Origin of the sequence: Roseovarius mucosus, from assembly GCF_002080415.1 — a bacterium.
GTDB lineage: Bacteria > Pseudomonadota > Alphaproteobacteria > Rhodobacterales > Rhodobacteraceae > Roseovarius > Roseovarius mucosus_A.
The window spans coordinates 3,591,239-3,698,491 of sequence record NZ_CP020474.1 but is presented as its reverse complement, the minus strand read 5'-3'; the positions used below and the strand labels follow the sequence as shown (position 1 = coordinate 3,698,491).

Below are 107,253 nucleotides of genomic sequence, written 5' to 3'. Positions count from 1 at the left end.
CTGCGGATAGACATAGGCATGATCGCCCTTTTCCCAACGGTAAGCGGCGGCATCGGCCAGACGGTGCATCACGAAATCCCGTGCCCCCATCCAATTGCCCTGCCCTTTCAGCGCCCGGTCCATATAGCTCTGTTGCCGCTCTTGCAGGATGTCCGACCAGAAAATCTCGCGCCAGCCAACCAGCGTATCAAACCGCGCCGCCCCCATCCGCTTGCGCAAGGCCGTGTAAAGATCCCGCGAAAAGCTGACGGCATTCGCGGCCTGTGGCCGGTCGCCTTGGCTGCCCATGCCGTGAATGACCGCCACGGCAACCCGGTGTTCTTCTGGCATTGCACTGCCCCCTCAAAATATCTGTGCTGAAATCAACAGGTCTTATTCCGACAAGAGACCACAAACGCGCCCCTCTCGCAATCTTGACGCGAGCGGGGCGTTGCCACCACACGGCCCCTTCGCGATGACAATCTCGTGAGGTGACGCAGGTTTCTGCCCGTCCTGCCCTTCGCTTCGCCCGTCCCTTTCCCTAAATAGGGCGCAGCAGCCACGACAAAGAGGATGAATTCCCGTGAAACCCGGCCTTTTGACCCGCCGCCATGCCATGGCCACCGGCCTCGCCGCCCTTGCAACCCCCGGTATCCTGCGCGCAGAACCTGCGGCAGACGTGACCAACCGGCGCAATGCGTCCGCCTTTATCACCCGCGACTGGCGCGATCATTTCGACAGCTTGGGCAAGGGCGCTATTCTGGCCGATATCGACAGCCGCGCGCTGCATTACTGGGGCCCGGACGGCGAGACCTATGCGCTCTACCCCTCCTCCGTGCCGATGACCGAGGATCTCACCCGCCGCGGCTATACCCAGATCGTGCGCAAGCGCGTCGGCCCCGACTGGACCCCCACCCAATCCATGCGCGAGCGCGATCCCACCCTGCCCGCCTATATGCCCCCCGGCCCCGGCAACCCGCTGGGCACCCATGCGCTCTACCTCAGCTGGCCCGCCTATCTCGTGCACGGCACCCACGACACCCGCAAGATCGGGCGGCAATCCTCCTCAGGCTGCATCGGCCTCTATAACGAGCATATCGAGGAACTCTTCGCCAAGGTCGAGGTCGGCACACAGGTCCTGCTGCTCTGAGCACCCACCGGGGCCCCAACCGTCACGCAAACCCATCCCAACAGGCCGCCGGAGAAAATCCGGCGGCCATTTCTGTGCGTTGTAGGGGGGGCAATGAGGGGGGCGGCGTGGACAGTCGAGTGTTGCAAGAGCATTAATGCGAGTGGCTTGCGCATAGTCATCATTGCCGCCCGATCATCCGCACCTCAACTGCGCGTGGTTTGCGGTGGTCCATAAACACAAAGGGTTCCATCTGATGCAGAAGGGCCGTGGCTTCAGGGGCCGAAGCAGGGCGGAAGTTCTCAACCGTCACCGCGCCCCCGATCGCTGGATGTAGTCTGGGGGCAAAGATTTGGCCGGGCGCAAGCGGGCCATGCACTTTGACAAGACGGTCGAACAAGCCTTTTCCATCGCCTGCGTATTTGTCGTAGTACTGACCAGCAGTCAGGTGAATGGACATAAAGTTCATAAGCGCCGCCTGTTCGGTGTCTTCTGGTCCATTGTCATAAAACGACGGGGCAGACAGGGTGTTGGGCAAAACACGAATGTTCACAATTCCAAACCTTCGATGCCAACACGTCAGATCGCCGAAGCCAAGGATCGCAAAGGCCGTGCAATCCCCAGCGGAAAAATCAGGATCGCCACGCAAGGTCTGCTGCAACAAACCATCATAGTTCTGTGGCTCTACCGTTTGCCACTTGCCTTTGCCCCAGGTGCCAAGGCCCAAGGTGTGAAGCATGTCGATCATGCTGCCCGGCACTCTGCCCTGTAGGGCCGCCAAACTGTCCGCCGGATACGGCGTCACCTTGTCCAGCTTACCCAATTTCGAAAGCGCATAGGTTCGGATTTCGGCGAGCTTGGTCATCGGGAAATTTCCTATTCGCAATGGCTTACACTTAATCAAACATTGTCCGGCAATAGTCAATTTGAGGGTTTTCCACGCATGCTCTGGATCTGAAGGGGAGACCTGAAGCAGGATGCTTGTAGGCCCACACCTTCGTTTACAGCGATGCCGGATAACCCGGGACGAGGCTGGAAGACCAAGAGGCCACAGGGACGCGCGAGTGCAAAGTTTGCTCTAGAGCGGCAAAACAGCGCCAATAGGGCGAAAACGAGCGCGTTGACCAGAGCAGAGGCGCAGACGTGGCGCACGCTACCAAACCCCAAAACCCAACGGTCCAAGCACCTCTTGGATAGGTGCAAAAAACGCTAGTGAAGGCCCTTTTCCGCCTCCGCCTCCGGAACCCTTTTCGAAATCGCGCGACAGCTTTCGCTGCCAGTGCGAAGCGGGTCCGACCTGCCCTCGACTGCCCGGCTTGTGCCCGTTTCACCCAAGGCTGCGCATTGCGCAACGACAGTCCCCATCGCCTTTGCTTTGGGCTTGGCGGATTTGTTATCGCGGGCCGTCCCGATACCCCCCCGCCAACAGAAAGCGCCGGATGCCGGGGTCGCTGCTCAGACCGGCGGCGCGGGATGCGGCGTCGCGGGCGGCTTCCTCCTGACCGTATAGCCACAGGATGCGGGCGCGCGCCGCCCACCACGGCTGATAGGTCTCTGCACCCGTGATCGCATCAAGCTGAGACAATGCCGCGTCAGGCACGCCATTCTCCGCAAGCGCCACCGCCCGCGCCACCAGCACGCCGGTGGTGGGCGCGAACCGCGCCAGCACGTCGTAAAGCTGCGTGAGCGGGCCGTGCAGGCGCTCGCCGGTCATGCGGCTTTGCGCATGAAGCGACTGGATCGCCGCCTCGGTCTGGAACCGCCCCGGCTGACCCAAACGGGCGGCGGTGCGCAGGGCGGCTTCGGCCTCGACCATCATGTCGCGCGACCACAGGGCCACATCCTGATCGCGCAGCGCGATGAAGGCACCATCAGGCCCACGCCGCGCCGCCCGCCGCGCCTCGCAGTGAAGCATCATGGCAAGCAGGCCAAGCGCCTCTGGCTGGTCGGGCACAAGCTGCACCGTCAGCCGCGCAAGCCAGATCGCCTCATCGGCAAGGCCCGCCAACCGCGGATCGGCACCGGCCACATCGTCCCAGGCCGTGCCATAGGCCGCATAAATCGCGGACAGCACCGCCGACAGCCGCGCAGGGATATCTTCCGCCTCGGGGATTGCAAAGGCGATACCGGCATCGCGGATGCGGCGCTTGGCCCGCACCAGCCGCTGACCCATCGAGGTCGGTGCCACCAGAAAGCTTGCGGCGATCCGCGCGGCATCAAGGCCCAAGACCGTCTGCAGCATCAGCGGCGCTTGCGCATCCACCGCAATCGCCGGATGGGTGCAGGCGAACATCAGCTTCAGCCGGTCATCGCCAAAACCGTCCGAAGCAGGATCATTGCGTTCATCCTCAAGCATTTGCACCATCGCCGCGCCACGGTCGGCGGTCTGACGCCGTGCTGCGGCATGGCCCGCGCTGCGCCGCGCAACGGTCAATAGCCAGCCAACCGGATTAGATGGCACGCCGTCCTTCGGCCACTGCGCAATCGCGGCGGCGAAGGCGTCGGCCAGCGCATCCTCGGCGGCGGCGACATCGCGGGTACGCGCGGCAAGGATCGCAAGCAGCTTGCCGTAGGAGTCGCGCGCCGCAAGCGTCGCCCGCGCAGCGGCATCGCGGCACGCGTCCTCCATCAGGCACCGGGCGGCGGCAGCACCGGGCGGATCTCGACCGACCCGCCCGTCACGCATGGCGCTTTTGCGGCCCATTCAAGGGCGGCGTCGAGATCAGGCACGTCAAGGATAACATAGCCCCCCAGCATCTCCTTGGTGTCGGCAAACGGGCCATCGACAACGTGCCGCGTGCCGTTCTCGACCCGCAGCGTCGTTGCAGCCTCGGGCGGGCGCAACACATTGCCGCTGACCATTGCCCCGGATTGTGCGAGCGCGCCAATATAGGCCTGCCAGCTCCCCCAATAGGCCCCGGCCTGCGCGGGATCGGTAGGTTTGCGCCGTTCTTCGGGGCTCTCGTAGAACTGCATCATATAGTGCATTGGAATTTCCTTTTTTCTCAGCATGCCCGCGGGGTCATGCCCTGTCTATGGGTTCGTGTCTTCATCACCGAAGCGCAGCAAGGCAAAGCCCGGAAAGGGAGCAAAGCTCCAGTCCACATCGTTCTACAAGCAATGCGCAACGGCTCCCTCTGGGTGCAGGGGCTTCTTGCAGCGCAGGCAGCCCGGCCTGCGCTGCGAGTCCATTAGCCGTTGGAGGGCGGCGGCAGCACCGGGCGGATCTCGACCGACCCCGCTGTCACGCATGGCGCTTTTGCAGCCCATTCAAGGGCGGCGTCTAGATCAGGCACGTCAAGGATAACATAGCCGCCCAGCGTCTCTTTGGTGTCGGCAAACGGGCCATCAAAGACGTGCCGCGTGCCGTTCTCGACCCGCAGCGTTGTCGCAGTGTCCGGCGGAAGCAGCCCGTTGCCGCCCACCATCGCCCCGGATTGGGCGAGCGCGCCGATAAAGCTGTTCCAGACACCAAAATAGGCCGCGTGCTGAGTCGGGTCTTTGTGTTTGCCCCATTCCTCGGCGGTCTCGCGGAACTGTAACATGAATTGCATCGAAAGTGCCTTTCTTCTCAGGATGGCCGTTGGTCCACGGCCTGTTGACATGTGAGCCTGTGCGTACCCGCTCATCGTCATGTGCGGCGGGACCGGCTCATTTCGACAGGTCCGAGATTGCGGCACGAATTGCGGCGAAGACCGTCTTGGCTCGTTCAACTTTGAGGAAGGCCGTGGTGTTGGCGATCACCCCGAAAGGAAGGCCGGGCCGCAGCACGGCGCGCCCACATCCAATCGCGACGCCGGCCTTGGCCCTCGTGAGCGCCACAAGAACAACCTCAGCAACCACAAACAGATCATCTCGCCGCGCCGAACGTGACAGCCACCGGGACCGGGTACGGCGGCTATTTCCGCGCGGTGCAGGGATTTCGGTATGTCGAGTGAGGGGGGTGTTTAGGGGGGCGTTGAAGGGGCGTTGAACCCGCCCCCCATGTTCCCACCCAATGATCGGTGTCAGCCCGAAGCGGTCGCGTGGATAAGCGGTGCCGCACGGACGATGCTGCTGGTGCGAAATTTCATGGTCACTTTCCCGGAAGCGGACCCTCGGCAGGCCAAGGTGCCTCAAAGGATGCTGCTGGTTGCACCGGAGGCGACCGAGCACAGATAGCGTACTTCGCAACGTTTGGTATTTGGATCTCATCAAATCCGCGCTTCGAACCCGCGCAGTTTCTTGATAGCGGTCCTTCGCCTTGCGCAACTGATTGGTGCACCAGTTCAAGGCGTTGGCTTTGCAGCCGCTAGTGGTATAGGGCGCAAGTCATGATGAGGGCCGCTTGTCCTTTTTCGATCTCAGGCCCTTCGCTGGAACCAAAACGGTAGCAGAACAGTATGGACAAGTTGCCTCGAAACCGCCTTCCCCGAAAAAAGGTTCCGGATTGCCGCCGTTGGTGCTGTCCTCCATCATCTTGAAAGGTCGGTTGCAGCCATCACATCGCCCGAAAAAATAGTGATTATCGAATATAGGAGCTTTCGCGGGCCACACCTTCAGATATGAGTGAATTCCGCACATTGGCTTTTTTCCTTGTTGTGACAACTGGGCGTGCCGCATGAACTCAGCCTGAGTATTTGCACTTGGAGGGTTGGTGCTCCTGTCTTTTCCAAAGCCTATGCTCTGCAACCATTGGTTTTCGAGCACTACTTCATTTTTGTATCCGACCATCTCACGTCCGAATCTGAACTCTTCAACGTTTGGAACTTGTTGTGCGCTAGTTCCGGAGATGAAATAATCCAAGTTCATCTCATCATTTATTGGTTGTGCAACGGGAAGGATTTTGACGGTTTGACCCTGTGCACAGCACTCTTGCAACGCACCTCCAACAGTTGGATTTTCAGATTCCCTTATCACATCCAAGAGTATTTCTGGTAGCTTGTGATTGCCTTTCCCAAGGTCTTGTATCTTGCGGTATACGTCCTCAGCCCCACTTCCCAACACAAACGGTTGACCGACCTGTAGTTCAATTTTTGTTGATTCGTAGCGCACCGGCTGACGATCAAAATCAAAGGAAATGAGAAATGCTTCTAACGCTGAAGTCACTGGGCAGTACCCAAATAAGACCACTTGATAGTTCCGTTTCATTGCATTTACGACATAGTCTTCAAGTAGTGCATTTGCAAACTGTGCTACCCCTTCAGCCAACCCTTTTAGATAAGGAGGTCTATCTCCTTCCTCCCAGTGTAGGTTAAGAAACATGTTCGATGACATGGTATATAGCGCCGTTGCAAAGAGAACGTCACCACAGAAAGCGAATCCCAACTCCCCTCTAAATGATCTTGTATCATTATCCGTCATACGCCCCACGGTGGCATGGTAGGGTAGCAACATAATCTTAGAGAATTTGTCAGTCGTTTTTTGCACCTGCCTTCCCGAACCCCGCGTTACGAGGGAGTCAGTGTAACAGCGTAAAGCGTTTGGCGTACGAAGCAGCGCGAGAACGGTCATTTAGATTTCGTAGCTCCCTTAGATAACAATCCAATTTCTCCCTCAAATTCTCTCAGTTTGCCTAGGATACGGGGTCATGAGCAACACCAGTTGTTCGAAACATCGAGGTTCGTTCAATGGTGATTTTGCGCTGAAGGTGCCTAAGTCCCAACATGTAAACGTGAATAGGGCAAGGCCGAACAGTACCGTCATTGTCCGCTTCAGGCCGGCGGCGTTGACCAGGTTATTAAACGCTTCAACCTTGCCTCCGCGACGATGGATTTTGGCTTCGATCCCAAACCTCCAAAAGAAGGAGGCTAGCGCCTCTGACGGTTAAGATTGTCGATCCTGTTGGCTACACCAACGTTGATCATGGATCGAGCGAAGCCACCGAAGAAGGGAACCGTACTGATTACAGCCAGCATCAAGAGGTTTTTTTCTGACAATAGGAAAGATAGACCAAGGTCGCCCGATCTTGCATCCACCAATTCCTCTTCAACATCTTTGTTCCTCATAACAACTTCGACACTCTCAGATGCATTGCCCGTTGAGATAATCTCAAAGGTCAGCTTGTCCCCAACATTGAGAAGAGATGCCGATGTTTTAAGCGTGTTTTCTTTGATTTCAGCCTTCACTCCATCGAAGCCAAGCTGGGGATCAGTTGTGAGGGAAAAATCCACGATTTCTGTATTTTTTGGAAATACAATCAAGATATTTTGATCTTCAATCGACACGTTCCCCACGTTTGAAACATCCACTGAAGTCAGAAATAGGCTTTCGACTTTCTTGCCTTGTATTTCGATGTTCAGTGTAGATTTCAGGTTTTCTGAGATTTCCAAAAGTGAAGTAACATCACGTATCACAGCTCTAACTCTACGACGTGTTCTTGAGCTTCGCCAAATAAAAACCGAAATCAACCCTGCAACCAAGGCACCTGCGACACCACCAAGGACACCTGCTACAGTTGGGTTTTCTAACCAAATCATAATCCGTCTCCTCAAATGCACTAACTTGATTTCGAGCAATAAACTTCAAAAGTGCCGAGTATGAAAGTCAACTTCTTCCCACTCATCGGACGATGGATGGTACCTCACTGCTGAAAACGCAGCGAACAGCGGCTTCTTCTGGCGCTCGTGCAGCGTGGGACCGCCGCCCAGCTGGCAGAAACCAAGACTTTGCAAAGCCCGCTTCCTGCGCATAGCGGTCATCAAGGCTTGACGCGGCACCCAGCCCCTGCCATGCCATCTTTGAAAATCCCGTTGCTGTAAACTTCACTGTAATTCACTGCAAACTTCGCTGTCACGCTACAACAGTCACTGTAGGGTTACACCTTAGTTTACAGTGATGCCGGACGACTCAGGACGAGGCCGGAAGAAGGCGGATCACCCAATGAAATAACGGGGTTCGAGCGCCAAGAGGCCCACCGGGACGCGCGAGTGCGCAGTTTACAGTAAATCGACAAAACAGCGCCAACAGGGCGAAACTTAGCGCGTTGGCACAAGCATGGGCGCAGACGTGGCGAACCCTACCAAACCCCATTCAAACACGGTTTAAGCGTCTCTTGGATGGGCGTTAAACAAGCCATTGAAGGGCCCTTTCTGCATCCGGAACTGGGACCCAGACCGCCCAGTTCAACTTTGCCCTCCCAGATCGCGGCTACGGCTTTTGAAATCAAAGGCTTGAAGACTCCAAGCATAAACGCATCAGAAAAAGAAGTGGGACCGTTTTTGAGATCGAGCGACAACTGTAGCTGCCGGTGCAAGGCGGGTCCGCCCGCCTTCGAATGACCGGTTTGAACCCTTCCTGCTCCTAGGTTATGCCGCAGCGAATGTCTGCCTCCCCAATTCGAGGGCAGCGAGTTCCTGGTTGTATTTGAGCGACGGGGTGCATACCGTTTGGCCTTGTATAAAATGAGGAATTCGGATGAGCACGCGACGGCGATGGAGGGATTTTCCAGGCAGGCTCAAGAAGGAGCTTGAAGGAACCTCGGCGATTGCTGGTGTTGGCGGTGTTGGATTGGGCGCTGCAGGTTGGGGAATACTTCCTCCGCCATTCACGTTTCTTTTTGTCGGTGTCGGCGGCGCAATTACATTATCTGTTCTGGCGTATGCGGGTTATCGCGCAATACCACCAAAACTTTTAGATCCAGGTGATCTTGTCGGAAATGAGATTGACCTCGATGAGCTAGAGAACAGAATTCAAAAAATCGGGAAGGTAGCAATCATCGGCAGGAGCCAAGCCGGAAAAACGACACTAAGAAACCGCCTAAAATTCGATGTCGCGAAAACAGTTCGCACGGAGGAATTGGAGGCCACTGTAATTGCCTTGCCAACAGCACCTGTCCAGTTTGTTGCTCTTCTTGACGGCGATGGAACAAAGTACCGACAGCAACTAGTCATGGCAGAGGTTTGTGATTTTCTGATTATAATTCTCGACCACAACTCATCGGACGAGGACCGGACTTTTGATGAAGATCGAGTTGCTAAACATAAAGAGTTTTTAGAGCAGGTAAGTAATTCGATATCAAAGTATCGGGCGGAAAAACTTCGAAAGATCATGTTCCTGTGGAACAAAAGGGACCTTTGGCAACGGGCCGAGGCTGAGGATTCGGCAAAGTTTGAGGAGTTTACTGCGTCTGTCTTCAAGAAGTGGAGTGAATCGAATTTCGCTGAGACCGTGGTACAACAACCTCATTTCAACGAAGACGCTTCAGATGTTTCGTTCGTAATGAATGCAATTATTGGCTTCGCGAAGGGAGGTGGCTATGAGTCGCGACCCTGAAAGTTTGGCATTCAATTCGCTCCACGATGAGTTTGTGTTGATTGGCCCGGTTGGAAAGCGCGATCAAGTTCTTGCTCGCAGTGAAGCTGCAGGGATGGACCTGATTGGGTATGCAATGGACAAAGACGATACTGAGGATGAAGTCGGGGGTTCGCTTTTATCCTTTATGCTCTTAGGCCCAAGGAGGCAACTTCACAGAGTATCAAGCTGGCCGGTTAGTAACTCAAAACCGGAGGAAGACGAACGAAAGGCTTCGTATCGTTTCGCGTGGGTTGGGTATTGCAGTCGTAGCGATTTGCGGTCGATCGAGAAGTCATTCAATGCGAACATTTATGATATATCAGAAGCTGTATCTGCCGAAGACAGATCGCAGATGGAACTAGCTTTGGCCCCAATTTTACTTCGGTGTTCTCGTGCAAACGATAGAGTACAGCGTAAGCGACGTTTGACGTACGTGTTCTTAGCAGCCTATGCAGCGATTGGTTTCGTCGGCTTGGCGGGTGTTGCCATTCAAGACTACCTACAAACGTTCTTTCCGTGATGCTCTTTTTTATCTTGAAGGATCGCGCCCAATTTTTTTGCCTGAAAGCCTACAGTAGTCAAAGGTCAGCATTACCCCGCCCAGCCGCCGGTCGGGCTGTCAGGCCACCAGTCTCGTAATGGATCATATGTTAAGGAAACATTTTTTGCTGCGATGAAATTCGACGACCATTTGCCGCCTAGTTTGCCAGACGCGCAACCCCGCCCATCCTTACTCTGTAAGCGTGGCCGCGAAATGGCCGGCAACTTAGATGAGTCCGCGCACCGATTAGGCAAAGTTTTCGACAACATTAAAGCTCAGAAAAATCAGACAATGCGCGGCTGAGTCCATAGTCGCGGAAACGCGGACGGCCCAAAACCTCCTTGAGTGTTGGGCCAAAATACCGCGTTCACAGACCGCATCCCAGCCGTTTGTTGCACGTTCACGTGAGATTTTAGGACGAGGCAACTCGCCTATTCATTATTGATCGGTAGCTTCGCACGAAGAGTTCGCAAGTGTTTAATTCGACGCATGTCCGCTTTCTTCTTATTGCGAATCTCGCCTATTTGAGACCTGGAGGGCGAGTAAAGCCTAGCATATGTTTCCACAATTTCATCCTCCAACTCCTGCCCGGCCGTCTTCGAAAACGCGCCGAGCCTATAGACGTCTGCCGCTTTACTTAGCATGACTTCCTGAAAATAAACATCGCCTTGAACCCGATCAATAAATCTCCCCGGTTCTTTCCACCAGCCCCTCAGTTTAAGGTCAATGTACAAGGAGCTTCGGAGAAACGCTGTAATATTGGGCTCGCCACTTTCTTGGATAGTGGGTTGAGTTAGCTGATACTCTAGTTTCTCGGTTGCAATTAAAAGGTGCACTAAGCGTGCGATTTCTTTTGGTAACCCGAGCGCAATCTTTCTAGCGACATCTTCATCGGAAAGTTCTCTCGGAAACGAAACGATGTATGTAAGGCCGTTCAAAGTCATACGACGATTTTTAACTAAGCTCGGGATTGAAAGAAATGAAGCGACAATTGATGAAGACCAGCTCTTAAGCACGCAGGACAAGTGATACCTCTTCTCGGTATCCTCGATCAATTCAGTATTCTTCACAAGCGAGGTGTACATAAACAGCGATAGGATATATTTTGAAGTGGTTTCTTTGGCAGACGGGCGAAAAACCTCTTGTCGTCCTTCAGCATCGCGAGGCAATTCCGCATCTAGCACTTCGTCGCGCTCTTCCGCGGAAAGCGGGGCTTCCTTCATTTGCTCGGCAAGGTCGTCTGCGAATCTTTTGCTGCTTTCAAGGGAGTTGGGAAGTTTCGAAAATTGCTCATCATCAAGAATTTTGTCAAAAACGTCACCGAACACCGAGAGATGGTGTCCTAAGTGGCGTTTAGACACCATCTGAAGAAGCGCAAGATCGTTTCTTTCAAGTCCCGAGTAGTATTCGATCTCGTTTAAATAACTCAGGTAACGATCTTCCTCGAAAATCCACTTCTTGAAATCTCCTTGTTCTCTCATTCTGGTAGCGACAAAAAACTCGAGGAATGCCCTAAAGCGAAAAGAAACACAGTTTTCGCCGCGTTTCTCGGAGAATATCTTGGAGTGAATTGTATTATCTATAATCTCACGGGCACCGAAATTCAGGCCCAGACTTTTCAAGTAGCTTGAGGTTATGCCAAATAGCTCATCATAGTCGAGCACGTACTTGTTTGTTCGACACATATGTTCAGCTACAAAACCCAAATAATGAACTTGGTTTCGAAAGTCGAACTTTTTGCGCTCCACCTCTCCCAAGGATCGTTTCTTCAGAAGCGTTTCAATAAACCTCTCGATAAGTGTTGGTCTGTTAATGGGGGAGAAGTTGCTGTCTCTCGAAAGGATGTCCATAAGTAGTGAACTGTTCAATGGTGTTGCCGGAACGTTCATGGCGCGAAGTTCCGCAATGACCCTGTCCAGCAGTTCTTCCTCCGAACCATTGGCTTCGTCAATTTTTCTTATCAGCTTGCGAAGGTCGGGTCGGCGAAATTGATGTAGCCTTATTCTCTCGAAATGCGCGCCAAGACTTGTATTAGGAACTAGACTCTCGTGACGGCGGACAGTCGTAGTAGTCATAAAAAACCTGTTGTTTTTGTACTTAGATATGAAGTCTCTAAGCTCCTTCATTCGTTTGGTGTCAGAGAAGTTAACATCATCAATACAAATTGTGAAACATCCCTCGTAGAGCAATAGTTCAACGTCGCATCCTTCGGGTATGCCCGGGAGTTTATCTCGCACGGCTTTCTCAACCCTTTTGGTACCTGGTGCGAAATCGCTGAACTGAAGCAACACTGGCACTATGCGCTTGCTGCTGCCGCGCGTTGCTGCTGAGTTCGCTATTTCCATACAAAGTTTATAAAGCATAGCCGTTTTGCCGTGCTCTGGGTATGCTTCGAACAAATAATTTAGATCATCAGCCAGTATATCTTCGATTGTGCAGGAATGCTCGACGACTTCTCCCGCTATGGGATCGCTGGAATCACTATCTTGCACAAGTTTTGACAGTGGTGGGGCAACGAATAGTTCGGGGGTCGGTCGATCCAATATTCCATCAGAAAATTCGTCTAGAATGAAAGGCTTTACCTTTTCCTCAACCCATTCATTGATTCTTATCGACTTCCGTCTGTCTATTATTGTCGCAAAGTAATTGCGGGCCTCTGCAGATGAGTAGTGAATGCCCAGGTTGTCATTCACATTAGTTGCAGTATCGAACGCACGTCTTTTGTCGAAATATGATCTCCAGCAAAGCTCTGTGTGCTTCAGCTCCGGTTCGACACGGATCATAGCATATCCGAGGTAACGGTCTTGCCGCCAAGTATATAGAGCGCCGGCTTGATTGTGCACTGCTCCGCGGCTTTCGCCCGCATAAACGACGGGGCGTGGGTCGTGTACGTGACCGTAAAGAAATAGGTTTCCTTTATTCTGGCTGAGATCTTTGAAGTCCTGACTTCCGTGTTCTGCGTGCCACTCAAACGGATGGTGGAAATTAAAGATAACATATCGATTCTGGGGAATTTTTCTGAGGATGTTAGAGATCGCCGCTTCAGGTATGGCTAACCTTTGCAGGTCACTTTGTTTATCAATGCCTGCCCGTCCCATCCAAGCAGTATTGAGGCTTACGATAGACAATCCTAATTCTTTGAGGTCATGGAGTGAAGCAATCGCGTCTGAATGAAGCTCACCTTCAGGCTCAAAAATGCCTGCGAAATCGAAAAACTCTTGTGACTTTAAGCGCGCAATTTCTGAGGCTCTCCCTGACAGGTAAAGGCCATTAAGCTTCTCTCTATCGTTCGAGTTTTGTTCGATTTCAGCTTGTTCAGCAGTGTGGTCCTGTAAGAACTTGCGGCTTAGGTCGTGGTTTCCCGGTGTCAAAAATATTCTTGTATGATCGCAGTTTGTTACTCTAAGTAGTTTGTCGATGAAGTGGTCGTATAGCTTCTCGTATATCCGTTCGTCGTCAGCCGAGTGTACGAGGTCTCCAGAAAAAACGATTAAGTCGGGGGAACCAACTGACTCCGACTGTAGTGAAACATCCCTCAGAAGGGCGTCAAGGACTACTCCTTGATCATACGAACGGTTGGTTTTGTAATGCAGGTCGGAAATGTGTAGGATGTTTACTGGCTTCATTTCAGGCAATCTTTAAATCTCTGCAATGGTTTCTTGGTTGCGATTTGATGCGCCGCCAGATGCTATGACTACAGCAGGCAGAACGCGGCTGTGTGAATAAACAGGGTAGATCCGAAAGGAGTGGTTGTCGGATTCCCTCTCTGTTCGGATCGCACCGGCAGCAAAGGTCAACTTCCCTCGCTTGGTGCCTGTCAGATTCAAGGCGTGGCGAATGACGGGATCCGCCCTTCTCGTCGAAGCTCCGGTATTTCTCGTGCAGAACACCCTCACCACGCATGCGATGACCACACGATCTCGCCAAGAATGCGGATGCGGTTCATATCTGGGCCTCGGCGCGTTTCGGTGGGGTAATCCGGGTTGTCAGAGCTGAGAATGATCATCTCATTATCTACCAGCTCGACACGCTTTACCCGCGAGGAGCCGTCGATGTCGACCAGCGCATAGACGTGTCGATTACGGATCGTGGTTTTGCGTTGGTCGATCATGACCACGTCGTCGTCGCGAAGCATTGGGCACATGCTGTCGCCAGAGACGCGCATCAGACAGGCTTGGGACGGCGAAATATTATGCTCATTCAACCACTTGCGGCAGAAAGCAAGTGCGCCCTCATATGAGACCTCGCCATTCTCTACGCCCGCCCCGGCAGCAAGGCGGGCATCCAGGCGTAGGATCACGTCGAAATCATCATGGCCGAGTTGGGTTGTATAGACCGTGCCCGCCTCACGCGGTGGCCCGAAATAGAATTCTAATTCAAGCACTTCGGCCAGTTTCTGAAGCGCCACAACGTTGTATCGCTTCTCGCCCTTCGCAGGCATCCGCATCTTCTTGATTAAGGCCGTATGTCCAACGGCCAATTGTGACGCGGCTGCGTCACTCAAACCCTTATCCTTCAGGGCCTTGTCTATGGTCATTAGAATCGGATCCATCCAATTAAGTTAGACCAAAGGGGCTAATCTCGCAATAGAAAGACCAAATGGGCTTGTCTATTCGAGACCAAAGGGGCTATAGTCGCCCCATGAACCAGCGAAACACACTCATAACCCTCGCAACCACGCTCGCGGCGCATCGCGGGGTCACGCATTACGCAATCTCCATGCGCGCCCTTGGTAAAGGCGACTTCTTCAAGAGAATGATTGAACGCGGATTTGACTGCCGCACTGCGACCGCCGAGCGCTTGCTCGCCTGGTTCGATGAGAATTGGGATCGGGACCTTGAATGGCCCCGCGACATCCCCCGCCCATCCGCCAAACGGGAGGACGCCGCATGAACCCGCGCCCCGAGCCCGAACGCTCCCTTCCCCCCGGAAGCGGCTTTGCCATAGCCTTCCTGTTCGCCCTCGTTTTTTGGGCCGTGGTCGCCACAGGCCTGTCCGTCGCAGTGCTGCGCCACGGTGCCGCCCCTGAAACACCCCCTTCAACACAGGATTTAATGTGATGCGGATTTCCGATCTCATTCCCGATGCGGGCCAGTTGCAGGACGAGATCGCGGCCATTCCGCAGGCGCAGCGCGTGGCGTTGGCCCTGCGCCCCGGCTGCGCCCAGTCTGCTTGCTCCGGCCGGGGCGTCTTTTCTGTCATCGGCGATGTGCTGGGAACGTTGGCACTGTTCGCCGTGCTCGTCGTTCTCGCGAGTTTTGGCGCATGAGGCCCCGGAATGATTGAGCATCTTTCGACCGTCACCGAACTTCCTGTCGATGCGATCATCATCGAGGACCGGCTGCGCGACGTGAACACCGCCACGCTAGACGGGCTCAAGCAGTCAATCGAGCAGAGCGGCCTGTTGCAGAACATAACCGTGCGGCGCAAGCGCGACGGCGACTACCTCCTCGACGGAATGCACCGCCTGACCGCGCTGCGAGAGATTGGTCGAAAGTCCATCCCGGTGCGGCTCGTTCGTTGCAACGACGCCGAGGCTCGGCTGATCGAGATCGACGCCAATCTTGCAGGCGCGCCACTGATCCCGGTTGATCTGGCAATGTTTCTGGCAGAGCGCAAGCGCGCCTATGAAACGCTGCACCCGGAAGCCAAGGCGGCGACCGGCGCGGACCTCGTATCAAAGCGGTGGGATACGGCGGAATTGAGTTCCGTCGTATCGTTTGTGGCGAGCGTCCAAGAGCAGCTCGACCTATCAGAAAGACATATCCGCAACTACGTCCGCGCCGGGACGCTGCTGGAACGTCCAGAAATTGAAAGCCTGCGTAAAGCCCCAAAACAGGTTGGCGTTTACGACCTGATAGATATCGGCAAAATCGGAGAGCGTGACGAACGAGAATTCGTAGTCAAGGCGCTCGTTTCCGGCGAGGCAAAGAAAGTGTCCGCCGCCCGCAAAGCCTATCGCGCCGCGCGCGGCGAGGCTCCTGCCCCGATCAGCGATAAAGACCAGAAGCTGTTGCGCCTCTTGGACGCTTGGGACCGCGCGGGCAAGCGCGAACGCCGGGCATTTCTCGAAGAGCGCGGCGCGGAGGTTGCGGCGCTGTTCAGCGAGCTTGACCATGGGGATGCGGAATGACAGGCCCGGCCCCTTCGCAGGAATGGTGGAGCGCTGCCGATCTGGCGGAGGCCGGATTGCCCGACCTGCCGGGCACCAAGCGCAAAATCAACCAGTTGGCAGAGCGCGAAGGCTGGGCGCGGCACGCAGGCAAGGTGCGGCGGCGTAAAGGAGCCGGAGGCGGCCTTGAATATCACTGGAGTCTCTTGCCTATCCGCGCCCGCATGCGGCTGAGCGCAGATTTGATCAACGCCCCTGCGGCCCGGCCCGGCAAGGATGAGGCTTGGGAGCGCTTTGCAGCAGCGGGTGACAAGGCCCGCGCTGAGGCCGAGGCGCGGCTGGAGGCCATTGCCGAGGTCGAGTTGTTGGAAGGGGCCGGATTGACCCGCTCTGCGGCCGTGCGCGAGGTCGCGCACAAATTGGGGCGGTCCGAGAAATCCCTCTGGAATTACCTCGGGCAGGTCGAGGGAGTGGCCCCCGCCGACCGGCTGGCTTACCTGATCGACGGGCGCGCAGTGCGGCGTGCTTCCGCCCAACGGGGTGACATCGACCCGGCCTTTCTGGCACTGGTGCGCAGCGACTGGCTACGCCTGTCGCAACCTTCCCTCACCAGTTGCTATGACCGCGCCGTGCGCGTCTGGACCTCCGAGCAGCGCAACAGCACCGTGCCGCCCCTTCATCAGGTGCGACGCTGGATCAAGGCCAACGTCTCGGCCCCGACTGAAACCTACCTGCGCAAGGGCGAGCAGGCTCTCCGCCGCCTCTATCCAGCGCAGGTGCGCAGCAAGGCCTTCATGGTCCCGCTCGAATGCGTCCAGGGCGATTATCACAAGTTCGACGTTTTCGTGCGCTGGCCCGGCATCGATACGCCCGTGCGGCCGCAGATGATGGTCTGGTCGGACGTCTATTCCGGCAAGCTCTTGGCATGGCGCCTGTCGGACACGGCCAACAGCCACACCGTGCAGCTTGTGACCGGTGACCTGATCCGGACCTATGGCATCCCGCAATCGGTTCTGATCGACAATGGCCGGGAATTTGCCGCCAAGGCGATGACAGGCGGCACGCCAACCCGGTTTCGGTTCAAGGTCACGGATGAGGATATTCCCGGGCTCTTGCCGCTCTTGGGCGTGCATGTCCACTGGGCCACGCCCTATTCGGGGCAATCCAAACCTATCGAGCGCGCCTTTCGCGACCTTTGCGACCGCGTGGCCAAGCACCCCGCCTTTGACGGGGCCTATACGGGCAACAAGCCGGACGCAAAACCGGAGGACTACGGCACCCGCGCCATCCCGCTCGACGAGTTCCGCCTCGTTCTCGAGGACGAGCTCGCGCATCACAACGCCCGCCCCGGGAGGCGCAGTGAAGTGGCCATGGGGCGGTCGTTTAATGAGGTGTTCAACGAGGGCTATGCGCGCGCCACAATCAAGCGCGCGACCGACGAGCAGCTGCGCCTCTGGCTGCTGCGGGCCGAGGGAGTGCGGGCCAAGACCAGCAATGGCGCGCTGAAACTCTACGACACGGAATACTGGTCCGAGTGGATGTACCGGATCGCAGGCGAAAAGGTGGTTGCACGGTTCGACGCGGATGATCTGACAGCAGGGCTGGAAGTCTACGATCTGGCAGGCCGGTATCTCGGTCATGCGGCGTGCCTTGAAGACGCCAAGTTCATCGACGTCGACGCGGCGCGGGATCATGCCCGCAAACGCGGGGCGTGGGCCAAGGCGCAGAAGGCCGAGGCCAAGGCGGCGCGCGAGTTGACGGCGGCCGAGGTGGCCGCCCGTGTGCGCGCAGCCTCGGGGCTGGCGGCAGACGAACCCCTGCCCGAGGCGCAGGTGCATCAGCTGGTGACGCCGCATAAGGCCGCCCCCAAGCGGCGGCGCGCGCAAAGCGTCGAGGAGATAGAGCGCGAAGCCGCACTTGAGGCCCGCGTGACGCGCCTCGCCGAGCATCGCGCCCGCCCCGTTGAGGTCGATGAAGACGATCCCAAGGCACTGTTTCTGCGTGCCCGCGCCCTCGAGACCGCGCAGGCGGAGGGCGAGATGCTGACGCAGGCACAGGCTGATTGGCTGGCCGACTACCAACAGAGTTCCGACTACCGCGCCCAGCTGCGCATGGAGCGCCGCTTCGGTGCCCAAGAGTAACAAGAAAAGGAGAGCAGCATGACCCCTTCCATTGCGCCCCTGCGAAACGTCGCAGCGCTGATCGGCCTCGTCGAGCGTGTCCAGTCCCGCGCCTTCGGCCTGCCGGGCATGGCGACGTTCTACGGCCCCTCCGGCTGGGGCAAGACCACCGCCGTGACGGTCGCGGCCAATGAATATCAGGCCCATGTTGTCCAGGTCAAAGACTGCTGGACGCCAACCTATCTGGCGCAGGCGATACTGCGCGAAATCGGCCTGCCGCCCCAACGCGGCGTGGCCGCCATGGTCGACGCCATCGGCGCGCAGCTTGCCCGCAGCGACCGCCCACTCATCATCGACGACGCGCAATACCTCCTGCGCAAGCGGATGATCGAGCTGGCGCGCGACATTTACGAGAGCTGTCAGGCCCCGGTCATTCTGGTGGGCGAGGAAAAGCTGCCGCAGGACCTGACCCGCTGGGAGAACATCCACAACCGCCAACTCGCATGGGAGCCCGCCCTCGCCTGCAACCTGCCAGACGCAGAAAAGCTCGCGCCGATCTACGCGGCTGGCATCGACGTGGGCGCTGACCTGCTCGGGGCCATCGTTGACGCCTCGGGCGGATCGATCCGCCGGGTGGCGATCAATCTGGCGCGCGCCAAGGAGCTGGCCATGGGCCGGGGGCGGCGTCTGGCCGACCTCGAGCTTTGGGGCAACCGGGCCTTCGAGACTGGGCAACCTCCAGCGGTGCGCCGGGTCGACGATTTCCGCCCCGTCACCCCGCGCGCGCCCGAAAAGATCGTGCCTCTTGCGACTGAGAAGAAGGCGGGCCGGGCATGAGTGACCTCTTTGATCGCCTTTGGACGCAGGTCCGCGAGCTTGAAGAGTTTGACTGGGAGGCCGTGTCCCACCTCGGCTGCAGCCGTGAGACTGCCGTGCGCTACCTGCGCCACTGGCGGGACGCGGGCAAGATCCGCGTGAGCCGCGTCACCCGCAATGGCAAACGCTGGTATGCCCCCACAGGCCGCCCCCTGCCCGGCCCGCAGCCGGTCTCTGGCGAGGCAACACCCGAGGGAAATATGTGGCGCGCTATGCGCACGCTGCGCCATAGTTTCAGCCCCGTCGACATCGCAGCCCATGCCAATGCAGGAGGCGTCGAAGTGACCGTCGAGAAGGCACGCGCCTATTGCCGCCAACTCTTGGCCTCCGAACATCTGCGCGTGGTCGAAATGGCCATCCCCGGTCGCCGCGAAGCGCTCTATCGCCTTGTCGAGGATACCGGCCCGCGCGCGCCCAAGCCGGTGCGTCTGGCGGGCATCCTTGACCCCAACACCGGCGGCTTCAGCCCGGCGAAAGGTGGTGCAGCATGAGTGCGCGTGACACCGCTCGCGAATTCTGGGGCGACGCCTTGCCGGATTGGGTGGCCGCCTTGGCGCGTGCCTGCGACGAGACCAGCCAGAACAAGGTTGCGGTCAAGATGGAACGCAGCGCAACGCTTGTGTCGAACATCCTGCGCAACCGCTACCCAGCCGACACCAGCATCGTCGAGGACCTCGTGCGCGGGCATTTCATGCGCGAAGTGGTCGACTGCCCCGCCTTGGGCGAGATCGGCAAACAGGTCTGCCGCCGTTGGCGCGGAAAAGCGGCGCAGTTCGAAAACGTGAACTCGCTCAGTGTATCCATGTACCGCGCCTGCAATCGGTGCCCCATCCACAAAGGGGCCGACGATGACGCGGCATGACGACAGCCTTGATACGCCTGTGACGGAGCTTGCGGTGCAGGCGGTGCCCGCCTCGGAGATCGCGCGCCGCCTCGGGGTCACGACGCAGCGCGTCCACTCCGTGCTGCACTACCTGCGCCGTCACGGGGCCGCTTTTCCACCGGTTCGACCGGGCAAACCCTGCGGGCCTCAGGGCGCACAGCTGACCCGGCTCAACGCCGAGACCCGCGCCGCGCTTGCACCGCATGCCATCGCGCGCGGGATAGAAACGAAGGCGCTCGCCGTCCGCATCCTCGACGTCGTGATCCGCGACAATCTGATCGACGCCATTCTCGACGACAAGGAGACCAACCCATGAACGCCCCCGAAATCGCCCGCTGGAACCCCGACGAAATGCTGCGCCTCGCAGCCTCGGGCGTGGCCAAGGTGGACCTGCTTGGCCCGCGCGGTAGCACGCTTTGCTCCATGGACGAAATCACCGCCATGGCCGCCGTCTGCGCGCTGCATGGCGTGGGTCCGCGCCTCCTTTCAACACCCCCTTCAACAGGAGAGTAAAATGTCTGAATTCACCCCCCTTTCCATCCCAGACGGACGCCGCGAGATTGACGGAAACATCTATATGGGCGACGGCCGGGGCGGCTGGCAGCCGCTCGAGACCATCAAGCCGCAGCACATGCTCGAGGATGAGACCGTCCGCAAGATTGTCAGCTACGGCCTGCCGCTGTCCGATCAAGTCAAGCGTTTCAAGGCACATACCTTCGACGATATCGGTGCATTCGAGGCGATACTTGCGCAGGAATATGATGCCAGGATCGGCGGCAAGAAGGGCAACAAGACGCTGATGAGCGTCGATCAGCTCTATAAGGTCGAGGTGCGTGTGTCGGACCGGATTGACTTCGGCCCCGAGTTGCAGACGGCAAAGCAGCTCTTTGACGAATGCCTGAATGAGTGGTCTGCCGAGGCGCGCGCCGAGCTGCGCGGCCTCGTGGCCGACGCCTTCAACACCGACAAGCAGGGGCAGATCAACCGAGCGCTGATTTTCATGCTCCTGCGCCGCGACAGCACCGATCCGCGCTGGAAACGCGGTCAGGACGCGATCCGCGACGCGATGCGCACGGTCGGCTCCAAGACCTATGTGCGGTGCTGGCACCGGGCAGCGCATGACGCACCTTGGGAGCCGATCACCATCGATCTGGCGAAGGTCTGAGTCGATGAACCGCGCCCTGCAACAGCTGATCTTCGCCGCCTGCCGCCAATTGGGCCTCGACGAGGACGCGCGCCGGGATTTGCAGGTCAGCGTCACCGGCAAGGCCTCCTTGCGCGACATGAACGACGGCGAGTTGAAGCTCGTCGTCAACCGTCTGAAGCAGGCGGGGTTCGAGGACAAACCCCGCAATCCGCGCCACAAGCCCGCACCCCGCGCCGACCTGCGCATGATCCATGTGCTTTGGCGCAAGCTCGGGCAATCGGGCGCGCTGCGCGATCCCTCCCGCGCCGGGCTCAACAAGTTCATCCGCGCGCGGTTCGGAGGCGTCTGGGGATCGGTCCCAGCCGATGTCGACATGCTGCGCGCGTGGGAACAGATCGACGCCGTCATTCAGGCCCTCAAAACGTGGGGCCATCGTCAAAACATCGACTTCGACTGGGAGGATCACCGCCGGTGAAGAAGCCCGATGGAGAATGATCCTCTCTGGGTCGACGAGATGCGCACCGATCTGGGCGACGCCCCGGTCGAGCGTTTCTTGCACCGTGCAAGCGGCATGCGCCTTTATGTGCCCGGCACGCCAAGGACCAAAAGCCAGCTGACGGCGCTCGGAGGGCCGGATATTGCCAGATGGATTTCCGACCGCTACGCTGGTGACTACGTGGACGTGCCCTCCATTCGGGCGCAGACCCGAGATGGCCTCAGACACGCGCTGCGCGAGGCCCCGGATACGCCGGTCAATGAACTGGCCAACCGCTTTGGCGTGACCGCCCGCCGCGTTTTGCAGGTCAAGGCAGCGCTGGCAGAGGAGGAAGAACCACCCCTCCTCAAGGTCATGCGAAGGGCTTCATCTGAATAAGCTGTGCGTCCCCCTTTATCCTGACGGGAAAGGGGGCACCCATGCAAACAGTCCGAACCATTGCCGAAGAGATTGTCGCCCGCGAAGGCGGCTTCGTGAATGACCCCGCCGACCCCGGCGGGGCCACCAACTTTGGCGTCACGATCCACACCATGCGCAGCTTGGGCCTTGATCTCGACCGGGATGGCGACGTGGACGTGGCCGATGTGCGCCTCATGACCCGCGCCCGCGCCGTCGACATCTTCATCGAGCATTACTTCGTGCGGCCGCGCATCGCGGAACTGCCCGAGGCGCTGCAGGCGAGCGTCTTCGACATGCAGGTCAACGCAGGCTCCAATGCCGTGAAAATCCTGCAGCGCCTCGTAACTGACATGGGGTTTCCCGCGACGGTCGACGGCGTGATCGGCCCGGCCACTTTGCGCGCGGTGCGCGCCGCCCATAACGCGGCCCCGGCCCATATCGCCGACGCCTATGCCATCGCCCGGCGCAATTACTACCTGCGCCTCGCCGATGCGCGGCCCGCAAGCCGCAAGTTCGCACGCTCTCGCGCGGGCGGCAAAGGCGGCTGGATCAGGCGCGCCGAGGAATTCATGTCGGCGCGCTACCGCATGACGGACGCAGATTTCAAAGAGAGGGTGGCATCATGGGGCTGATCAAGTTTCTGGGGGCGCTCTTTGGCGGCGGGCGCAATGTGATTGCCGAGACGGCCGAGATCTTTCGGCCCAATGCCGAAAAGGCGGATATGCGGGAGGCCGCGTTTCAGCAAGCGGCCCTTGCCCAAATGGCGGCGGAGTTCACCGGCGCGCCCGGTCTTTGGGGGCAGTTCGTGGACGGTCTCAACCGCCTGCCGCGCCCGGCCATGGCCTTTGGCTGCCTTTTCCTTTTCTGGTCGGCCATGTCAGACCCGATCTGGTTTGCCGAGCGGATGACAGGCCTCGCCCTCGTGCCTGAACCGCTCTGGGCGCTGATGGGGGCCATTGTCGCCTTCTACTTTGGCGCGCGCGAGCTGCACAAGTTCCGGGGAACCGCGATGCAAAAGGAAGCCGCGCGGATCATCGCGCAGGCCCCGCAAGTGGCGCGCAGCGTCTCCCAATTGCAGGCGCTACGCCATGACAGTCCGGGTGCGGCCGATACCGGACCAGATGCCGAGGTCGCCTTGGCCGCCGTGGACGTAACCGACAACCCGGCGCTCGACGACTGGAAGCGCGCGGCATGATGGATTGGGACCTCTTCTGGAAAGGGCTGGGTGTCGTCTTCCCGATGCTCGTGGCGCTTTACACATTCATCGCCACGCGCCGCAAAGACCTGGACGAAACCCTCGCGGAAGGCCACGAGCGGATGGACCGGCACGAAGCCCGGATTTCCCGGCTCGAACAGGCGGTGCAGAACATGCCGGGCAAGGATGACATGCACGCGCTTCAACTCGAGCTGGTCAGACAAACCGGGTCGATGGAGAAGATGGCCGCCGTCATGGAGGGCAACGCGATGATCACCGCCCGGCTCGAGGCCATCGTGTCACGCCACGAACAACACCTGCTCGATGGAGGCAAGAAGTGAGCGATTATCAAGCAACCCTGCGCAAACACCGCCGCCTCGCGATCCTGCGGCATCTCGAACAGGTCTCGGGCTATACTGCCAATGCGTCGATCCTGCGCGACGTGCTCAATGGCGTGGGCGTCGGCTCCACCTTTGACCAGGTGACCACCGAACTGGCATGGTTGCAGGAGGTGGGCATGGTCACCGTAGCCGACCATGGCGACTTCGTCATTGCCGAGGCCACCCGGCGTGGCATCGAGGTCGCGCGCGGCGAGGCCGTGCATCCGGAGATCCAGCGTCCAAGCGCGCGGAGGCTCTGACATGCCCCCACCCCGCAAGGTCGAGCTGTTGCCGCCCGAGCTGCGCCAGTGGCTGCATGACTGGTGGAAAGCCAAGGGTTTTCACGGCTACGAGGAACTGGCCGAAGAATTGAACTTCCGCCTCGCGGAAGACGGGCTCGAGCTGCGCATCGGCAAGAGCGCCCTGCATGCCTACGGTCAGGAATACGAGCAGTTCGTCAAGCTGCAGAACGAGGCCGGGGCATGGGCCAGCCAGTGGCTGGCCGACAATGACCTCTCGGAGGAGGCCGACCGGCACCGCGTTCTTTTCCAGATGATGACAAGCGTGGCCTTCAAGGTTCTTAAATCGCAGATGACCAAGGAGGGCGAGGATATCGATCCGCGCGAGCTACATTTCTTGGGCAAGATGATGAAGGACATCATGTCGAGCGCGGGCATTCGCGAGCAGCTCATGGTCAAGGAACGCGCCCGCATCGCCGCCGAAGAACGCGCCAATGCCGTCGAGGCGCTGGACAGCGCCCGCGATGAACTGGGGCTTTCCAGCGACGTCATCGGCAAGCTGCGGCGGGAGTTTCTGGGAGTGCGCGCGTGATCGCCCCCGTCCTCACCCGCGACCCCGACGCCCTGCCCGAGGAATTGCCGCGCGGCTCGGAGATCCCCGAGAGCCTCGATCCGCTCGCGGACGGCATCCTGATGGCGCATCAACGCTCTTGGCTCGCCGACGAGAGCGACCTCAAGGTCTGCGAAAAGGGCCGCCGCACCGGCATCACCTTTGCCGAGATGCTGGGCTGCGCGTTGATTGCCGCCGCCGCGCGCGGCGCGGGCGGGCAGAATTGCTTTTACATCGGCGACACCAAGGACAAGGGCCGCGAGGCCATCGGCTATGTGGCGCATTTCGCGCGGGTGATTGCCGGGGCGGCGCACCCTATCGAGGAGTTTCTCTTCGAGGATCAACAGCCCGACGGCACCACCAAGTTCATCTCGGCCTACCGGGTGCGCTTTGCCTCCGGGTTCCGGGTTGAGGCGCTCAGCTCCAACCCCGCCAATATCCGGGGCCTTCAGGGCACCGTGGTGATCGACGAGGCCGCGTTCCACAAAGACGTGCGCGAGGTGATCGACGCCGTGAACGCGATGCTGATCTGGGGTGGCAAGGTCCGGATCATCTCGACCCATAACGGCTATCTCAACGCCTTCAACGAACTCATCCGCGAGGCGCGCGCGGGCAAGAACGGCTTTGCGGTGCATCGCTACACCTTCGGCGACGCGGTCGCCAACGGGCTCTATAAACGCGTCTGCATGATGCAGGGCAAGACCTGGACGCCGGAAGCCGAGGCCGCGTGGGAGGCCACCGTGCGCCGCGCTTACGGCGCGCGCGAGGCCGCCATGCGCCAGGAGCTTGATGCGGAACCGGCCGAGATGGAAGGCGCGGCCCTCACCCGCGTGCAGATCGAGGCCTGCATGGCCAAGGGCATCCCGTTCCATCGCTGGACGCAGCCCGACAGCTTCAAGAACGCCGACGAACCCGTGCGCAAGGCCGCTGCTGAAGCCTGGTGTAAAACCCACCTTGAACCGGTGCTTAAAACCCTCGACCCAACCCGCCCGCATTTCATGGGCGAGGACTTTGCGCGCTCAGGCGACGCCACCGACATCATCATTCTCGAGCAGGGCGTCGATCTCACGCGGCGCACCAAGCTCATTGTCGAGCTGCGCAACATCCCCTTCGATCAGCAGCGTGATGTGCTCTTCTGGCTGCTCGACCGGCTGCCTAATTTCTACAAGGGCGCGATGGACCGCACCGGCAATGGGGCCTATCTCGCCGAGGTCGCGGCCCAACGCTACGGCGAGCGGATCGTCGAAGTCTCCTTCACGCGCCAATGGTACGAGCTCGAGATGCCCCCCTATATCGAGGCTTTCTCGGATCGCACCATCGTTCTGCCCGCCCATGAGGACGTGCTGCGCGACCACCAGGCGCTGCAATACACAAACGGCATCATCCGCGTGCCCGAGAATTTCCGCTTCAAGGGCTCAGACGGGCTCGACCGGCACGGCGACAGCGCCATTGCAGGCGCGCTCGCCTGGTATGCGAGCAATCAGGACGTGGTGCCGATGGAGTTTCAATCGACCGGGCCGCGCACCGCTTTGACGGCTCAAGACTTCACCAGCCCCTTGGGCGGGCGGCGCATGGGCTTTGCCCGGGGCCGGGGTGGCTTGGATTTCGGAGGATTCTGAGATGGCGAGAAAGACCAGCACCATGCGGCTGCGGTCGGTGCGGATGCGCAACCCGATGGAGCTCGCGGGCATTCAGGGCGGGCGTGACATCACCCGTCCGTGGATCGGCCCGCTGCTCGAGCCGACAGATCCGATCCTGCGCACACGGGGCGGCGGCAGTTTCGACATCTACAAGCCCATCCTGACAGACCCGCAGGTCAAATCGGTGATGACGCAACGCATCTCGGCCGTGACCAGCCGGGAATGGGAGGTGGTACCGGGCGAGGACACGGCGGCAGGCAAGCGCGCGGCCGACTGGCTGCGGGAGGAACTCGCGGGCCTGAAATTCGACCGCCTGACCGAGAAAATGCTCTGGGGCCTCTTCTATGGCTATTCCGTCGCCGAACAGATGTATCGGCGCGACGGGCGGCTCTGGGGCTGGGAAGAAATCCGCGTGCGCGACCGGGTGCGGTTTCGCTTTGACGAGGATTGCGGGTTGCGCCTTTTGACCCTCTCAAACATGCTGACCGGCGAGGAAATGCCGCCCGAGAAGTTCTGGGTCTTCTCGACAGGGGCTGATCACGACGACGAGCCTTACGGGCTGGGTCTCGCGCATTGGCTCTATTGGCCGGTCTGGTTCAAGCGCAACGGTCTGAAGCTCTGGCTCATCGCCCTCGACAAATTCGGCATGCCGACCGCGCGCGGCAAATATCCCGCGCAGGCGACGGAGGAAGAGCAAAAGACCCTGCTCGAGGCGGTTCTGGCCATCCGCTCGGAGGCCGGGATCATCATCCCCGAGGGCATGGATATCGAGCTTTTATCTGCACCCGCAGGTGCCAGCTCTCTTGATTACCAGAAGCTGCACGACACGATGGATGCCGCCATCTCGAAAATCGTGCTGTCGCAGACCATGACCACCGACAATGGCTCCAGCCGGTCTCAGGCCGAGGTGCATGACGACGTGGGCGACGCGGTCAAGAAATCCGATGCCGATCTCGTCTGCCAATCCTTCAACGAGGGGCCTGTCGCACGATTGTGTGAATTCAACTTTCCCGGTGTTGCGCCGCCGAGGGTCTGGCGCAAGATGGAAGACCCGGAGGATACAACCGCCGCCGTCGACCGCGATGAGAAGCTGCATCGCATCGGCTGGCAGATGACTGAGGATCGCGTAAAGGAAATCTATGGTGACGGCTATGAGCGCACAGCACCTCCCGACCCTACCCCACCTGGTGAGAACCCGCCCGAGGCCGGTTTCGCCGAGCATCGCCATGAGAGCGCGCTCGACAGGCTTGCGGCCGAGATCATCGCGGAGGGTCATGCCGAGACGGCCGTCGAGCCGCTATTCGCAGATATCGCGGCCCTTCTGGGCAGCATCGCACCGGGCACCACGCTTGAGGCGCTGCGCGCCCGTCTCGACGCCTTGGCGGCCGCACCGAGCGACGGACAAGCGATGACTGATCTGCTGACCGAGGCCAGTTTTGCCGCGCGTCTGGCGGGTGAACTGGGGGCCGTGGTGGACGACAGCGAGGCAACAGATGGGTCGGACACCCTGCCCGGCTCCGTGGCCCCATGATCGACCTGCAGCGCCTGCGCCCCGAGGATGCGCTGTCCTTCTTTCGCTCCAAAGGCCTCGCCCCGCCCGATGCGCGGTTCGATTTCCGCGACGTCTGGCGCAATGAGCACGCCAGCAATTTCGTTGTCGCCAAGGCGATGCGAACTGACGTGCTCGAGACGATCCGTGGGGCGCTCGACCGGGCGCTGGCCAATGGCGGCACGCTCAGCAGCTTCATGGATGACCTCGAGCCCGAGTTGAAACGGCTTGGCTGGTGGGGCAGCGCCACAGAGCGCGATCCCCTGACCGGCGAGTTGAAGAACGTCCAGCTTGGCTCGCCCCGCCGCCTGCGGGTGATCTTCGACGCCAATATGCGCGCAGCCCATGCTGCGGGCAAATGGGCACGCATTCAACGCACCAAGGCGGCCTTCCCCTTCCTGCGCTACGTCCAGATCCAGCGCGACACCAAGCGCGAGGACCACGCGCGCTATCACGACCTGATCCTGCCCGTCGATCACCCGGCATGGCTTCGTATCTTTCCCCCCAACGGCTGGCGGTGCGGCTGCACGGTCCAGCAACTCTCCCAAGGCATGATCGACCGGGGCGGCCTGAAGGTGACAGAGGATTTCGAGCTGGAGGAGCGCGGGGTCTTGAACCGTCGCACCGGCGAGATTGAACCCACGGCGCTTGGGGTCGATCCGGCATGGGATAGCAACGCGGGCCATGCTTGGCTTGACCTCGGCGCGCGCCATGCAGGGATATCGACCGGGCTTTCCGCCCCGGCGGCGGCAACCGAGCTTGGCTTTGCCATGCGCGCCCGGCTTATGGGCCTTGGCGACGGGCGCGAGCATCTTGGCGCGTTCAATCTGCGGACTGGCGAGGAAATCGACTGGAGCGTGGGGGGTGCTGACCGGGTGCGCCTCGGGCCGGAGGTCACGCAACGCCTGCGCGACGGGCAAGAGATTGGCCTTGTGCACAATCATCCCAGTTCTGCGCCTCTCAGCCCGCAAGACCTCGCCACGATGTTCGAGCGGCGCGTCACCTCCATTCTGGCGGTGGGCCATGACGGGTCGCTCTACAGGGCCGTGCGTCTGTCGTCCGCGCGGGTTAACGTCGTGGGGTTTCAGGACGTCGCGGGGGAAATGCTCGACGAGATCGCGCCGGATCTGGACCGGGCGGACCGAGATACTGCGATCCGCCTGATTGTTCTCGAGGTGTTGCGCGCGCAAGGGCTGATCCTATATTCGGACAGCCCCGGTGCGCGCGCCCTTGAAGTTCGCCAGAGAGTGGGAGGCCCGGTTGCAGAGGTTGTCCGCGCAATCACCGAGATGCTGGAGGAGTGAGACTTGGCTTATCTCTTGACCGAACCCCAAGGCTCCTCGCGCCAGGATTACGAAGACGCGCTGCGCGACGCCGAGGCTCTGCCCGACGACGATCCGGACAAAGCCGAGATTGTCGCCGCGCGCAAAAAACAGCTAGAAATCATGTTCGGCCCCTCCCCCCGGCGCACCCCCGAAGAGCGCCGCGCACTCCTCCGGTCCTTCATCGACAAACCGGCATCCTGAGGCAATTTGGGGCTGTTTGACCGCGCGGGCGCACCTGCAACCGACCCCGCCAGACGCAATGGCCTCTCAGCGCCTCATTAAATACCCATTTAATACCCCCCTCGGCGATTTTGCGACCCAACCCCCGCCAGAGCCGGAAGCGCACTCAGCGGGCCGTTCTGGGGCCGTTTGCATTCCGGGCTTGCCGCCTGCCCTCAGAGGGCGCTAGTCTCACCCAAGGCGGCACGCGCAGCGCCCCACCCTTTCCCCTGAAGCCCTTCATCTGATCTGGCCCGTCGCCCCGGCTTAATGTCGGGTCATGACAAAACCGCTTCACATCTTCCGCGCTGGCCGCCACACCGCCCAATCCGGGCAGAGCTTCGAGTTTTCCGAAGCCGAGGTCGAGGGCATCGCCGCCGCCTATGATCCCGCCCTCCATGAGGCCCCCATTGTCGTGGGCCATCCTCGCACCGATGCCCCGGCCTATGGCTGGGTCAAACGCTTGCGCGCCGACGGGGCCGAGCTTTTTGCAGAGCCTGACCAGGTGGAGCCTGCCTTCGCCGAGATGGTGCGCGCGGGCCGCTTCAAGCGGATCAGCGCCTCGTTCTATCCTCCTCAATCCGCCGCGAACCCGACCCCCGGCACCTATTACCTGAAGCATGTGGGGTTTCTGGGCGCACAGCCCCCCGCCGTGAAGGGCCTCAAGGCGGCCGAGTTCGCCGAGGACGCCGAGGTCGTGACCCTCGAGATCGCCTTCTCGGAAGAGGACGCGCCCGCCGCCAGTTTCGCGGACGCCCTGAAAGGCGCGATTGCCGCCGTCCTGTCCTGGGCACGCACCCCCGCAGGCCAAGAGGCGCTCCGCGACGCCGCAGGCGCGCCTGAGACCGCGCAAACCCCATTCGCCGAACCCCAAAAAGGAGAGACCGCCATGTCCGGCAAGGACACGCAAACCCCCGAAGACCGCCAAGCCGCGCTCGATGCGCGCGCGGCCGAACTCGACGCGAAGGAAGCCGCCTTCGCCGAGGCCCTGAACAAGACGCGCCGCGCCGAGGATGCCGCCCTGGTCGAGGCCCTGGTCAAGGACGGCCGCATCGCACCCGGCCTCAAGGACGAGCTTGCCGCGTTCATGGAAAGCCTCGACGCGCAAGACGAGGTGGCCTTTGCCGAAGGCAAGAGCGCCAGCCCGCGCGCGTGGTTCCGCGATCTGCTCTCAAAGCAGACCAAGCCGCTGATCGACTTCAGCGAGCGGGCGGGCGGTGCCACCCCGCCGCAGGTCAAAGGGTCAGACGACATCACCGCCGCCGCCAAGCGCCTGATCAAGGACGCAGAGGCCGAGGGCCGCACGCTGAGCTTTGCCGAGGCTGCGCGCCAGATCGAGGAAACCATGGAGGCCGACAATGCCTAACCCCGGAGCGTTCATCAAATCCTACACCGCCGAAGCGGCGGTGCCCGGTCGCCGGATCGTCAAGTTCGGTGCGGCGGGCGGCATCCTCGTGGCCGCCGCCGCGACCAATCTCGCGATTGGCATCTCGGACCAGCTCGACGCAAAGCCGGGCGACCTTCAGGACGTGATCATGTCCGGCTCGGCCGAGCTCGAGCTTGCGGGCACGGTTGCCGCCGGTGCGCCCATCGCGTCGGACGCCTCGGGCCTTGGCGTCGCCGCCGCTGCCGGGGCCGGAAACATCGCCGTCGGCTACGCGCTGCAGGCGGGCGTGGCTGGCGACATCATCGACGTGGCGATTGCCCGTCACTCCGTCACCTGATCTTTAGGAGCGCTGATCCATGAGCACCCCCACCCCCTTTGTCGTCGATCCGGTTCTGACCGCCATCGCCGTCAACTACCGCAACCCCGATATCTCCTTCATCGCCGATCAGGTCATGCCGCGCGTGCCGGTCATGGGGATGGATTTCAAATGGACCTATTATCCGCCTGAACAGATGTTCACCGTGCCCAATACGGAAGTGGGCCGCAAAGGTCTGGTCCAACAGGTCGAGTTCACCGGCGAAGAAAAGACCTCCTCGGTCAAGGACTACGGTCTCGACGACGTGGTGCCGCAGCGTGACATCGAGGCCGCCCGGGCGCTCCGCGCCGCTGGCAACTCGGCCTTCGATCCCGAGGCGCGCGCCGTAGAGGGCCTTACCCATCTGATCCAGCTCGACCGCGAAAAGCGCGTGGCCGCCATGGTGCAGGATGCGGCCAATTATGACGCGGACAAGAAGGTGGTGCTGTCCGGCGCGGGTCAGTTCTCCGATTCTGCGTCCGACCCCATCGGTGTGATCTCTGCCGCCCTTGATGCCACCTTCATCATGCGCCCCAACGTGGCCGCCATGGGACGCAAGGCCTGGACCGCGCTCTCGACCCATCCCGATATCCTGAAGGCGATCAACCGAACCTCGGGCGACAAGGGCCGCGCCAGCCGCGAGGCTGTGGCCGAGCTCTTCGAGCTGTCGGAAATCCTCGTGGGCGACAGCTATATCAACGCCGCCCGCAAGGGTCAGACGGCGGCCTTCGAGAAGGTCTGGGGCGGCAATATCGCCCTCCTCCACCGCAACACACAGGCCGGTCCGGATGGTACCGCCCCTGCTTGGGGCTGGACCGCGCAATTCGACGGCCGCGTCTCGGGGCGTTTCTTCGATCCCAAAGTGGGCCTTAAAGGCGCCACCACCCTGCGTGTGGGCGAGCAGCTCCGCGAAGTCATCGCCGCCCCCGCCACCGGGTATCTGATCGAGGACGCAGCATGAGCTATCTCATCAAACGCACCGTGATCGCGGCCTCGCGGCTTGAGGCGGGATCGACCCACCCCGCGCAAGAGATCGGCAGCGCGGCGCAGATCGCGCGCCTTCTGGCCCTGGGCGCAATCGAAGAGACTGACGGAGGGGCTGACACCGCGCCGCCGCCTGTCCTCGACGACGCGCTGCGCGTGGCCTTGAGCGAGGCCGTCAAAGCCCTGCCGGGCGACGCCTTCGACAAGAGCGGCAAGCCACGCGTCAAGGCGTTGCAGGACGCAGCCCCGGGCCTCGGCGACCAGATCACCGCCGGTGTGCGGGATGCGGTCTGGGCCGAGATGCAGGCCGCCGCTGGCGCGGGTTCCTGAGAATACCCCCAAGGGGACGCCGCCAAGGATCAGGCGTGACAGCCGGGAGAGACCGGCACCCCTACACCCAAGCCGGAGGCGGACATGCCCTATCTCAGCGCACAGGATATGATCGACCGCTACGGCGAGGGCTTTTTGGCTGAGATCACGGCACAGGGCGCAGCGCCCGGCGTCGTGGATATGGGCGTTCTGCAAGTGGCCATCGACGATGCCGTGTCGGTCACCGAAAGCTATGTCGCGGGGCTTTACAACGCAGACACCCCCCCGCGCGCGCTCACGATGCACGCCGCCGCGATTGCCTGGCATCGCCTCTTGGGCGCGCGGGCCGCCGCCTATGACGGGGCCAAGGAAGGCTATGACGCCGCCCTCAGCTTCTTGCGCGAGGTGCGCCGGGGCGAGGCCTCGCTCGGCGACGAGACGCCCGCCGATACCGGCCCCGGCAATCCACAGCTGCCGCAGATCAGCGCGCCGCAGGCCACCTTCAGCCGCGACAGCCTCAAGGGGTTCTGAGATGGTCACCCTCACCGTCAGCCTCGACAGTCTCGACTTTGACAGCGCCGTCGCCAATGGCCTGCGCTATTTGTCCGACCTCACCCCTTTGATGCGCCGCATCGGCACCGTTCTGGAAACCTCCGTCTCCGAGCGGTTCGAGAAGAGTGAAGGTCCGGGCGGCATCGTTTGGCCCATCTCGCATCGCGCGCGCGAATCCGGCGGCAAGACGCTGGTCGACAGCACACGCCTGCGCGACAGCATCGTGACAGAGGCCGATAGCTTTTCCGCGCGCATCGGCACCAATGTGCCCTATGCCGCCACGCATCAGTTCGGAGCCTTCATCGAGCCGACCGGCGCGGACGCCGCCGCAAAGCTGGCCTTCACCCTCCCCAATGGCCAATTCATCATGGTCGACCAGGTCGAAATCCCGGCCCGGCCCTTTCTGGGCTTTGACGACAAGGACGAGACCGACATCGCGGGCACCGTCGAGGCCTATCTGCGCGAGGTCTTCGCATGACCATCAACGATGTCATGACCCGGATCGAGGCGCAGGTGCCCGAGCTTGGCGGTCGTATCGACGGGGGCCGCGCCTTTGTCGATCTGATCCGCTCCAAGAAGCTGCCCGCGCAATCGGTCGCGGCCTATGTCTTTCCCTCCGGCATTCAGGGCAGCCGCCCCGACGCCGCCTCGGGCGTCTTCAGCCAGATGCTGACCCACCGCACGAGCGTGGTGATCTTCGCGCAGAGCTTTGACCGCACCGGGGCCGCCTCCCTCGACAAGATCGACCAGTTCCTGATGCGCGTGGTGCGCGCCTTGGCGGGCTGGGCACCGGGCGACGAGGTCGGCGTCTTCCGGTTCGAACGCGGGCATCTCGTGTCCAGCGGGGCCGGTGTGCTCGCCTATCAGCTCGATTTCTCCATCGACGATCAACTGAGGATCTTCACATGACCAATCTCCCCACCTCCGGCGGGTCTTACACCCGCGACGACAAGGGCGCGCTGAAGCGGGCCGCGCCCACCCCGAAACCCCAGAAAAAGGATGCCGAGAAATGAGCCTGCTCTGGAGACGCAAGGTCTTGCTCGCGAAGCTCGAGGCCACCTATGGCACCGATGCTGCCCCCACCGGCGGCGACGCAATCCTCGCCAACGATGTGCGCCTGTCGCCCATGCAGGGTCAGGACCTCGACCGCAATCTCGACACGCCTCATGGCGGCCCCACCGGCACGATCCCGGTCGATCTGCACCGCACGATCTCGTTCAAGGTCGAACTGGCAGGCTCCGGCACAGCCGGGACCGCGCCCCGTTGGGGATGCCTCCTGCGCGCTTGTGGTAGCGCCGAGACCGTGACGCCGGGCACCTCCGTGGTCTACAACCGCGTCTATTCGAACCTCGAGAGCGTCACGCTACACCTCAATATCGGCGGCACGCTCTATGCCATGGTGGGCGTGCGGGGTACCGCCGCCTTTGACGTCTCGGCCTCGGGCATTCCCTATATCGAGTTCGAGTTCACCGCGCTCTACGTGGCCCCGGCCGACGTGGCGGTGCCCACGGCGGATTTCACCGGCATTCCCGATCCGCTGGCCGCCTCCACCACCAACACGCCGGTCTTCACAATTGGCGGCACCGCGCTGGTGATGCGCAGTTTCAAGCTGACCCTCGCCAACCGCATCGAGCCGCAGTTTCTGATCGGCGAGGAGGAAGTGATCCTCGACGGGCACGAGAACACCATCGAGGCGCGGGTGCGGGCCGTGGCGCTGGCCGCGTTCGATCCCTTCGCCATGGCCGCCACCCAAGCCAAGGTGCCCGTCGAGATCGAGCACGGCAAGGCCGCCGGAAACATCGTCAACATCGCGGCCCCCAATGCGCAGATGCAGCGCCCCGAAGGTCTCGAGGATGGACAGGGTCGCAAGGAATGGCCGCTGCGCCTCGTGCCGCTGCCCACCACCGCCACCGCCGCCGACCAGTGGGTGATGACCCTCACCTGAGCCAGTTCAACGCCCCCTTCAACACCCCTTTGAAAGAGAGATCACGCCCATGTTCAAGATCGACCAAACCCCGACCTTCACGCACCGCGTGGAGATCAAGGTGCCCTCCGACGGCGGCCACGAGGTGCAGGATATGCAGGTCACCTTCCGTGTGCTGCCCGACGCGGAGGTCGAAGGCTTCGACATGCGCACCGCGCGCGGCGAGCGGGAGTTTCTGGGGGCCGTGGTTCAAGACTTTGACGACGTCGAGGACGAGAAAGGCGCGAAGCTGCCCTACAGCCACGCCCTGCGCGACCGGTTGATTGGTCTGGCTTACGTCCGCGTGGCGATGATCAACGCCTATTACGCGGCGATCATGGGGAAGCGGGTAAAAAACTGAAATGGGCCGGGCGGGCATGGGCGCGCGGCGACCTGATCGGCGATGACGAGGGGCGCGACCATGACGACGAGGCAGCCTTCTGGGGGATCGACCCGGGCCAGCTCAGTCGTGATCCGTCCGGCCCCGGCTCTGGCGTTTGGCCGCAGAATGTCCCTGCCGTGCGCGCCTTCCTCGCGGTCTGCAACCAGTGGCGCACCGTCTCGGCCGGGCTCGCAGGGTTCCGCGTGGTGGGCCTCGACTACACGGCCGCACGGGCGGGGCTGCGCATGAGCGGCGTCCGGATCACGCCCGAGCTTTGGGCCGAGGTGCAGGTGATCGAAGGCGCGGCCGTGGCCGCGATGCGGGAGAGCTGAGATGACATTGCGTGTCCAGGGCGAAATCCTGATGGACGCCGATCAGGCGAAGGCGGAGCTGCAGGCCACCGGCACCGCCGCCAAGGGGGCGGCTCAAGACATTCGCGGCGTGGGCACCCAAGGTGCTGCGGCCGCGCGCGGGGTGGGGCAACTCGGGACCGCAGCGCGGACCTCGGCGACGGGTCTCACGACGGCCAGCGCCGCCGCGGATGTCAACGCTGCTGCAACCCAGAAATTGTCCGGCGCAACCCGCCTCGCCGCCGGATCGATGGGCAATCTCGTCTCGCAGGGCAATGATGTGCTTGTCATGCTGGCTGCGGGACAAAACCCATTTCAGCTCGCCATTCAGCAGGGCACGCAAATCACTCAGGTGATCGGGCCGCTTGGGGCTGCGGGGGCGTTCCGGGCCTTACGCGGCGCTGTCTTGTCGATGCTGAGCCCGATCAATCTGATCACCATCGGCGCGCTGGCGGCAACGGCGGCCTTGGTCAACTGGTTCACCTCCGCTTCTGACGAGGGCGAGAGTTTTGCCGATACCGTCGAGGCGCTCGAGACCCGCATCGACAGCCTGCGCGACAAGATCACGGAGGCCTCGGCCACGCGCCTCGAATTGGCCGAGCGCTTCGGCGAAGGCTTCGTCGAGCGCGCGCAAAACATCCTCGATCGGATCGTCGAGGCCGAAAAGCGCGCGGCGCAGCGTGAGGCGGCGGCTGGGATCACCAGCTTTCTTGAAGAGGGCAATATCAACCTGCCCCGCCCGGACAGCGGCGACCAAGTGCGGCTTGCGCAGGAATTCGACCTGGGTAACATCTTCTTCGGCCGTGCGCGCCGAGAGAGCCGAAGCCTGATCAATGACGTTCTGGCCGACCTCGTCGGGTTACAAGAAGCGGCCCAAGGCACGGTCGAAGAACAAGCCGCCGCCGTTGACGCGTTGATCGAAAGCTACACGCGCGCGGCAGAGGCCTCGGGCGAGATCTCGGAGGCGGAGCAGGCGCGCCTCGACACGCTGGATCAGATGCGCCTTCGGCTGGCCGAGGTCGCCGAGCTTCAATCCCAAGACCCGGCGCAAAACCGCCAGAATGAGGAAATGCTTGCCTTCCTCGAACTGGTAACCAAGGCCACCGGCGAGCAATTGAAGGCCGAGGCCGCCGCGCAGGCCTTGCTCTCGACGATGCTTGAGCAGAATGCGATTGCAGAGGCCATCGCACAGCATGGCGCGGACAGCGCCGCCGTGACACGCCTGCGCGCCCAGTTCGCCCTCAATGCCGCACTTGCGGAGGCCGATGCCTCGGACGCAAGCGTGGAGACCAAAGACGCCCTGCGCGAGGCGGCACAAGCCGCATTCGAGATCGCCACGAGCGACATTTCCGGCGGCATCCGCGCGGCCGCCGACGAAGCCTCGCGCCTTGCGGCCGAAGTGCGCGGCGCGGTCGACGCGATGGCTGACCTACAGTCCCAGGGCGAAGTGGGGCTTGAGAACGCCCGCATCCGGGCAGAGTTCCGCGACGATCCGATTGGCCGCGCCGGAGCCTTGGCAGGGGCGCGGTTCGACCGGGAAACCGCCGTCATAAGGGGCGAGGCCAGCGGGGATCTGGCGACGGTCGACGCCCTCAACGCGCGCCGGGACGCCGTGGTCGAACTGGCCCGGGAAACCGCGCGTCTCAATGAACTCGCCCGGCCCGTGCGCTCCACCAGCGGCGCGCGGGGCGGATCGACCAACGAGACCCTGCGCGAACAGCAGGCGCTCGACCGCCTGATCGAGAGCAAGCGGCGCGAGATCGAGGCCCTGCGCGAGAGCGACCCGGTGCAGCGCGAGTTGATCCGCCTGCGCGAACGCCTGACCGCCGCGACGCCAAAGCAGCGCGAAGAGATCGAGGCCCTTATCGCGGCCCATGAAAACGAGCGCGTGGCCTTGGAGCGCAAGGAGGAATTCGGCCGCTCCGTCGACGACGTACTGCTCGAGGCCGAAAGCCTGCGGGATGTCTGGGAGGGCATTGGCGACATGATCATCCGCGCGGCCAAGGAAGCTCTGATCCTCGGCACCGGTCCACTCTCGGGCCTCTTTGGCGGCAGCGGCGGCGGAGGATTCCTGAGCGGGATCTTCGGCGGCGGCAATGGCGGCGCGCTCGGCGGTCTCTTTGGCCTCTTTTCCGGCAGCTCGTCCCTGCCCTTCGCAAACGGCGGCCTGCCCGCCGCCGCCCTGCCCGGCTTTGCCAGCGGCGGCGATCCTCTCGTCAGCCGCCCTGGCATCCTTTTGGGTGCGGGCACGGGCCGGGGCGACAAGATCCCCGCTCTGGTCAGCGCCGGGGAATTCATCATGACGGCCGAGGCTACAGCCCGCAACCGCACGCTGCTCGAGGCCATGAATGCCGGGGCCATCATCCCGGGCTTCGCCGGAGGCGGCCTGCCCTTGGCCGCGCGGGCCGGGGGTGCTGCCTCGGCGGCGGGCGGTGCGGGCGCGCAGGGCAATGGCGTTACGCGCCTGCGCATCGAGCCATCCGAGCTTTTCCACGCCGTGATCGAAGAGCGCGCGCGCGACATGGCGATTGAAGTCACGAAGATGGGCATAAAGCAATTCATGCGCGACGGCCTGCCGCAAGCCGTCGACCGGATCAACAAAGACCCCAAGAGGCGCGGCTAATGGCAGACCCGCTCGCATTCCCGCTTTCATTCGCGGAGTTTCAGGCCAGATTGAAAATCTCGGTCTCGGAATTTTATATCAACACGCCCATGCAGATCGACCGCACGGCGGGCGGTGTGCCGCTCCCTGCCCAGACAGGCGAGAGCAACTGGCGCGGATCGTTTTCTCTTCCCCCCACCAACAACCGCTCGGACGCAGCCCGGATCGACGCGCTCTTGTCCGTGCTCAATACCCCGGGCGCATCGTTTCTCGTTCATGATCCGGTCAAGACGCACCCGGCAGATGATCCGGCCGGGACAATCCTCGGCGCGGCCACGCCAACGATTGCGCAGCTCGACGCGAACGATGCGCGGATGGTCAAGCTGCAAGGCATGCCGAGCCAATACTGGCTTCGCGGCGGCGATTTCATTGGCTGGCAATATGGCAGCAACCCCACCCGCTATGCCCTGCACCGCGTTGTGAGCGATATTCAGTCGGGCCCGCTCGGCACGACCGACTGGCTTCAGGTGACGCCGCCCATTCAGCCCGGCGTTGTCGTCAGTGACCCCGTGACGCTGATCAAGCCCGTGATCAAGGCGCGGCTTGAACCAAATCCGGCCTACGGCGCGCATCGCTCTGGCAGGGCCGAAGGCGCGCAGTTTTCTTTCGTGCAGATCGTGGGGGTTTGAGATGCGCGACTACGGCACCGCCACGGAGGCCATGCTCGCCAGCCTCACCGGCGTCATTACCCGGCATCTGGTCTGGGTCCAGCCCCGGCGACGCGACACGGGACTGATCGAGGCGGCAGGGTTTTGGAACGGCCTCGATGTGCGCCAGTTCACGGTGGGCGCAGAGGCGCGCAGCTATGCCGCTGCCGGGTCGCTGCTGGGGCTTGATCCGATCCGGGGCGAGGTGGGTCTGAACGTGCGCATGCACACGATCCGGTTTTCGGGCATCCCGGCCACGGTTCTGAACCTGTTGAACACCTATCATCTGCTTGGCGCACCCGTTGAGGTGCATCGCGTGTTCTTCGATCCGGTCAAGGCCGTGCAGGTGGGCGTGCCTGTGCGCGTGATCAAGGGGTCGGTCGAGGAGATGCCCTTGCCGCGCGCGGCCGAGGGCCAGAGCGCCGAAATCGAAATGACCGTGGCCAGCGCCGCCCGCGCCCTGACCCGCACGCTAGCCCTCAAGAAATCGGACTCGGCACAACGGCGCATCAACCCGGCGGATCGGGGCCGGGAATATGCGGCCGTCTCCGGTGCGGTGCCGGTGTTCTGGGGGGCTGGCAAATCACAGAACGGAACACCGCCGCCGACGGCAACCGTGCCTGCCACGCCAACGGCAGATGACCGCACAGGCGGCTTTTCGGGCAGCGGAGACAATCGCGGATGAGCCGGGCAATACGATTGATCGATTATCTCGACGCCGTGCGGGCCAAGCGGTTTCGGCCCGGCAGCCACGACTGCGGCATGTATGTGGCCGGGTGGGTGAAGGTCGCGACCGGCGTCGATCACGGCGAGCGGTGGCGCGGGCGCTATCGCAGCATGGCAGGCCTCACCCGCGTGATGGCCCAAGACGGCTTTGCCAGCCATGTCGATTACATCGCGAGCCTCTTCCCGGAGATCCCGCCCGCCATGGCACAGGTCGGCGATCTGGCGGTGTGCGAGGGCAGCGCCATGGGCATCTTTGCCAGTGACCGCGTGTTCGTGCTGCGGCCTGACGGGCTGGGGCATCTGTCCCGCCTCAAAGCGGAGAGGGCCTTCCAGATATGATCCTCTTCTTTGCGATCCTCGCGGCATTCATCGCAGCGCCGAGCGGAGCTTTGGCCGAGCCGATTTCGTCTGCGATTGCCATCGCTCTGGCCGCATCGAGCGCGGGAGCTGGCACCTTTGCTGCAATTGCGGCCGGGTTCGGCGCGCTCGGGGCTTTTGCGACGCGGATCATCGTCGGCGCGGGCCTGTCGCTGCTGAGCCAAGCCTTCGCCAAGAAGCCGAAGGTGAACGGCCAGGGCATCCAGACAGAGCAGACCACCACCGGCGATGTCACGCCCGCCAAGTTCGTGGTGGGCACCTACGCCGTCGAGGGTCACGCGGTCGCACCCGCCTATTCCCGGTTCAAGAACAACGGCATCCTGACTTACATTCTTGAGGTCTCGAATGTTCCCGTCACTGGCCTGACCGGGCGGATCGTGATCAACGGGAAATACTCCGACATCGAAGCGCCCGCAGATAGCGCGGGGCCATTCAATGAAGTGTTTACCGGGTCTGGCCGCCGCATCCTGACAGCGTTCCGGCAGGATGATACCGATCCGACCGCGTGGCTGTGGTTCTATGACGGCACCCAGACCACCGCCGCCGAGCCTCTGGTGCACTATTACGAACACCACGTTGATCGCCCTTGGACAACCGATCACGTCCTGCGCGGCACGGCCTATGCTGTGCTGGAGTTCGCGCTTGATCCCGAGATCTATCAGGGCCTGCCCTCGGTGCGTTTCGAGGTGCAGGGCATCAAGCTCTATGATCCGCGCAAGGATACGACCGTGGGCGGCTCTGGCGCGCATCGTTGGGATGATCCGACCACGTGGGAGTGGACCGAAAACCCGATAGTGATCAATTACAACGTTATGCGCGGCATCACCCTGCCCACCGGCGATATCTGGGGCGGGCGGGTCGACGCAGAGGATTTGCCGCTTGATAACTGGTTCGCCGCCATGAACGAGTGCGACGTCGATGTCGGCGGGCGCAAGCAATACGTGGCCGGGTTCGAGATCAACGTCGAGGAAATGGAGCCCGTCGATGTGATCGAGGAAATGAACCGCGCCAGCTTTGCCCAGATGAGCGAGTTTGGTGGGGTGTTCCGGGTGCGCGTGGGTGCGCCCGCCGCCCCGGTCCTGCATGTGACCGACGCGGATTTCGTAATCACGGAAGGGTCTGTGCTGACACCGTTCCCGGCGTTCGACACCGTGACCAACGGCATCACCGGCACCTATGTTGAGCCAAACGACATTTGGGAAGGTCGGGACGCCGATCTGATCCTCAATGAGGATTGGGTGGCCGAGGATGGCCGTCAGCGCGTATCCAGCCTTGGCCTGCCAGCCGTAAGCGTCAAGGCGCAGGCGCAGCAACTCTTGAACGCCTATCTGCTGGACGGGCGACGGTTTCGCACCCATCAGATGACGCTGCCGCCGTCCTTTGCCCTAGTTGAGCCGCTGGATTCGATCAGCTTCACCTCCGAGACCTTTGGTTACACCAGCAAAATGTTCGAGGTGATCGAGGTCGAGGACCGACCCGACACGCTCTTGCAGGTCGTGACCGTGCGCGAGCGCGAGGCGGGCGACGTTGCGATCAAGCCGGAGCTTGAAGTCGCAGCCCCTCTGCCGACCAACGGGCAAACGCCGCCCACCCCTGCGGTCGTGGCGCTGTCTGTTGCGGCCTTTGATCTGTCTGACGATGCGGGCAATGCTCGCCGCCCGGCAATCCTGCTGACCTGGACGGTTGACGATGCGTTCCCGTCGATCCGAAACCTGCGCTATGAGGTCCGCGTCCGGGCCACGCAGGAGCTCATCGCCGAGGGGATCAAGCCGGTGGAAGGTGGCCGCGTGCTGGTGCGCGGCGATCTGATCGCCGCCACGGAATACGAGGTGCGCGCCCGCTACGTGGCGGATGCCCCGACCGCCTGGTCGCCATGGCTGAGCGTGACCACGCCCGACCTGCGCATGACCGGCGTCGATCTTGATCCCGCACTCACCACCGTGACTGTGCCGACGGGGCTGGCACTGGCAACGGTGCTGGTCGCCGACGCCCTCTCGCGGGTCTCCGCAGTCTGGGGTGCTGTTGCGAATGCGGCCAGTTACGAGGTGGGGGTCACCACGGGCGGGACCGAGACGATCTTTCCGGCCGGAGGGCCTGCGTGGTCTCGCGATGGGGTGCCGGGATCGGTGTTTTCGATGCGCGTGCGCGCGGTGTCGGCGATTGGCACCAAGTCGGCTTGGTCGGCAGCGGTTGGCATCACGGCGGCTGTCGATACGATACCGCCCGCCGTCCCGAGCGGCATCTCTGCCGAGGGGATGTTCGAGGGCATCTGGGTCAAGTGGACCGCCAACACCGAAAGCGATCTGTCGCGCTATGAGATCGTCGAGCGGGTGTCGGCCACGGCTCCGGGCGTCAGCACTGTGCCGACCTATATCACCACCACGCCGCAATTTATCAGCCAGAACCTGACAGGGGGCCAGACCCTGAACTATTGGGTGCGCGCGGTCGACACCTCGGGCAACAAATCAGGCTGGTCTGCGAGGGTGACGGCCACCGCGCGCGCGGCGGGCGACGTGATCAATCAGGAGGCACTTCAAGGGCTGATTGACGCGACGAGCTTTGCGGCGGGTCTGGAGCCGGTCACGGTTGTGGGGTCTCTGCCCACGGTCAAATCGACTGAGCTGGTCGCGTTTGGCGGCAAAATCTATCGCTGGAACGGTACGGCCTATGTCGCCTCGGTTGCCAGCACCGACGTGGTGGGGCAATTCACGGCCGCCTCCATCGCGGCAGGCGCCATTGGCGCGGATCAATTGGCGGCCAACGCCGTGCGCGCGCGGAATATGGCCATCGGGTCCTTCGACAACCTGAATGTCGACGCCAATTTTGATGATCATTCCGCATGGTCCAACCCTGCTGGCGTCGACTGGATCACGACCTCTGCCATCACGAGCTGGGGATCCACCAACCTTGCGCGCTTGCAAGGGGTGGGCACGACCTACACCGTATCCAACAGCCTCTTTACGATTGAGTTGAACGGTGAAGGGGAAGCCCTCTATTTCCGTTATTTTGCACGGATCGTCGCCGGAACAGGCAACGTTTATGCGGACCTGCAGTTGTCCAGAAACCCGACCTTTTCCGGCGTGAACGGAACCGACTACATCTTCGCGAATATTGGGGCCGTCTCCTCTACCTCCATCACGAAGGTCGAGGGCGCGATCAATGTTCCGGCGGGCTTCAAGTTCGCGCGCATTCGTCTGATCAAAGGCAACAACGGCACCACCAACTGCTACATAGGTGGCGTCATGGTGCGCCGCATGAATACTGGAAAGCTGATTGTTGATGGCGAAATTCAATCCAATCATATCAACACTGGAAGTTTCGCGGCCGCTGGTCTGGCTCTCTTTGGTGATGCTCTTCAATCTGATGATTTTTCTGCCGGTTCTATGGGATGGCAGATCAACAAAAACGGTAATGCCGAGTTCAACAGTCTGATCGTTCGATCTTCGCTTGTCGAAGGCTCTGTTTCTGATGGGGGAACTGCACTTAGCACGGCCGCTCAGCACGTTGCACATAACTCAGTTCACTGCCTGACCACACTTTCGTCCGGAGACGCCACACCAGAGTCAATGTACACAATTGGTACCTTCTTTGAACATAGGCCAGCAGGAACATCGGCTTTTGATGGCCGGGTTGTGAACACCGCATTCCTGTTACAAGAACGGATCAACTTTGCGGGCTCTTGGAGCGCTTGGGCGAACCTTTACAATAGTGGCTATGCTATCGGCGGTATTGGGGCAACTTACACTCAAAGACACTTTGTAACCAATCGCATTTACAATGCGGACAGCGTCCAGCTTCGTCTTTTGACGGCCTATGATTTTCCGACTGGAGGTTTGTCAACAACCCAAAACTGCCTGAGAAACGCAGCTATTAGTCTAAGGGCAGTAAGGAGGTAACATGGGATATTTTGTGAAATTGAACGAACAGGGCATTGTCCAGGAAGCAGTTTCTACCAGCGGTCAACCCGAGGGATTTATGAGGGTTGTGGTCGATCAGCCAAGCGACGGCGAGATTCAAACACCCGTTCCGGTGACCCTTTATGAGCTGAGTAACATGATGCTTGTCGAAGGTATCCTTGTTTCAAGACCAAAGTCGCCCCAACCTTATTCAAGTGATGGCAAGATAATTGTTCCGTCATGCTCCGAAGGAACGACGATCAATGTATTTGATCAAACTGGTCAAGAAGTCATGGCAACAATCATTGCCGAAACCGATGATCACGAGGAGGCATTTGAATTTATTGACCCCGGAACATACCGGGTCGAGGTCGAAGCACCATTTCCCCATGTTCCAACATTTGCCGAGGTAATGATTGAATGACACGCATATTGTCCCGCTCCGATGTGAGCAAAGCGCGCGAACTGAACGTTTGCAAGGCTAAAGCCAAGGATGCCGTCAACAAGAGAATGGATCAGATCAGGTCGAGGTTCATCACGTCGATTGCGGGTCAATCCATGATCTACATGGCCAAGGAAGCCGAGGCCTTGGCGTACGTCGCAGCAACACCCGAACCAAACACGGTGGCAGGCTGGGAACAAGACTATCCATTTATTGCCGGAGAAGTCGGATCTACAGGCAGCAGCGCATACGAAGTGGCCCAAGTGTTTCTGAATCTGGCGGCCCAGTGGAGAGACATTGGCGCTCAATTGGAAAAGGCGCGGATCGAAACGATCCAGGCCATTAGCCTGTCGCAATCTGTAACGGATACTGACGATGCGCTCGGGCAGTTCGAGGCTGAAATAGCAGAGTTCGACAGCTAAGTCCTGACTGCGCTGCTGGCCATGGACCCGATGCAGGCGGATTATGCCGCAGACCATTGGTGACCCTTATAGGCCTGCCTCCATGGGGGCCTCGGGACGCAGGGAGGGCACGTCCCGAGGCACGGGGATGCAAAACGCAGGGCCCCGCCGACCAACACAACAAATCATCGCCCCAAGCTCGGAGGAGAGCCGCGGCACCAATGGGCGATTCTGTGGTCAGGGTCGAGGTCCGCGGGGCCGCATAAGGCCTCACTCCCGTTCACATCGTGGCGAGATACGTGTGTCTCCGGCGGCCCGCTCAGAGATTGGCAGCGCCAAAGGGCTCAAACAGCACAAGGGGCCGTGGGACCCTCGGAAATCCTTCATCTGGAATGGCCGATTGCCCCGCGCGAAACTGGCGAACCACACCGGCCGCTGGCCCCACTGTGGCGCTAGAGAGAGACCCTAGGGCGCGCGCTTCTGGAACGCGCCCTAGGGCACGGGGCCACGTCACCAAACAGAAACCCCGCCGACCAGACAGACCTCATGGCCGCTCCCTGCCCCAAGGGGGCGGTGATCTTATGAGGTGATTCTAAGTGGAAGATCGAGATGCCCGTTGCTGCGCATGTGGCCGTTTGTTATTCAAGTTTTCGAGAGGCGCGCGGATATCCGGCATCTCGATCAAGTGCCCAAGATGCCGGGCCATGAACACACCGAGGCCAAGAGCCCTTCCCCCAAAGCGCGATGCGCTAAGAGAAGGAGCCAAACTTGGCAAGATCGTCCACCCTCCCGAAACCTGAGCTGCCGCCCGGTGCGCCGGGCCTGCCCAAGGGCACCCGCTACCGGCGGCAATATGGCGTCATTGTCCTGCTCGAGGACGAGGCCGCCCAAGTGGATGCCTTTGGCCGCCTGCGCCGTCAGGGCTTCAAATGCCGCGTGGTGGTGACATGAAGCTCGCCATCCACCACCCTAGCCCCATCCCGGACACCTACCGCGCGGCCCGGGTCTCCAGCCTCTTCAACGTCGAGGGCGACGCGGATTTCCGCCTCGAGGTCGAGGCCGATCTCTTGGCCCGGCCGTGGCAGATCGGCCTCATTGTCGGCCCCTCGGGCAGCGGCAAATCCTCGCTTGCCCGCGCGGCCTTTGGCGCGCAGCTTGATCCACGTCCGTGGCCCGAGGGCGCGCTGATCGACGCGATTGATCCCGAGGGCGCATTCGATGCCGTCGCGGCGGCCCTCTCCGCCGTGGGCCTTGGCACCGTGCCGAGCTGGCTGCGCCCCTTCCACCATCTCTCGACCGGCGAGCAATTCCGGGCTGAGTTGGCGCGCATTCTGGCAGAGCGGCCGAGCTTTGCCATTCTCGACGAGTTCACCTCGACCATCGACCGGCGCGTGGCCCAGATCGGGGCCGCCGCGTTTGCCAAGGCGTGGCGGCGCGGCAAAGGCCAGTTCGTCGCCGTCACCTGTCACGAGGACGTGGTGTCATGGCTACAGCCCGATTGGGTGATCGACACCCGCCGCGCCGAGTTCCGCTGGAGGCGTCTTCGACGGGCACCGCGCATTGCCATGGACATTCACCAGACGGACGGCTCCTTCTGGCCCGCCTTTGAGCCGCATCACTACCTGAAGCTGCCCCGCATGATCGCGGCCAATTACTACGTGGGTTTCGTCGATGGCGCGCCCGTGGCGCATCTCGCCGTCTCGACCCGGCCGGGGCTGGTCGAGGGCCGCGCCTGTCGCCTTGTCGTCATGCCCGAGTGGCAAGGCGCGGGGCTGGGCCTGCGCTTTCTCAACGAGGTCTGCGCCCTCTGGCGGCGCGGCGTGAACCGCTACGACAAACCGATGCCGATGCTCTTTCACACCTCGCACCCCGGCCTCGCCGCAGCGCTCCGCCGCGATCCCCTCTGGGCGCAGGTCTCCGCCATCCTCTACGCCCAGTCCAAGGAACGCAGCATGAAGACCCTCGCCGCTGCCCGGGCGCGTCGCGGCCTGAAGCCCGCCGGGACTGGCTATGGCGGCCATTTCCGCGCCGTGCAGGGGTTTCGGTATGTGGAGTGAGGGGGTGTTTAAGGGGGGTTAAACCTGCCCCTCATGTTCCTAGTTAATGACCGATGTCAGCCCGAAGCGGACCCACGGTCCCAGACGCGAATTTGCGATAGCTGACATTCACCGCGGGGGCCACGAACTGGTAGGATGCGGACGATGAGGTCGCTGATCTTGTTAAGAACAATGACCGCTCGTAAATTGCTACCCGGCAATGGTGAACGGCATCCATTGAAAGCCCTAGGACACTTCGGGGAGTTAGTTGATGGCAGCATTGGCTGCCCGAGGCGATCCTGCAGAGGAATGCACACCAAGCAATTGACGTCTCAGTATCCATCGGCAACTCTGGCCAACGGTTGGTGGAAGGCAAAAGGGACTCTAAACGTATGAAACAACTTTTCATCCTATGCGCTGTTTCGTTGGGCAGCGTAGTACTTTTGTTTGCGGCCTGGCTTTACGCGTCTTCTCTCCATAGCTATTTCTGTGTTGCCGACGAGAGCCCAGTTATCTGCCTGCGAAGTTGGATAAATCCCCTTGCAGCCATATTTACCGTGATTGCAATTTGGTACGCTGCTCGGCAGGTCATTGAGACCCGACGCCAGTCTTTGGCCGCGACTAGAGAGAGTTTGGTTTTAATGAGAAGCGATTTGGAAAATGCGTTGATTCCAGTCCTCCAAATTAAAGATGAGCTTTATTCAAGAGTTCCGTTTTTCCAAGAAAAGTGGGCAGGCGATCATGGTGACTATATACCTAGATTTGTTGAATACTATCCATCGCCCTTTGGTTTTGAGAGGCAATTCATAGAGAATATTCTGACTAGGAAGAACTTCCACTACGAGATCATGAAACTCAGAAGTACCACTAATCTTCCACTGAAGCTCGAAGCCTTGATGTTCGAGCTGGAAGATGCCGCAAAATTCAATCCTTACACATTTTTTCCTGGCACTACGTCTGCTCTTTACGACAATGCAACCTGGAAGGAGAGCGTTGAGCTCGAAAAGCTCGATAAACCCGAGATAACGGTGGAGAGCATTGAAGTTGATGGAGTTGAATATCAATACTATTCAGATCCAGCTTCGGAATGCTATCAGTCGGTCTTCGCGTGCTTTCACGAAATCGATATCGCATTAAACAATTTACTAAAAGAGTTACTGATCGAGAAGAAAACGATCAATGCCGCTCTCACAGAAGTTGACAATGAATTAACAGAAGAGAGCCGCAAAAGAGTATCCGATCTTCGTCAGAAGGCAAAGAAAAAGGGACGTGACTTCCGCTTTTAATGTGTTTCCGGAGTTTTCTTGTCCGTTACGCACCTGCTTCTCAATTGTTGTTGCGAAAACAGTCGTTGGTGCAAAACGCAGCATCCAGCACAATGGGCTCCGACCCGTCATTCGCTGCGCTGTCACGAAGGTCGGCTTCGGTGCCAAGATCCCACCTTTGCAAAGCCCGCCTCCTGCGCATATGGGACATTCCCGCGCCGTGCAGGGGTTTCGGTATGTGGAGTGAGGGAGGTGTTTAGCGGGGTGTTAAAGGGGCGTTGAAAAGATGAGGTTCGGCCGTCGAACGTTGGCGAATTAGGATACCTCAAGGAATTTCTTTAGACGCGGTCACGGTTGACTTCGATTTTTTTAATGGTTCTCGTTAGATATTATCAGGCAACGCCTCGGCGGTTCCTTGGGCAGACAATAGCTGCTTCCTGCGCCACAAGGTCTCGTGCCACTCCTGTGCCTCGCGATCCTTGAAAAACTCTGCGCCCGTGGCAAGGCGCTTCACCGCCTCTTCGACCTCCTCGAGAGAAACCCGGAAGAACTCTTTGCGCATGTTTGCGGCGTTTACACGTCTTTCTTCAAATTCCCGATGCAAAGCGGCCTCGAGAGCCGGAGCTTCTTCAGAATAAATCATGGCATGAGTGTCAAACAGAAACGGTACGCTTGCATCTCCAAGCTCACGCACCCGGTCGTCTGGATCGAGCCTTCTGGTCAATCCGATTTTGACAACGTCTTCACCAAAGCTACCGACGTTCGAGATGATGTAGACATACCCAGACTTCGTCATTTCCGCCATGGATTTTGCCCGTTCTGTCTTCTCGTGGGCCTCAGCCAATGCGCGCTCTAGTTCTACGATTCTTTCCTCATCAACGCCTACTTCCTGCCGTGCCTTATCAAGCATCTCTTGGTACTTTTTCTCTTCGGCGGCTGCGGCGGCGGCTTCAGCTTGGAGCTTTTTCTCCTCTCGGTCCAGCCGCGCACTTTCTGCCCGCTCGTCCCTCTCGCGCTTCTGCTGTTCGCGGTACTCGTGGGTCAGATGCAGCTCATCAAGCTTCAAAGCAACATACTCCCCGCGAATGGTCAGGTTCATAGAGGCATTGGCCGCGTTGATTTGCTTCTCCGCGTTCAAGATACGCTTCTCCATGGCGTTTACGTTGTTCCAGCGAGCGTTCGCTATTGCGGCGTCGCATTCACTGTTGAACGCGCGCAGGGTCAATCGAGTCTGACGATTGATCATCGCGGCTCCCTTGGACTTGCTACCGTCCACGGTCCAATCAGTCGGACAGGCCGTCGCCATTTTGGCTGATACCATGGCCTTCTGCTTTTCACGGACTTCGTTGATTGCGGTCCTGAAAACCTCAGAATCTCCGAAGTCGAAATGGGGCTCATAGACGCCAAGTTCCGCGAAAGCTATCCGTTCGTCGTATAAGGCGACCTCTTGCCGTAGCCGATCAAAAGTCGACTTCTTATCCTTGTATGAGGTGCGCAACTCATCAATGTCTTTGCGCAGTTGCGATGCACTGGCCTCTAAGCGTTCAATTTCTTTTTCTCGCGAGGTTATCCAGCTGTATTTTTCGTCAGACGCCTTCACATTTGCGTCGGCCTGTTCCCGAACGCGCTGGGTCGACGCCTCAAGGTCAATCATCTGCTTACGTGTCGACCGGAGCTTCGATCTGAAAATAAGGAAGAGGATGAAAAAAAGCGGTGCTGATAAAAACCAAACCAGCACGCCAATTGTGTAATAATCCATTCGGGTATCACCTGCTGCTATCACCGGTAGCCTAAGAAGAGCAGTTCGTTGACGCAATAGTGGGATTTGGGCGGGGGCTTCACTTTAGCGCAAGATCAATGGCGACAATTGTCTTTTGACCGTGACCTCTGAATCCCGAACAAACCGTGACGAAATCAAAGGGCCAGGCTAGAGCTAATGTCCAAAGTGACGCTCGACTCGGTCATTTCCAAAATCGCGTTGCTGTAAACTTCACTGTAATTCACTGCAAACTTCGCTGTCACGCTGTAGGGTTACACATTAGTTTACAGTGATGCCGGAAGAACCGAACTGACGCCGGACTTTGCCGGATAGGCCAATGAAATAAGGGCTTTGGCGGGATAATCGGGCGGACAACTCGGCGGTACGCGAAGTTTGCAGTGAAAGGGCAAAATAGGGCCGATAGGGCAAAAAAGGCGCTGACGAGGGGCGCGGGCGAGGGAAGCGCCAGAAAGCGGCCAAACCCCATTAAAACAGGGTTTAAACGGCCCTTTCAGGGGTGTTCAGAAGGCCATATCAAGGCACTTGAGGGGTCCGGAACTGGGACCAAGTCCGCCCAGTTCTTATTCCGCGTCCCACTTACATGTTTAATCTATTAATATCAATAATATAGCCATTCTCGGCCTAGGCTGAAGAGCAAAGGGAAGTGGGACGCGTTTTTTGGCGTGGTATCAGGGCCAGCCAAGCTCGCCGCGCTCGCATAACCCAACCCACTTGTCGGTAAAGTCGCTCAAAACATGCGAAGGAACCGAGCCGTTCTGATAAGCCACGGGAACACTAAACGCGTCCCAAATGATAGCCTCATGAACGCTGCGCTGCCCTTTGTTATAAGCGTAGCTTGGGCCGACGTACTCCTCCAACGCCTGCTCAACGGTCATCTTTCCGAACTGCCGAGCAGAAATGGAAAGGCTCGCCCTTAGGTCGACCTCTTTACAAAATCGATCCTGTCTTTCTTTAAAGAGCCTTCGTTGCTCGTTCATCTGGTGCTCTTGGCGTTGGGTCTTCAGCCGCTTCTGGATGTCACTGTAACTTTCTTGTTGGCTCGCGGCGCTCTGGGCTAGAGCTGGCGTGGCGACACTAAAAAAAGGGCCGCAGCCAAAGCAGGCCAATGTAAAAGTAGCGATGAGCGCGGCAGGCATAGTGGGAGCTTTCATCGTAAACCTCCTATTCAGGATCTTCGTGCGAGGCCGGTGCCTAAAGGGATTGGCCTACCAGGCATGCGCCGACCAGACAATCTCGCCGAGGATGCGCAGGCGGTTCATGTCCGGGCCGGTTCGTGTTTCGGTCGGGTGGGCGGCATTGTCAGATGTCAGGATGATCAGCTGGTCGGGTACCAATTCGACGCGCTTGACGCGGGCGCTGCCGTCGACGTCGACGAAGGCGTAGACGTGGCGATTTCGAACTGTGGTGCGGCGCTCGTCGATCATGACGAGGTCGCCGTCGTGCAGAGTGGGCGACATGCTGTCACCGGCAACGGTAAGAAGGCAAGCTTGTGCCGGGGAGATGCCCCGCTCGCGCAGCCAGTCCTGGCGAAACGCAAGTGCGCCCTGAAGGCTGACTTCTCCGTTTAAAGCCCCGGCCCCTGCCGCAAGCCGCGCATCGACGCGCGGGATCGCCGCGAAATCTTCGTGGTCGATCTGGGTGGTGTAGACCGTTCCGGTCTCCCGCTTTGGCCCAATGTAGAAGTCAAGGTCGAGCGCCTCGGCGATCTCCTTAGCCCGCTCCAGATTGGGCCTTGTTCGCTTCTCGTCGTTTCTGACAACAGCCCGGAGGTAGCCTTGAGGCCAGCCGCACTTGGCCTCAAAGCTATTCACATTTTCTCCCAGCTCCTCGAGCCGTGCAAGCACTAGAGATCCAAAGTCCATAACGCTCCCTTAATCCATTTTGGGCAAATGCCCTAATAAAAAAATGCTTGCAATTTGGCATTTCCCTAAATTATAGTTGGGCAAATGCCAAATAAGGGCGCGAGCATGAATTCCGAACAAATCCAGGCACTGGCCAGTAGCTATTCGAGCCACACTGGCCTCAAGGTTTCGACGCTAGGCGTTTACGCAGTGAACGACGGCAAGTTCTTCTTGCGGCTAATCGGGGGCTACGACTGCCGCACAAAGACCGCCCAAAAAGTCGCGGAATGGTTCTCTGACAACTGGCCCACCGACCTTGAATGGCCCCGCGACATCCCTCGACCTTCCGCCAATCAGGAGGACGCCGCATGAGCATCCGCCGCCGCCTTGCCCTGATGATCTGCCCGGAGCTTGGGCGTCCTGCGCGCCCCACGCGCGAGGAGCTTGGCTGTGAGGCCTTCGAGTTTTACGACGTCGGGGCCGTGCGCCGGATTGCGCGCGAGTTCAAGGCGTCACGGCTCCCGCAGGGTGCCGAGGTGACACCAGTCTTCCGCTCCGTCCGGGTCAAAGAGCGTCAGTCAGACGAACCCACGCAAATGGGATCACTCCTGCACCAAGACACAGGCTCATTCGCGCTCTCCAATCAGAATGTGCCAACACCCATTCTGGGTCAGGCGCACCGTTCGGGTGAATGCCCAGCCGCTGGGTCAGATGCCAAAGCCTGTTGGCTGTGTAACCCAGAGCCGCCCGGTCCCGCTCGGAGTATGAGCGGAGCCAATCTCGGCTTCCGATATATGACGGGTGGTCAGGAATGAGCCGCTTGACGATGTCCTCCCATTCAACGTCGTCGGGTGCCGGGTGCGGTAAGCGCGTAGTGCCGACGCTTCTCCAGATTAATTCAAGGTCTGAGGCGAAGCGCGCGACCGGCATGAGTATCAGCGGCTGTCCGTCGAATATGTCCTGCGTCATCCATTCGTTTTCCAAGGGTTCCCTCCGTCGGTTTGTTGGTAGCGACGATGGTAGGGCGCGCGCGGGCGGGGTGTCGAGCCTCGTCCGCGCAACCGGGGGTGCCGCATGAGCCCGCGCCCCGCACCCGAACGTCGCCTGCCTCCGGGTAGCGGCCTCGCCATAGCCTTCCTCTTTGCCCTCATCTTCTGGGCCGTGGTCGCCGCAGGCCTGTCCGTCGCTGTTCTGGGCCGAGGTGCCGCCCCTGAAACACCCCCTTCAACACAGGATTCAATGTGATGCGGTTATCCGATCTCATTCCCGACGCCGGGCAGTTGCAGGACGAGATCGCGGCCATTCCGCAGGCGCTGCGCGTCGCGCTGGCCCTGCAGTTGGTGCGCGACATCGACGAACCGCGCTGCGCGTTGCCGCTGATGCGCCTGAGCCGCTTGGCTGCGGATCATCACCTGTCGATCCGCAAGGCGGATTTCATCCGGGAGCGTTCGCGATGATCCGCCGCCTTGCCCATAAGTTTCGTCTCCGCGCGCGTGCTGGCCTGTGCGCTGCGCGGCTCCTGCGCCCCGGCTGTGCCCAGTCTGCTTGCTCCGGCCGGGGCGTTTTTTCTGTCATCGGCGATGTGGTGGGGGCTGTGGCGCTGTTCGTCCTGCTCTTCGCCGTCGCGAGTTTCGGGAGGTGAGCGAAATGGACCTGCATGTTCAAAGATGGGGCGACGGCTACGCCGTTTTCCGTGGCAAGGAGCGCGTGTCCGGCGCGTTCAGCAATCGTGATATCGCGCTGCGCGCCCAAGACCGAATGCAGGACGAGGCTCTCAAGGCCAAGCACGCTCGCAACCGCCCCTGCCTGACCTGCGGCACCGAGTTCTGGTCAACGGGACCCGGGCACCGCATGTGCGGCAACTGCCGCACCAATTGCGCCGGGCTCGACGCCCAGATGGTGGGCTGATGCATCACGCGCCGCTCACCTCGCCCCGCCTGCAACGGGTGCTTGCCGTCCTCAAGGATGGCCGCCCGCACACCACGCGCGAGATCGTGCGGCGGGCGCATGTGGTGGCGGTGAACAGCTGCATTTCCGAATTGCGCGCCAACGGGGCGGAGATCCTCTGCACCCGCGAGCGCAAAGCCGACCGGCTGATCTGCCGCTACACAATGACGAAGGCCCCAGAATGATTGAGCACCTTTCCACAATCACCGAACTGCCGATTGAAGCGATCAAGGTCGAAGACCGGTTGCGGAATGTGTCGCGCAAGCATGTCGAGAGCCTGAAGGCGTCGATCCGCCAGAGCGGTTTTCGTGGCAAAATATGGGTGCGGCGTAAGAAGGACGGCGATTATCTAGTCGAGGGACTGCACCGTTTGACCGCGATGCAAGAACTTGGCGAGACGGTGGTCCCCGTTGATCTCTTTCGCTGCAACGACGCCGAAGCCAGAATGATGGAGATCGACGGCAACCTTGCCAGTCAGCCCCTTATCCCGGTCGATCTGGCGTTGTTTTTGGCTGAACGCAAGTCGGCCTATGAACGGCTGCACCCGGAGGCTAAAGCGGCGACCGGGGCGGGCCTTGCATCCAAGCGATGGGATACGGCGGAAATGATTTCCGTCGCATCCTTTGCCGAAAGCGTTGCGGAAAATCTCGGCCTCAGCGAGCGCCACGTTCGCAACTTCGTGCGCGCAGGCAGTCTCCTACGGCGCAAAGAGATAGAGCGCCTTCGTGCCGCTCCAAAGCGGGTCGAGGTGATGGACCTGATTGATATCGGCAAAATGGGCGAGGCCGAGGAACGAGGTTTCGTTGTAGAAGAACTATCAGCCGGGCGGGCAAAAACGGTCAAAGCCGCACGCGAGGCGTACCGCGCCGCGCGCGGTGAGGCACCGGCCCCGGCCAGCCCAAAAGACGCCACCCTCGCGCGCCTCATGGACGCATGGGACCGTGCGGGCAAGCGGGAGCGCATGGCGTTTCTCGAGGAGCGCGGCGCAGAGGTTGCGGCGCTGTTCGGCGAGATTGACCAAGGGGACGCGGCATGACTGGACCCGCCCCTGCGCAAGAGTGGTGGTCTGCCGCCGAGCTGGCCGAGGCCGGATTGCCCGACCTGCCCGGCACAAAGCGCAAGGTCAACGATCTGGCGGTGCGCGAGGGCTGGGCACGGCACCCCGGAAAGGTCCGGCGGCGTAAGGGGGTCGGCGGCGGCGTCGAGTATCACTGGAGCATCTTGCCTCTGCGCGCCCGGATGCGGCTCAGCGCCGGTCTGGTCGCGGCTCCGGCGGATAAGCCCGGGACTGGCGAGGCATGGGAGCGCTATGCGGCGGCGGGCGACAAGGCGCGCGCCGAGGCCGAGGCGCGGCTTGGGGCTATTGCCGAGGTCGAATTGCTGGAAGGGGCCGGGCTGACCCGCTCGGCGGCCGTGCGCGAGGTCGCGCGCAAGCTGGAGCGGTCTGACAAATCCCTCTGGAATTACCTCGGGCAGGTCGAGGGCGTCGCCCGGGCCGACCGGCTGGCTTACCTGATCGACGGGCGCGCGCTGCGGCGCTCCCCCGCCCGGCGGGATGACATAGACCCTGCGTTTCTGTCACTTGTGCGCAGCGACTGGCTGCGCCTGTCGCAACCCTCTCTCACCAGTTGCTATGACCGTGCCGTGCGCGTCTGGACCTCAGAGCGGCGCAACAGCGCCGTGCCGCCTCTCCATCAGGTGCGCCGTTGGCTCAAGGCCAGCGTCTCGGTACCCACGGAGATTTTCATGCGCAAGGGCGAGGAAGCGCTGCGCCGCCTTTATCCTGCGCAGGTTCGCAGCAAGGCGTTCATGGCCCCGCTCGAATGCGTCCAGGGCGACTATCACAAGTTCGACGTCTTTGTGTCGTGGCCGGGCTACGACAAGCCCGTGCGACCGCAGATGATGGTCTGGTCGGACGTCTATTCCGGCAAGCTCTTGGCTTGGCGCCTGTCGCCGACGGCGAACAGCCACACGGTGCAGCTGGTCACCGGCGACCTGATCCGGACCTATGGCATCCCACAGTCGGTTCTGATCGACAACGGCCGGGAGTTCGCGGCCAAGGCGATGACAGGCGGCACGCCGACCCGGTTCCGCTTCAAGATCACCGACGAGGATATTCCCGGCCTCCTTCCGCTCTTGGGCGTCGAAATACATTGGGCCACACCCTATTCGGGGCAATCCAAGCCCATCGAGCGCGCGTTTCGCGACCTCTGCGACCGGGTGGCCAAGCATCCCGCCTTTGACGGGGCCTATACCGGCAACAAACCGGACGCCAAGCCCGAGGATTACGGCACCCGCGCCATCCCGCTCGAGGAGTTCCGCCTCGTCTTAGAGGACGAACTCGCGCATCACAACGCCCGCCCCGGGCGGCGCAGCGAAGTGGCCATGGGACGGTCGTTTAATGAGGTGTTCAACGAGGGCTATGCGCGCGCCACGATCAAGCGCGCGACGGACGAACAACTGCGTCTCTGGCTCCTGCGCGCCGAGGGTGTGCGGGCCAAGACCAGCAACGGCGCTCTGAAGCTCTACGACACGGAATACTGGTCAGAGTGGATGTACCGGATCGCAGGCGAGAAGGTGGTTGCGCGGTTCGACGCGGATGATTTGACAGCCGGTCTCGAGGTTTATGATCTGGCGGGCCGGTACCTCGGCCATGCCAAATGTCTCAAGGACGCCAAGTTCCGCGACGTTGAGGCCGCACGCGATCACAACCGAAAGCGCAAGACATGGATGCGTGCGCAGCGCGATGAGGCCAAGGCCGCGCGCGAGTTGACGGCGGCCGAGGTGGCCGCCCGGGTGCGCGCAGCCTCGGGGCTGGCGGCAGACGACCCCCTGCCCGAGGCGCAAGTTCATCAGCTTGTGACGCCGCACAAGGCCGCCCCCAAACGGCGGCGCGCGCAGAGCGCCGAGGAGAAAGAGCGCGAAGCAGCGCTTGAGGCCCGCGTGACGCGCCTCGCCGAGCATCGCGCCCGCCCCGTTGAGGTCGATGAAGACGATCCCAAGGCCCTTTTTCTGCGTGCCCGCGCCCTCGAGACCGCGCAGGCGGAGGGCGAGACGCTGACGCAGGCGCAGGCCGATTGGCTGGCCGACTACCAACAGAGTTCCGACTACCGCACCCAGCTGCGCATGGAGCGCCGCTTCGGTGCCCAAGAGTAACAAGAAAAGGAGAGCAGCATGACACCTTCCATTGCGCCCCTGCGAAACGTCGCAGCGCTGATCGGCCTCGTCGAGCGCGTCCAGTCCCGCGCCTTTGGCCTACCCGGCATGGCCACGTTCTATGGACCCTCCGGCTGGGGCAAGACCACCGCCGTGACGGTCGCGGCCAACGAGTATCAGGCATATTTCGTTGAAGTGAAAGACTACTGGACGCCGACAGACCTTGTGCAAAAAATAATGCATGAGATTGGCCTGCCACCAATGCGACGGGTCACGCACATGGCCGATGCGATCTCCGCGCATTTGGCACGAACCGACCGTCCGCTCATTATCGACGATGCGCAGAACCTCCTGCGAAAGCGAATGATTGAGCTGGTGCGCGATATCTACAAAGGCTCGCAAGGTACGCTGATCCTCGTCGGCGAGGAAAAATTGCCACAAGACCTGACCCGCTGGGAGAACATCCACAGTTTGCAGCTCGCATGGGAACCTGCCCTCGCCTGCAACCTTACGGACGCACAGAAACTCGTCCCGATCTACGCTTCAGGTGTCGACGTGGCCTCTGATCTGCTCGAGGCCATTGTGGAAGCGTCGGGCGGCTCGATGCGGCGGGTAGCCACCAACCTCGCCCGTGCCAAGGAGTTGGCCAAGGGCCGAGGGCAGCGCTCTGTCGACCTCCAGCTTTGGGCTAATCGAGCCTTCGACACAGGGCAGCCCCCAGCCGTCCGGCGGGTTGATGATTTTCGCCCGGCGGCGGCGCGCAGTCCTGAGACTGTTGTGCCACTTGGGCCAGCAGGAAAGGCGGCGCGGGCATGAGCGATCTTTTTGCGCAGATGTGGGCCGAGGTTAAAAACCTCGAGGAGTTCGACTGGGCCGAAGTCTCTCGACTTGGCTGCAGCCGCGAGACTGCCGTTCGCTATATCCGACACTGGGCGGATGCAGGACAAATCCGCGTGTCGCGGATCGGGCGCAACGGCAAGCGCTGGTATAGCCCCTGCCACCTACCCCTGCCCGGCCCCCAGCCTGTCTCTGGCGAGGCAACACCCGAGGGCAATATGTGGCGCGCCATGCGCCTTCTGCGCCACTTCAACCCGACAGACGTTGCCGCGCATGCCAATGCTGGAGGCGTCGAAGTGACTGTCGAAAAGGCCCGCGCATATTGCCGCCAACTCTTGGCCTCAAACCACTTGAAAGTGAGGCAGACTGCCATTCCCGGCCGCCGTGAAGCGCTTTACCAGATTGTCGAGGATACCGGCCCGCGCGCGCCCAAGCCGGTGCGCCTGGCGGGCATTCTCGATCCCAACACCGGCGATTTCAGCCCGGCGAAAGGCGGTGCGGCATGAGTGCGCTCGACACCGCCCGCACCTTCTGGGGCGAGGACCTGCCCGATTGGGTGGCCGCCTTGGCGCGGGCCTGCGACGAGACCAGCCAGAACAAGGTCGCGGTCAAGATGGAGCGCAGCGCGACCCTCGTGTCGAACATTCTGCGCAACCGCTATCCCGCCGATACCGGCATCGTCGAGGACCTCGTGCGCGGGCATTTCATGCGCGAAGTGGTCGACTGCCCCGCCTTGGGCGAGATCGGCAAACAGGTCTGCCGGCGCTGGCGCGGCAAGGCGGCGCAGTTCGAGAATGTGAACTCGCTCAGCGTCTCCATGTACCGCGCCTGCAATCGCTGCCCCATCCACAAGGGGGCCGACGATGACGCGGCATGACGACAGCCTTGATGTACCGGTGACGGAGCTTGCGGCGCAGGCGGTACCGGCCTCAGAGATCGCGCGCCGCCTCGGGGTCACGACGCAGCGCGTCCACTCCGTGCTGCACTACCTGCGCCGCCACGGGGTCACTTTTCCACCGGTTCGGCCGGGCAAACCCTGCGGGCCTCAAGGTGCACAGCTGACAAGGCTCAACGCCGAGACCCGCGCCGCGCTCGAGCCGCATGCCATCGCGCGCGGGATGGAAACCAAGGCGCTCGCCGTCCGCATCCTCGACGTCGTGATCCGCGACAATCTGATCGACGCCATTCTCGACGACAAGGAGACAGGACAATGAACGCCCCCGAAATCTGCCGCTGGAGTCCCGACGAGATGCTGCGCCTTGCAGCCTCGGGAGTAGCTAAGGTGGACCTGCTTGGCCCGCGCGGCAGCACGCTTTGCTCAATGGACGAGATCGCCGCCATGGCCGCCGTCTGCGCGCTCCATGGTGTGGGTCCAAGCCTGCTTTCAACACCCCCTTCAACAGGAGAGTAAAATGTCTGCATTCACCCCCCATCCGGTGCCGTCAGGCATCATAGAGGAGAACGGCCGCCGCAAGATGGTCGACGCCAAGGGCCGCGAAGTGCCGCTTGATCTCGTGCGCCCGCAAGACCAGTTGCAAGACGAACAGGTGCGCAAGATCGCCGGATATGCGCTGGCCCTCAGCGACCAGCTCCGCCGCTTCAAGGAACACACCTTCGACGACATTTCGGATTTCGAGGCAATCCTCGCGCAGGAGTATGGGACCACCGTCGGCGGGGCCAAGGGCAACAAGACGCTGACCACCTATGACGGGCTCTTTCAGGTGCAGGTCCAAGTGCAGGACCGGGTGGACTTCGGCCCCGAGTTGCAGATCGCCAAGGGCCTCATCGACGAATGCCTCAATGAATGGTCCGCTGACAGTCGCCCGGAAATTCAGGCCATCGTGACGCGCGCCTTCAACACCGACAAAGAAGGCCAGATCAACCGCGCCGAAATCTTCATGCTCCTGCGGCTCGACATCGCCGACGCGCGGTGGAACCGGGCGATGGACGCCATCCGCGACGCCATGCGGGTAGTGGGCAAGGCTACGTATGTGCGCGTCAAGCACCGCCCCAACACAGAGGCCCCGTGGCAGACGGTGGTTCTCGATCTTGCGAAGGTGTGAGGGGATGAGCGCCGTTCTAATCATTATGGCCGGGGTCGTCTTCCGTCTGCTGGCGCTGATGGTCGCCGCATTGTGCGGCCAGCAGCTTGACAAGGGCGAGTTAGATAAGGCGACGGCGACCTCCATTGCCGCACCATTTTTCAGCCTGCTGGGCACGGCCCTTGTCGTCTTAGCGCTTCAATAGGAGTTCAGAGAGATGGAAGAGATCGTCAACAAGCTGCTCGCCGCAGCGGAACATACCGCCAGCGCCACCTTCGATTTGATCGAGGCTGCGCGGGAGGGCGGACCGTTCCCCCATGGTAACATTGTGACGGGCGACACGCTCTCGATCTTGGCCGACGCCATGCGGCTCCTGATCGAGGCCATGCCCGGCGAGGATGAGGACCGCACCCAGCTTCACGGCGCGGTCACCCGCTATCTGGAGAGCGCGCTATGAGCCGTCCGAGCTATGAGCCTTTTGCCGACACATGCGCCAACGCGGGGAGGGATGACTATTGGACCTGCCCGGGCTGCTATCACGATTTGGGCAATATCGGGTCCGGCCGTCATACCTGCCCCGAGTGCGAGCGCGCCATTGAATGCGAGATCGACCATCAACCCGTCTGCGTGACGTCGCTTGTTGACGCAGAAGAGGAGGAGTGACCCATGACGACCAATGATCAGAATTACCGCGTCACGGCAGAAGAGTTGCGCCAGTTTATCGAGCGGTGGGAGCACCTTGAAGCGGAGAAGAAGGATCTTTCGGAGCAGCAAAAAGAGCTGATGGCCGAGGCCAAAGGGCGCGGCTACGACACCGCCGTGATGCGCAAGATCATCGCCCTGCGCAAGCGCGACATCAACGACGTCGCCGAGGAACAGGCGGTTCTTGAGATGTACGCGCAAGCGCTCGGGATGACGCTGGCATGAACCGCGCCCTGCAAGAAAGGTTGCCATGATGGTCGCCTACTCCTTCCAGAAGCGCTTTGCACCGCAGATCCTCGCGGGCACCAAGCGCCAGACCATCCGACTGCCGCGCAAACGGCATGCGCGCCCGGGTGAGAAACTCCAGCTGTTCACGGGCATGCGGACGCGCCATTGCATGAAAATCATCCCTGACCCGTTCTGCACGGTGGTGCTGCCAATCTCGATCCGTCTGAGCGCGCGCAGTATTGTCGAGGTCGAGATTGGCACTTGGTCATCCGGACGTTGGACGCAGGTCGCGGATCTGGACAAGTTTGCGCGTCAGGACGGGTTCTCGGACATTGCGGACATGTCGGGGTTCTGGGCACGCGCCCATGGTGACGTCGAGTATTTCAACGGGGCGCTGATCTGTTGGTACCCGGACGAGAGTGCGGAGGCCACCGCATGAACCACGCACTTCACAAGCTCATCTTCGCGGCCTGCCGCCAGTTGGGCCTCGACGAGGACGCGCGCCGCGACTTGCAGGTCAGCGTCACCGGCAAGGCGTCTTTGCGCGACATGAACGACGGCGAGTTGCGGCTGATCGTCAACCGGCTGAAGCAAGCCGGGTTCGAGGACAAGCCCCACAACCCGCGCCACAAGTCCGCACCGCGCGCCGATCTGCGCATGATCCATGTGCTTTGGCGCAAGCTCGGCCAGTCGGGCGCGCTGCGCGATCCTTCTCGCGCCGGGCTCAACAAGTTCATCCGCGCGCGGTTCGGCGCTGTCTGGGGATCGGTCCCTGCCGATGTCGACATGCTGCGCGAGTGGGAACAGATCGACGCTGTCATTCAGGCCCTCAAAACGTGGGGCCATCGGCAGAACATCGACTTCGACTGGGAGGATCACCGCCGGTGAAAAAGCCCCGCCACCCCGCCTCTGACCATGCCGTGATCCGCTATCTCGAGCGGGTCAAGGGCGTGGATATCGACGCGGTGCGCCGCGAGATCGGGCGCGTGGTGGATCAAGGTCTCGAGGCCGGAGCCTGCGGCGTGATCAGCGGCGGGTTCGTCTACAGGATCGAGGGCGGTTGCGTTGTGACCGTGACCCGGCAGCACACGCCGCCTCCGGGGCGGCGACGCAGGAAGCCTCCCCATGGAGCGTGAGCCGTCTTGGATCGACGAGATACGCGCCGATCTGGGCGAGGCCCCGGTCGAGCGTTTCCTGTCTCGCGCAGGCGGCATGCGGCTTTATGTGCCCGGCACTCGCCTTGCCGACAGCCTCCTCGTGACGCTGGCGGGCCGGGATATTGCCAGATGGATTTCCGCCCGCTACGCTGGCGAATATCTGGACGTGCCCTCGGGGCGCGCTCAGGCCCGGGAGGGCCTCAAACAAGCCCTGCGCGAGGCCCCGGATACGCCGGTCAATGAACTGGCCAACCGTTTCGGCGTGACCGCCCGCCGCGTTTTGCAGGTCAAGGCAGAGCTGGCAGAGGAGGAAGAACCACCCCTCCTCCAGGTCATGCGAAAGGCTTCATCTGAATAAGCCATGCCGCCCCCTTTATCCTGACGGGAAAGGGGGGCACCCATGCAAACAGTCCGAACCATTGCCGAAGAGATTGTCGCCCGCGAAGGCGGCTTTGTGAATGACCCCGCTGATCCCGGCGGGGCCACCAATTTTGGCATCACGATCCACACCATGCGCAGCTTGGGCCTTGATCTCGACCGGGATGGCGACGTGGACGTGGCCGACGTGCGCCTCATGACCCGCGCCCGCGCCGTCGAGATCTTCATCGAGCACTATTTCGTGCGGCCCCGCATCGCGGAACTGCCCGAGGCGCTGCAGGCGAGCGTCTTTGACATGCAGGTCAACGCAGGCTCCAATGCCGTGAAAATCCTGCAGCGCCTCGTCACCGAAATGGGTTTCCCGGCGACTGTCGACGGCGTGATTGGCCCGGCCACCTTGCGCGCGGTTGAGGCCGCCCATGACGCGGCCCCCGCCCATATCGCCGACGCCTACGCGATTGCCCGGCGCAACTACTATTTCCGCCTCGCCGATGCGCGGCCTGCAAGCCGCAAGTTCGCACGCGCCCGCTCAGGCGGCAAAGGCGGCTGGATCAGGCGCGCCGAGGAATTCATGTCAGCGCGCTACCGCATGACGGACGCAGATTTCAAAGAGAGGGTGGCATCATGGGGCTGATCCGATTTCTGGGCGCGCTCTTTGGCGGCGGGCGCAATGTCATTGCCGAGACGGCAGAGGTCTTTCGGCCCAATGCCGAAAAGGCGGATATGCGCGAGGCCGCGTTTCAGCAGGCGGCGCTGAGCCAGATGGCGGCTGAGTTCACCGGCGCGCAGGGCCTTTGGGGCCAGTTCGTGGACGGTCTCAACCGCTTGCCGCGCCCGGCCATGGCCTTTGGCTGCATTTTCCTCTTCTGGTCGGCCATGTCCGACCCGATCTGGTTTGCGGAGCGGATGACCGGCCTCGCCCTCGTGCCCGAACCGCTCTGGGCGCTGATGGGGGCCATTGTTGCCTTCTACTTCGGCGCGCGCGAGCTGCATAAGTTCCGGGGAACCGCGATGCAAAAAGAGGCCGCGCGGATCATCGCACAGGCCCCACAAGTGGCGCACAGCGTCGCCCAATTGCGGGCGCTGCGCGCCGACAGCCCGGGGGCGGCCGATACAGGGCCGGATGCCGAGATCACCTTGGCCGCCGTGGACGTGACAGACAATCCAGCGCTCGACGACTGGAAGCGCACGGCATGATGGATTGGGACCTCTTCTGGAAAGGGCTCGGCGTCATCTTCCCGATGCTGGTCGCCTTCTACACCTTCGTGGCCACCCGCCGCAAAGACCTCGATAAAAAGCTCGAGGCGGGTCACGAGCGCATGGACCGACACGAGGCGCGCATCTCGCGGCTCGAACAGGCGGTGCAGAACATGCCGGGCAAGGATGACATGCACGCGCTCCAGCTCGAGCTGGTCCGACAAACCGGATCGATGGAGAAGATGGCCGCCGTCATGGAGGGCAACGCCATGATCACCGCGCGGCTGGAGGCCATCGTATCCCGCCACGAACAACACCTGCTCGATGGAGGCAAGAAGTGAGCGATTATCAGGCAACCTTGCGCAAACACCGCCGCCTCGCGATCCTGCGCCATCTCGAGCAGGTTTCGGGCTATACGGCCAATGCCTCGATCCTGCGCGACGTGCTCAATGGCGTGGGCGTGGGCTCCACCTTCGACCAGGTGACCACCGAACTGGCATGGCTGCAGGAAGTGGGCATGGTCACCGTCGCCGACCATGGCGACTTTGTCATTGCCGAGGCCACCCGGCGCGGCATCGAGGTCGCGCGCGGCGAGGCCGTTCATCCGGATATCCAGCGTCCAAGCGCGCGGAGGCTCTGACATGCCCCCGCCCCGTAAGGTTGAGCTCTTGCCGCCCGAGTTGCGCCAGTGGCTGCATGACTGGTGGAAAGCCAAGGGTTTTCACGGCTACGAGGAGCTGGCCGAGGAATTGAACTTCCGCCTCGCGGAAGACGGGCTCGAGCTGCGCATCGGCAAGAGCGCCCTGCATGCCTATGGGCAGGAGTATGAGCAATTCGTCAAACTCCAGGACGAGGCCGGTGCCTGGGCGCAGCAATGGCTGGCCGACAATGACCTCTCGGAGGAGGCCGACCGGCACCGCGTTCTTTTCCAGATGATGACAAGCGTGGCCTTCAAGGTCCTGAAATCGCAGATGACCAAGGAGGGCGAGGACATCGACCCGCGCGAGCTGCATTTCCTCGGAAAGATGATGAAGGACATCATGTCGAGCGCGGGCATCCGCGAGCAGCTGATGGTCAAGGAACGCGCCCGCATCGCCGCCGAAGAGCGCGCCAATGCCGTCGAGGCACTGGACAGCGCCCGCGATGAGCTGGGCCTAAGCAGCGGCATCATCGACAAGCTCAAGCGCGAGTTTCTGGGGGTGCGCGGTGGATGAATTGATACCGACAGCAATGGATGACCTCGCGGGAATACCGTCCAAGGACCTCTCGACCGGAGGGAAGGTGATGGTTGGTGACCACAACTGGCGTCGCGCGCCCTTGTCCCGCCGTGTGCGGATATTCCTGTTCGGGCGCAGGGAGCGCATCACGCATCTGGGCCTTCACTGCACCGTCGCATGGTGGCGGGATCAGCCCTATCTGGTCTGGATTGCCGAGGCGCGCCCATGATCCGCGCCATCGAATTCCCCAACCCGGCCGAGTTCCGGCGGCAAAAGCTGCCGGGCAGTTTCCACATCGACCTGACCCAAGGTGGCCCCGACGCCGCGTCCTTTTGGTTTTACTGCCCCTGCGGCTGCGAAGGTCCGAGCCGGATCATCATCGGCCTGCGCGGCAAGCCCGCGTCCAGCCCGAGCTGGGAATGGGACGGGTCCTTGTCCGAGCCGACGCTCACACCGTCGGTCAATCAACTGCGTTGCGGCTGGCATGGCTGGCTGCGCGATGGCTACTGGGAGGTTGCCTGATGTCTGATCTGGTTTTCATCTGGGCTGTTTATCTGCTGGCGCAATTCGCCGACGTGGCGACCACGCGCGCGGCCCTGCGCGGCGGGCTGGTCGAGGCCAACCCGCTCATGGCCCGCCTCATGGGGCTGACCGGCAACTGGTGGGCCGTCAAACTCGGCGTGGCGCTGGCCGCTGGCATTCTGCTCACGTGGCTGGGACAAGAGCACTGGATCATGCTGCTCGCCGCGATCACCGGCGGCGTGGCCCTGAACAATTGGCGCCTGCTCAGGAAAGAACGGGAGCGGCGCTAATGGCCTTTCGATGGAAAAGCCCGGACGGCAAAACCGGGAGCTGGGTTGCAACCGAAGCGGCTGCAATGCGTGACGCGGTTCAGAAAAAAAGTTCGTCGCCGGGCCTCCGGCTCACTGTCGATCTTCAGATCGCAGTGCTGCTGTTCAAATCGCTCGCCGGTAAAGGTTGGCAAATCGAGCAGGGCCAGCCGTGACCGCCCCCGTCCTCACCCGCGACCCGGACGCGCTCCCCGAGGAATTGCCGCGCGGCTCGGAGATCCCCGAGAGCCTCGATCCGCTGGCAGACGGCATCCTGATGGAACATCAACGCTCTTGGCTGGCCGACGAGAGCGATCTCAAGGTCTGCGAGAAGGGTCGCCGCACCGGCATCACCTTTGCCGAGATGCTGGGCTGCGCCCTCATTGCCGCCGCCGCGCGCGGTGCGGGCGGGCAGAACTGCTTTTACATCGGCGACACCAAGGATAAGGGCCGCGAGGCCATTGGCTATGTGGCGCATTTCGCGCGGGTGATCGCGGGGGCGGCGCACCCTATCGAGGAGTTTCTCTTCGAGGATCAACAGCCCGACGGCACCACCAAGTTCATCTCGGCCTACCGCGTGCGCTTTGCCTCCGGGTTCCGCGTCGAGGCGCTCAGCTCCAACCCCGCCAATATCCGGGGCCTTCAGGGCACCGTGGTGATCGACGAGGCCGCGTTCCACAAGGACGTGCGCGAGGTGATCGACGCCGTGAACGCAATGCTGATCTGGGGCGGCAAGGTCCGGATCATCTCGACCCATAACGGTTATCTCAATGCCTTCAACGAGCTGATCCGCGAGGCGCGCGCGGGCAAGAACGGCTTTGCGGTGCATCGCTACACATTCAGCGACGCGGTCGCCAACGGGCTTTATAAACGCGTCTGCATGATGCAGGGCAAGACCTGGACGCCAGAGGCCGAGGCCGCGTGGGAGGCCACTGTGCGCCGGGCTTACGGCGCGCGCGAGGCCGCGATGCGCCAAGAGCTTGATGCGGAACCCGCCGAGATGGAAGGCGCGGCCCTGACCCGCGTCCAAATCGAGGCCTGCATGGCGCAGGGCATCCCGTTCCATCGCTGGACGCAGCCCGACAGCTTCAAGAATGCCGACGAACCCGTCCGCAAGGCCGCCGCTGAAGCCTGGTGTAAAACCCACCTTGAACCGGTGCTTAAAACCCTCGACCGAACGCGCCCGCATTTCATGGGCGAGGACTTTGCGCGCTCGGGCGATGCCACCGACATCATCATTCTCGAGCAGGGCGTCGATCTCACCCGGCGCACCAAGCTCATTGTCGAGCTGCGCAATATCCCCTTTGACCAGCAGCGCGACGTGCTCTTCTGGCTGCTCGACCGCCTGCCCAATTTCCAAAAGGGCGCGATGGACCGCACCGGCAACGGGGCCTATCTCGCCGAGGTCGCGGCCCAACGCTACGGCGCGCGGATCGTCGAGGTCTCATTCACGAGGGCATGGTACGAGCTGGAGATGCCGCCCTATATCGAAGCCTTCTCGGATCGCACCATCGTTCTGCCCGCCCATGAGGACGTGCTGCGCGACCATCAGGCGCTGCAATACACAAACGGCATCATTCGCGTGCCCGAGAACTTCCGCTTCAAAGGCTCGGACGGTCTCGACCGGCATGGCGACAGCGCCATCGCAGGCGCGCTCGCCTGGCATGCGAGCAATCAGGACGTGGTGCCCATGGAGTTTCAATCGACCGGGCGGCGCACCGCTCTGACGGCCGAGGACTTCATCAGCCCTTTGGGCGGGCGGCGCATGGGCTTTGCCCGAGGTGGCGGAGTTCTGGATTTTGGAGGGTTCCCGGATGGCTAGAAAGACCAGCACCATGCGGCTGCGCTCGGTACGGCTGCGCAACCCGATGGAGCTTTCGGGCATCCAGAACGGTCGCGATATCACCCGGCCATGGATCGGCCCGCTGCTCGAACCAACGGACCCGATCCTGCGCACGCGCGGCGGTGGCAGTTTTGACATCTACAAGCCGATCCTGACCGATCCGCAGGTCAAATCGGTCATGACGCAGCGCATCTCGGCCGTCACCAGCCGGGAATGGGAGGTGGTGCCGGGCGAGGACACGGCGGCGGGCAAACGCGCCGCCGACTGGCTGCGCGACGAGCTTTCGGCCATGAAGTTCGACCGCCTGACCGAGAAGATGCTCTGGGGCCTCTTTTATGGCTATTCCGTCGCCGAGCAGATGTATCGCCGCGACGGGCGGCTCTGGGGCTGGGAGGAAATCCGCGTGCGCGACCGGGTACGGTTTCGCTTTGACGAGAATTGCGGCCTGCGCCTTTTGACCCTCTCCAATATGCTGACCGGAGAGGAAATGCCGCCCGAGAAGTTCTGGGTGTTCTCGACCGGGGCGGATCACGACGACGAGCCTTATGGGCTTGGCCTCGCGCATTGGCTCTATTGGCCGGTCTGGTTCAAGCGCAATGGGCTGAAGCTCTGGCTGATCGCCCTCGACAAATTCGGCATGCCGACCGCGCGGGGCAAGTATCCCTCGCAAGCCACCGAAGCGGAACAGAAGAAGCTGCTCGAGGCCGTGATGGCCATCCGCTCGGAGGCCGGGATCATCATCCCCGAGGGCATGGATATTGAGCTTTTGTCCGCGCCCTCGGGTGCCAGTTCTCTGGATTACCAGAAGCTGCACGACACGATGGATGCCGCAATCTCGAAAATCGTGCTGTCGCAGACCATGACCACCGACAATGGCTCCAGCCGGTCGCAGGCCGAGGTGCATGATGACGTGGGCGACGCCGTCAAGAAGTCAGACGCGGATCTCGTCTGCCAGTCCTTCAACGAAGGGCCGGTGGCGCAGCTTTCCGAGTTCAACTTCCCCGGCGTAACGCCGCCAAGGGTCTGGCGCAAGATGGAAGACCCGGAGGATACAACCGCCGCCGTGGACCGCGACGAGAAGCTGCACCGCATGGGCTGGCGCATGTCCGAGGACCGTGTCAAGGAGACCTATGGCGACGGGTATGAGCGCGCGGCCCCTCCCGACCCAACACAACCTGGTGAGAACCCGCCCGAGGCCGGTTTTGCCGAGCATCGCCATGAGAGCGCGCTCGATGCACTCGCGGCGGAGATCATCGCCGAGGGCCATGCCGAGACGGCCGCCGAGCCGCTATTCGCAGATATCGCGGCCCTTCTGGGTGGCGTCGCACCGGGCACCACGCTTGAGGCGCTGCGCGCCCGTCTCGACGCCTTGGCGGCCGCACCAAGCGACGGACAAGCGATGACTGATCTACTGACCGAGGCCAGTTTCGCCGCGCGTCTCGCGGGCGAGCTGGGGGCCGTGGTGGATGACAGCGAAACACCAGATGGGTCGGACAGCCTGCCCGGGTCCTTGGCCCCATGATCGACCTGCAGCGCCTGCGCCCTGAGGACGCGCTGTCGTTCTTTCGCTCCAAGGGCCTCGCCCCGCCTGATGCGCGGTTTGATTTCCGCGATGTCTGGCGCAATGAACATGCCAGCAACTTCGTTGTCGCCAAGGCGATGCGGACTGATGTTCTGGAGACGATCCGGGCGGCACTCGACCGTGCGCTGGCCAATGGCGGCACGATGGGCAGCTTCATGGATGACCTCGAGCCCGAGTTGAAACGGCTCGGCTGGTGGGGCAGCGGAATGGAGCGCGATCCCCTGACCGGCGAGATGAAGAATGTCCGGCTTGGCTCGCCGCGCCGCCTGCGGGTGATCTTCGACGCCAATATGCGCGCGGCCCATGCTGCGGGTAAATGGGCGCGTATCCAACGCACCAAGGCCGCCTTTCCCTTCCTGCGCTACGTGCAGATCCAGCGCGACACCAAGCGCGAGGAACACGCGATCTATCACGAGGTGATCCTGCCCGTCGATCACCCGGCATGGCTTCGTATCTTTCCCCCCAACGGCTGGCGCTGCGGCTGCACGGTCCAGCAACTCTCGCAAGGCATGCTGGAGCGGCGCGGCCTCAAGGTGACAGAGGATTTCGAGCTGGAGGAGCGCGGGGTCCTGAACCGTCGCACCGGCGAGATCGAAGCCACGGCACTCGGGGTCGATCCCGCGTGGGACGGCAACCCGGGCCATGCGTGGCTTGACCTCGGCGCGCGCCACGCGAGGCTATCGGCCGGGCTTTCAGCCCAGGCGGCAGCGACCGAGCTTGGCTTTGCCATGCGCGCCCGGCTCATGGGCCTTGGCGACGGGCGTGAGCATCTTGGCGCGTTCGACCTGGGGACCGGCGAAGAAATCGACTGGAGCGTGGGTAAGCCTAAGCGCGTCAGACTGACCTCCTCCATAATCGGGCGGCTGGAGAGCGGCACGGGTGTCGGCCTCGTGCACAATCACCCCAGTTCCGCACCGCTCAGCCCGGATGACATGGCGGTCATGTTCCAGCGCCAAGTTCGATCAATCGTTGCCGTTGGTCACGACGGCTCGCTTTTCCGGGCACAGATGCTGAGGCCCAGCCGTGGCAACATGCGCGAACTTGCGGAGGTCGCGGCCGAACTCATTGACGAGTTTGCCCCGGGCTTGACCAACACAGAGCGCGACCATGCGGTGCGCCTCGCGGTCCTCGACGTCTTGCAGTCTCAGGGCCTGATCTTATATCAAGAGAGCCTTGGCGCGCGGACACGAGCAATTCGCCAACGCATAGAAGAGACCGCCCGGGCTGTTGCCGCCGCCATTGTCAGGACCATGAACGGAGATGCGTGATGCGAACGTTGCTGGTTGAGCCCCCCGACGAATGGAGCCGCGAGGCCTATGAGGCCGCATTGCGTGAAGCCGAAGCCTTGCCCGACGAAGATCCGGACAAGGAAGAGCTGGTCGCGGTCCGCCGCGAAGACCTTCGGGTCTATTTCGACCGCCCCAAGAGGACGCCCGAAGAGCGCCGCGCACTTCTCCGGTCCTTCATCGACAAATCGGCATCCTGAGGCAATTTGGGGTTATTTGACCCCGCAGGTGCACCTGCAACCGACCCCACCAGACGCAATGGCCTCTCAGCGCCTCATTAAATACCCATTTAATACCCCCATCGGGGATTTTGCGACCCAACCCCCGCCAGAGCCAGAAGCGCACTCAGCGGGCCGTTCTGGGGCCGTTTGCATTCCGGGCTTGCCGCATGCCCTTAGAGGGCGCTAGTCTGACCCAAGGTGGCACGCGCAGCGCGCCCCCCTTCCCCTGAAGCCCTTCATCTGATCTGGCCCGTCGCCCCGGCTTAATGTCGGGTCATGACAAAACCGCTTCACATCTTCCGCGCTGGTCGCCACACCGCCCATTCCGGGCAGAGCTTCGAGTTTTCCGAAGCCGAGGTCGAGGGCATTGCCACCGCCTATAATCCCGCCCTCCATGAGGCCCCCATTGTCGTGGGCCATCCTCGCACCGATGCCCCGGCTTACGGCTGGGTCAAACGCTTGCGCGCCGAAGGGGCGGAGCTTTTTGCCGAGCCCGACCAGGTGGAGCCTGCCTTCGCCGAGATGGTGCGCGCGGGCCGCTTCAAGCGGATCAGCGCCTCCTTCTATCCTCCCCAGTCTGCCGCAAACCCGACCCCCGGCACCTATTACCTGAAGCACGTGGGCTTTCTGGGCGCGCAGCCCCCCGCCGTGAAGGGCCTCAAGGCGGCCGAGTTCGCCGAGGACGCCGAGGCTGTGACCTTGGAGATCGCCTTCTCGGAAGAGGGAGCGCCCGCCGCCAGTTTCGCGGACACGCTGAAAGGCGCGATTGCCGCCGTCCTGTCCTGGGCACGCACCCCCGCAGGCCAAGAGGCACTCCGCGACGCCACAGGCGCGCCCGAGACCACACAAATCCCATTCGCCGAACCCCAAAAAGGAGAGACCGCCATGTCCGGCAAGGACACGCAAACCCCCGAAGACCGCCAAGCCGCGCTCGATGCGCGCGCAGCCGCGCTTGAGGCTAAGGAAGCCGCCTTCGCCGAGGCCCTGAGCAAGACGCGCCGCGCCGAGGACGCCGCCCTGGTCGAGGCCCTGGTCAAGGACGGGCGCATCGCCCCCGGCCTCAAGGACGAGATGGCCGCGTTCATGGAAAGCCTCGACGCGCAAGACGAGGTGGCCTTTGCCGAAGGCAAGAGCGCCAGCCCGCGCGCGTGGTTCCGCGATCTGCTCTCAAAGCAGACCAAGCCGCTGATCGACTTCAGCGAGCGGGCGGGCGGGGATGCCCTGCCGCAGGTCAAAGGGCCAGACGACATCACCGCCGCCGCCAAGCGCCTGATCAAGGACGCAGAGGCCGAGGGCCGCACGCTGAGCTTTGCCGAGGCGGCGCGCCAGATCGAGGAAACCATGGAGAGCGACAATGGCTAATCCCGGACTGTTCATCAAATCCTATCCCGCCGAGGCGGCGGTGCCCGGCCGCCGGATCGTTAAATTCGGCACACTCGGTGGCATCCTTGTGGCCGCCTCCGCGACCAATCTCGCGATTGGTATCTCGGACCAGCTCGACGCAAAACCGGGCGACCTTCAGGACGTGATCATGTCCGGCTCGGCCGAGCTTGAGCTTGCGGGCACGGTTGCCGCCGGTGCGCCCGTCGCGTCGAACGGCGTGGGCCTTGGCATAGCTGCCGTCGCCGGGGCCGGAAACATCGCCGTCGGCTACGCGCTGCAGGCGGGCGTGGCTGGCGACATCATCGACGTGGCCATTGCCCGTCACTCTGTCACCTGATCCTTAGGAGCGCTGATCCATGAGCACCCCCACCCCCTTTGTCGTCGATCCGGTCCTGACCGCCATCGCCGTCAACTACCGCAACCCCGATATCTTCTTCATTGCCGACCAGGTGATGCCCCGCGTGCCGGTCATGGGGATGGATTTCAAATGGACCTTTTATCCGCCCGAACAGATGTTCACCGTGCCGGACACGGAAGTGGGCCGCAAAGGTCTGGTCCAACAGGTCGAGTTCACCGGCGAAGAACGCACCTCCTCCGTCAAGGACTACGGTCTTGACGACGTGGTGCCGCAGCGCGACATCGATGCCGCGCGGGCACTCCGCGCCGCTGGCAACTCGGCCTTTGACCCCGAGGCCCGTGCCGTCGAGGGTCTCACCCATCTGATCCAGCTCGACCGCGAAAAGCGCGTGGCCGCCATGGTGCAAGATGCGGCCAATTATGACGCCGACAAGCGGGTGGTGCTGTCGGGCGCGGGCCAGTTTACCGATCCCACCTCTGACCCTATCGGCGTGATCTCCGCCGCTCTCGACGCGACCTTCATCATGCGCCCCAATGTGGCCGCGATGGGGCGCAAGGCCTGGACGGCGCTCTCGACCCATCCCGATATCCTGAAGGCCATCAACCGGACCTCGGGCGACAAGGGCCGCGCCAGCCGCGAGGCGGTGGCGGAGCTCTTCGAGCTTTCCGAGATCCTCGTGGGCGACAGCTACATCAACTCGGCGCGCAAAGGTCAGACGGCCGCCTTCGAGAAGGTCTGGGGCGGCAATATCGCCCTCATCCACCGCAACACACAGGCCGGACCCGATGGCACCGCCCCCGCATGGGGCTGGACCGCGCAATTCGACGGCCGCGTCTCGGGGCGTTTCTTCGACCCCAAGGTCGGCCTCAAAGGCGCCACCACCCTGCGCGTGGGCGAGCAGCTCCGCGAGGTCATCGCCGCCCCCGCCACCGGCTATCTGATCGAGGACGCAGCATGAGCTATCTCATCAAACGCACTGTGATCGCGGCCTCGCGGCTTGAGGCGGGATCGACCCACCCCGCGCAAGAGATCGGCAGCGCGGCGCAGATCGCGCGCCTTCTGGCCTTGGGCGCAATCGAAGAGACCGACGGCGGGGCCGACACCGCGCCGCCGCCTGTCCTCGACGACGCGCTGCGCGTGGCCTTGACCAATGCCATCAACGCCCTGCCGGGCGACGCCTTCGACAAAGGCGGCAAGCCCAAGGTCAAGGCGCTGCAAGACGCGCTCCCCGGCCTTGCCGACCAGATCACCGCCGCCGTGCGGGACACTGTCTGGGCCGAGATGCAGGCCGCCGCAGGCGCGGCTTCCTGAAATTCCAGAGCGAAAGGATCAATCGCGAACCTCACGGGCACATCGGGCGACAACCAGACCCCGCCGGAGGCGATCCGAGTAGGCGCGGCCCACGCGAGTTGGAGCCTGCAACGTCTGAGAAATGGACGTGACAGCCGGGAGAGACCGGCACCGAAACACCCTGAGCCGGAGGCGCATCCCATGTCAGAGACGTTCAAAAGCACTGATGACGCCCGGGTCGCGAACAGCCCCGTGCGCCATATCCCCCGCACCTTGAACGACGCCGAGGCGTGCCGGGTCTCAGCCGTCAAGGATATCGGGGATGCGTTTCTTACCGAGATTTCATGCGAGCAGGGGCGCGAGTTCGCGCTTGCGCGCACCAAGATCGAAGAGGCTGTCATGTGGGCCGTCAAGGGGCTGACACGCTGATGCCTTACCTCACACCACAAGATATGATCGACCGCTACGGCGAGGGCTTTTTGGCCGAGATCACCGCCCGCGATGGCACGCCGGGCGTCGTCGACAATGCCGTTTTACAAGTAGCCGTCGACGATGCCGTGGCCCTGGTCGAGAGCTATGTCGCGGGGCTATACACTGCGGCCAACCCGCCGCGTGCACTCACCGTGCATGCCGCCGCGATTGCCTGGTATCGGCTTCTGGGCGCGCGAGCGGCCACCTTTGACGGGGCGAAAGACGGCCATGACGCCGCCGTCGCCTTTTTGCGCCAAGTGCGCAAGGGCGAGGCCTCGCTTGGCGACGAGACGCCCGAGGACACCGGCCGAGGCAATCCCCAGCTTCCGCAGATCAGCGCTCCAGCGGGCACCTTCAGCCGCGACAGCCTCAAGGGGTTCTGAGATGGTCACCCTCACCGTCAGCCTCGACAGTCTCGACTTTGACAACGCCATCGCCAATGGGCTGCGTCAGTTGTCCGACCTCACCCCTTTGATGCAGAACATCGGGACGGTTCTGGAAACTTCCGTCTCGGAGCGGTTCGAGAAGGGTGAAGGACCGGGCGGCATCGCGTGGCCCATCTCGCACCGCGCGCGGGAGTTCGGCGGCAAGACGCTGGTCGACAGCACACGGCTGCGCGACAGCATCGTGACTGAGGCCGACAGCCAGTCCGCGCGCATCGGCACCAACGTGCCCTACGCGCCCACCCATCAGTTCGGCGCGTTCATCGAGCCCAAGGCCGCAGGCGATGACGCCACGGCCAAACTCGCCTTCACCCTGCCCAATGGTCAATTCATCATGGTCGACCAGGTCGAAATCCCAGCCCGGCCATTCCTCGGCTTTGACGACAAGGACGAGACCGACATCGTGGACACGGTCGAGGCCTATCTGCGCGAGGTCTTTGCATGACCATCACCGATGTCATGACCCGCCTCGCATCTGAGGTGCCCGAGCTTGGCGGCCGGATCGACGGTGGGCGCGCCTTTGTCGATCTGATCCGCTCCAAGAAGCTGCCCGCGCAGTCGGTCGCGGCTTACGTCTTTCCCTCTGGCATTCAGGGCAGCCGCCCGGATGCTGCGTCAGGCGTGTTCAGCCAGATGCTGACCCACCGCACCAGCGTGGTTATCTTCGCGCAGAGCTTTGACCGCACCGGGGCCGCCTCCCTCGACAAGATCGACCAGTTCCTGATGCGCGTGGTGCGCGCCTTGGCGGGCTGGGCACCGGGCGACGAGGTCGGCGTCTTCCGGTTCGAGCGTGGTCAACTCATGTCCAGCGGGGCCGGTGTGCTCGCCTATCAGCTCGATTTCTCCATCGACGATCAACTGAGGATCTTCTCATGACCAATCTCCCCACCTCCGGCGGGTCCTACACCCGCGACGACAAGGGCGCGCTCAAACCCGCAGGGACCAAGCCTGCGCCCGCGCCGAAACCCGAAAAGAAGGACGCTGATAAATGAGCCGCCTCTGGAGACGCAAGGTCCTGCTCGCAAAGCTCGAGACCACCTATGGCACCGACGCTGCCCCCACGGGAGGCGATGCGATCCTCGCCACCGATGTGCGCCTGTCGCCGATGCAGGGTCAAGACCTCGACCGCAATCTCGACACGCCGCACGGCGGCCCAACGGGCACGATCCCGGTCGATCTGCACCGCACCATCTCGTTCAAGGTCGAGCTGGCAGGCTCCGGTACCGCCGGGACAGCGCCCCGCTGGGGCCGCCTCCTGCGCGCCTGTGGCTGCGCCGAGACCGTGACCGTGGGCACCTCCGTGGTTTACAACCGGGTCTATTCGAACCTCGAGAGCGTGACGCTGCATCTCAATATCGACGGCACGCTCTACGCCATGGTGGGCGTGCGCGGTACCGCCGCCTTTGACGTCTCGGCCTCGGGCATTCCCTATATCGAATTCGAGTTCACCGCGCTCTATGTGGCCCCGGCCGACGTGGCGGTGCCCACGGCGGATTTCACCGGCATTCCCGACCCGCTCGCGGCCTCGGATGCCAACACGCCCGTCTTCACGATTGATGCGACCCCGCTCGTGATGCGCAACTTCAAGCTCTCCCTCGCCAACCGCATCGAGGCGCAGTTCCTGATCGGCGAGGAGGAAGTGCTGCTCGACGGGCATGAAAACACCATCGAGGCGCGGGTGCGCGCGGTGGCGCTGGCCACCTTCAACCCGTTCACCATGGCCGCCACCCAAGAGAAGGTCGCGGTCGAGATCGAGCACGGCAAAACGGCCGGGAACATCGTCAATATCGCGGCCCCGCGCGCCCAGATGCAGCGCCCAGAGGGGCTGGAGGACGGACAGGGCCGCAAGGAATGGCCGCTGCGCCTCGTGCCCTTGCCCACCACCGCTACCGCCGCCGACCAGTGGACGATGACGCTCACCTGAGACGGTTCAACGCCCCCTTCAACGCCCCTTTGAAAGAGAGTTCCCCCCATGTTCAAGATCGACCAGACCCCGACCTTCACCCACCGCGTCGAGATCAAGGTGCCCGCCAACGGCGGCCACGAGCTGCAAGACATGCAGGTCACATTCCGCGTGCTGCCCGACGAGGAGATTGAGGCCTTCGACATGCGCACCTCGCGCGGCGAGCGGGAGTTTCTGGCGGCGGCCGTGGTGGGCTTTGACGACGTCGAGGACGAGAAAGGTGTCGCGCTGCCATACAGCCACGCGCTGCGCGACCGGCTGATTGGTCTGGCTTACGTCCGCGTGGCGATGATCAACGCCTATTACGCAGCGCTGATGGGGAAACGGGTAAAAAACTGAAATGGGCCGGGCGGGCATGGGCGCGCGGCGACCTGATCGAGGATGACGAGGGGCGCGACCATGATGACGAGGCAGCCTTCTGGGGGATCGACCCGGGCCAGCTCAATCGTGATCCGTCCGGCTCCGGCTCTGGTGTCTGGCCGCAGAATGTCCCGGCGCTGCGCGCCTTTCTCGCGGTCTGCAATCAATGGCGCACCGTCTCGGCCGGGCTCGCGGGCTTCCGCGTGGTGGGCCTTGACTACACGGCCGCGCGGGCGGGCCTGCGCATGAGCGGGATCAAGGTCACGCCCGCACTTTGGGCCGAGGTGCAGGTGATCGAAGGCGCGGCCGTGGCCGCGATGCGGGAGAGCTGAGATGACGTTGCGTGTCCAGGGCGAAATCCTGATGGATACCGAACAGGCCAAGGCGCAGATGCGGAGCTTGGCCGTGGCGTCGCTCGGCGCGGCAAGGGATCTTCGGGCGCTTGGAGTTGAAGGTGTCGGTATCGGGCGCGGCATGGACATCGTGGCGCGCACGACAAAATCCGCCGAAGAGAGCATGAATGTGCTGGCCCAAGAACAGGATCGGCTGCGCGCGCAGTTCGACCCACTGTTCGCGGCGAGTAAACGGTACGAAACGGCGCTCGAACAACTAAATGCAGCTCAAAGGGTCGGCGCGCTTACCTCGCGGCAATATGACGCCGCCCTAGACAGCCTGAACGCGGATTTTGCCCGCAGCACGATGGCGGCCCAGCAATTGGCAGGTGCCAATCGCCTCGCCGCAGGCTCGATGGGCAACCTCGTCGCACAAGGCAATGACGTGTTCGTCATGCTGGCGGCGGGGCAAAACCCGCTGACGCTGGCCATTCAACAGGGCACCCAGATCACCCAAGTCATCGGTCCGCTCGGAGCGGCGGGCGCGTTCCGGGCCTTGGGGGGCGCGGTCCTGTCGATGCTGAGCCCGATCAACCTGATCACCATCGCCGCATTGGCGGCGACGGCGACCGTGGTCAATTGGTTCATGTCCGCCTCTGAAGAGGGCGAGACATTCGCAGATACGGTCGAGGCGCTGGAGACCCGGATCGACAGCCTGAAGGACAAGATCGCCGAGGCCTCCGGCACCCGGCTCGAACTGGCCGAGCGCTTTGGTGAAGGCTTCGTCGAGCGCGCCCAAGATCTGCTTGACCGGATCGTCGAGGCTGAAAAGCGTGCCGTCGCCCGTGAAACGCGCGACAATATTGGAAGCTTTCTGGGCGAGACCGGCGTCGACTTTGGGCGCGTCAACCGCAACCGCGAGCTCCTGCCGCAATCTGTCGACGGCGGGCTCGACGTGGCCGAAGGGCAGGCACTTTCCACCTTGGCGTCCGAGCTTGACCTCAGCGGCCTCTTTGGGCGGATGCGCGCCGGGAGCCGTCAACTTGTCCAGGACGTTCTCAACGATTTTGCCGCCCTAGAGGAGGCCGCCAAAGGCACCGTTGAAGAACAAGCTGCCGCCGTCGACGCGCTGATCGAAAGCTACAGCGCCGCCGCAAAGGCCTCGGGCGAGGTTTCGGAGGCTGAAAAGGCCCGGCTCGATACGTTGGCTCAGATGCGTCTACGTCTGGCCGAAGTCGCCCAGCTTCAAAGCCAAGACCCCGCGCGGAACCGCCAGATCGAGGAAATGCTGACCTTCCTCGACTTGGTGACCAAAGCCACCGGCGAGCAGCTCAAGGCCGAGGCGGCGGCGCAGGCCATGCTCTCAACGATGACCGAGCAGAATGCGATTGCATTGGCCATCGCACAGCATGGCGCGGACAGCGCGGCCGTGACACGCCTGCGCGCTCAGTTCGCCCTCGACGCCGCACTTGCGGAGGCCGATGCCTCAGACGCGAGCGTGGAGACGAAAGACGCCATGCGCGAGGCGGCTCAAGCTGCATTCGAGATCGCCACGAGCGACATGTCGGGCAGTATCCGCGCGGCGGCCGACGAGGCAGCACGGCTCTCAGCCGAAGTGCGCGGAGCCGTCGACGCAATGTTCGACTTGCAGTCCCAAGGCGAAGTCGGACTGGAGAACGCCCGTATCCGGGCGGAGTTCCGCGACGATCCGGTGGGCCGTGCGGGGGCACTGGCGGGCGCGCGGTTCGACCGGGAAACCGCCGTCATCAGAGGTGAGGCCAGCGGTGATCTGCCAACGGTCGACGCCCTCAACGCGCGCCGGGACGCTGTGGTCGAACTGGCGCGCGAGACCGCCCGGCTCAACGAACTGGCCCGGCCCACTCGGTCCACCAGCGGCGCGCGGGGCGCGTCGACCAATGCCACCTTGCGCGAACAACAGGCGCTCGACCGGCTGATCGAGAGCAAGCGGCGCGAGATCGAGGCCTTGCGTGAAAGCGACCCGGTGCAACGCGAGATGATCCGCCTACGCGAGAGCCTCACCGCCGCAACACCGAAACAGCGCGAAGAGATAGAGGCCCTTGTCGAGGCCCATGAAAACGAGCGCGTCGCCTTGGAGCGCAAGGAGGAATTCAGCCGCGCCGTAGATGACGTGCTCCTCGAGGCCGAAAGCCTGCGGGACGTCTGGAAAGGCATCGGCGACATGATCGTGCGCGCGGCCAAGGAGGCGCTCATCCTCGGGTCAGGTCCTTTGGGCGGGCTCTTTGGCGGCAGCGGCCTTCTGGGCGGGATCTTCGGCGGGGGCGGCAGCGGCGGCGCGCTTGGCGATCTCTTTGGTCTCTTCTCCGGCGGCTCGCTTCTGTCCTTCGCAAACGGCGGGTTGCCCGGCTTCGCCGCTGGCGGCGATCCTCTCGTCACCCGCCCCGGCCTCCTCTTGGGCGCAGGCACAGGCCGGGGCGACAAGATCCCCGCGCTGGTCAGCGCCGGGGAGTTCATCATGACGGCCGAGGCCACAGCCCGCAATCGCGCGCTGCTCGAAGCCATGAACGCAGGCGCGATCATCCCGGGCTTTGCCGGGGGCGGCCTGCCGCTGCCCGCGCAGGCGGGGGGTGCAGTCGGGACGGCGGGCGGCGCAGGCCTGCAGAGCAATAGCGTCACGCGCCTGCGCATCGAGCCGTCGGAGCTTTTCCGCGTCGTCGCCGAAGAGCGCGCGCGCGACGTGGCCATCGAGGTGGTTGACGATTTCTCGGCGCAACAACTGCCGGGCCGGGTCGAGGCGATCCGGCGCGATCCATTAGGGAGAGGATGATGGCGGTACAGGATTGGCCCCTTCCGGTCTCGGCCTTCTTTGACCTTCTGGGCATCGAGGAGGCCACGTTTTTCCTCAGCGGCGAAAGCACCAATTCGGTCACCGCCGGGGGCGAGGTCATTGTGCATCGGCGCGGCACGCGGCTCTGGCAAGGCGAAGTGGTGTTGGGCAAATCCGAGCCTGATGTGATCGCCGCCCAAGATACGCTGATCGAAAGCCTACTCGAGCCGGGCGCTTCCTTCATGATCTACGACCGCCGCCAGTTTGCGCCGCAAGACCCTGCCTATCCGGGGGGCATCAACTGGGCCGCACAGCCGGTCACGATCAAGAGCCTTGTCCCCGGCAATCGGGAACTGAGCCTTCAGGGCCTGCCGCCGAACTTCACGCTGCGCCGGGGCCAGAAGATCGGTTTTCAATATCTGGCGAGCCCCGTCCGCTACGCCGTCCACAGGATCATGAACGCCACAGTCACGGCGGATAGCACCGGGGCCACAGCCCGGTTCGAGGTCTCGCCCTTTATCCGCCCCGGCGTGGTGGTCGGGGCCTCGGTGATCCTTGAGCGTCCGCAACTGCGCGCAAAGCTGCTCAGTTTCAAACCGGGGCCGGGCCGCTCACGGCGCACCGAAGGCGGCAGCTTCAGCTGGCAGCAAACGCTGGGGGGCGGAGTATGAGCTTTGATCTTGCCCAAATGGACCAGCTGGCCGAGCGCAGCGGCACCGATGCCCATATCCTCGTTCTGATCGAGCCGCGCGACCGGGTCACGGGCGAGATCGTGCCCATGGGCCTCTGGACCGGGGACGATCACCAGACCTTTACCGTCGACGGCGAAACCCATCTCTTTCTGGGTGCGGGCAATGTGATCGAGGTGCCGCCAATCCGCGCAGGCATCGGCCTCGAGGTGCGCCGCCACCGCGTGATCCTGCCGCCCATGACCGATGCCGCCAAGCTGGCGTTGCAGGTTTATCAGGCCGCACAGGCCCGGGTGCGCGTCTGGTCGCAGCCGCTCGATATCTACACCGGCGCGCCACTCGGGACCCCGCAGCGCGTCATCAAAGGACGGCTCGAGACGGCACCCGAGACCTTGGCCAAACTCGGTGATCAGTCTCGCACAGAGCTGGTGATTTCCTCGGCTACGCGCCCACTCACCTTCCGCCAGCCGCTCTTCAAATCCGATGCGGCACAGCGGCTGCGCGACCCGTCCGACCGCTTCCGCGAACATGCCGCCAGCATTGCCGACCGCCCGATCCCATGGGGTCAAGAGACGGTCGTGACCGAGCAGCCGCCCCCCTTCATACGCGAAAACGACCCGAGCGACCGCAAATGATGACACGCGAACGCCTCCTTCGGAAATTCCTCGATGCCCGGCGCGCAGAGCCTTTCCGCCCGAGCCTTTCCGACTGCGCCATGTTCGCAGCCGACTGGATTGAAGAACTGACCGGCACCGATCCGGCGGCGCAATGGCGCGGGCAATATCGCACCTTAGAAGAAGGCCGCGCGCTTCTCTTGGCGGACGGGTTTGCCTCCCCTGCCGAGGTTCTGGCCTCGATCCTGTTGCCGGATGCGGGCTGGATGCAGGCACAGGCGGGCGACGTCGTGGTGCTAATTGAGGCGGGTGACGAGGCCATGGGCATCGTCGGCGGGGGGCATATCCATGTGCTGCGTCCCCTGCGGGGCTTGGGCGCGGTGCCACTCAACCGCGCCGTCAGGATTTACCGGCCATGAGACTGCTCGCATGGGTCATGGCACTCGTACTCGCCTCCGCCGCCCCTGCCTCGGCCGGGCCAGTGGCCGCCGCCGTGGCGGCTGTCTTTGCCGGGATCACGGTCAAGGCTGTGGCCCTTTTTGCCCTGCGCCTCTTTGCCGGTGTGGGCCTATCGATCCTGCAACAACGCCGCGCGCGGCGTGGGCGCAACACGGCCTTCGGTCTTCAAGTCACGGCGACGACACGCGGCGAGTTGGAAAGCGAAACGACGATCACGGGCTTTTACGCCACCAAGGGGCATCTGATCTATCACAACAGCCACGGCCCCAATAACAAGTATTACCAGACCGTGATCGAGTTGGGCGGCCTGCCCGGTGCCGCCTTCAGCCGCGTGATGGTGGACGGCGTCTATTCCGAACTGGGTGAAGAGGCGCATCCCGACTACGGCTTCCCGCTCATCGCCAAGCGCGACCTCGGCCGAGATTTTGCATGGATCAAGGTCTATGACGGCACCCAGACCGCCGCCGATCCGACGCTGGTTGCGAACTATGCCGAGGACCCCGAGACGCCCTGGACGGAGGCCCATATCGGGCGGGGCATTCCCTACGCCATCCTTACAATGGAGGTGAGTTCAAAGGTCTGGCCCAATGGCGCGCCGGAGCAACGCTTTGAGGAAAACGGCGTGCCCTATTACGACCTGCGCCGCGACAGCACCGCCGGGGGCACGGGGCCGCATCGCTGGGACGATCCCACCACCTGGGAGCCCACGCGCAACCCGGTGGTCCAGATCTACAACATCCTTCGCGGCATTGGCCTTTATGACGGCTCGGTCTGGGGCGGCGAGGCCGAGGCCGAAGACCTGCCCGGCTGGAACTGGGTGCCAGGCATGAACGCCTGCGACGTCGACCTTGGCGACCGCCGGAAATACGAGGCAGGCTATGAGATCAAATTCGCCGAGGACACGCCCGGCGAGGTGATCGACGAGCTGCTCGCCGCCTGCAACGGGCAGATCGCCGAGTTCGGCGGCTTCTTCTACATTCAGGTCGACGCCCCCGATATCCCTGTGGCCAGCATTACCGACGACGACCTTCTGGTGACGGATGCCGCCACCAAAGACCCGTTTCCCGAACTGCTCGAGATCTTCAACCGCGTCACCGCCAAATACGTCTCGCCCGGCGCGCTCTGGAACGGCGTGCCGCTTGAGCAGATCAGCAACCCCGCATGGCAAGCCGAAGACGGCATTGTGCGTAACTTCGAGATGGACCTGCCCGCCGTCTTCAACGCCGCGCAGGGGGGACAGCTGGCCAAATCCGCGCTCGAAGATCACCGGCGCTGGCGGCGGCACGCTTGGCCGCTGCCGCCCGATTATGCCGGACTGCGCCCGCTCAACACCGTCTCGGTGACCAGCGCGTGGAACGACTACGCGAACAAGCTCTTTGAAGTCACCGAGATCGTGCTCGATCTGCACCGCCTGACCGTCGTGGCCTCGCTGCGCGAACGCGATCCGGAGGATTTCGAGATCGACGCCGCGCTCGAGATCCCCGACCGCAGCTCGATCCTGCCCCGCCCGGTGCCCAACGACGCAGGCCTGCCCTTCTTTGATGCCGACGCGCGCACTGTCACGAACGCAGAAGGCACCCGCGCCCATGCCGCCGTCGACGTCTTCTGGGACGCCTCGGGTATCGCCGATACCATCAAGGGGATCGCCATCGAATGCCAAAAGCGCGAGACCGAAGAAGAGGTCTGGAGCGGCACCGTGCTCGATGTCGAGCGGGGCCTTGCGACCATCCAGCCTGTGCCGCCACTCACCAACCTGCGCGTCCGCGCCAAGGCGCTCTCCGACAATCGCCGGGGCATCTGGTCGGCCTGGATTTGGGTGACCACGGATGATGTGCGGGTGGCGGCGGCCGACCTCAGCGATGCCCTGCGCGACCAGTTCGACGCGGCCTTTGCCCTGACCCAAGCACACCTTGGCGAGGATGGAATTCCGCCGAGCGTCGCCGATCTTTTCGGCCGCATCGAGCAGGTGATCGCCCCCATTGGCGTGGACGATGTGCCGGAGGTGCCGCATGTGACGCGGCTCGACGGCGCGCTGCTGACAGAGGCGCAGGCCCGCGCCGGGGACGTGCTTTCCGTCGCAGGCGGCGTTCGCGCCGCGCGGGACCGCATTAAATCCTCTGCACAACTGGCGCTCGAGGCCGCCGCGCGGGACTTTCTGGCGCGCGACGAGGTGCGCACCGCACTGGTGGCGGAGATCGAGGGCGCACGGGCCGAAGCCTCGGCAGCGCTCACCGTGCTGGCCGACGGGCAGGTGCAGATCGCGCAGTCGGTCCAGACGCTCCAGACCACGACCGGCGATATTGCGGCCCTTGCCCAGACCGTCGACCAAGCGCGGATCGACGGCGATGACGCGCTGGCCAATCAGATTGCGCTCCTCTCCGTGGGCACGGTCACACAGTTCGACGCCGCCGCAGTCTGGTATTGGGATGCAGACGCCGAAGGGTGGACCGGCGTCACCACCGCCCCAAGCGTCACCTCCGACGGTTGGCTTGCGCTCGCATCGGGCAGCGGCGCGATCTCGCCAGCTGGTCTTGCGATCCCCACGCAGGCCTATCGACAGCTGCGCGCCCGGCTTCGTCGCAGTGGCGTTCCAGCATGGGCCGCGCAATTCTGGTGGGCCGCCTCGGGGCAGGCGTTTGACGCCGCGCGCCGCGTCGACGTGGCCGAGCCGGAATGGGCGGAGGATGTGGCGCTCCTCACTGTCGATCTGGCGTGGTCTGGCACCGTGGACCGGGTCCGCCTCGACCTGCCCGCAAGCGTCGAGATTGACTGGTTGGCGATTGGCCGCCCGGCCCCCGGAGCCTCAAGCGCCGATTTGACCGCAGAGCGCGCGGCGCGCATCGCGCAGGGGCTGGCGCTGGCCGAGGATATCACGGCGCTCGGTTCCGAACTGACCGATTTGGAGGGGCTTGCCACGGGCACTGCGGAGGCGCTGACCGAGACCAACGCCCGCGTCACCGAGACCGAAGCAGGCGTCGCCACGCTGACCGACGCGACCACGGCGCTGACCGGCGAGATTGCCGACCTCGAAACCGGCCTCAATCTGGTCGGCGATGCCGTGGACACACTGACTGTGCGCGCCGAACAGCTCGAGGACGGCGAACGGGTGCAATCCAATTCCACCCGCGCGGTGCGCTCCCGGCTCAAGCTCACAGGCGCACAGTCCGTCGAAGGAGCCGCCCGCGCAATACTGGACGGGATTGCAACGCGCGAGGTCGTGGCGCAGGCGGCCCAGGACCTCAATTCCCGGATCGACCTGACCGAGGATCAAATCCAGATCGTCTCAGCGGCAGTCACCTTGGTGCAGGCGGCCATTCCGGGGCTAGCGACGGCAAACGCGCTGGACCTGCTAACCGCTGAAGTCTCCGAGATCGATGGCGCTCTAACCTCCCTCGCCTCGCGCACCACCACCGTCGAGAGCGCTCTCAATACCCCCGAGACCGGTCTGCTCGCGCGGGTCTCCACGGTCGAGGCCGCCAAGGTAACGGAGGCGGAGGCGGTTGCGGCCGTCAATCAGACCGTCTCGGCCAATTACGGCGATCTGACCGCACTGGCCGAGGCCACGGCCTTTGCCGAAGCCACTGCAGACGGGATTGCGGCGGGCTTTGTCATGCGCCTGAACGAGCAGAACGTCTTTGAGGCGGTCAGCGTCAGTGATGGGACCGTGGAGGGGGCGACAATCACCGGTCGCTGGTCCGGCGACTATCTGCGTCTCGACGGCAATGTACAGGTGGCGGGCGATTTCGTTTTGGACGGGGATCTGATCCTTGGCGGGTCAATCCTAACCGACAAGATTGCACTCGACGCGATTGGGGCGATCAGCGCCGTGACCCTGCAAGACCCATTCGGGATCTCCAGCACCACCGACTTTGAGGACGTTCTGACGCTGACTGCGGCGCATCGGAACTTGCCCAGCGAGCGTCACATGATCCTGAACGTCCGGTTTCAGGCGGTGTCCCTCAGCCCAGATGATGCTGGGGCGGACGTCGAATACCGGGTCCTGAGGAACGGGGTCCAGATGGCGGATACCCTCATCTATCGGCAGCGGATCGAGGTAGGGCGCAGGCAGCTTCTCGATGGCTTGATGTTCAAGAACCGCACGACGCCGGGGGCGTCCTCCACGACTTACACATTGCAGGTGCGCTACTGGTCCCATCCCGGTGGCCTGAAGGGCGTCTACGTTTTGCAAGGAACGCAGATGTTCGCCGAAGAAAAAGCGACGGCGGCATTCACATGACAGCGGCCCGATCAACAAAGGAGTGAGGGATGACGACGACCTATACCACGGGGACCATCTCGGTCAGCAACGGCAGCACGACCGTCACAGGCGTGGGCACCAACTGGATCGCGGGCGGCATCCTGCCCGGTGACGATTTCCGCGCAGCGGGCCTCACGGTTGAGATTGCCTCGGTCAACAGCGCCACCTCGATCACCCTTGCCCGCGCTTGGCCCGGCGGTGGACAGGCATCGGCAAACTACTCGATCCGCCTGATCGACGCGGGCGAGCGGTCGCTCGTGGCGCTCAACCAGATTGTCGGAGCGCTCGGCTCTGGCAACCTCACGAGCCTTGCCGGTTTGGAAGGGGCAGCGAACAAAATGCCTTACTTCACCGGCTTGGGCACGTTGGCGCTGGCAGATCTGACCCCAGCTGCACGCGCGCTCTTGGCACGGACAACGATTGAACAATCCTCCCCTTCCGATGCCACAGCGGGACGGGTGCTGCTGAACCGGGCGCACGGCCTTGGGGAAACCTCTTCTATCTTGTCCCCAGCATCTCTGGATACCGTGACCACAACCGGCTTTCATCGCTACGCTAGCACGACCACCGGCGCACCGAGTTCAGCAGGCGTCGTCCTGCACATGACACGCTTGGCCTCTTCGGGGGCCAGCGGCTTCTTGCAAATCGCCTTTGGGGTCAGCAGCCAGATTTTTGTGAGGCACCTTACGGATACCGTTGGCCCAGTCTGGTCCGCCTGGACTGAGATCACGACAAGGGCCAACCTCGTCGGCACCGTGAGCCAATCCGGCGGCGTCCCTACAGGGGCCGTGATCGAGCGGGGCAGCAATGCCAATGGCGATTATGTGCGCTTTGCAGATGGTACACAGATTTGCTGGCATACGTTGACGGTCAACCTCGCGATCAACGTCGCCTATTTGGGCGGGTTTCGGAGCGGCGGGCAGAACTGGACGTTTCCGGCGGAATTCCTTTCGGCCAGCGCGCCAAAACTGGTCGCGATGCCAAACGCCGCTTCGGCCTTTGGAGCCGCGTCGCACAGTGCTCCAAATGCTACATCCGGCCCTTGGGCCGTGACCGCCGTCACCACGCAAGCTGCCGCCAATCGCACTGTTGATCTGATTGCCACCGGCCGCTGGTTCTAAAGGAGACACCCATGCAGATCACCCTTTCCCCCACCCGCCGCGACACGCCCCTCACGCTAAGCCGCACCGGCGATGCGCTCACGCTTAATGGCGAGGTGCTCGATTTCACGCCGCTGCCCGAGGGCGCGACCCTGCCGCGCGAGGCCATCGCAAGCGATTGGTTCGCAGGCCCGGTCGAGCGTGTGGGCGGCACGCTGCGCCTCACGCTCGTGCTGCCGCACGGGGCCAACGCGCCGCAAGAAACGCTCTTTCCCGCGCCCCTCACCCTTACGGGCAACGGCCCCGTGACCCTGCCGCCCTATGAGTTGGAGACCCCCGATGCAGATTGATTTCGCCCAAGCCGTCACCGCCGAGGCCAAGACCCTAGCAGACAACTTTGCTCGTGCCGCCTTGATCAAGACCGACTGCCGGTCGCGTATCTTGTTTGTCGGCTCAGAGACCACGCAGATGAACATCGCCCAAGCCGGGATCGTGTTTATGGCGGCCGTCTTGGGCGGCAGCCCCCGCGCGGATGCTCTGGCCGCGTCCGGTCTGATCGAGGGCGATCTGGAATTGGCGCAGGGCTGGAAAGCATGGGTGGCCGCGATGCAGGCCGAGTGCCGTCGCGCTATCGAGACGGGCGACGATCCGCTCTGGCCGGAGGTGCCAGAGGGCGTCGCAGGCCTCGCCGCGCGGTTCTGATCCCAAAACCACAGGAGGCCCCGAGCGTTCAGGAAGATACGCCCGGGGACGCGGGGCACAGTCGCCAAACAGAAACCCCGCCGACCAGACATAACCTCATGGCCGCTCCCTGCCCCAAAGGGGCGGCGACTTTATGAGGCGATTCGATTTGGAAGGTCTAGAACTGCGTTGCTGCGCCTGCAGCCGTTTGCTATTTAAATATGAGAGAGGCGCGCAAATATCCGGCGTCTCGATCAAGTGCCCGCGCTGCCGGGCGATGAATATCCTGAGGCCAAGAGCCCTTCCCCCAAAGCGCGCTGCGCAGAGAGAAGGAGCCAAACTTGGCCAGATCGACCACACTCCCGAAACCTGACTTGCCGCCCGGTGCGCCGGGCCTGCCCAAGGGCACCCGCTACCGGCGGCAATATGGCGTCATTGTCCTCCTCGAGGACGAGGCGGCCCAAGTGGACGCCTTCGGCCGCCTGCGCCGCCAAGGCTTCAAATGCCGCGTGGTGGTGACATGAAGCTCGCCATTCACCACGCCAGCCCCATCCCGGACACCTATCGCGCGGCCCGAGTCTCCAGCCTCTTCAACGTCGAGGGCGACGCGGATTTCCGCCTCGAGGTCGAGGCCGATCTCTTGGCCCGTCCGTGGCAGATCGGCCTCATCGTCGGCCCCTCGGGCAGCGGCAAATCCTCCCTCGCCCGCGCGGCCTTTGGCGCGCAGCTTGATCCACGCCCGTGGCCCGAGGGCGCGCTGATCGACGCAATTGACCCGGAGGGCGCGTTCGATGCCGTGGCGGCGGCCCTCTCGGCCGTGGGCCTTGGCACGGTGCCGAGCTGGCTGCGGCCATTCCGCCACCTCTCGACCGGCGAGCAATTCCGGGCTGAGCTCGCGCGCATTCTGGCCGAGCGGCCGAGCTTTGCCATTCTCGACGAGTTCACCTCGACCATCGACCGGCGCGTGGCCCAGATCGGGGCGGCCGCCTTTGCCAAGGCATGGCGGCGCGGCAAAGGCCAGTTCGTCGCCGTCACCTGTCACGAGGACGTGGTGTCCTGGCTACAGCCCGATTGGGTGATCGACACTCGCCGGGCCGAGTTCCGCTGGAGGCGTCTTCGACGGGCACCGCGCATTGCCATGGACATTCACCAGACAGACGGCTCCTTCTGGCCCGCCTTTGAGCCGCATCACTACCTGAAGCTGCCCCGCATGATCGCGGCGAATTACTACGTGGGCTTCGTCGACGGCGCGCCCGTGGCGCATCTCGCCGTCTCCACCCGGCCGGGGCTGGTCGAGGGTCGCGCCTGTCGCCTTGTCGTGATGCCCGAGTGGCAGGGCGCAGGGCTGGGCCTGCGCTTTCTCAACGAGGTCTGCGCCCTCTGGCGGCGCGGCGTGAACCGTTATGACAAACCGATGCCGATGCTCTTTCATACCTCGCACCCCGGCCTCGCCGCGGCGCTCCGCCGCGATCCCCTCTGGGCGCAGGTCTCGGCCATCCTCTACGCCGAATCGAAGGAGCGCAGCATGAAGACCCTCGCCGCCGCCCGGGCACGCAAAGGTCTCAAGCCCGCCGGGACCGGCTACGGCGGGCACTTTCGCGCCGTGCAGGGGTTTCGGTATGTGGAGTGAGAGGGGTGTTTAGGGGGGTGTTAAAGGGGTGTTGAAAATGGCTGTCGGGCTATCGAAACGTGCCCCAATTGTGACCCAAGACCAGCGCCACCTTGACGATGGCGCGGCCGCGTTGGTTGATTTGATTGCTAATGCAGGGCAAATGCAGCCTAGTATTCTAATGAAATCTGGGCAGAGGAATTTCGTTAGGACATGTACACACTGAGCATTGAACGTCGCTACTCAAAGAACCAGATCAAACTAGCGGGGCGTCTCCTTGGCGGCGCTGTCCAAAGGACGCCGGAAGTCGAAGAAGCCTTTCGAATTGTGCACAACTGGCGCCTGCACCACGCCTACCCGATGGTGCGCGAGCGCGCAAAGCTGACCCGACTAGTCAAACCGCAGGGCGGCCTCACCGCCGGGCGTCTGAAGCGCTTATTTTCCATACGAAAGAAGCTGTTTCGGCGGAGTGCGGAACTCGACCAGATGCAAGACCTTGTTGGATGCCGCGCAATCGTCCCTAGCATGGATGCTCTTCAAGAAGTGCTGAGCAAGTACAAGACCGTTGATGACGGAGGGCGGGTGCGTCGGAAGACTGACTATATCGCGAACCCAAAGACCAGCGGATACAGAAGCATTCATTTGATCCTAAAGTTTGGCGAGCGCGGCGCAGGCGAAAAACACGTCGGGTGTAACGTTGAAATTCAACTACGCACCCAGCTTCAACATGTTTGGGCAACCACGGTCGAGGCAGTTGGCTCGATGCGCACCGAGGACCTGAAGGCGGGTGAAGGGAATACTGAGTGGCTACGTTTCTTGACTCTCATGAGCGGTCATATTGCTGAACTTGAGGGCCAGCCGCTTGGAGAACACTTATCAATGAGCCCCAAAGACCTCCGGCGCGAGGCAAGGGAGCTTTCGAAGAATCTCAACGTCAAACACAACTTAAGTACATTCAGCCAGTTCATGCATGAAGCTGACACCAATGGAGGTTCCTATGGCTCCAGATACATGCTCAGAATGAACAGGGAGACTGGGAATATTCAGGTAAGTCCAGCTTGGCGAGAGCTGTTTGCTTTCGACGATTTAGAGGATTCTCTTGACGAGACAAAACAGAGCATTGAGGTTAGCGTTGATAACATGGCCTCGCTTCGGCAAGCATACCCAAACTACTTCGCAGATACCCGCTCATTCATTGAGATTCTGGATGACCTCGAGGGGGCGAAGCCACCAAAGCGGAAGAGTACTTTGGACATGCTGGATTTAAGCTTCCTCCCGAAAGACCCGCCGACTTCCAATAAGGGGAAAGTCGTGTACTTGGATTATACGCGGAAAGTCTATTGGGGCGGCGATCTGGTTGGCCGGTGGGAAAAGGGTGTTTACGGGACGTATTTATTTAGCCCGGGCAATGAGGATTACTTTGCCTTTGAGAGCGGCAACCTTCGCCGGTTCAATGAGGATCTCAAGTTATGGCTAGAGGGCGAGTGACACCGCGTACATAGGATCTAGGGTAGCGACGCGGCGGTAACGTCCGCCGGTCAAGCTCCTGACACCCGCTCTTCCAAAATTGCGTTGCTGTAAACTAGAGTGTAATTTACTGCAAACTTCGCTGTCACGCTACACACGCTACAACAGTCACGCTACAACAACAGTCACGCAACACTGGCCTTTGCAATAGTTCTGAAATAGTTGTTAATTAAACAGCCGTTCATTTCAGCGCAGAGGAGCCGCCGATGGATTTCGCCCTTACCGAGGAACAGACCGCCATTTTCGACATGGCGCACGCCTTTGGACAGGACCGCATCGCGCCCCATGCCCGCGATTGGGAAAGGGCGGGCACCATCCCCAAGGAGCTTTGGCCGGAAATCGCCGCCCTTGGCTTTGGCGGCCTCTATGTGAGCGAGGAGGCGGGCGGCTCTGGCCTTACGCGCCTTGAGGCAACGCTGGTGTTCGAGGCGCTCTCGATGGCCTGCCCTTCGGTCGCGGCGTTCCTGTCGATCCACAATATGTGCGCCAAGATGATCGACAAATTCGGCTCTGACGCGATGAAGGCGCGCGTTCTGCCCCGCGCCCTGACCATGGAAACCGTGCTGTCCTATTGTCTGACCGAGCCCGGTTCCGGCTCTGACGCCGCCGCCCTCAAGACCCGCGCCGAGCGCACCAATGCGGGCTATACCCTCAACGGCACCAAGGCGTTCATCTCGGGCGGCGGTTATTCCGACGCCTATATCGTCATGGTCCGCACCGGCGGCGATGGCCCCAAGGGCATCTCGACCGTCTATGTCGAGGCGGGCACAGAGGGCCTCAGCTATGGCGGGCTCGAGGATAAAATGGGCTGGCGCAGCCAACCCACCCGGCAGGTGCAGTTTGACAATTGCAACATTTCTGCCGAGAATTTGGTGGGTGAAGACGGCAAAGGTTTCACTTATGCGATGAATGGCCTTGACGGTGGCCGCCTCAACATCGCCGCCTGTTCCTTGGGCGCAGCGCAGCAGGGCCTCACCCAAACCCTCGCCTATATGGCCGAGCGCCGCGCCTTCGGCAAACCGATCGACCAGTTTCAAGCGCTGCAATTCCGCCTTGCCGATATGGAAATCGAGCTTCAGGCCGCCCGCACCTTTCTGCGCCAGGCGGCGTGGAAGCTTGACAATGACGCCCCCGATGCCACGAAATTCTGCGCCATGGCCAAGAAATTCGTCACCGAAACCGGCAGCCGCGTGGTCAACCAATGCCTGCAATTGCATGGCGGCTACGGCTATCTCGCCGATTACGGGATTGAAAAACTGGTCCGTGACCTGCGCGTGCATGAAATCCTTGAAGGCACCAACGAGATCATGCGCCTGATCGTGGCGCGGCAGATGCTGGCGGGCCAATGACCGCCGATATCCACATCCGCAAAAAGGGGCGCGTCGGGCGCATCACCCTCACCCGCCCCAAGGCGCTGAATGCGCTGAGTTACGAGATGGCCATGGCCATCGAAGCGGCGCTGGAGGACTGGCGCACCGACGATGACGTGGCCCTGATCCTGATCGACGCCGAAGGGGACAAGGCGTTTTGCGCCGGCGGCGACATTCAGCAGCTTTATGACACCGGGCGCGCGGGCGATTACGATTATGGCCGTCGCTTCTGGGCCGATGAATACCGCCTGAATGCCAAGATCGCAGGCTATCCCAAACCCTATATCGCGTTCATGCAGGGGTTTGTCATGGGCGGCGGCGTGGGCATTTCCTGTCACGGGTCGCACCGCATCACCTGCGAAAGCACGCAAATCGCCATGCCCGAATGCGGCATCGGCCTTGTGCCTGATGTCGGCGGCTCGCTGATCCTGGCCCGCGCGCCGGGGCGCTTGGGCGAATACCTTGGCACCACCGGCACACGCATGGGGCCGGATGACGCGATTTACGCAGGCTTCGCTGATACTTACGTGCCACAGCTCATGTGGCCCACCCTCATCGCAAAACTGAGCGAGACCGGCGACCCAAGCCTCATCACCGACCATGCGCAAACGCCGCCCCCCGGCCCCCTGCGCGCCCTCACCCCGCAGATCACCCAGCATTTCAGCGGCGAGACGCTGCGCGACATCCTCAACGCGCTACGCGCCGAGGACAGCGATTTTGCCCGCGACACGGTAAAATCCCTCAGCCGCAATTCCCCCCTCTCGATGGCCTGCACCATCGAGATGATCCACCGTCTGCGCGGCCCCGCGGCCGATATCGGGCGCGCCCTTGGCCTTGAATACCGTTTCACCTATCGTGCCATGGAACAGGGTGATTTCCTAGAAGGCATCCGCGCCGCGATCATCGACAAGGACAGAAAACCACATTGGAAACATGGGCTTGACAGCTTGCCGGGCAGTGCCGTGGCGCAGATGCTGCAACCCTTGGGCAAAGACGCCCTGACGCTGGAGGAGGCAAAGACATGAAAATCGGGTTTATCGGGCTGGGCAATATGGGCGCGCCGATGGCGGCCAATCTCGCCAAGGCCGGGCATGACGTCACCGGCTATGACATGGCAGCGGTGCAGATCGACGGCGTCACCATGGCCGCCAGCGCCACCGAGGCCGCGCGCGGTGCGGCCGTGGTCATCACCATGCTGCCCAATGGCTCCATCCTGCGCAAGGTCACGTCCGAGGTGATCCCGGCCATGACCCCCGGTGCCGTGCTGCTTGACTGCTCGACCGTCGATGTCGCCAGCGCCCGCGATGTCGCGGCAGAGGCGCAGGCGGCGGGCCTCTCCGCGCTTGATGCACCCGTGTCGGGTGGCGTCGGCGGGGCCACCGCCGGCACGCTCACCTTCATGGTGGGCGGCGACGAAACAGGCTTTAACATCGCCCGCGAACTCTTTGACATCATGGGGCAAAAAGCGGTGCATTGTGGCCCCTCCGGCAATGGGCAGGCCGCCAAAATCTGCAACAACATGATCCTTGGTGTGACCATGATCGCCACCTGCGAGGCTTTTGCCTTGGCCGATAAACTGGGCCTCGACCGGCAGGCGATGTTTGATGTGGTCTCAACCTCCTCGGGCTACTCATGGTCGATGAATGCCTATTGCCCGGCCCCGGGCGTTGGCCCCAAATCGCCCGCCGACAATGAGTACAAACCGGGCTTTGCCGCCGATCTCATGCTCAAGGATCTGCGCCTCTCGCAACAGGCGGCAGAGACGGCTGATGCCGACACCCCCATGGGCCGCGCCGCCTGCGATCTTTACGCGCAATTCGTGGAAGCCGAAGATGGCAAGGGCCGCGATTTCTCGGCCATGCTGCCCCGGTTCGAGAAACGCGGGCGCGGCTGATGCCGTGGGTGGCGCGCGCACCCGGCCTGCCCGTGCTCGAGCCAGAGGCGCGCGCCATTCTCGACCGCCTGACGCCGATGACCGCGCCAGCGGGCACCGTGCTTTTTCACCCCGGCGATACGGTCAAGGGCTTTGTCATCATGCTCTCGGGCCGGGTCGAGGTCTATCTGACCGGCGCGTCGGGCCGAGAACTGCTGCTCTACGCCGTCGAGCCGGGCCAAAGCTGCGTGCAATCCACCCTTGGCCTGATGGGCGGTGACGCCTATTCCGGCGAGGCGATCACCCGCGCCCCCTCCGAACTCGTACTGGTCCCCCGCGATACGTTCCTGCACCTGATGGACCTCTCCGACAGCTTTCGGCATTTCGTCTTCGCCGCCTTCGCGCAACGCCTGCAATCCATGATGCACCTGCTCGACCGCGTGGCCTTTCAGCGGATCGAAACCCGGCTTGCGCAATGCCTGCTCGACCGCGCCGAGAATGACATCCTGCGCGCCACCCATGCTGAAATCGCCGTGATGATCGGCTCCGCCCGCGAAGTGGTCTCGCGCCGCCTCGATGCGCTGGCGCGGCGGGGTATCGTGACCGTTGAGCGCGGCTTGGTGCGGATTCTCGACGCCGAATCCCTTGCCGAAATCGCCCAAAGCACCGAATGACCGACCATGAGGCCAATCTCGCAACCCTCATAAGGCCAGCGCAATCTTGCCCCTTCCCCTTGCCCTCTGCTGCGATATGTTGCACGACGATATCTGAGAAACGACCCGATTAAAGGACCGGCGGAATGGCTGACGGAATGATGGACATCAACGCGAAACCGACCGAGGAAATCTCGGTCCGCGAGACATTCGGTATCGACACCGATATGATCGTCAAAGGCTTCGCCACCCGGACCGAGCGCGTGCCGGAATTCGACTCGACCTATAAATTCGATCCCGACACCACGCTCGCGATCCTCGCCGGGTTTTCCCACAATCGCCGCGTGATGATCCAAGGCTATCACGGCACCGGCAAATCCACCCATATCGAACAGGTCTCCGCCCGTCTCAACTGGCCCTGCGTGCGCGTCAACCTTGACAGCCACATCAGCCGGATCGACCTGATCGGCAAGGATGCGATCAAACTGCGCGACGGCGTGCAGGTCACGGAATTCCACGAAGGCATTCTGCCTTGGGCGCTGCGCAACCCCACCGCCATTGTGTTCGACGAATACGATGCCGGTCGCGCCGATGTGATGTTCGTGATCCAGCGCGTGCTCGAGGCGGATGGCAAACTCACGCTTCTGGACCAGAACGAGGTGATTTCGCCCAACCCCTATTTCCGCCTCTTCGCCACCGCCAACACCGTGGGTCTCGGCGACACCACCGGGCTTTATCACGGCACCCAGCAGATCAACCAGGGCCAGATGGACCGTTGGTCGCTCGTGGCCACGCTGAACTATCTCAGCCATGACGCTGAAACCGCTATCGTGATCGCCAAGAACCCGCTCTACAACACCGCCGAGGGGCGCAAGACCATCAGCCGCATGGTCACAGTCGCAGACCTCTCGCGCACGGCCTTCATGAATGGCGAGCTTTCAACCGTCATGAGCCCCCGCACCGTGATCGCATGGGCGCAAAACGCCACCATCTTCCGCAACGTGGGCTACGCCTTCCGCCTCACCTTCCTCAACAAATGCGATGAGTTGGAGCGTCAGACCGTCGCCGAATTCTACCAGCGCTGCTTTGACGAGGAACTGCCCGAGAGTGCCGCGAATGTAAAAGTGCGCTAAGCGCCACTGGGACAGCCCGATGAACAAACCCACCGACAACCCCGCCGATCCGTTCAAAAAGGCGCTCGCCAACGCCACCAAGGTGATGGCCGACGATTCTGAACTGACCGTCAGCTATTCGGTGGACCCCAGCGGTATCTCCGGCGATGCCATGCGCCTGCCGCAGGTCTCCCGCCGCATGAGCCGCGAAGAGGTGCTTTTGGCGCGCGGCACCGCCGATGCGCTGGCGCTGCGCCACAAATTCCACGACGCGGGCACCCATGCCCGCTACGCCCCCCCCGGCGACATGGCGCGCGACCTCTACGAGGCGATGGAAACCGCGCGTTGCGAGGCGGTGGGCGCCCGCGACATGCCCGGCACCGCCACCAATATCGACGCCAAGATCGCACAGGATGCCAATCGTCTGGGGTTCGAGCGGATCACCTCCACCGCCGATGCCCCCCTGCCCGCCGCCGCTGGCTACCTCATCCGCCACCTCGCCACGGGCCGCGACATGCCCGCAGGCGCGCAAAACGTCATGAACCTCTGGCGCGGCTTTATCGAGGAACAGGCTGGCGGCACGCTCGGCGCGCTTCAGGATATTCTCGCCGATCAGACCGCCTTCGCCAAATTCGCCCGCCGCATGATCGAAGATCTCGGCTACGGCGACCAGTTGGGCGATGACCCCGACAGCATGGATGACGACCAGCAGGACGAGGCCGAAGAAAGCGGCGAAGAACAAGAAGAGCCCGACAGCACCGGTCAGGACGACAGCGACGAAACCGAAGCCGAAGCCGATCCCGAACGCTCTCAGGACGAACAGCAGGACGCGGCGCAGGCACAGGTCAGCATGGAGGAGCTGGCTGACGACGAGATGCAGGATGAAACCGAGCTGCCCGAGGGCGAAGCCCCGCTTGAGCCGCCCGCACCTGCGCCCATTTCCGACGCCGATCCGCATTACGCCGTCTACAACACCGCCTTTGACGAAGAAATCCGCGCCGAAGACCTCGCCGACCCGGTCGAGTTGGAACGCCTGCGCGCCTATCTCGATCAACAGTTGGAACCGCTCAAAGGTGCTGTCAGCCGCCTTGCCAACAAGCTGCAACGCCGCCTTCAGGCGCAGCAAAGCCGGTCTTGGGAATTCGACCGCGAAGAGGGCATCTTGGACGCAGGCCGCTTGGCCCGTGTGGTGGCCAACCCGACCACCCCGCTCAGCTTCAAGGTGGAAAAGGATACCGAGTTCCGCGACACGATGGTGACGCTGCTTCTGGACAATTCCGGCTCGATGCGCGGCCGCCCCATTTCCATCGCCGCCATCTGCGCCGATGTTCTGGCGCGCACGCTCGAACGCTGCTCGGTCAAGGTCGAGATCCTCGGCTTCACCACCCGCGCGTGGAAAGGCGGCCAGAGCCGCGAAAAATGGCTGGCCGAGGGGCGCCCGCAACTGCCCGGCCGCCTCAATGACCTGCGCCATATCATCTATAAATCCGCCGACGCCCCCATGCGCCGCACCCGCGACAATCTCGGGCTGATGATGAAAGAGGGGCTCTTGAAGGAAAACATCGACGGCGAGGCGCTCGAATGGGCGCATCGCCGCATGATCCAGCGCAAAGAGGCGCGCAAGATCCTGATGGTGATCTCCGATGGCGCGCCGGTTGATGACAGCACCCTCTCGGTCAACCCCGCCAATTACTTGGAAAAACACCTGCGCGATGTGATCGCCATGGTCGAGCGTCGCAAACAGGTCGAGCTTTTGGCCATCGGCATCGGCCATGACGTCACCCGCTATTACCAGCGCGCCGTGACCATCACCGATGCCGACCAACTGGCAGGGGCCATGACCGAACAATTGGCCGCGCTCTTTGACAGCGATCCGCGCGCCCGCGCCCGCGTCATGGGCATCCGCCGCGCGGGCTGATGCCCCGGTGTCCTCTGGCCGGTTTCATCTGGCTCTCAATACCTCGGGGGAGGCCCGGATGAAATCCGGGACGGGGGCAGCGCCCCCAAACCCCGACCGCCCCGCAGGAGACCGCATGTTCCAGTCCTTCACCCAATCCGCCCGCCCCGATCAGGGCCCGCCTCGTCTGGCCAATTTGCGCCGCGCCATGGCCGAGGCCGGGCTTGCGGGCTGGCTCGTGCCCCGCGCTGACGCGCATCAGGGCGAATATGTCGCCGCCTGCGATGATCGTCTGGCATGGCTCACCGGCTTTACCGGCTCTGCCGGGTTCTGCGCGGTGCTGCCGGATGTGGCGGGCGTGTTTACCGATGGGCGCTACCGCGTGCAGGTTCGCGCACAGGTCGCCATCCCGCATTTCACCCCCGTTGATTGGCCCGACACCCGCCTTGGCCCATGGCTGCGCGAACATCTGCCAGAGGGCGGCACCGTGGGCTTTGATCCCTGGCTCTACACCCCCGAACAGATCGACGCCCTGACCGAGGCGCTCTCGGGCACCGCCATCCACCTCAAACCCCACACCAATCTGATCGACAGCATCTGGCCTGACCGCCCCGCCCCGCCGCAGGGGGCCATCACCCCATGGCCCGACACCCTCGCCGGAACCAGCCACGCCGAAAAACGCGCCGCCTTGGCGGAAACCCTGCGCGCCGCAGGCCAGACAGCGGCGGTCCTCACCCTCACCGACTCGATTGCGTGGCTTTTCAACATCCGGGGCCGTGACATTCCCCGCAACCCGGTCGCACAGGGCTTTGCCATCCTGCGCGATGACGGGCGCGCCACCCTCTTCACCGACCCCGCCAAGCTCGATGCCGCCGCCCGCGCGCATCTTGGGCCCGAGATCACCCTCAGCCCCCCCGAGGCCTTCGAGACCGCCCTTGCCGCCCTCCCCGGCCCGGTGCGCCTTGACCGCGCCCATGTGCCGCTGCGCGTGGTGCAAGTGCTTGACGGGGCAGGCGTGCCCCATGTCTGGGGGGCCGATCCCTGCATCCTGCCCAAGGCGCGCAAGACCCCCGCCGAGATTGCCGCCACCCGCAGCGCGCATCTGCGCGACGGGGCGGCAATGTGCGAGTTTCTGGCGTGGTTTGACGCGCAATCCCCCGGCACGCTCACCGAAATCGACGTGGTGCGCCAGCTTGAGCAGGCCCGCGCCGCCACCGGGCAACTCCTCGACATCAGCTTTGACACCATCGCAGGCTCCGGCCCTAATGGCGCGCTGCCGCATTACCGCGTGACCGAGGCCAGCAACCGCCGCCTGCTTGATGGCGACTTGCTCGTGCTCGACAGTGGCGGGCAATATCTCGACGGAACCACCGACATCACCCGGACCCTCCCCATCGGCACCCCCGGTGCCGCCGAGCGCGCGGCCTTTACCCGCGTGTTGCAGGGCATGATCGCCATCTCGCGGCTGCGCTTCCCACGCGGCCTCGCAGGCCGAGACCTTGACGCCATCGCGCGCGCACCCCTCTGGCTGGCCGATCAGGATTACGCCCATGGCACCGGCCACGGGGTTGGCGTGTATCTTTGCGTCCACGAAGGCCCGCAACGCCTCTCGCGGCTCTCCGAGGTGCCGCTAGAGCCAGGCATGATTCTCTCGAACGAGCCCGGCTATTACCGCGAGGGCGCTTTTGGCATCCGAATCGAGAATCTCATCGTCGTGACAGCGCTCAACCCGCTGCCCGACGGCGACGGCGCAACGCAGCTTGGGTTCGAAACCCTGACCTATACACCCCTCGATACCCGCCTCATCGACCGTGATATGCTCTCCATACCGGAACGCGACTGGCTGAATACCTATCACAGGGCCTGCCGCGACAAGATTGGCCCTCTGCTTTCGCCCCAAGCGCGGCTATGGTTGGAGAAAGTAACGCAGACAAGCTGACATATTCCTGTTAGGTTCCTGCGTCACACCAAAAAATCAAGATCAAAGAACAAGGGGATGGACAATGGCACGTATCACGATTCGCAAGGCCGAAGGCACCTGGACGGTCCGCGCTGGTGGCGCCGTTCTGGGCGAGAGCCGCAATGCACTGGAACTGACCGAAGGGGACTATCCTTTCGTGATCTATTTCCCGCGTGCGGATATCGCCATGGCCTTTCTCGATGAAACCGAACAATTCAGCCATTGCCCCTACAAAGGCGACGCGCGCTATTACTCGATCATCACCAAAAGCCAAACCCTCGAGAATGCCGCCTGGAGCTATGAATCGCCCAAACCCGAAGTGGCAGAGATCAAGGATCACATTGCCTTCTACGCAACCGACTCTGTGACCGTCGAACGGGTCTGACCGGCTTTAGCTGTGCTCTTCCTCTGACACCGCCGCCAAGGCGCGGTTATAGGCCTTGAGCGCATCCACATGAAACAGCGCGCCCGACAATTCGGGCGGCTGATCCCCCCCCGACAGCGTGACCACCGGCACAAAGGGCACATTTGCCCGCTCGAAAAGCGGCATCGCCTGTTCCAGCGTGGCGGTCACGTCCAGATACACCCCCTGCTCGATCAACGACCAGCATTGCGCCTCATCCGCTGCGCGCGCGTCATCGGGCGCACGCATCACCTTGGACACCCGGAACATCCCCAGCAGATAATCCTGCGGTCCCGCCGCAAGCCGGATGCCCCGCCGCATCAACTGTGCCAGAAAGAACGACCGCCGCACCAGCCGTGATCCCAGCGCCGTCGAGGTTGACACCGCCACCATCACCGCCAGCCCCGTCTGCCAGTCGCCGGTCAACTCAAACACGATCAGCGTGGTCGATATGGGCGCGCCCAGCACCGCCGCCGCCACAGCGCCCATGCCCGCCAATGCATAGAGCGTGTGCGCGCCCGAAACCTCGGGCAACAGTGCGGTCGCCACATGGCCAAAGGCCAGCCCCGTCAGCGCGCCCACCATCAGCGAAGGTGAAAACACGCCTCCGCCCATGCGCCCGCCAATGGTGATCGCCACCGCCACCACCTTGAGCACGGCAAACACCGCCGCCTCATGCCACAAAAGCTTGCCCGTCAGGGCCGCCGAGGTGGTCTCGTATCCCACGCCGATGATATGCGGAAACCAGATCGCCATAAGACCCAGCAGCGCCCCCGCCCCAACAGGCCGCAGCCAGCGCGGCAGGCCCATCCGCGCCTGCACATGCCCGGCCACATCCTCAGCCAAAAAGATCGCCCGCATCAGCGCCGCCGCCACCACCCCGCAAATCAGCCCAAGGATCAGAAAGGCCGGCAATTCGGCATAGAATTCCAGCACGCTCGCCTGCGGCAGGCTGAATTCGGTCACACCGCCGAATTCCAGCCGATTGATCACCGTGCCCGCCACGCTGGCAATGGCGATAGGGGCAAAGGCATGCACCGCGAAATGCCTCAGCACCACCTCCAGCGCAAAAAGCGCCCCGGCAATGGGCGCATTGAACGAGGCAGACACCGCCGCCGCCACGGCACAGCCCAAAAGATCGCGCCCCGTCACACCATCGGCATTGATGCGGTCGCTCACCCAGCTAGAGATGACGCCCGCCAGATGCACCACCGGCCCTTCGCGCCCCGAAGACCCGCCCGTGCCCAGCGTAATGAGTGACGCCGCAGCCGAGGCCAGACCTTCGCGCCGCTCGACCCGCCCCTCATAAAGAGCGGCCCCCTCGATCACATCCGCCACCGAACGCACCCGCCCATCCGGCGTGAACCGGTGCAGGATCAGCCCCACAACCAGCCCGCCCGCGATGGGCAACATTAGGATCCAATACCACGGCAAATGCTCTGCAAAACTATGCAGACGCGCCACATCCTCGGTGCCATAAACCAGCTGCTGCAAGGCGGTGATGCCCTTGCGAAAGAGCAGCGCCGCGAACCCCGCGGCAATCCCGATTCCCAGAGCGATAAGCCAGAATTGAAACTGGCTCGGACCCCGCTTGCGCAGCACCCGCCAGCCTTCGCGCAGGCTCTCGCCCATGCTCCGGCGCAACTGGCCCCAAAAGGATGGCTCTTCGGCCTGCATCGCTCCCCTTCACGCCTCGCGCGCGCTTTTCCGTCAGCGCGGCATGCATTAGGCTACGCCCATCGCCTCTCTCAGAAAGCACATCCATGGACATTGCCCGCGCCATCGCAGACCTCCAATCCTCTCTAGGCCAACGGATCACCCTGTCCAAGTCCGATCTCGCCCTGCATGGCCAAAGCGAATCGCATTTTCCACCCAGCCCCCCCGATGCCGTGGCCTATCCCGAGACGACGGCAGAGGTGGCCGAGATCGTCACCCTCTGCGCCCGCCACCGCGTGCCGGTGGTGGCTTGGGGCACCGGCACCTCTCTGGAAGGGCAGGCGCAGGCCTTTCGCGGCGGCATCGTGGTGGATTTCAGCCGGATGAACGCCGTGCTCGACGTGGCCACGGCAGATATGACCGCGCGGGTGCAGCCGGGCCTGACACGCCAAGCGCTCAATGACGCCCTGCGCGCGACCGGCCTCTTCTTTCCCGTCGATCCCGGTGCCAATGCCTCTTTGGGCGGCATGGCCTCGACCCGCGCCAGCGGCACTACCGCCGTGCGCTACGGCACCATGCGCGACAATGTTCTGGCGCTCGAGGTCGTGACCGCCAAGGGCGAGGTGATCCGCACCGGCACCGGCGCGCGCAAATCCTCCTCAGGCTATGACCTCACCGGGCTATTCGTCGGGGCCGAGGGCACGCTCGGTCTCATCACCGAACTCACCCTGCGCCTCTCAGGCCAGCCCGAGGCGATATCGGCCGCGGTCTGCGCCTTTGACAGCGTCGCCGATGCCGTCGCCACCGTGATCGACACCATCCAATGCGGCATCCCCATCGCGCGGATCGAACTGATGGACACCGAAAGCGTGCGCGCGGTCAACGCCCATGCCAAGATGACCCTGCCCGAAAAACCCCACCTCCTGCTCGAGTTCCACGGCACGCCCGCCAGCACCGCCGAACAGGCCGAAAGCTTTGGCGCCTTGGCGCGCGAGCACAAGGGCTCGGATTTCGACTGGGCCACCCAGACCGAGGCCCGCACCGCCCTCTGGGCCATGCGCCACAATGCCTATTACGCGATCCTTGGACAGCGCCCCGGCGCGCGCGCCATCGTCACCGACATCTGCGTGCCGATCTCGAAACTGGCCGAAGCGATCGAGGAGACCCGCGCCGATCTCGACCAGGCGGGTGTGATGGGCCCCATTCTGGGCCATGTCGGCGACGGCAATTTCCACGCGGTCCTGCTCATCGACCCCGACAACCCCGACGAACTCACCGCCGCCAAAGCCGCCTCCGACCGCATGGTCACGCGCGCCCTGGCCCTTGGCGGCACCGCCACCGGAGAACACGGCATCGGCGTGGGAAAACTAGACTATATGCAGCGCGAACACGGGGGCGGCTGGGCGCTGATGGGCGCACTCAAACACGCCCTCGACCCGCTCAACATCCTCAACCCCGGCAAACTGGTCCCACCGAGGAATTGAGGCACCCCGCCCCCACTTTCATCTGGCCAAAAAATACCTCGGGGGGGACGCCCGGCACGGGCGGCGGGGGCAGCGCCCCCAAACCTCACCCCTCCATCAGCGCCTCGGCGGCGGCGCGGGCCTCGGGCGTGATCCGCTCGCCCGACAGCATCCGCGCGATCTCGTCCACGCGGTCGCCCCCGCGCATCGCCCGCACGGTCGAGAGCGTCTCCTCCCCCTCGACCCGCTTTTCCACCCGCCAGTGATGCGCGCCGCGCGCGGCCACCTGCGGCGAGTGCGTGACCACCAGCACCTGACCACCCGCCGCCAATTGCGCCAGCCTGCGGCCCACCGCATCCGCCGTGGCCCCGCCCACGCCCCGGTCGATCTCGTCAAAGATCATCGTGACACCACTGTTCGTGCCCGTCAGGCAGACCTTGAGCGCCAGCAGAAACCGGCTCAGCTCCCCGCCCGAGGCGATCTTGGCCAGCGGACCAGAGGGCGCGCCGGGGTTGGTGGCCACCCGAAACACCACCTCGTCCTGCCCCGATGCTCCCGGCTCCGCCCGGCCAATCTCGGTGGTGAACACCGCCCGCTCCATCTTGAGCGGGGCCAGTTCCGCTATCACCGCCCGATCAAGCCGCGCGGCGGCCTCGGCCCGCGCCAGGCTCAGCGCTTCGGCCTCTGCGCCATAGACGCGCTCGGCCTCGGCCACCGCCGCCGCCAACGCGCGCATATCCGCATCACCCCGGTCGAGCGCCGCCAATTGCCCACGCAGCCCCTCGGCAAAGCCTGCCAGATCATCCGCCAGAACTCCATGTTTGCGCGCCAGCCCACGGATCGCAAACAGCCGCTCTTCCACCGCCTCCAACTCCACCGGGTTGAAATCCAGCGCCTCAAGGCAGCGCAGCACGCCGCGCCCGGCCTCGTCCAGCTCCACCAGCGCCCGGCCGATGGCGGCAATCGCCTCGTCCAGCTGCCCCTCGGCCCGCTCTGCCGCCCCCTCAAGCCAGCGCAGCGCGTCGCCCGCCGCCCCTTCGGCCCCGTTAAGGCCCAGCGCCTCGGCGGCCTTGGCAATGTCTTCGCGAATGCGCTCCGCGCCCTGCATCATGCGACGGCGCGCGTCCAACTCCACCTCTTCGCCCGGCTGTGGGTCAAGCGCATCCAGTTCCGCCACCGCATGGCGCAGGAATTCTTCCTCGGCCCGCAACGCCGCCTGCGCCGCCTCCGCCGCCGCGCGCGCCTTGCGCTGCGCGCCCAGATCGCGCCACGCCGCCCGCACGCCCTCGCGCCGCGCGCCCAGATCACCATAAGCATCCAGCAAATCGCGATGCGCCTTGGGGTCGAGCAGGCCGCGATCATCCTGTTGACCGTGTAACTCTACCAACACATCCGATAGCTGTCGCAACACCTCGCCCGAGACCCGCCGATCATTGACCCAGGCCGTCTTGCGCCCATCCGCGCTGTTGACCCGACGCAGGATCAGCACGTCCTCTTCGGGCAATCCCGCCTCGCGCAGCACCGCGCGCGCCGGATGATCGGGGCGCAGTTCGAACTCGGCTACCACCTCGCCCTGATCCGCCCCCCGGCGCACCAATTCCGCCCGCCCGCGCCAGCCCAGCACAAAGCCCAGACTGTCCAAAAGGATTGATTTGCCCGCCCCCGTCTCGCCGGTAAGCACGTTAAGACCCGGCTGAAACACAAGGTCCAGCCGGTCAATGATCAGCATGTCGCGAATCTCAAGCGCGCGCAGCATCAGGCCATCCCGTCAGGCAGGGGCATCCCCGCCCCCTCTAGATCCAGCGACCCTGAACGGTCTGCCGATAGATCTGCTGCAACCAGCCATCTCCGGCCGCCTCCAGCGTATAGCCCCGCCCGGTCAAGAGCTTGTAGCTGTCCTCATACCAATCGGTGCCTTGGAAATTGTGGCCCAGAATGGCCCCCGCCGTGCGGGCCTCGTTCACCAGCCCCAGCGACAGATAGGATTCCACCAGCCGGTGCAGCGCCTCGGCGGTATGCGTCGTGGTCTGGAAATCCTCAACCACAACCCGGAACCGGTTGGCAGCAGCGGCGAAGTTATCGCGCTTGAGGTAATAGCGCCCGATCTCCATTTCCTTCGAGGCCAGATGGTCAAAGGCCAGATCGAATTTCAGGATCGCGGAATTGGCATATTCGCTGTCGGGGTAGCGCTCGATCACTTCGCGCAGCGATTGCAACGCCTGAAAGGTCAGCCCCTGATCGCGTCCGACCTCGTCGATCTGATCATAATAGCTCAGCGCCAGAAGATACTGCGCATAGGCCGCGTCCTCATCGGTCGGGTAAAAGTCGATAAAGCGTTGGGCCGCGGCGCGGCTTTCCTCATAGGCCTTGTCCTGATGATGGGCAAAGGCCTGCATGATCACCGCCCGCTTCGCAAGATCCGAATAAGGATAAAGCCGCTCGACCTCGGCAAAGCTTTTGGCTGCCAAATCGGGATCGCGCTGCGCCAGATCGTACTCACCCCGCTCGAAAATTTGCTGCGCGGTGTAATTCTCATAATTGACGTTGCCGCGCTCGACGCTTTCTCTCTCACCACAGCCCGCTATGACCATGGCCACAGCAAGGGCACCCAATAGCCTGGCTCGGGACGTGCCGATTTTCATGCGCGATCTCACTCTCAGTTGCGATGCGCGGGTCGTAACGCCCGCGTCGCCCCGGTCCTAGCACATTAATTTGCGGTGCAAAACGCCTTTGGCATGTTTTGACCGCCCATCGCACACCGCACGCGCGGGTTCAAAGGGCGGCCAGGGCCTCCTAGCCCAGCGCCACCGCGCGCAGGTCTTCATCGACATGCGGCAGATATTGCGCGAAATTATCCGCAAACATGCGCACCAGCTTGGCCGCTTGCGCGTCATAGGCCGCCGGATCATGCCATGTGCGGCGCGGATCAAGAAGCACATCCGCCACGCCGGGAACGGCCACAGGCACGTCAAAGCCGAAATTCGCATCCTTGCGGAACTCGACCCCGTTGAGCGACCCATCAAGGGCTGCGGTCAAAAGCGCACGGGTCGCCTTGATCGGCATCCGCGATCCGGTGCCATAGGCCCCGCCCGTCCAACCCGAATTGACCAGCCAGCACGACGCGCCTTGGCTCTCGATCTTGGCGCGCAGCAGATTGCCGTAAACTTCTGGGCGACGCGGCATGAAGGGCGCGCCGAAACAGGTGGAAAACACCGGCTGCGGCTCGGTCAGGCCCCGCTCGGTCCCGGCCATCTTGGCGGTGAACCCGGACAGGAAGTGATACATCGCCTGCGCCGGAGTCAGACGCGCAATCGGGGGCAGCACGCCGAACGCATCACAGGTCAGCATCACCACATTGCGCGGATGTCCCGCCAGCCCGGTGGCCGATGCATTGGGGATATAGTTCAGCGGATAGGCGCAGCGCATATTCTCTGTAAGGCTCGAATCCTCATAGTCCAGTTCGCGCGTCTCTGCGTCATAGACCATGTTCTCGATCACCGTGCCGAACATCGAGCAGGTGGCATAGATTTCCGGCTCGGCTTCCGCACTCAGATGGATCGTCTTGGCATAGCAGCCACCCTCGAAATTGAACGTGCCTGTGTCCGACCAGCCATGCTCGTCATCGCCCAGCAGGGTCCGGTTGGGATCTGCCGACAGCGTGGTCTTGCCGGTGCCCGACAGACCAAAGAACACCGCCGCATCCTCGGGATCATCCTTGGCATGGTTGGCCGAGCAATGCATCGGCATCACGCCCTTTTCGGGCAGAAGGTAATTCATCAGGCCAAAGATGGATTTCTTGTTTTCCCCGGCATATTCGGTATTGCCGATGAGGATCAGCTTGGCGTCGATATTGACCGCGATCACCGTCTCCGACCGGCAGCCGTGCCGCGCGGCGTCCGCCTTGAAACCGGGGCAGTTGATGACCGTGTAATCGGCTACGAAATGATCCAGCGCCTCACGCTCGGGACGGCGCAGCATGTGGCGGATGAACAGGTTGTGCCACGCCAGCTCATTGACCAGCCGCACATTGATGCTGTGCTCAGAGTCCGCACCCGCCACCAGATCCTGCACAAACACTTCGCGCCCCGCCAGATAGGCCAGCATGTCCTTGTGCAACTGATGAAAATGCTCTGGCGACATCGCCAGATTGTTATCCCACCAGATCGTGTTTTCCGTGGTCGGTGTGCGCACCGTGAACTTATCCTTGGGCGACCGGCCGGTGAATTCACCCGTGCTGACCAAGAGCGTGCCGCCCTGCCCCAATTCCCCTTCGCCGCGCTGCACCGAAGCCGCAACCAAGGCGGGCTCCATCAGGTTGTAATGAACCTTGCCCAGCCCCAAAATTCCCTGATCTTCCAACCGAAAGCGCGGATTGACCCGTCCTGCCGTCATGTCTTTCTCCCTTTTGGGCGTGGGCGCCCTACCCTGTCC

General features: G+C 62.6%; 130 protein-coding genes (1 of these 130 running past the window's edge). 113 read left to right on the top strand and 17 right to left on the bottom strand.

Going from position 1 to position 107,253, the window contains the following annotated elements; genetic code table 11:
- Nucleotides 1-330, bottom strand: the start of a protein-coding gene (locus ROSMUCSMR3_RS17725) for a hypothetical protein (RefSeq protein WP_081508214.1). 531 nt of this gene lie to the left of the window's left edge; 330 of the gene's 861 nt are visible here — the first part of the coding sequence; it begins with the start codon at nt 328-330; its stop codon lies beyond the left edge, outside the window.
- 265 nt (nt 331-595) lie between these two features.
- Here ROSMUCSMR3_RS17725 and ROSMUCSMR3_RS17720 point away from each other — a divergent pair, with 265 nt between their 5' ends.
- The gene (locus ROSMUCSMR3_RS17720) at nt 596-1,129 is read left to right on the top strand and encodes a L,D-transpeptidase (RefSeq protein ID WP_037297378.1); all 534 of its coding nucleotides are present in this window, start codon (nt 596-598) and stop codon (nt 1,127-1,129) included.
- Between the two features lie 160 nt (nt 1,130-1,289).
- On the opposite strand, the gene ROSMUCSMR3_RS17715 is transcribed toward ROSMUCSMR3_RS17720, so the two are convergent.
- The 7 genes from ROSMUCSMR3_RS17715 to ROSMUCSMR3_RS17685 all read right to left on the bottom strand — a co-directional run bounded on the left by ROSMUCSMR3_RS17715 (nt 1,290) and on the right by ROSMUCSMR3_RS17685 (nt 7,566).
- Nucleotides 1,290-1,973, bottom strand: coding sequence for a GAD-like domain-containing protein (locus tag ROSMUCSMR3_RS17715; protein ID WP_081508213.1), 684 nt, complete (start codon nt 1,971-1,973; stop codon nt 1,290-1,292).
- A gap of 528 nt (nt 1,974-2,501) precedes the next feature.
- Nucleotides 2,502-3,812 carry an RNA polymerase sigma factor gene (locus ROSMUCSMR3_RS17710; RefSeq protein WP_237183478.1) on the bottom strand — a complete coding sequence of 437 codons (1,311 nt, stop codon included), beginning with the start codon at nt 3,810-3,812 and terminating at the stop codon, nt 2,502-2,504.
- Nucleotides 3,737-4,096 carry a YciI family protein gene (locus tag ROSMUCSMR3_RS17705; RefSeq protein ID WP_008280239.1) on the bottom strand — a complete coding sequence of 120 codons (360 nt, stop codon included), beginning with the start codon at nt 4,094-4,096 and terminating at the stop codon, nt 3,737-3,739. Before ROSMUCSMR3_RS17705 ends, ROSMUCSMR3_RS17710 begins: the two co-directional genes overlap by 76 nt.
- Nucleotides 4,097-4,299: 203 nt before the next feature.
- On the bottom strand, nt 4,300-4,662 hold the full coding sequence (locus tag ROSMUCSMR3_RS17700; RefSeq protein ID WP_081508211.1) for a YciI family protein: 363 nt from the start codon (nt 4,660-4,662) through the stop codon (nt 4,300-4,302).
- Nucleotides 4,663-4,759: 97 nt separating this feature from the next.
- The gene (locus tag ROSMUCSMR3_RS17695; protein ID WP_198385550.1) at nt 4,760-4,930 is read right to left on the bottom strand and encodes a hypothetical protein; all 171 of its coding nucleotides are present in this window, start codon (nt 4,928-4,930) and stop codon (nt 4,760-4,762) included.
- Between the two features lie 489 nt (nt 4,931-5,419).
- Entirely contained in the window at nt 5,420-6,484 is a 1,065-nt protein-coding gene (locus tag ROSMUCSMR3_RS17690; protein WP_157667355.1) for a hypothetical protein, read from the bottom strand.
- 413 nt (nt 6,485-6,897) lie between these two features.
- A complete protein-coding gene (locus ROSMUCSMR3_RS17685) occupies nt 6,898-7,566 on the bottom strand; it encodes a hypothetical protein (protein ID WP_157667354.1) in 669 nt (222 codons plus the stop codon).
- Nucleotides 7,567-8,503: 937 nt separating this feature from the next.
- Here ROSMUCSMR3_RS17685 and ROSMUCSMR3_RS17680 point away from each other — a divergent pair.
- Together ROSMUCSMR3_RS17680 and ROSMUCSMR3_RS17675 are read left to right on the top strand one after the other, a co-directional pair.
- Nucleotides 8,504-9,361, top strand: a complete 858-nt coding sequence (locus tag ROSMUCSMR3_RS17680; protein ID WP_081508207.1) for a GTPase domain-containing protein — start codon at nt 8,504-8,506, stop codon at nt 9,359-9,361.
- Nucleotides 9,345-9,902, top strand: a complete 558-nt coding sequence (locus tag ROSMUCSMR3_RS17675) for a hypothetical protein (RefSeq protein WP_081508206.1) — start codon at nt 9,345-9,347, stop codon at nt 9,900-9,902. The genes ROSMUCSMR3_RS17680 and ROSMUCSMR3_RS17675 overlap by 17 nt, the downstream gene beginning before the upstream one ends.
- A 452-nt stretch (nt 9,903-10,354) precedes the next feature.
- Here the strand turns inward: ROSMUCSMR3_RS17675 and ROSMUCSMR3_RS17670 are convergent, their stop codons facing one another.
- Together ROSMUCSMR3_RS17670 and ROSMUCSMR3_RS17665 are read right to left on the bottom strand one after the other, a co-directional pair.
- Nucleotides 10,355-13,549: a metallophosphoesterase gene (locus ROSMUCSMR3_RS17670; RefSeq protein WP_081508205.1), complete on the bottom strand. Its 3,195-nt coding sequence runs from the start codon at nt 13,547-13,549 to the stop codon at nt 10,355-10,357.
- A 266-nt stretch (nt 13,550-13,815) separates the two neighbouring features.
- Nucleotides 13,816-14,475: a S24 family peptidase gene (locus ROSMUCSMR3_RS17665; RefSeq protein ID WP_157667353.1), complete on the bottom strand. Its 660-nt coding sequence runs from the start codon at nt 14,473-14,475 to the stop codon at nt 13,816-13,818.
- Between the two features lie 89 nt (nt 14,476-14,564).
- Between ROSMUCSMR3_RS17665 and ROSMUCSMR3_RS17660 the strand changes: the two genes are divergently transcribed.
- The 43 genes from ROSMUCSMR3_RS17660 (at nt 14,565) to ROSMUCSMR3_RS17455 (ending at nt 47,869) form a co-directional block, all read left to right on the top strand.
- Nucleotides 14,565-14,816: a hypothetical protein gene (locus ROSMUCSMR3_RS17660; RefSeq protein WP_081508203.1), complete on the top strand. Its 252-nt coding sequence runs from the start codon at nt 14,565-14,567 to the stop codon at nt 14,814-14,816.
- Nucleotides 14,813-14,983 (top strand): hypothetical protein, encoded by a 171-nt coding sequence (locus tag ROSMUCSMR3_RS21590; protein ID WP_217521280.1) that lies wholly within the window; start codon nt 14,813-14,815, stop codon nt 14,981-14,983. Before ROSMUCSMR3_RS17660 ends, ROSMUCSMR3_RS21590 begins: the two co-directional genes overlap by 4 nt.
- Nucleotides 14,983-15,192: a hypothetical protein gene (locus ROSMUCSMR3_RS17655; protein WP_081508202.1), complete on the top strand. Its 210-nt coding sequence runs from the start codon at nt 14,983-14,985 to the stop codon at nt 15,190-15,192. Before ROSMUCSMR3_RS21590 ends, ROSMUCSMR3_RS17655 begins: the two co-directional genes overlap by 1 nt.
- A 9-nt stretch (nt 15,193-15,201) precedes the next feature.
- Nucleotides 15,202-16,056, top strand: coding sequence for a ParB/RepB/Spo0J family partition protein (locus tag ROSMUCSMR3_RS17650; protein ID WP_081508201.1), 855 nt, complete (start codon nt 15,202-15,204; stop codon nt 16,054-16,056).
- Nucleotides 16,053-18,176 (top strand): transposase domain-containing protein, encoded by a 2,124-nt coding sequence (locus ROSMUCSMR3_RS17645; RefSeq protein ID WP_081508200.1) that lies wholly within the window; start codon nt 16,053-16,055, stop codon nt 18,174-18,176. The genes ROSMUCSMR3_RS17650 and ROSMUCSMR3_RS17645 overlap by 4 nt, the downstream gene beginning before the upstream one ends.
- An 18-nt stretch (nt 18,177-18,194) precedes the next feature.
- A complete protein-coding gene (locus ROSMUCSMR3_RS17640) occupies nt 18,195-18,992 on the top strand; it encodes an AAA family ATPase (protein ID WP_081508199.1) in 798 nt (265 codons plus the stop codon).
- Nucleotides 18,989-19,522, top strand: coding sequence for a hypothetical protein (locus ROSMUCSMR3_RS17635; protein WP_081508198.1), 534 nt, complete (start codon nt 18,989-18,991; stop codon nt 19,520-19,522). Before ROSMUCSMR3_RS17640 ends, ROSMUCSMR3_RS17635 begins: the two co-directional genes overlap by 4 nt.
- Nucleotides 19,519-19,893: a hypothetical protein gene (locus tag ROSMUCSMR3_RS17630; RefSeq protein ID WP_081508197.1), complete on the top strand. Its 375-nt coding sequence runs from the start codon at nt 19,519-19,521 to the stop codon at nt 19,891-19,893. The genes ROSMUCSMR3_RS17635 and ROSMUCSMR3_RS17630 overlap by 4 nt, the downstream gene beginning before the upstream one ends.
- Complete coding sequence (locus ROSMUCSMR3_RS17625) at nt 19,880-20,230, top strand: hypothetical protein (protein ID WP_081508196.1); 351 nt, start codon at nt 19,880-19,882, stop codon at nt 20,228-20,230. Before ROSMUCSMR3_RS17630 ends, ROSMUCSMR3_RS17625 begins: the two co-directional genes overlap by 14 nt.
- On the top strand, nt 20,227-20,427 hold the full coding sequence (locus tag ROSMUCSMR3_RS17620) for a hypothetical protein (RefSeq protein ID WP_081508195.1): 201 nt from the start codon (nt 20,227-20,229) through the stop codon (nt 20,425-20,427). Before ROSMUCSMR3_RS17625 ends, ROSMUCSMR3_RS17620 begins: the two co-directional genes overlap by 4 nt.
- Nucleotide 20,428: 1 nt before the next feature.
- Nucleotides 20,429-21,079 carry a DUF3164 family protein gene (locus tag ROSMUCSMR3_RS17615; RefSeq protein WP_081508194.1) on the top strand — a complete coding sequence of 217 codons (651 nt, stop codon included), beginning with the start codon at nt 20,429-20,431 and terminating at the stop codon, nt 21,077-21,079.
- Between the two features lie 4 nt (nt 21,080-21,083).
- On the top strand, nt 21,084-21,536 hold the full coding sequence (locus ROSMUCSMR3_RS17610; RefSeq protein WP_081508193.1) for a gp16 family protein: 453 nt from the start codon (nt 21,084-21,086) through the stop codon (nt 21,534-21,536).
- 9 nt (nt 21,537-21,545) lie between these two features.
- Entirely contained in the window at nt 21,546-21,935 is a 390-nt protein-coding gene (locus ROSMUCSMR3_RS17605) for a hypothetical protein (protein WP_081508192.1), read from the top strand.
- A gap of 41 nt (nt 21,936-21,976) precedes the next feature.
- The gene (locus ROSMUCSMR3_RS17600; protein WP_081508191.1) at nt 21,977-22,588 is read left to right on the top strand and encodes a holin-associated N-acetylmuramidase; all 612 of its coding nucleotides are present in this window, start codon (nt 21,977-21,979) and stop codon (nt 22,586-22,588) included.
- Nucleotides 22,579-23,151 carry a holin family protein gene (locus ROSMUCSMR3_RS17595; RefSeq protein ID WP_081508190.1) on the top strand — a complete coding sequence of 191 codons (573 nt, stop codon included), beginning with the start codon at nt 22,579-22,581 and terminating at the stop codon, nt 23,149-23,151. The genes ROSMUCSMR3_RS17600 and ROSMUCSMR3_RS17595 overlap by 10 nt, the downstream gene beginning before the upstream one ends.
- Entirely contained in the window at nt 23,148-23,492 is a 345-nt protein-coding gene (locus ROSMUCSMR3_RS17590; RefSeq protein WP_081508189.1) for a DUF2730 family protein, read from the top strand. The genes ROSMUCSMR3_RS17595 and ROSMUCSMR3_RS17590 overlap by 4 nt, the downstream gene beginning before the upstream one ends.
- Nucleotides 23,489-23,791, top strand: coding sequence for a hypothetical protein (locus ROSMUCSMR3_RS17585; RefSeq protein ID WP_008280207.1), 303 nt, complete (start codon nt 23,489-23,491; stop codon nt 23,789-23,791). Before ROSMUCSMR3_RS17590 ends, ROSMUCSMR3_RS17585 begins: the two co-directional genes overlap by 4 nt.
- A 1-nt stretch (nt 23,792) precedes the next feature.
- The gene (locus ROSMUCSMR3_RS17580; protein WP_081508188.1) at nt 23,793-24,362 is read left to right on the top strand and encodes a phage protein Gp27 family protein; all 570 of its coding nucleotides are present in this window, start codon (nt 23,793-23,795) and stop codon (nt 24,360-24,362) included.
- On the top strand, nt 24,359-25,999 hold the full coding sequence (locus ROSMUCSMR3_RS17575) for a hypothetical protein (protein ID WP_081508187.1): 1,641 nt from the start codon (nt 24,359-24,361) through the stop codon (nt 25,997-25,999). The genes ROSMUCSMR3_RS17580 and ROSMUCSMR3_RS17575 overlap by 4 nt, the downstream gene beginning before the upstream one ends.
- A gap of 1 nt (nt 26,000) precedes the next feature.
- Nucleotides 26,001-27,551 (top strand): DUF935 domain-containing protein, encoded by a 1,551-nt coding sequence (locus ROSMUCSMR3_RS17570; RefSeq protein WP_081508186.1) that lies wholly within the window; start codon nt 26,001-26,003, stop codon nt 27,549-27,551.
- Complete coding sequence (locus ROSMUCSMR3_RS17565) at nt 27,548-28,873, top strand: phage minor head protein (RefSeq protein ID WP_081508185.1); 1,326 nt, start codon at nt 27,548-27,550, stop codon at nt 28,871-28,873. The genes ROSMUCSMR3_RS17570 and ROSMUCSMR3_RS17565 overlap by 4 nt, the downstream gene beginning before the upstream one ends.
- A 3-nt stretch (nt 28,874-28,876) precedes the next feature.
- A complete protein-coding gene (locus ROSMUCSMR3_RS17560; protein WP_081508184.1) occupies nt 28,877-29,095 on the top strand; it encodes a hypothetical protein in 219 nt (72 codons plus the stop codon).
- Nucleotides 29,096-29,393: 298 nt separating this feature from the next.
- The gene (locus tag ROSMUCSMR3_RS17555; RefSeq protein ID WP_081508183.1) at nt 29,394-30,479 is read left to right on the top strand and encodes a hypothetical protein; all 1,086 of its coding nucleotides are present in this window, start codon (nt 29,394-29,396) and stop codon (nt 30,477-30,479) included.
- Nucleotides 30,472-30,837 (top strand): capsid cement protein, encoded by a 366-nt coding sequence (locus ROSMUCSMR3_RS17550; RefSeq protein ID WP_081508182.1) that lies wholly within the window; start codon nt 30,472-30,474, stop codon nt 30,835-30,837. Before ROSMUCSMR3_RS17555 ends, ROSMUCSMR3_RS17550 begins: the two co-directional genes overlap by 8 nt.
- Before the next feature lie 19 nt (nt 30,838-30,856).
- Nucleotides 30,857-31,816: a hypothetical protein gene (locus ROSMUCSMR3_RS17545; protein ID WP_081508181.1), complete on the top strand. Its 960-nt coding sequence runs from the start codon at nt 30,857-30,859 to the stop codon at nt 31,814-31,816.
- Entirely contained in the window at nt 31,813-32,169 is a 357-nt protein-coding gene (locus ROSMUCSMR3_RS17540) for a hypothetical protein (protein WP_081508180.1), read from the top strand. The genes ROSMUCSMR3_RS17545 and ROSMUCSMR3_RS17540 overlap by 4 nt, the downstream gene beginning before the upstream one ends.
- Before the next feature lie 84 nt (nt 32,170-32,253).
- Nucleotides 32,254-32,679 (top strand): gp436 family protein, encoded by a 426-nt coding sequence (locus ROSMUCSMR3_RS17535; RefSeq protein ID WP_081508179.1) that lies wholly within the window; start codon nt 32,254-32,256, stop codon nt 32,677-32,679.
- A gap of 1 nt (nt 32,680) precedes the next feature.
- On the top strand, nt 32,681-33,178 hold the full coding sequence (locus ROSMUCSMR3_RS17530) for a phage virion morphogenesis protein (RefSeq protein WP_081508178.1): 498 nt from the start codon (nt 32,681-32,683) through the stop codon (nt 33,176-33,178).
- On the top strand, nt 33,175-33,609 hold the full coding sequence (locus tag ROSMUCSMR3_RS17525; protein ID WP_081508177.1) for a phage tail terminator protein: 435 nt from the start codon (nt 33,175-33,177) through the stop codon (nt 33,607-33,609). The genes ROSMUCSMR3_RS17530 and ROSMUCSMR3_RS17525 overlap by 4 nt, the downstream gene beginning before the upstream one ends.
- Before the next feature lie 100 nt (nt 33,610-33,709).
- Nucleotides 33,710-34,645 carry a phage tail tube protein gene (locus ROSMUCSMR3_RS17520; protein WP_081508176.1) on the top strand — a complete coding sequence of 312 codons (936 nt, stop codon included), beginning with the start codon at nt 33,710-33,712 and terminating at the stop codon, nt 34,643-34,645.
- A gap of 49 nt (nt 34,646-34,694) precedes the next feature.
- Nucleotides 34,695-35,024 carry a hypothetical protein gene (locus ROSMUCSMR3_RS17515; protein WP_081508175.1) on the top strand — a complete coding sequence of 110 codons (330 nt, stop codon included), beginning with the start codon at nt 34,695-34,697 and terminating at the stop codon, nt 35,022-35,024.
- A 158-nt stretch (nt 35,025-35,182) separates the two neighbouring features.
- Nucleotides 35,183-35,377, top strand: a complete 195-nt coding sequence (locus ROSMUCSMR3_RS17510) for a DUF1799 domain-containing protein (protein WP_008280191.1) — start codon at nt 35,183-35,185, stop codon at nt 35,375-35,377.
- 1 nt (nt 35,378) lies between these two features.
- On the top strand, nt 35,379-38,018 hold the full coding sequence (locus tag ROSMUCSMR3_RS21820) for a phage tail length tape measure family protein (RefSeq protein WP_081508174.1): 2,640 nt from the start codon (nt 35,379-35,381) through the stop codon (nt 38,016-38,018).
- Entirely contained in the window at nt 38,018-38,686 is a 669-nt protein-coding gene (locus ROSMUCSMR3_RS17500) for a hypothetical protein (RefSeq protein WP_081508173.1), read from the top strand. Before ROSMUCSMR3_RS21820 ends, ROSMUCSMR3_RS17500 begins: the two co-directional genes overlap by 1 nt.
- A gap of 1 nt (nt 38,687) precedes the next feature.
- Nucleotides 38,688-39,389: a hypothetical protein gene (locus tag ROSMUCSMR3_RS17495; protein WP_081508172.1), complete on the top strand. Its 702-nt coding sequence runs from the start codon at nt 38,688-38,690 to the stop codon at nt 39,387-39,389.
- The gene (locus tag ROSMUCSMR3_RS17490; RefSeq protein ID WP_081508171.1) at nt 39,386-39,769 is read left to right on the top strand and encodes a DUF6950 family protein; all 384 of its coding nucleotides are present in this window, start codon (nt 39,386-39,388) and stop codon (nt 39,767-39,769) included. Before ROSMUCSMR3_RS17495 ends, ROSMUCSMR3_RS17490 begins: the two co-directional genes overlap by 4 nt.
- Nucleotides 39,766-43,704 (top strand): host specificity protein J, encoded by a 3,939-nt coding sequence (locus ROSMUCSMR3_RS17485; protein ID WP_081508170.1) that lies wholly within the window; start codon nt 39,766-39,768, stop codon nt 43,702-43,704. Before ROSMUCSMR3_RS17490 ends, ROSMUCSMR3_RS17485 begins: the two co-directional genes overlap by 4 nt.
- 1 nt (nt 43,705) lies before the next feature.
- Nucleotides 43,706-44,128, top strand: a complete 423-nt coding sequence (locus ROSMUCSMR3_RS17480; RefSeq protein ID WP_081508169.1) for a hypothetical protein — start codon at nt 43,706-43,708, stop codon at nt 44,126-44,128.
- Complete coding sequence (locus ROSMUCSMR3_RS17475) at nt 44,125-44,568, top strand: hypothetical protein (RefSeq protein WP_081508168.1); 444 nt, start codon at nt 44,125-44,127, stop codon at nt 44,566-44,568. Before ROSMUCSMR3_RS17480 ends, ROSMUCSMR3_RS17475 begins: the two co-directional genes overlap by 4 nt.
- Nucleotides 44,569-45,143: 575 nt before the next feature.
- Nucleotides 45,144-45,347 carry a Com family DNA-binding transcriptional regulator gene (locus ROSMUCSMR3_RS21930; RefSeq protein WP_081508167.1) on the top strand — a complete coding sequence of 68 codons (204 nt, stop codon included), beginning with the start codon at nt 45,144-45,146 and terminating at the stop codon, nt 45,345-45,347.
- On the top strand, nt 45,316-45,498 hold the full coding sequence (locus ROSMUCSMR3_RS17465) for a hypothetical protein (protein ID WP_008280183.1): 183 nt from the start codon (nt 45,316-45,318) through the stop codon (nt 45,496-45,498). The genes ROSMUCSMR3_RS21930 and ROSMUCSMR3_RS17465 overlap by 32 nt, the downstream gene beginning before the upstream one ends.
- Entirely contained in the window at nt 45,495-46,604 is a 1,110-nt protein-coding gene (locus ROSMUCSMR3_RS17460) for an ABC transporter ATP-binding protein (protein WP_081508166.1), read from the top strand. The genes ROSMUCSMR3_RS17465 and ROSMUCSMR3_RS17460 overlap by 4 nt, the downstream gene beginning before the upstream one ends.
- A 371-nt stretch (nt 46,605-46,975) precedes the next feature.
- Nucleotides 46,976-47,869 carry a hypothetical protein gene (locus ROSMUCSMR3_RS17455; RefSeq protein WP_081508165.1) on the top strand — a complete coding sequence of 298 codons (894 nt, stop codon included), beginning with the start codon at nt 46,976-46,978 and terminating at the stop codon, nt 47,867-47,869.
- Nucleotides 47,870-48,230: 361 nt separating this feature from the next.
- On the opposite strand, the gene ROSMUCSMR3_RS17450 is transcribed toward ROSMUCSMR3_RS17455, so the two are convergent.
- The 3 genes from ROSMUCSMR3_RS17450 to ROSMUCSMR3_RS17440 all read right to left on the bottom strand — a co-directional run bounded on the left by ROSMUCSMR3_RS17450 (nt 48,231) and on the right by ROSMUCSMR3_RS17440 (nt 51,490).
- Nucleotides 48,231-49,607 carry a DUF4041 domain-containing protein gene (locus tag ROSMUCSMR3_RS17450; RefSeq protein ID WP_081508164.1) on the bottom strand — a complete coding sequence of 459 codons (1,377 nt, stop codon included), beginning with the start codon at nt 49,605-49,607 and terminating at the stop codon, nt 48,231-48,233.
- A gap of 689 nt (nt 49,608-50,296) precedes the next feature.
- Nucleotides 50,297-50,779 carry a hypothetical protein gene (locus ROSMUCSMR3_RS17445; RefSeq protein ID WP_081508163.1) on the bottom strand — a complete coding sequence of 161 codons (483 nt, stop codon included), beginning with the start codon at nt 50,777-50,779 and terminating at the stop codon, nt 50,297-50,299.
- A 54-nt stretch (nt 50,780-50,833) separates the two neighbouring features.
- Nucleotides 50,834-51,490 (bottom strand): S24 family peptidase, encoded by a 657-nt coding sequence (locus ROSMUCSMR3_RS17440; protein ID WP_081508162.1) that lies wholly within the window; start codon nt 51,488-51,490, stop codon nt 50,834-50,836.
- Between the two features lie 105 nt (nt 51,491-51,595).
- Here ROSMUCSMR3_RS17440 and ROSMUCSMR3_RS17435 point away from each other — a divergent pair, with 105 nt between their 5' ends.
- From ROSMUCSMR3_RS17435 to ROSMUCSMR3_RS17115, 66 genes are all read left to right on the top strand, one after another.
- On the top strand, nt 51,596-51,841 hold the full coding sequence (locus ROSMUCSMR3_RS17435; RefSeq protein ID WP_081508161.1) for a hypothetical protein: 246 nt from the start codon (nt 51,596-51,598) through the stop codon (nt 51,839-51,841).
- A complete protein-coding gene (locus ROSMUCSMR3_RS17430) occupies nt 51,838-52,284 on the top strand; it encodes a hypothetical protein (RefSeq protein WP_081508160.1) in 447 nt (148 codons plus the stop codon). Before ROSMUCSMR3_RS17435 ends, ROSMUCSMR3_RS17430 begins: the two co-directional genes overlap by 4 nt.
- A gap of 259 nt (nt 52,285-52,543) precedes the next feature.
- Nucleotides 52,544-52,714, top strand: coding sequence for a hypothetical protein (locus ROSMUCSMR3_RS21325; RefSeq protein ID WP_157667352.1), 171 nt, complete (start codon nt 52,544-52,546; stop codon nt 52,712-52,714).
- Nucleotides 52,714-52,926: a hypothetical protein gene (locus ROSMUCSMR3_RS17425; RefSeq protein ID WP_081508159.1), complete on the top strand. Its 213-nt coding sequence runs from the start codon at nt 52,714-52,716 to the stop codon at nt 52,924-52,926. Before ROSMUCSMR3_RS21325 ends, ROSMUCSMR3_RS17425 begins: the two co-directional genes overlap by 1 nt.
- Nucleotides 52,927-53,116: 190 nt before the next feature.
- Complete coding sequence (locus ROSMUCSMR3_RS17415) at nt 53,117-53,377, top strand: hypothetical protein (protein WP_081508157.1); 261 nt, start codon at nt 53,117-53,119, stop codon at nt 53,375-53,377.
- Complete coding sequence (locus ROSMUCSMR3_RS17410) at nt 53,377-53,601, top strand: helix-turn-helix domain-containing protein (protein ID WP_037268626.1); 225 nt, start codon at nt 53,377-53,379, stop codon at nt 53,599-53,601. Before ROSMUCSMR3_RS17415 ends, ROSMUCSMR3_RS17410 begins: the two co-directional genes overlap by 1 nt.
- Nucleotides 53,598-54,452 carry a ParB/RepB/Spo0J family partition protein gene (locus tag ROSMUCSMR3_RS17405; protein WP_081508156.1) on the top strand — a complete coding sequence of 285 codons (855 nt, stop codon included), beginning with the start codon at nt 53,598-53,600 and terminating at the stop codon, nt 54,450-54,452. Before ROSMUCSMR3_RS17410 ends, ROSMUCSMR3_RS17405 begins: the two co-directional genes overlap by 4 nt.
- Nucleotides 54,449-56,572 (top strand): transposase domain-containing protein, encoded by a 2,124-nt coding sequence (locus ROSMUCSMR3_RS17400; protein WP_081508155.1) that lies wholly within the window; start codon nt 54,449-54,451, stop codon nt 56,570-56,572. The genes ROSMUCSMR3_RS17405 and ROSMUCSMR3_RS17400 overlap by 4 nt, the downstream gene beginning before the upstream one ends.
- 18 nt (nt 56,573-56,590) lie before the next feature.
- Nucleotides 56,591-57,388, top strand: coding sequence for an AAA family ATPase (locus tag ROSMUCSMR3_RS17395; RefSeq protein WP_081508154.1), 798 nt, complete (start codon nt 56,591-56,593; stop codon nt 57,386-57,388).
- Nucleotides 57,385-57,915, top strand: coding sequence for a MerR family transcriptional regulator (locus ROSMUCSMR3_RS17390; RefSeq protein WP_081508153.1), 531 nt, complete (start codon nt 57,385-57,387; stop codon nt 57,913-57,915). Before ROSMUCSMR3_RS17395 ends, ROSMUCSMR3_RS17390 begins: the two co-directional genes overlap by 4 nt.
- Complete coding sequence (locus ROSMUCSMR3_RS17385; protein WP_081508152.1) at nt 57,912-58,286, top strand: hypothetical protein; 375 nt, start codon at nt 57,912-57,914, stop codon at nt 58,284-58,286. Before ROSMUCSMR3_RS17390 ends, ROSMUCSMR3_RS17385 begins: the two co-directional genes overlap by 4 nt.
- Nucleotides 58,273-58,623, top strand: a complete 351-nt coding sequence (locus ROSMUCSMR3_RS17380; RefSeq protein ID WP_081508151.1) for a hypothetical protein — start codon at nt 58,273-58,275, stop codon at nt 58,621-58,623. Before ROSMUCSMR3_RS17385 ends, ROSMUCSMR3_RS17380 begins: the two co-directional genes overlap by 14 nt.
- The gene (locus ROSMUCSMR3_RS17375) at nt 58,620-58,820 is read left to right on the top strand and encodes a hypothetical protein (protein WP_081508150.1); all 201 of its coding nucleotides are present in this window, start codon (nt 58,620-58,622) and stop codon (nt 58,818-58,820) included. The genes ROSMUCSMR3_RS17380 and ROSMUCSMR3_RS17375 overlap by 4 nt, the downstream gene beginning before the upstream one ends.
- Before the next feature lies 1 nt (nt 58,821).
- Nucleotides 58,822-59,472 (top strand): DUF3164 family protein, encoded by a 651-nt coding sequence (locus ROSMUCSMR3_RS17370; protein ID WP_081508149.1) that lies wholly within the window; start codon nt 58,822-58,824, stop codon nt 59,470-59,472.
- A 4-nt stretch (nt 59,473-59,476) separates the two neighbouring features.
- Nucleotides 59,477-59,656: a hypothetical protein gene (locus ROSMUCSMR3_RS17365; protein WP_081508148.1), complete on the top strand. Its 180-nt coding sequence runs from the start codon at nt 59,477-59,479 to the stop codon at nt 59,654-59,656.
- Between the two features lie 12 nt (nt 59,657-59,668).
- Nucleotides 59,669-59,908, top strand: a complete 240-nt coding sequence (locus ROSMUCSMR3_RS17360) for a hypothetical protein (RefSeq protein WP_081508147.1) — start codon at nt 59,669-59,671, stop codon at nt 59,906-59,908.
- Complete coding sequence (locus ROSMUCSMR3_RS17355) at nt 59,905-60,114, top strand: hypothetical protein (protein ID WP_081508146.1); 210 nt, start codon at nt 59,905-59,907, stop codon at nt 60,112-60,114. The genes ROSMUCSMR3_RS17360 and ROSMUCSMR3_RS17355 overlap by 4 nt, the downstream gene beginning before the upstream one ends.
- A 3-nt stretch (nt 60,115-60,117) precedes the next feature.
- Entirely contained in the window at nt 60,118-60,378 is a 261-nt protein-coding gene (locus ROSMUCSMR3_RS17350) for a DUF2312 domain-containing protein (RefSeq protein WP_081508145.1), read from the top strand.
- Nucleotides 60,379-60,403: 25 nt separating this feature from the next.
- Nucleotides 60,404-60,820, top strand: a complete 417-nt coding sequence (locus tag ROSMUCSMR3_RS17345; RefSeq protein ID WP_081508144.1) for a hypothetical protein — start codon at nt 60,404-60,406, stop codon at nt 60,818-60,820.
- Nucleotides 60,817-61,269 (top strand): gp16 family protein, encoded by a 453-nt coding sequence (locus ROSMUCSMR3_RS17340; protein WP_081508143.1) that lies wholly within the window; start codon nt 60,817-60,819, stop codon nt 61,267-61,269. Before ROSMUCSMR3_RS17345 ends, ROSMUCSMR3_RS17340 begins: the two co-directional genes overlap by 4 nt.
- Nucleotides 61,266-61,517, top strand: a complete 252-nt coding sequence (locus tag ROSMUCSMR3_RS17335; RefSeq protein ID WP_081508142.1) for a hypothetical protein — start codon at nt 61,266-61,268, stop codon at nt 61,515-61,517. Before ROSMUCSMR3_RS17340 ends, ROSMUCSMR3_RS17335 begins: the two co-directional genes overlap by 4 nt.
- Nucleotides 61,507-61,896 (top strand): hypothetical protein, encoded by a 390-nt coding sequence (locus ROSMUCSMR3_RS17330; RefSeq protein ID WP_081508141.1) that lies wholly within the window; start codon nt 61,507-61,509, stop codon nt 61,894-61,896. The genes ROSMUCSMR3_RS17335 and ROSMUCSMR3_RS17330 overlap by 11 nt, the downstream gene beginning before the upstream one ends.
- A 42-nt stretch (nt 61,897-61,938) precedes the next feature.
- Nucleotides 61,939-62,550, top strand: coding sequence for a holin-associated N-acetylmuramidase (locus tag ROSMUCSMR3_RS17325; RefSeq protein ID WP_081508140.1), 612 nt, complete (start codon nt 61,939-61,941; stop codon nt 62,548-62,550).
- Nucleotides 62,541-63,113 carry a holin family protein gene (locus ROSMUCSMR3_RS17320; protein WP_081508139.1) on the top strand — a complete coding sequence of 191 codons (573 nt, stop codon included), beginning with the start codon at nt 62,541-62,543 and terminating at the stop codon, nt 63,111-63,113. Before ROSMUCSMR3_RS17325 ends, ROSMUCSMR3_RS17320 begins: the two co-directional genes overlap by 10 nt.
- Nucleotides 63,110-63,454: a DUF2730 family protein gene (locus tag ROSMUCSMR3_RS17315; RefSeq protein ID WP_081508138.1), complete on the top strand. Its 345-nt coding sequence runs from the start codon at nt 63,110-63,112 to the stop codon at nt 63,452-63,454. The genes ROSMUCSMR3_RS17320 and ROSMUCSMR3_RS17315 overlap by 4 nt, the downstream gene beginning before the upstream one ends.
- A complete protein-coding gene (locus tag ROSMUCSMR3_RS17310; RefSeq protein WP_009819464.1) occupies nt 63,451-63,753 on the top strand; it encodes a hypothetical protein in 303 nt (100 codons plus the stop codon). The genes ROSMUCSMR3_RS17315 and ROSMUCSMR3_RS17310 overlap by 4 nt, the downstream gene beginning before the upstream one ends.
- Nucleotide 63,754: 1 nt before the next feature.
- Nucleotides 63,755-64,327 carry a phage protein Gp27 family protein gene (locus ROSMUCSMR3_RS17305; RefSeq protein ID WP_081508137.1) on the top strand — a complete coding sequence of 191 codons (573 nt, stop codon included), beginning with the start codon at nt 63,755-63,757 and terminating at the stop codon, nt 64,325-64,327.
- Between the two features lie 16 nt (nt 64,328-64,343).
- The gene (locus ROSMUCSMR3_RS21320) at nt 64,344-64,559 is read left to right on the top strand and encodes a hypothetical protein (protein ID WP_157667351.1); all 216 of its coding nucleotides are present in this window, start codon (nt 64,344-64,346) and stop codon (nt 64,557-64,559) included.
- Nucleotides 64,556-64,852: a DUF6527 family protein gene (locus tag ROSMUCSMR3_RS17300; protein ID WP_081508136.1), complete on the top strand. Its 297-nt coding sequence runs from the start codon at nt 64,556-64,558 to the stop codon at nt 64,850-64,852. The genes ROSMUCSMR3_RS21320 and ROSMUCSMR3_RS17300 overlap by 4 nt, the downstream gene beginning before the upstream one ends.
- Nucleotides 64,852-65,142, top strand: coding sequence for a DUF5658 family protein (locus ROSMUCSMR3_RS17295; RefSeq protein ID WP_081508135.1), 291 nt, complete (start codon nt 64,852-64,854; stop codon nt 65,140-65,142). The genes ROSMUCSMR3_RS17300 and ROSMUCSMR3_RS17295 overlap by 1 nt, the downstream gene beginning before the upstream one ends.
- Complete coding sequence (locus ROSMUCSMR3_RS17290) at nt 65,142-65,336, top strand: hypothetical protein (protein ID WP_081508134.1); 195 nt, start codon at nt 65,142-65,144, stop codon at nt 65,334-65,336. The genes ROSMUCSMR3_RS17295 and ROSMUCSMR3_RS17290 overlap by 1 nt, the downstream gene beginning before the upstream one ends.
- The gene (locus ROSMUCSMR3_RS17285; RefSeq protein ID WP_081508133.1) at nt 65,333-66,982 is read left to right on the top strand and encodes a hypothetical protein; all 1,650 of its coding nucleotides are present in this window, start codon (nt 65,333-65,335) and stop codon (nt 66,980-66,982) included. The genes ROSMUCSMR3_RS17290 and ROSMUCSMR3_RS17285 overlap by 4 nt, the downstream gene beginning before the upstream one ends.
- Entirely contained in the window at nt 66,975-68,525 is a 1,551-nt protein-coding gene (locus ROSMUCSMR3_RS17280; protein ID WP_081508132.1) for a DUF935 domain-containing protein, read from the top strand. The genes ROSMUCSMR3_RS17285 and ROSMUCSMR3_RS17280 overlap by 8 nt, the downstream gene beginning before the upstream one ends.
- Entirely contained in the window at nt 68,522-69,853 is a 1,332-nt protein-coding gene (locus tag ROSMUCSMR3_RS17275; protein WP_081508131.1) for a phage minor head protein, read from the top strand. The genes ROSMUCSMR3_RS17280 and ROSMUCSMR3_RS17275 overlap by 4 nt, the downstream gene beginning before the upstream one ends.
- The gene (locus ROSMUCSMR3_RS17270) at nt 69,853-70,071 is read left to right on the top strand and encodes a hypothetical protein (protein WP_081508130.1); all 219 of its coding nucleotides are present in this window, start codon (nt 69,853-69,855) and stop codon (nt 70,069-70,071) included. Before ROSMUCSMR3_RS17275 ends, ROSMUCSMR3_RS17270 begins: the two co-directional genes overlap by 1 nt.
- Before the next feature lie 297 nt (nt 70,072-70,368).
- Nucleotides 70,369-71,454, top strand: coding sequence for a hypothetical protein (locus ROSMUCSMR3_RS17265; protein ID WP_081508129.1), 1,086 nt, complete (start codon nt 70,369-70,371; stop codon nt 71,452-71,454).
- Entirely contained in the window at nt 71,447-71,812 is a 366-nt protein-coding gene (locus tag ROSMUCSMR3_RS17260) for a DUF2190 family protein (protein WP_081508128.1), read from the top strand. Before ROSMUCSMR3_RS17265 ends, ROSMUCSMR3_RS17260 begins: the two co-directional genes overlap by 8 nt.
- A 19-nt stretch (nt 71,813-71,831) precedes the next feature.
- Entirely contained in the window at nt 71,832-72,791 is a 960-nt protein-coding gene (locus ROSMUCSMR3_RS17255; RefSeq protein WP_081508127.1) for a hypothetical protein, read from the top strand.
- Nucleotides 72,788-73,144: a hypothetical protein gene (locus tag ROSMUCSMR3_RS17250; RefSeq protein ID WP_081508126.1), complete on the top strand. Its 357-nt coding sequence runs from the start codon at nt 72,788-72,790 to the stop codon at nt 73,142-73,144. Before ROSMUCSMR3_RS17255 ends, ROSMUCSMR3_RS17250 begins: the two co-directional genes overlap by 4 nt.
- Before the next feature lie 180 nt (nt 73,145-73,324).
- The gene (locus ROSMUCSMR3_RS17245; RefSeq protein WP_081508125.1) at nt 73,325-73,552 is read left to right on the top strand and encodes a DUF7681 family protein; all 228 of its coding nucleotides are present in this window, start codon (nt 73,325-73,327) and stop codon (nt 73,550-73,552) included.
- Nucleotides 73,552-73,977, top strand: coding sequence for a gp436 family protein (locus ROSMUCSMR3_RS17240; protein ID WP_081508124.1), 426 nt, complete (start codon nt 73,552-73,554; stop codon nt 73,975-73,977). The genes ROSMUCSMR3_RS17245 and ROSMUCSMR3_RS17240 overlap by 1 nt, the downstream gene beginning before the upstream one ends.
- Nucleotide 73,978: 1 nt before the next feature.
- Nucleotides 73,979-74,482, top strand: a complete 504-nt coding sequence (locus ROSMUCSMR3_RS17235) for a phage virion morphogenesis protein (RefSeq protein ID WP_081508123.1) — start codon at nt 73,979-73,981, stop codon at nt 74,480-74,482.
- Entirely contained in the window at nt 74,479-74,913 is a 435-nt protein-coding gene (locus ROSMUCSMR3_RS17230) for a phage tail terminator protein (RefSeq protein WP_081508122.1), read from the top strand. Before ROSMUCSMR3_RS17235 ends, ROSMUCSMR3_RS17230 begins: the two co-directional genes overlap by 4 nt.
- Before the next feature lie 112 nt (nt 74,914-75,025).
- On the top strand, nt 75,026-75,961 hold the full coding sequence (locus tag ROSMUCSMR3_RS17225; protein ID WP_081508121.1) for a phage tail tube protein: 936 nt from the start codon (nt 75,026-75,028) through the stop codon (nt 75,959-75,961).
- Nucleotides 75,962-76,009: 48 nt separating this feature from the next.
- The gene (locus ROSMUCSMR3_RS17220; RefSeq protein ID WP_081508120.1) at nt 76,010-76,339 is read left to right on the top strand and encodes a hypothetical protein; all 330 of its coding nucleotides are present in this window, start codon (nt 76,010-76,012) and stop codon (nt 76,337-76,339) included.
- Nucleotides 76,234-76,692 (top strand): DUF1799 domain-containing protein, encoded by a 459-nt coding sequence (locus ROSMUCSMR3_RS21865; protein ID WP_308341404.1) that lies wholly within the window; start codon nt 76,234-76,236, stop codon nt 76,690-76,692. The genes ROSMUCSMR3_RS17220 and ROSMUCSMR3_RS21865 overlap by 106 nt, the downstream gene beginning before the upstream one ends.
- A gap of 1 nt (nt 76,693) precedes the next feature.
- Nucleotides 76,694-79,498 (top strand): phage tail length tape measure family protein, encoded by a 2,805-nt coding sequence (locus ROSMUCSMR3_RS17210; RefSeq protein WP_237183477.1) that lies wholly within the window; start codon nt 76,694-76,696, stop codon nt 79,496-79,498.
- Complete coding sequence (locus tag ROSMUCSMR3_RS17205; RefSeq protein WP_237183476.1) at nt 79,498-80,169, top strand: hypothetical protein; 672 nt, start codon at nt 79,498-79,500, stop codon at nt 80,167-80,169. Before ROSMUCSMR3_RS17210 ends, ROSMUCSMR3_RS17205 begins: the two co-directional genes overlap by 1 nt.
- Nucleotides 80,166-80,822, top strand: a complete 657-nt coding sequence (locus tag ROSMUCSMR3_RS17200) for a hypothetical protein (protein WP_081508117.1) — start codon at nt 80,166-80,168, stop codon at nt 80,820-80,822. Before ROSMUCSMR3_RS17205 ends, ROSMUCSMR3_RS17200 begins: the two co-directional genes overlap by 4 nt.
- Entirely contained in the window at nt 80,822-81,220 is a 399-nt protein-coding gene (locus ROSMUCSMR3_RS17195) for a DUF6950 family protein (protein ID WP_237183475.1), read from the top strand. The genes ROSMUCSMR3_RS17200 and ROSMUCSMR3_RS17195 overlap by 1 nt, the downstream gene beginning before the upstream one ends.
- Nucleotides 81,217-85,497 (top strand): hypothetical protein, encoded by a 4,281-nt coding sequence (locus tag ROSMUCSMR3_RS21700; protein ID WP_237183474.1) that lies wholly within the window; start codon nt 81,217-81,219, stop codon nt 85,495-85,497. Before ROSMUCSMR3_RS17195 ends, ROSMUCSMR3_RS21700 begins: the two co-directional genes overlap by 4 nt.
- Nucleotides 85,498-85,526: 29 nt before the next feature.
- The gene (locus ROSMUCSMR3_RS17185; RefSeq protein ID WP_081508115.1) at nt 85,527-86,639 is read left to right on the top strand and encodes a pyocin knob domain-containing protein; all 1,113 of its coding nucleotides are present in this window, start codon (nt 85,527-85,529) and stop codon (nt 86,637-86,639) included.
- Nucleotides 86,640-86,650: 11 nt separating this feature from the next.
- The gene (locus ROSMUCSMR3_RS17180; RefSeq protein WP_081508114.1) at nt 86,651-86,968 is read left to right on the top strand and encodes a hypothetical protein; all 318 of its coding nucleotides are present in this window, start codon (nt 86,651-86,653) and stop codon (nt 86,966-86,968) included.
- Nucleotides 86,958-87,320, top strand: coding sequence for a hypothetical protein (locus ROSMUCSMR3_RS17175; protein WP_081508113.1), 363 nt, complete (start codon nt 86,958-86,960; stop codon nt 87,318-87,320). The genes ROSMUCSMR3_RS17180 and ROSMUCSMR3_RS17175 overlap by 11 nt, the downstream gene beginning before the upstream one ends.
- Before the next feature lie 133 nt (nt 87,321-87,453).
- Nucleotides 87,454-87,672, top strand: a complete 219-nt coding sequence (locus ROSMUCSMR3_RS21925) for a Com family DNA-binding transcriptional regulator (protein WP_081508112.1) — start codon at nt 87,454-87,456, stop codon at nt 87,670-87,672.
- Complete coding sequence (locus tag ROSMUCSMR3_RS17165; protein ID WP_081508111.1) at nt 87,641-87,823, top strand: hypothetical protein; 183 nt, start codon at nt 87,641-87,643, stop codon at nt 87,821-87,823. The genes ROSMUCSMR3_RS21925 and ROSMUCSMR3_RS17165 overlap by 32 nt, the downstream gene beginning before the upstream one ends.
- Nucleotides 87,820-88,929 carry an ABC transporter ATP-binding protein gene (locus tag ROSMUCSMR3_RS17160; RefSeq protein ID WP_081508110.1) on the top strand — a complete coding sequence of 370 codons (1,110 nt, stop codon included), beginning with the start codon at nt 87,820-87,822 and terminating at the stop codon, nt 88,927-88,929. Before ROSMUCSMR3_RS17165 ends, ROSMUCSMR3_RS17160 begins: the two co-directional genes overlap by 4 nt.
- A gap of 192 nt (nt 88,930-89,121) precedes the next feature.
- Nucleotides 89,122-90,396 carry a RelA/SpoT domain-containing protein gene (locus tag ROSMUCSMR3_RS17155; protein WP_081508109.1) on the top strand — a complete coding sequence of 425 codons (1,275 nt, stop codon included), beginning with the start codon at nt 89,122-89,124 and terminating at the stop codon, nt 90,394-90,396.
- Between the two features lie 245 nt (nt 90,397-90,641).
- Nucleotides 90,642-91,784 (top strand): acyl-CoA dehydrogenase family protein, encoded by a 1,143-nt coding sequence (locus ROSMUCSMR3_RS17150; RefSeq protein ID WP_008280178.1) that lies wholly within the window; start codon nt 90,642-90,644, stop codon nt 91,782-91,784.
- Nucleotides 91,781-92,830: an enoyl-CoA hydratase/isomerase family protein gene (locus ROSMUCSMR3_RS17145; RefSeq protein ID WP_081508108.1), complete on the top strand. Its 1,050-nt coding sequence runs from the start codon at nt 91,781-91,783 to the stop codon at nt 92,828-92,830. Before ROSMUCSMR3_RS17150 ends, ROSMUCSMR3_RS17145 begins: the two co-directional genes overlap by 4 nt.
- Nucleotides 92,827-93,699, top strand: a complete 873-nt coding sequence (mmsB, locus tag ROSMUCSMR3_RS17140; protein ID WP_081508107.1) for a 3-hydroxyisobutyrate dehydrogenase — start codon at nt 92,827-92,829, stop codon at nt 93,697-93,699. Before ROSMUCSMR3_RS17145 ends, mmsB begins: the two co-directional genes overlap by 4 nt.
- Complete coding sequence (locus ROSMUCSMR3_RS17135) at nt 93,699-94,352, top strand: Crp/Fnr family transcriptional regulator (RefSeq protein ID WP_081508106.1); 654 nt, start codon at nt 93,699-93,701, stop codon at nt 94,350-94,352. The genes mmsB and ROSMUCSMR3_RS17135 overlap by 1 nt, the downstream gene beginning before the upstream one ends.
- 125 nt (nt 94,353-94,477) lie before the next feature.
- Nucleotides 94,478-95,464 (top strand): cobaltochelatase subunit CobS, encoded by a 987-nt coding sequence (gene cobS, locus ROSMUCSMR3_RS17130; RefSeq protein WP_008280174.1) that lies wholly within the window; start codon nt 94,478-94,480, stop codon nt 95,462-95,464.
- A gap of 19 nt (nt 95,465-95,483) precedes the next feature.
- The gene (gene cobT, locus ROSMUCSMR3_RS17125) at nt 95,484-97,361 is read left to right on the top strand and encodes a cobaltochelatase subunit CobT (protein WP_081508105.1); all 1,878 of its coding nucleotides are present in this window, start codon (nt 95,484-95,486) and stop codon (nt 97,359-97,361) included.
- Between the two features lie 115 nt (nt 97,362-97,476).
- The gene (locus tag ROSMUCSMR3_RS17120) at nt 97,477-99,279 is read left to right on the top strand and encodes an aminopeptidase P family protein (RefSeq protein ID WP_081508104.1); all 1,803 of its coding nucleotides are present in this window, start codon (nt 97,477-97,479) and stop codon (nt 99,277-99,279) included.
- Between the two features lie 64 nt (nt 99,280-99,343).
- Nucleotides 99,344-99,685 (top strand): DUF427 domain-containing protein, encoded by a 342-nt coding sequence (locus tag ROSMUCSMR3_RS17115; RefSeq protein WP_008280170.1) that lies wholly within the window; start codon nt 99,344-99,346, stop codon nt 99,683-99,685.
- A gap of 6 nt (nt 99,686-99,691) precedes the next feature.
- On the opposite strand, the gene ROSMUCSMR3_RS17110 is transcribed toward ROSMUCSMR3_RS17115, so the two are convergent.
- Nucleotides 99,692-101,380: a chloride channel protein gene (locus ROSMUCSMR3_RS17110; RefSeq protein ID WP_081508103.1), complete on the bottom strand. Its 1,689-nt coding sequence runs from the start codon at nt 101,378-101,380 to the stop codon at nt 99,692-99,694.
- An 86-nt stretch (nt 101,381-101,466) separates the two neighbouring features.
- On the opposite strand from ROSMUCSMR3_RS17110, the gene ROSMUCSMR3_RS17105 reads away from it, so the two are divergent.
- The gene (locus ROSMUCSMR3_RS17105) at nt 101,467-102,843 is read left to right on the top strand and encodes an FAD-binding oxidoreductase (RefSeq protein WP_081508102.1); all 1,377 of its coding nucleotides are present in this window, start codon (nt 101,467-101,469) and stop codon (nt 102,841-102,843) included.
- A gap of 85 nt (nt 102,844-102,928) precedes the next feature.
- Here the strand turns inward: ROSMUCSMR3_RS17105 and recN are convergent, their stop codons facing one another.
- From recN to ROSMUCSMR3_RS17090, 3 genes are all read right to left on the bottom strand, one after another.
- Nucleotides 102,929-104,578: a DNA repair protein RecN gene (gene recN / locus ROSMUCSMR3_RS17100; RefSeq protein ID WP_081508101.1), complete on the bottom strand. Its 1,650-nt coding sequence runs from the start codon at nt 104,576-104,578 to the stop codon at nt 102,929-102,931.
- Between the two features lie 37 nt (nt 104,579-104,615).
- Nucleotides 104,616-105,464, bottom strand: coding sequence for an outer membrane protein assembly factor BamD (locus ROSMUCSMR3_RS17095; RefSeq protein ID WP_037297199.1), 849 nt, complete (start codon nt 105,462-105,464; stop codon nt 104,616-104,618).
- Nucleotides 105,465-105,615: 151 nt separating this feature from the next.
- Entirely contained in the window at nt 105,616-107,214 is a 1,599-nt protein-coding gene (locus tag ROSMUCSMR3_RS17090; RefSeq protein ID WP_081508100.1) for a phosphoenolpyruvate carboxykinase, read from the bottom strand.
- Nucleotides 107,215-107,253: the final 39 nt, after the last annotated feature.

Coding starts and splice junctions, on each gene's coding strand:
- ROSMUCSMR3_RS17720 (WP_037297378.1), top strand. CDS start 596: ATGGCCACCGGCCTCGCCGCCCTTGCAACCCCCGGTATCCTGCGCGCA.
- ROSMUCSMR3_RS17715 (WP_081508213.1), bottom strand. CDS start 1,973: ATGACCAAGCTCGCCGAAATCCGAACCTATGCGCTTTCGAAATTGGGT.
- ROSMUCSMR3_RS17710 (WP_237183478.1), bottom strand. CDS start 3,812: ATGGGCCGCAAAAGCGCCATGCGTGACGGGCGGGTCGGTCGAGATCCG.
- ROSMUCSMR3_RS17705 (WP_008280239.1), bottom strand. CDS start 4,096: ATGCACTATATGATGCAGTTCTACGAGAGCCCCGAAGAACGGCGCAAA.
- ROSMUCSMR3_RS17700 (WP_081508211.1), bottom strand. CDS start 4,662: ATGCAATTCATGTTACAGTTCCGCGAGACCGCCGAGGAATGGGGCAAA.
- ROSMUCSMR3_RS17690 (WP_157667355.1), bottom strand. CDS start 6,484: ATGTTGCTACCCTACCATGCCACCGTGGGGCGTATGACGGATAATGAT.
- ROSMUCSMR3_RS17685 (WP_157667354.1), bottom strand. CDS start 7,566: ATGATTTGGTTAGAAAACCCAACTGTAGCAGGTGTCCTTGGTGGTGTC.
- ROSMUCSMR3_RS17680 (WP_081508207.1), top strand. CDS start 8,504: ATGAGCACGCGACGGCGATGGAGGGATTTTCCAGGCAGGCTCAAGAAG.
- ROSMUCSMR3_RS17675 (WP_081508206.1), top strand. CDS start 9,345: ATGAGTCGCGACCCTGAAAGTTTGGCATTCAATTCGCTCCACGATGAG.
- ROSMUCSMR3_RS17670 (WP_081508205.1), bottom strand. CDS start 13,549: ATGAAGCCAGTAAACATCCTACACATTTCCGACCTGCATTACAAAACC.
- ROSMUCSMR3_RS17665 (WP_157667353.1), bottom strand. CDS start 14,475: ATGGATCCGATTCTAATGACCATAGACAAGGCCCTGAAGGATAAGGGT.
- ROSMUCSMR3_RS17660 (WP_081508203.1), top strand. CDS start 14,565: ATGAACCAGCGAAACACACTCATAACCCTCGCAACCACGCTCGCGGCG.
- ROSMUCSMR3_RS21590 (WP_217521280.1), top strand. CDS start 14,813: ATGAACCCGCGCCCCGAGCCCGAACGCTCCCTTCCCCCCGGAAGCGGC.
- ROSMUCSMR3_RS17655 (WP_081508202.1), top strand. CDS start 14,983: ATGCGGATTTCCGATCTCATTCCCGATGCGGGCCAGTTGCAGGACGAG.
- ROSMUCSMR3_RS17650 (WP_081508201.1), top strand. CDS start 15,202: ATGATTGAGCATCTTTCGACCGTCACCGAACTTCCTGTCGATGCGATC.
- ROSMUCSMR3_RS17645 (WP_081508200.1), top strand. CDS start 16,053: ATGACAGGCCCGGCCCCTTCGCAGGAATGGTGGAGCGCTGCCGATCTG.
- ROSMUCSMR3_RS17640 (WP_081508199.1), top strand. CDS start 18,195: ATGACCCCTTCCATTGCGCCCCTGCGAAACGTCGCAGCGCTGATCGGC.
- ROSMUCSMR3_RS17635 (WP_081508198.1), top strand. CDS start 18,989: ATGAGTGACCTCTTTGATCGCCTTTGGACGCAGGTCCGCGAGCTTGAA.
- ROSMUCSMR3_RS17630 (WP_081508197.1), top strand. CDS start 19,519: ATGAGTGCGCGTGACACCGCTCGCGAATTCTGGGGCGACGCCTTGCCG.
- ROSMUCSMR3_RS17625 (WP_081508196.1), top strand. CDS start 19,880: ATGACGCGGCATGACGACAGCCTTGATACGCCTGTGACGGAGCTTGCG.
- ROSMUCSMR3_RS17620 (WP_081508195.1), top strand. CDS start 20,227: ATGAACGCCCCCGAAATCGCCCGCTGGAACCCCGACGAAATGCTGCGC.
- ROSMUCSMR3_RS17615 (WP_081508194.1), top strand. CDS start 20,429: ATGTCTGAATTCACCCCCCTTTCCATCCCAGACGGACGCCGCGAGATT.
- ROSMUCSMR3_RS17610 (WP_081508193.1), top strand. CDS start 21,084: ATGAACCGCGCCCTGCAACAGCTGATCTTCGCCGCCTGCCGCCAATTG.
- ROSMUCSMR3_RS17605 (WP_081508192.1), top strand. CDS start 21,546: ATGGAGAATGATCCTCTCTGGGTCGACGAGATGCGCACCGATCTGGGC.
- ROSMUCSMR3_RS17600 (WP_081508191.1), top strand. CDS start 21,977: ATGCAAACAGTCCGAACCATTGCCGAAGAGATTGTCGCCCGCGAAGGC.
- ROSMUCSMR3_RS17595 (WP_081508190.1), top strand. CDS start 22,579: ATGGGGCTGATCAAGTTTCTGGGGGCGCTCTTTGGCGGCGGGCGCAAT.
- ROSMUCSMR3_RS17590 (WP_081508189.1), top strand. CDS start 23,148: ATGATGGATTGGGACCTCTTCTGGAAAGGGCTGGGTGTCGTCTTCCCG.
- ROSMUCSMR3_RS17580 (WP_081508188.1), top strand. CDS start 23,793: ATGCCCCCACCCCGCAAGGTCGAGCTGTTGCCGCCCGAGCTGCGCCAG.
- ROSMUCSMR3_RS17570 (WP_081508186.1), top strand. CDS start 26,001: ATGGCGAGAAAGACCAGCACCATGCGGCTGCGGTCGGTGCGGATGCGC.
- ROSMUCSMR3_RS17565 (WP_081508185.1), top strand. CDS start 27,548: ATGATCGACCTGCAGCGCCTGCGCCCCGAGGATGCGCTGTCCTTCTTT.
- ROSMUCSMR3_RS17555 (WP_081508183.1), top strand. CDS start 29,394: ATGACAAAACCGCTTCACATCTTCCGCGCTGGCCGCCACACCGCCCAA.
- ROSMUCSMR3_RS17550 (WP_081508182.1), top strand. CDS start 30,472: ATGCCTAACCCCGGAGCGTTCATCAAATCCTACACCGCCGAAGCGGCG.
- ROSMUCSMR3_RS17545 (WP_081508181.1), top strand. CDS start 30,857: ATGAGCACCCCCACCCCCTTTGTCGTCGATCCGGTTCTGACCGCCATC.
- ROSMUCSMR3_RS17540 (WP_081508180.1), top strand. CDS start 31,813: ATGAGCTATCTCATCAAACGCACCGTGATCGCGGCCTCGCGGCTTGAG.
- ROSMUCSMR3_RS17535 (WP_081508179.1), top strand. CDS start 32,254: ATGCCCTATCTCAGCGCACAGGATATGATCGACCGCTACGGCGAGGGC.
- ROSMUCSMR3_RS17530 (WP_081508178.1), top strand. CDS start 32,681: ATGGTCACCCTCACCGTCAGCCTCGACAGTCTCGACTTTGACAGCGCC.
- ROSMUCSMR3_RS17525 (WP_081508177.1), top strand. CDS start 33,175: ATGACCATCAACGATGTCATGACCCGGATCGAGGCGCAGGTGCCCGAG.
- ROSMUCSMR3_RS17520 (WP_081508176.1), top strand. CDS start 33,710: ATGAGCCTGCTCTGGAGACGCAAGGTCTTGCTCGCGAAGCTCGAGGCC.
- ROSMUCSMR3_RS17515 (WP_081508175.1), top strand. CDS start 34,695: ATGTTCAAGATCGACCAAACCCCGACCTTCACGCACCGCGTGGAGATC.
- ROSMUCSMR3_RS21820 (WP_081508174.1), top strand. CDS start 35,379: ATGACATTGCGTGTCCAGGGCGAAATCCTGATGGACGCCGATCAGGCG.
- ROSMUCSMR3_RS17500 (WP_081508173.1), top strand. CDS start 38,018: ATGGCAGACCCGCTCGCATTCCCGCTTTCATTCGCGGAGTTTCAGGCC.
- ROSMUCSMR3_RS17495 (WP_081508172.1), top strand. CDS start 38,688: ATGCGCGACTACGGCACCGCCACGGAGGCCATGCTCGCCAGCCTCACC.
- ROSMUCSMR3_RS17490 (WP_081508171.1), top strand. CDS start 39,386: ATGAGCCGGGCAATACGATTGATCGATTATCTCGACGCCGTGCGGGCC.
- ROSMUCSMR3_RS17485 (WP_081508170.1), top strand. CDS start 39,766: ATGATCCTCTTCTTTGCGATCCTCGCGGCATTCATCGCAGCGCCGAGC.
- ROSMUCSMR3_RS17480 (WP_081508169.1), top strand. CDS start 43,706: ATGGGATATTTTGTGAAATTGAACGAACAGGGCATTGTCCAGGAAGCA.
- ROSMUCSMR3_RS17475 (WP_081508168.1), top strand. CDS start 44,125: ATGACACGCATATTGTCCCGCTCCGATGTGAGCAAAGCGCGCGAACTG.
- ROSMUCSMR3_RS17460 (WP_081508166.1), top strand. CDS start 45,495: ATGAAGCTCGCCATCCACCACCCTAGCCCCATCCCGGACACCTACCGC.
- ROSMUCSMR3_RS17455 (WP_081508165.1), top strand. CDS start 46,976: ATGAAACAACTTTTCATCCTATGCGCTGTTTCGTTGGGCAGCGTAGTA.
- ROSMUCSMR3_RS17450 (WP_081508164.1), bottom strand. CDS start 49,607: ATGGATTATTACACAATTGGCGTGCTGGTTTGGTTTTTATCAGCACCG.
- ROSMUCSMR3_RS17445 (WP_081508163.1), bottom strand. CDS start 50,779: ATGAAAGCTCCCACTATGCCTGCCGCGCTCATCGCTACTTTTACATTG.
- ROSMUCSMR3_RS17440 (WP_081508162.1), bottom strand. CDS start 51,490: ATGGACTTTGGATCTCTAGTGCTTGCACGGCTCGAGGAGCTGGGAGAA.
- ROSMUCSMR3_RS17435 (WP_081508161.1), top strand. CDS start 51,596: ATGAATTCCGAACAAATCCAGGCACTGGCCAGTAGCTATTCGAGCCAC.
- ROSMUCSMR3_RS17430 (WP_081508160.1), top strand. CDS start 51,838: ATGAGCATCCGCCGCCGCCTTGCCCTGATGATCTGCCCGGAGCTTGGG.
- ROSMUCSMR3_RS21325 (WP_157667352.1), top strand. CDS start 52,544: ATGAGCCCGCGCCCCGCACCCGAACGTCGCCTGCCTCCGGGTAGCGGC.
- ROSMUCSMR3_RS17425 (WP_081508159.1), top strand. CDS start 52,714: ATGCGGTTATCCGATCTCATTCCCGACGCCGGGCAGTTGCAGGACGAG.
- ROSMUCSMR3_RS17415 (WP_081508157.1), top strand. CDS start 53,117: ATGGACCTGCATGTTCAAAGATGGGGCGACGGCTACGCCGTTTTCCGT.
- ROSMUCSMR3_RS17410 (WP_037268626.1), top strand. CDS start 53,377: ATGCATCACGCGCCGCTCACCTCGCCCCGCCTGCAACGGGTGCTTGCC.
- ROSMUCSMR3_RS17405 (WP_081508156.1), top strand. CDS start 53,598: ATGATTGAGCACCTTTCCACAATCACCGAACTGCCGATTGAAGCGATC.
- ROSMUCSMR3_RS17400 (WP_081508155.1), top strand. CDS start 54,449: ATGACTGGACCCGCCCCTGCGCAAGAGTGGTGGTCTGCCGCCGAGCTG.
- ROSMUCSMR3_RS17395 (WP_081508154.1), top strand. CDS start 56,591: ATGACACCTTCCATTGCGCCCCTGCGAAACGTCGCAGCGCTGATCGGC.
- ROSMUCSMR3_RS17390 (WP_081508153.1), top strand. CDS start 57,385: ATGAGCGATCTTTTTGCGCAGATGTGGGCCGAGGTTAAAAACCTCGAG.
- ROSMUCSMR3_RS17385 (WP_081508152.1), top strand. CDS start 57,912: ATGAGTGCGCTCGACACCGCCCGCACCTTCTGGGGCGAGGACCTGCCC.
- ROSMUCSMR3_RS17380 (WP_081508151.1), top strand. CDS start 58,273: ATGACGCGGCATGACGACAGCCTTGATGTACCGGTGACGGAGCTTGCG.
- ROSMUCSMR3_RS17375 (WP_081508150.1), top strand. CDS start 58,620: ATGAACGCCCCCGAAATCTGCCGCTGGAGTCCCGACGAGATGCTGCGC.
- ROSMUCSMR3_RS17370 (WP_081508149.1), top strand. CDS start 58,822: ATGTCTGCATTCACCCCCCATCCGGTGCCGTCAGGCATCATAGAGGAG.
- ROSMUCSMR3_RS17365 (WP_081508148.1), top strand. CDS start 59,477: ATGAGCGCCGTTCTAATCATTATGGCCGGGGTCGTCTTCCGTCTGCTG.
- ROSMUCSMR3_RS17360 (WP_081508147.1), top strand. CDS start 59,669: ATGGAAGAGATCGTCAACAAGCTGCTCGCCGCAGCGGAACATACCGCC.
- ROSMUCSMR3_RS17355 (WP_081508146.1), top strand. CDS start 59,905: ATGAGCCGTCCGAGCTATGAGCCTTTTGCCGACACATGCGCCAACGCG.
- ROSMUCSMR3_RS17350 (WP_081508145.1), top strand. CDS start 60,118: ATGACGACCAATGATCAGAATTACCGCGTCACGGCAGAAGAGTTGCGC.
- ROSMUCSMR3_RS17345 (WP_081508144.1), top strand. CDS start 60,404: ATGATGGTCGCCTACTCCTTCCAGAAGCGCTTTGCACCGCAGATCCTC.
- ROSMUCSMR3_RS17340 (WP_081508143.1), top strand. CDS start 60,817: ATGAACCACGCACTTCACAAGCTCATCTTCGCGGCCTGCCGCCAGTTG.
- ROSMUCSMR3_RS17330 (WP_081508141.1), top strand. CDS start 61,507: ATGGAGCGTGAGCCGTCTTGGATCGACGAGATACGCGCCGATCTGGGC.
- ROSMUCSMR3_RS17325 (WP_081508140.1), top strand. CDS start 61,939: ATGCAAACAGTCCGAACCATTGCCGAAGAGATTGTCGCCCGCGAAGGC.
- ROSMUCSMR3_RS17320 (WP_081508139.1), top strand. CDS start 62,541: ATGGGGCTGATCCGATTTCTGGGCGCGCTCTTTGGCGGCGGGCGCAAT.
- ROSMUCSMR3_RS17315 (WP_081508138.1), top strand. CDS start 63,110: ATGATGGATTGGGACCTCTTCTGGAAAGGGCTCGGCGTCATCTTCCCG.
- ROSMUCSMR3_RS17305 (WP_081508137.1), top strand. CDS start 63,755: ATGCCCCCGCCCCGTAAGGTTGAGCTCTTGCCGCCCGAGTTGCGCCAG.
- ROSMUCSMR3_RS21320 (WP_157667351.1), top strand. CDS start 64,344: ATGGATGACCTCGCGGGAATACCGTCCAAGGACCTCTCGACCGGAGGG.
- ROSMUCSMR3_RS17300 (WP_081508136.1), top strand. CDS start 64,556: ATGATCCGCGCCATCGAATTCCCCAACCCGGCCGAGTTCCGGCGGCAA.
- ROSMUCSMR3_RS17295 (WP_081508135.1), top strand. CDS start 64,852: ATGTCTGATCTGGTTTTCATCTGGGCTGTTTATCTGCTGGCGCAATTC.
- ROSMUCSMR3_RS17290 (WP_081508134.1), top strand. CDS start 65,142: ATGGCCTTTCGATGGAAAAGCCCGGACGGCAAAACCGGGAGCTGGGTT.
- ROSMUCSMR3_RS17280 (WP_081508132.1), top strand. CDS start 66,975: ATGGCTAGAAAGACCAGCACCATGCGGCTGCGCTCGGTACGGCTGCGC.
- ROSMUCSMR3_RS17275 (WP_081508131.1), top strand. CDS start 68,522: ATGATCGACCTGCAGCGCCTGCGCCCTGAGGACGCGCTGTCGTTCTTT.
- ROSMUCSMR3_RS17270 (WP_081508130.1), top strand. CDS start 69,853: ATGCGAACGTTGCTGGTTGAGCCCCCCGACGAATGGAGCCGCGAGGCC.
- ROSMUCSMR3_RS17265 (WP_081508129.1), top strand. CDS start 70,369: ATGACAAAACCGCTTCACATCTTCCGCGCTGGTCGCCACACCGCCCAT.
- ROSMUCSMR3_RS17260 (WP_081508128.1), top strand. CDS start 71,447: ATGGCTAATCCCGGACTGTTCATCAAATCCTATCCCGCCGAGGCGGCG.
- ROSMUCSMR3_RS17255 (WP_081508127.1), top strand. CDS start 71,832: ATGAGCACCCCCACCCCCTTTGTCGTCGATCCGGTCCTGACCGCCATC.
- ROSMUCSMR3_RS17250 (WP_081508126.1), top strand. CDS start 72,788: ATGAGCTATCTCATCAAACGCACTGTGATCGCGGCCTCGCGGCTTGAG.
- ROSMUCSMR3_RS17245 (WP_081508125.1), top strand. CDS start 73,325: ATGTCAGAGACGTTCAAAAGCACTGATGACGCCCGGGTCGCGAACAGC.
- ROSMUCSMR3_RS17240 (WP_081508124.1), top strand. CDS start 73,552: ATGCCTTACCTCACACCACAAGATATGATCGACCGCTACGGCGAGGGC.
- ROSMUCSMR3_RS17235 (WP_081508123.1), top strand. CDS start 73,979: ATGGTCACCCTCACCGTCAGCCTCGACAGTCTCGACTTTGACAACGCC.
- ROSMUCSMR3_RS17230 (WP_081508122.1), top strand. CDS start 74,479: ATGACCATCACCGATGTCATGACCCGCCTCGCATCTGAGGTGCCCGAG.
- ROSMUCSMR3_RS17225 (WP_081508121.1), top strand. CDS start 75,026: ATGAGCCGCCTCTGGAGACGCAAGGTCCTGCTCGCAAAGCTCGAGACC.
- ROSMUCSMR3_RS17220 (WP_081508120.1), top strand. CDS start 76,010: ATGTTCAAGATCGACCAGACCCCGACCTTCACCCACCGCGTCGAGATC.
- ROSMUCSMR3_RS17210 (WP_237183477.1), top strand. CDS start 76,694: ATGACGTTGCGTGTCCAGGGCGAAATCCTGATGGATACCGAACAGGCC.
- ROSMUCSMR3_RS17205 (WP_237183476.1), top strand. CDS start 79,498: ATGGCGGTACAGGATTGGCCCCTTCCGGTCTCGGCCTTCTTTGACCTT.
- ROSMUCSMR3_RS17200 (WP_081508117.1), top strand. CDS start 80,166: ATGAGCTTTGATCTTGCCCAAATGGACCAGCTGGCCGAGCGCAGCGGC.
- ROSMUCSMR3_RS17195 (WP_237183475.1), top strand. CDS start 80,822: ATGACACGCGAACGCCTCCTTCGGAAATTCCTCGATGCCCGGCGCGCA.
- ROSMUCSMR3_RS21700 (WP_237183474.1), top strand. CDS start 81,217: ATGAGACTGCTCGCATGGGTCATGGCACTCGTACTCGCCTCCGCCGCC.
- ROSMUCSMR3_RS17185 (WP_081508115.1), top strand. CDS start 85,527: ATGACGACGACCTATACCACGGGGACCATCTCGGTCAGCAACGGCAGC.
- ROSMUCSMR3_RS17180 (WP_081508114.1), top strand. CDS start 86,651: ATGCAGATCACCCTTTCCCCCACCCGCCGCGACACGCCCCTCACGCTA.
- ROSMUCSMR3_RS17175 (WP_081508113.1), top strand. CDS start 86,958: ATGCAGATTGATTTCGCCCAAGCCGTCACCGCCGAGGCCAAGACCCTA.
- ROSMUCSMR3_RS21925 (WP_081508112.1), top strand. CDS start 87,454: ATGAGGCGATTCGATTTGGAAGGTCTAGAACTGCGTTGCTGCGCCTGC.
- ROSMUCSMR3_RS17160 (WP_081508110.1), top strand. CDS start 87,820: ATGAAGCTCGCCATTCACCACGCCAGCCCCATCCCGGACACCTATCGC.
- ROSMUCSMR3_RS17155 (WP_081508109.1), top strand. CDS start 89,122: ATGTACACACTGAGCATTGAACGTCGCTACTCAAAGAACCAGATCAAA.
- ROSMUCSMR3_RS17150 (WP_008280178.1), top strand. CDS start 90,642: ATGGATTTCGCCCTTACCGAGGAACAGACCGCCATTTTCGACATGGCG.
- ROSMUCSMR3_RS17145 (WP_081508108.1), top strand. CDS start 91,781: ATGACCGCCGATATCCACATCCGCAAAAAGGGGCGCGTCGGGCGCATC.
- mmsB (WP_081508107.1), top strand. CDS start 92,827: ATGAAAATCGGGTTTATCGGGCTGGGCAATATGGGCGCGCCGATGGCG.
- ROSMUCSMR3_RS17135 (WP_081508106.1), top strand. CDS start 93,699: ATGCCGTGGGTGGCGCGCGCACCCGGCCTGCCCGTGCTCGAGCCAGAG.
- cobS (WP_008280174.1), top strand. CDS start 94,478: ATGGCTGACGGAATGATGGACATCAACGCGAAACCGACCGAGGAAATC.
- cobT (WP_081508105.1), top strand. CDS start 95,484: ATGAACAAACCCACCGACAACCCCGCCGATCCGTTCAAAAAGGCGCTC.
- ROSMUCSMR3_RS17120 (WP_081508104.1), top strand. CDS start 97,477: ATGTTCCAGTCCTTCACCCAATCCGCCCGCCCCGATCAGGGCCCGCCT.
- ROSMUCSMR3_RS17115 (WP_008280170.1), top strand. CDS start 99,344: ATGGCACGTATCACGATTCGCAAGGCCGAAGGCACCTGGACGGTCCGC.
- ROSMUCSMR3_RS17110 (WP_081508103.1), bottom strand. CDS start 101,380: ATGCAGGCCGAAGAGCCATCCTTTTGGGGCCAGTTGCGCCGGAGCATG.
- ROSMUCSMR3_RS17105 (WP_081508102.1), top strand. CDS start 101,467: ATGGACATTGCCCGCGCCATCGCAGACCTCCAATCCTCTCTAGGCCAA.
- recN (WP_081508101.1), bottom strand. CDS start 104,578: ATGCTGCGCGCGCTTGAGATTCGCGACATGCTGATCATTGACCGGCTG.
- ROSMUCSMR3_RS17095 (WP_037297199.1), bottom strand. CDS start 105,464: ATGAAAATCGGCACGTCCCGAGCCAGGCTATTGGGTGCCCTTGCTGTG.
- ROSMUCSMR3_RS17090 (WP_081508100.1), bottom strand. CDS start 107,214: ATGACGGCAGGACGGGTCAATCCGCGCTTTCGGTTGGAAGATCAGGGA.